This window comes from Klebsiella sp. 2680 (assembly GCF_900198535.1).
GTDB classification, from domain to species: Bacteria; Pseudomonadota; Gammaproteobacteria; order Enterobacterales; family Enterobacteriaceae; genus Klebsiella; species Klebsiella indica.
The window spans coordinates 1-115343 of sequence record NZ_FZNJ01000002.1 but is presented as its reverse complement, the minus strand read 5'-3'; the positions used below and the strand labels follow the sequence as shown (position 1 = coordinate 115343).

Genomic DNA, 115343 nt, shown 5'->3' with positions numbered 1-115343 from the left:
CGATAAGATCCTGATTATCCTGAGCGAAACTGCCCATGGGGGCCGCCAGTGCCATCAACGCAGGCAAGGACATGATGATTTTTTTCATCTTTATAGCTCCTTCGCGATAACGTCAGCCGAACGGATTGCCAGCGCAATGGCAGTCAGCGTAGGGTTAATGACCCCCGCGGCAGGGATCACGCCGACGGATGCAATAAACAGGTTCTCATGATCGTAACTACGGCACTCATGGTTCACCACGGAGTCTTTCGGGTTATCCCCCATGATCATGGTGCCCATCAGGTGGTCATGGTTTTCGAATTCTTTATTGATATCAATGATCTGACCATTCATCAGCCGGGCAATTTCTTTGTACTGGTCAATCATATGCGCCGCACCAATTTTGGTGTAATCGTCCACTTTGAAATGCACTTTAATCCCCGGAAGCCCGATGCTGTCTTTCCAGTCCGGGTTCGGAATAATGCGGTTTTGCGGGTCCGGCAAAGGCTCAAGGAAGCTGTAAATAAACAGCCAGCGCGAGGACCAGTCCATAATCCGCTCATCCAGCTCTTTACCCATTAACCCTTCTTTGATTGCGCGGTTAGCGATATCTATCTGCGGGTTATTGTTGGCCAGCGCATGCTTATTGGCGGAGTATTGCGAACGGAATGGACCATCACGCCAGGTCATAATCGTCGCCTGCTGTACCGGCCCACGTCCCGTCCACATTGGCTCATCCGCAAGGAACGAGAAACTGAGGCCGATGTGGTCCATCAGGTTACGCCCCACCATATCTGAGGAGTTGCCGATATCATTCATCAGCATCAGTTTGGCTGTCTCAAAACTGTGTGCCGCCAGCACAAAATAACGGGCAGTCAGCGTATGTTCTGTGCCATCCGGGGTCAGGTAGGCAATCGACTCAATTTTGCCATCCGTACCTTTGGTGATCTTATGTACCACCGCTTCGCTGATGAGTTTTGCGCCATTACGAACCGCGCGATCGGCATGAATTGAACCGTTATACAATGTGCCTATCGGGCAAACCTGGTCGCAGTTGTTGTTGCCCTGGCAGCCAGGACGGCCATCGTAAGGTTTGTGAATTCGCACTGTCGGTTCATGAACCACGCTATGCCCATGAGGAATGAGCGCGTCTTTTAACTTCGTGGAGCTATAAACCGGCGCTTCAGCGGTAATGGGGTACGGTTTCGAACGCGGAGGATAAGCCATTCCCGGGTGTTGACCCGACTGATCTTCGGTATCAGAGCCTGCAACACCAATCGCGTATTCCGCACGGACATAATAGGGTTCAAGATCCGAATAGCCGATCGGCCAGTCACGCCCGACACCATACAGCGACTTCATTTTAAAATCGTTAGGAATGTAGCGCCATGTGGCCCCACCCCAGTGCCAGGTTGTGCCACCCACCAGCTTCAGCATCCCGGGTTGCTCACGGAAATCGCCGGTATTCTGAATATATCCCGGCAGGTTACTGGTCGGCGCCCACGGATTGTTAGGATAGGCGTTATTACGGTCATAATGACGACCAGAATTACGGAAATTCTCAACAATCTTCCAGCGCGGTACGTTAGGCCCTGCTTCCAGAAGGATCACGGACTTACCTTTCAACGCCAGTTCATTCGCCACATTTGAACCACAGGCGCCAGAACCTACGACGATGACATCTGCATCATATTGCTTAGCCAAAATGTTTTCCTTTTAAACAACTTATTCTTTTTCGTTCGACATTACGCATGTGTAACGGCTTTTTCTGGCAAGTATTGCCAGTATCCGCTGCCCCAACGGGAATAGCTCGGTACCGGCGTATAACCCGTTGTTAACTGGTAAGTTAATGCCCCGGTATAGGTGACGAACTGCACATTGTCTTCCGATGAAAGCATGACCGGCTCCCCGACATACCCTAAATACAATCCGGAGATAATGGCCTGCGCCGTCGCTTTCAGTTCGCCTTCAAACCCGGCGGTCACTTTCAGCGTTTCAATATCGGTAACCTGCTTATTGGCGATAAACGCGCTGAGCCGCGCCAGTTTCTGCGGGAAATCGGCATCAATCGTGGTCAACGCTTCCGCCACGCGCTGTGCAAGAGAAGGAGCAATCGTTTTACCCGTTACCAGTTGGGCGATGTGATGGATATCGGAACCGCCTGTCGCCTCCCCCGTTTTAGCCCATGCCAGGCCCGGGGTTGATAACACGCTAAAGCTACCCAACACTGCCGCCGATGCGAACAAGAAGTCTCGTCTGGAAAACCCTTTCTGAGAGAAATCAGGAAGAGACTCATGTTTTTTTCTGTTGTTTTTCAAATTATTACCTCCAAAACGCCAAGCCATAGAACGTAAAATTCACTCAATTCACTGCATTTTTGGGCATCATCGCCTGTCTGCACGACCGACCCGTTATCATTTGTTTTTCCACACAAACGACACTCTGCCGCTTATTTAAAAGCAGCACAGGCTAAAGGGGTTGTTTGAATAGACTGAAAGAAAAGGCTACCGTCGACAGCAGTCCTTTAGTGAGATGTCATTTATTGATGTTAATGAATGATTTTGCACTAAATGGGAGATTACATTGCTCAACATGTTCTCATTCCTGTCCAGTAAAATGACGCTCTCGTCGGTTATTTGTCAGTCGTTGCTGACAGGCAACCGGCCGTACAACCCGCCAGTCTTCGCGGAAACACAGGTACCGAGGTTTTAAATAAATCACCCGTAATCGGGTGTATGTAGGGGTATCATTCTTATATTCGTTGAACTTCGCACACCGTGAAGAGGGAGTATAATGGCCTCACTTCCGGTTCATACGGCCGATTATACCGCAACCCGGCGACAGAAACTCGAACGAAATCTGGACGATGGCATTCTTCTCAAACTGTAAAGACGCTCATGTATCACAAATGTTATTTTTTTGTTTATGTTACATAGATGATTTGCCTGGTGCAAATGTTACATACCGGAATCATTACCCGTTCTTACCCGCCAGGCATGGGGGCCGCGGCCCCCGGAGAGTCTCCCCAGGCGGTAAATGGCTAGAGCACGTGCTGTAATATTGCGACTAATTCCGCCAGACTCCCTGCCTGCATCTTCTCCATTACCCTTGCCCGATGAACTTCCACAGTACGTACCGCAATGTTCATCACACCGGCAATCTCCCGGTTCATCAACCCCTTCACTACCAGCATCGCCAGTTCACGCTCTTTCGGCGTGAGCTGCTGATAACAGGCCACCATTTTTTGCCGGGAAAACGCTGCGCCGGAGACCACCAGCGCGTGCTCCAGTGCGGTTTGTAACGGCTTAACTGAAACCGGTTTTTGCAGGAAATCCACCGCGCCACGCTTCATTTGTTCAACAGCCATCGGCACATCGCCATGGCCGGTGAGAAACACCACCGCCAGGGTACTGTCGCGCCGACGCAGCGCGTCATGCACGCCCTGACCATCCAGCACCGGCATTCGCATATCCAGCAGCACCACGCCAATCTGATAAAGATCGGCATGCGCGAGAAATTTCTCCCCAGCCTCCCAGCACATCACCTCATAGCCCAGACTCTCCAGCAAAAAGGCGCATGACCGGGTGACCGCCACATCATCATCCAGCAGATGAATTATCGCCATTACCGCATTGTTCCTCTTGTTGCGTAAATGCCAGTACCACCGCGACCCCGTTTTGTCCATCGGGGGCGGGTTGATTGGTTAGACTTATTGTTCCCCGCCCATAACGCACCAGCCGCTGACAGATGACCAGACCCAGTCCCATCCCCGCTTTTCGACTGGTCTTAAATGGCTGAAAGACCTGGGATAACAAGGTATCATCCATGCCGCCGCCGTTATCCTGCAGCGTAATGCGTATGCATCCGGCCTCACGGATAGCGCTAATCCATAACATTTTCGCCCCCGCCTGAGCCGCATTGAGGATCAGATTAGCCAGCACCTGCTCAAGCAGAACCGGCGGTAATATCAGCGTTAACGCGCGATCGACATCGCTGTTCAGCAGTAACGCCGGAAATTGCTGCGGTACCCGTAGCCACTGCCAGACATGATGAATAGCCTGGCGAACGCTGATGTTTTCCCATTGCACCGCCTGGCCCGGTTGACCATGCGCCTGGCTGACCCAATGGCGCAGATTACGCAGCGTTGCTGCACCGCGCTGCGCCTGATGGTCAATTTGCTCGAGCGCTGGCAGTAAAGGATGCAGCCGATCCTGCTTTTGCAAACGAATCGTACATCCTTGCGCATAATGGCGGATAGCGGACAACGGCTGATTCAACTCGTGGGCGAAACCGGAGGTCATTTCCCCCAGTACGCTCATCTGCCTTGCCGTTTCCAGCGCCTGTTCCTGTTCGCGCAGTTGCACGGCGTTACGTTCAAGTAGCCTGCCGCGTCGTCGCACCAGCAACATGACCCAGATATAATTAAGCATCAGCAGTAGCAATACCACCGCGACCCCGCCCATCACCATCCGATGCTGGATAAGCCAGCTTTTCACCTCCAGCCACAATTGCCGCTGCGGGTGATGCTGCTGGACTTCGCGCAGCAACGCCGCCACCTGACGGGTGGAGGCCGGTGCTCCCCAGTGAAACGCGGCCTTGTCTGGGGCATTATACAAGGCGCGGGTAACCCGGTCGGCCAGTGCGTCACTTACGGCCGGTAGCGCGGCGAACGACCAGTCCGGATAAAGCGGCGTACTGGTTAAACACGGAATAGCCGCCGGGTGTGTCATCACCGCCACAAAATCAGTTTTACTCACCAGGCCTTCGTCTGCCATTTTCTCAAGCAGGCAGACCGGGACTATCGCCGCCTGCACGGCCTGTGCACGTAGCAGATAAATCAGCGCATCGGCGGGAAACCCCGTAAAGCGCAGACGGAGATCGCGTTCCGGTCGCAGCCCGGCGTCACTCAGCGCTTTATATCCCAGCAGATAGCCGCCAAAAGCCTGAGGATCGATGGCTCCGACCGTTTTTCCCATCAGATCGGATGCCGAGGTAATTCCGCTGTCGCGACGAGTCAGAATAACGCTGCCTATCACGTTGCTCGTGCCGAGCGAAGAGCGCAACGAGGCCAGCCAGCGCAACGACGCGTGATTGTTCAGTTGCACAAACTGGGCCGGATTGGTCACCACAAACTGTACGGAACCCTTATTGACCGCTTCCCCCATCTGGTGCAGATCCAGCGGCTGAATATGAAACTGCTGGTCTGGCAGTTGTTGGTTGAGCATCGTTTCCAGAGGCTGCCAGTGACGGCGGGTTAACACCTCTCCGCGCATCGCCAGAACGCCAATGTTCCACGAACCAGCCCATGCGAAGCCGTTCAGCAGTAATACTGATGCCAGCAGTGCCAGACGTCCCACCGTTTTCACTCTCACCCGATTATCCCTGTTGATTATGTTGTTTTAGATCAACAACCCGCCCGGTATGTGGTTAACCACAATAGAGCTGCCCCGGCGGTGATTTTTACACTGTAAATCATCGACATTCTTTATTCATCACATGCAAATCAACGACGTGACAAATGTGTTGTTGTTGCCTCGTGAGGGAGAAAATTATGGATAGCAGTAAACGACAGTTTCTGGCGCAACTGGGCGTTATCACCGCGGGTGCGTCTCTGGTTCCACTGGCGCAGGCAAAATTTCCTTTCTCGCCTGCGCGACGAGAAGGTTCTCCGCGTCATCGCTATGCGATGCTGGTCGATCTACGTCGCTGTATCGGCTGCCAGGCCTGTACCGTCAGTTGTGCGATAGAAAATCAGACGCCGCAGGGGGCATTTCGCACTTACGTCAATCAATATCAGGTTCAACTGGATAACGCGGTGACTAACGTCCTGTTACCGCGCCTGTGCAACCATTGTGATAATCCACCCTGCGTGCCGGTCTGCCCGGTACAGGCAACCTTTCAGCGTGAAGACGGTATTGTGGTGGTGGATAACACCCGCTGTGTGGGGTGCGCCTATTGCGTACAGGCCTGTCCCTACGATGCGCGCTTTATCAACCATGAAACGCAAACCGCCGATAAGTGCACCTTTTGCGTTCACCGGCTGGAGGTCGGGCTGCTCCCCGCCTGCGTTGAATCCTGCGTCGGCGGCGCGCGAATTATCGGCGATATCAACGATCAACAAAGCCGCATCTCGCAAATGCTCTCTTTGCATCATGACACCATTAAGGTATTGAAGCCGGAAAACGGCACCTTACCCCACGTTTTTTATCTCGGGCTGGATGACGCCTTTGTCACTCCGTTGATGGGGCGCGCGCAACCCGCTCTCTGGCAGGAGGTCTGAATGAGCCATACAGTGATCATTGAAGAAGTGCTGGCCCATCCACAGGATGTGAGCTGGCTACCGTGGGCGGTGCAATACTTCTTTTTCATCGGGATTGCCGCCTGCGCAACGCTATTTGCCTGTGCGCTGCACTGGCGTAAAAGACATGACGAAAAGCTGGAGGCGCTGACGCTGCTGATTGCCCTGACCTGCGCGATTACCGCTCCACTGGCGCTGACGGCAGATCTGCACCAGACCGCCCGGGTCTGGCATTTCTACGCCTATCCCACACCCTGGTCCTGGATGCCCTGGGGCGCCGTGTTTCTACCGCTGTTCACGCTATTTCTGGGGCTCTGGTTTCTGGCACAAGCGATGAAACGACTTTTCAATAAGACGTACACTGCCACTAAATGGTTTGCGCTTGCCAGCGCGATATGCGCCATTGGCCTGCTGACCTATACCGGGCGCGAAGTTTCCGTGGTTCTGGCGCGCCCAGTCTGGTTCAGCTACGCCTTTCCACTGGCGATGTTTTTTAGTGCGCTGCAAACCTTTTTTGCGCTGATAATGGTGGGCACGGGCGACGATTTCCCCCTGCAACGCCGACTGGCGCTGTGGCAATTCTCAGCGTTGGTTCTTCTGGCGGCCGTAGTGACAATATGGATCAGCGGCGACACGCTATCCGGTACGGCGATCAGACAATGGCTGGCGATATCACCTTCCGCCCGCCATTATGCCCTCGGCTGGCTGGTATTCTGGCTCATTACGTTGGGCTGTTCCGCTTACGTACTACGCCACCCGGCGGGGCGATCTCTTCGCGTCCTGCTAGCCTGTAGTGCGATGGCGCTGTGCTGGCTGATCCGCTGGACGCTGCTAATTCAGGTGCAAACCCTCCCGAAATTCAACGCGCAATTAAACCCGTATACCCTGCCTGTCGGCACCGACGGTTTACTCGCTATTCTCGGTACTTTCGGCTTCTGGGTGGCGCTGCTCATTATTGTTCGCGAAACAGTGAACGGACTCGCAAGGAGAATGCAACATGGCTAATTTACCTCGTCGTCAGTGGCTTAAAATCGGCCTCGCCGTGGGCGGAATGGCAACCTTCGCCCTGAGCTATCGGGAGGTGGCGAAACGCGCTATTGACGGCCTGCTCAATGGCACCTCCGGTAAAATTACCCGCGATCGTATCTTCGGCAATGCGTTGATTCCGGAAGGCAATGCCCGTCCACACTGGCAGCAAAATCCGCAGCAGGTGATTTCGCTGACCCAATGCTTCGGCTGCTGGACGCAATGCGGCGTGCGGGTGAGGGTTGATAGTCAAAAAGGCAACGTCCTGCGTATTGCGGGCAACCCTTACCATCCTCTGTCGCATGAGCATCACATCGATTCTTCCGTCCCCTTTTCAACCGCCATGGAACAGTTGGCGGGCGACAATGGACTGGATGCCCGATCCACCGCCTGCGCGCGTGGCGCAACGCTTCTGGAAGGGCTATACAGCCCGCTGCGCATTCGTGAACCCATGAAACGTGCGGGTAAACGCGGAGCTGGTCAATGGCAGCGCATCAGTTTTGAACAACTGATTAAAGAGGTGGTGGAAGGCGGCGATCTGTTTGGCGAGGGGCATGTTGACGGTCTGCGCGCGATCCATGCCCCGACAACGCTCCTTGATCCAGGTCATCCCGAATTCGGCCCGAAATCCAACCAATTGCTGGTGACCAATACCAGCGACGACGGGCGGGATAGTTTTCTGCGCCGCTTCGCGCTAAACAGCTTCGGCAGTAAAAATTTCGGCGCCCATGGTTCTTACTGCGGACTGGCCTATCGCGCAGGTTCCGGCGCGTTAATGGGCGATCTGGATAAAAACCCGCACGTAAAACCTGACTGGGATAACGTGGAGTTTGCCTTGTTTATGGGCACCTCGCCTGCTCAGTCTGGCAATCCGTTCAAGCGCCAGGCGAGGCAGCTCGCCAGCGCCCGCCTGCGTGATAATTTTCAGTATGTGGTTGTCGCTCCTGCATTACCGCTGACCACGGTCATGGCCGACGATCGAGGACACTGGCTGCCAGTGCTGCCCGGTAGCGATTCGGCGCTGGCGATGGCCATGATCCGCTGGATTATCGAAAACCAACGCTATAACGCTGACTATCTGACCATTCCGGCTGAACAGGCGATGCGGCAAGCGGGTGAAAAAAGCTGGACCAATGCCACTCACCTGGTGATAACCGATGAACTGCCAGAACTGGCCGGACAGCACCTGACCCTTGCCTTGCTGAATACGGATGGCACAGACGAACCGGTAGTGGTGAATGCGCGTGGCGAACTTGTCGCCGCCCGTCTCTGTTCCCGGGCGACACTCTTTGTCACTCGGCAGTTGACACTGGCTGACGAGCGTACGGTAACGGTTAAAAGTGGTTTCCAGTTGCTGAAAGAGTCTGCCGGGAAACTGACCATGACGCAGTACAGCCAACATTGCGGTGTCCCGGAGGATAAAATCGTGGCGCTGGCAACGGCTTTAACCCGCCACGGGCGTAAGTCGGCGGTTATTTCCCACGGTGGAATGATGGCCGGAAACGGTTTTTATAACGCCTGGGCCGTGATGATGCTCAACGCGCTGACCGGTAATTTGAGTCTGGAGGGCGGCGTGTTTGTTGGCGGCGGCAAGTTTAACGGTGTGAGCGACGGCCCGCGTTACAACATGGACGGTTTCCCGGGCAAAGTGAAACCAAAAGGACTGAGTATCGCCCGCAGTAAAACGGCGTATGAGTCTTCCGCAGAGTATCGCAGTAAAATCGCGGCAGGGTTATCCCCCTACCCGGCCAAAGCGCCGTGGTATCCGTTCGTCGCCGGGCAGTTAACCGAGCTGCTCGCCTCCGCGCTGGACGGCTACCCCTATCCGCTGAAGGCCTGGATTTCCAACATGAGTAACCCGTTGTACGGGGTGCCGGGATTACGCGCCGTGGCGGAAACGAAACTGAAGGATCCGCAGCGGCTGCCGCTGTTTATCGCCATTGACGCCTTTATGAATGAAACGACCGCGCTGGCCGATTACATCGTTCCTGACACCCATAATTTCGAGAGCTGGGGATTTAGCGCGCCCTGGGCAGGCGTCGCCAGTAAGGCCACCACTGCCCGCTGGCCAATAGTACCGCCAGCCACAGCCAAAACCGTTGATGGTCAGCCGGTATCAATGGAATCATTCTGTATCGCGGTGGCGAAACGCCTGAATTTACCGGGATTTGGTGAAAATGCCATTACGGATACACAGGGTAATCATTATCCGTTAAACCGGGTGGAAGACTATTACTTGCGTATTGCCGCCAATATCGCGTTTATGGGCAAAGCGCCGGTCGCTGAAGCGATTGCGGAGGATCTTACGCTCACTGGTGTAAAACGTATTCTGCCCGCGATCAACCAGACGCTGAAAGCGGATGAGGTCAGTCGTGTGGCGTTTATTTATTCTCGCGGCGGGCGATTCGCCCCGGACAAAAGCGGGCGTGAAGATAACCACGTCGGTAATTTATGGCCAAAACCGCTACAGATCTGGAATGCTGAGGTTGCCGCCCATCGCCACGCCGTCACCGGCGAGCGGTATAGCGGCTGCCCGGCGTGGTACCCGGCCAGATTATCGGACGGGCGCGCTGTCGAAGAACTTTTCCCGGCTCAGCAGTGGCCGTTTAAGCTGATCTCTTTTAAGTCCAACACCATGGCCAGCGCCTCGACGGTGATCCCGCGTTTGCATCATCTTAAACCAGCAAACCTGGTGGCGCTGAATCCGCAGGATGGCAATCGTTATGGCCTGGCGCATGGGGACAGAGTGCGTATTGCAACGCCCGGCGGTCAGCTCGAAGCCGAAATCAGCCTGCTAAACGGCGTGATGCCAGGCGTTATAGCCATTGAACACGGCTATGGACATCGGGAAATGGGGGCCGTGCCGCACACGCTTGATGGGGAGCCGATGCCGTTTAATGCGCAGATTAAATCGGGTATCAACCTTAACGATCTCGGGTTTGCCGATCCGACGCGTCAGATAAGCAATACCTGGCTGGACTGGGTCTCCGGCGCGGCGGTGCGTCAGGGGTTACCCGCGAAGATTGAGCGGCTATAGTATGACCACAGCAAAACCAGCGCCAGGAAACAGGATATCAATGGCAGACCGGCGCAAACAGGTATCAGTCCGCACGCAGGAATGATACCTGCGCGCGGGTCAGACCGGGATAACTTCACTCTGACGCAGCGTCAGTACCTCATATCCTTGCGCGGTGACGGCTATAGTATGCTCCCACTGCGCGGATAATTTTTTATCGCGAGTGACCACTGTCCAGCCGTCTTTTTTGGTTTTTATCCGGCTATCGCCCTGATTAACCATTGGTTCAATCGTAAACACCATTCCTTCCTTGAGGACAGCGCCTGTGCCCGGTTTCCCGTAGTGCAGCACCTGCGGATCTTCATGCATTTCGCTACCAATACCATGCCCGCAGTACTCTCTGACCACGCTGTAACCATTGCTTTCAACGTAAGATTGAATCGCATGACCGATATCGCCCAGGGTAGCGCCTGGTCTGACAGCCTTAATGCCCTTCCACATCGCCTCATAGGTTTTCTTCACCAGTCGACGGGCCAGCGGCGACACATCCCCGATCAGATACATCTTGCTGGAATCGGCAATGAGCCCCTCTTTTTCCAGCGTAATATCGACATTGACGATCATGCCGGATTTCAGATGTTCAGTTTCTTTTGGCATGCCATGACACACCACATCATTGATTGACGTATTCAGCACATAGGGAAAATCGTACTGACCTTTGCTGGCCGGGCGTGAATGCAGCGTGTTGACGATATAATCCTCGACCCGATTGTTGATGGCCATGGTGGAGACCCCTGGCTGAATAAAGGTATCCAGCATATCGAAAACAGAGGCCAGCAGTTCGCCTGCGTGACGCTGTCTGGCAAGCTCGTCCGCGGTTTTAATGGGAATGGATAGCATTGATCACCTCCAGTAAACGATCGGAGCCGGACTTCAGCATCATGAGCTTGATTTGCTGATGATTAAGCTCAGGATACAGCTCGCTCATCATACCCAGGCGGATCCAGTACTCCGCCTGCGCGTTAACCGAACGCGACATCGCCTTGCTGGCATCACGGATATCGTCGTGCAGCAGATCTGAAATTTTTACAATTCCCATTTATACATACCGTAATGATTTATATATAGATTGTATATTACGCCTCAGCCGTCAGGCAGACAACGTCGGCGGTCAGAAAACTTTCATAATGGAAACAAAAGAACGGCACGGTTTCTCTCCATGCAGGTCACGGATGTTGATGAATCACCTTATCAATTGCATCTCGAAGGGTGACGGGTATAGATGGCCGTATCGTTAATTACCGATATAATGCAAGTGGCAGGAAAACGGCGAATCTTTCCATGACGCGACGGTCCGCAAGTGCGAGTGAGTCATTCCGCAGTTAACGTCGCTGCCGTTTGAAAGACGACGACTAGAGAAGGATCGTGAATGGATCATCGCTTATCTCGAGGCACCGTAAAGCCGCTCATCACCGAACATAAAATTAAGGCCGCATCCTTACAGGGTACGCTGCATGGAACCTTACTATCAGTAGAAAGCGAAAGTGCGCCGGTCGTACTTATTATCCCCGGTTCAGGGCCGATTGATCGGGATGGTAACGCCCAACCGGATTTAGGCGCATCCCCTCTCCGGCTTGTAGCCGAGGGTTTGGCGGCTAAAAACATCTCATCGATTCGCATAGACAAACGCGGAATGTATGAAAGTGCAGGTGCGGCCGAACATGGCGACAAAGTTACTGTTGACGATTATGCCGTTGATGCGCGTTCCTGGGTGGAGACGCTTAAGCGCCGGTCAGATGATTCCCGTGTCTGGATTTTAGGACACAGCGAAGGTGGGCTGGTGGCGCTGACAGCGGCCCTGTCATGTGACGATATTTGTGGACTGGTGCTGGTCTCAACGCCGGGAAGGAAAATAAGCGAGGTATTACGGGAGCAGTTGCTCGCTAATCCGGCCAATAATCCTGTGCTGGCACAGGCGCTGAAGGCTCTTCAGGCGTTAGATGCAGGCAGATATGTGGATGACAGCCAATTACATCCGGCGCTATTACCGCTGTTTCGCGCCAGCATACAGGATTACCTGATCGACTTAATGAAAGTCGATCCAGTCGGACTGATTGCCGGTTATGACAAGCCGGTACTGGTAGTACAGGGAACCCGGGATTTACAGACAAGTATTGAGGATGCCGCATTACTGACCAGGGCTAATCCACTGGTGGTTCCGCAGATAATCTCCGGTATGAATCATGTTCTGAAACATATTGAATCTGACTCTGCTGAAGAAAACATCAGGGCATATGTCGATCCTGACTTACCATTAGCTGAGGGGCTTATCGACAGTATTTGTGCCTTCATACAGGAAAACAGCTGAAATACATAAACAAAGCAGTTCTCACCATGTTGATCTGTTGCGTTTAATTATTTCGGCCAGGCCTCCCTGCCCGGTTTTCTTATGTGTCTGACGAGTCTGAGGAATTTTTTCTCCCTCCCTGGCGAAAAACGGTGAGCGGGGTTTGCTTCTGGTCAGGCGCTTATCAGGCGGACATTTTTCGACACTCTTCTGCACACCGATGACAGGTGTCAGCACACTTTTTACAATGTTCATGATTATGTTTTGAACATTCATCTCCGCATTTCTGACAGATTTCGGCACAGAGTTGACAGAGTGCGCCACAAAATTCACTCTCAAGGGACATGAACTGAGCAGCCAGACGACAGATGGCCGCGCACTGCGCATCCAGACGGATACATTCACGCATCATTCCAACATCCGCCTCTTTCAGGCACGATGTTGCACAGTAATCACAGGTTGCGGCACAGAGATAACATGATTCAATACAAGAATGATATGCTTCTGACATAAATACCTTCCTTTTCCTGAAAGTTAATAGTGAATAACAATCCTGGAACAAAATATCGAGCATAGCCAAGCGGGACTGATTGATTTTTACAACGTCATCCTGGTTCACTGACAGGCTAAGTGAAAATTAAGTACACGGCGCAGATTTCAAATTCCAGCAAACTCAAAGGTGAAAAGCGATCGCAACAACCTCGCCAGCATGTAATCGCGGGATGAAAAGGAAAATACTGTTCAGCGATTTTTGCCTGTCGACCTGTCCCTCTTCTTTTTAACATTATCACTACTGTGGTTATTTTTGTAAATTATGTGACATTGTCACATACACCAAATCGACATGAATGCCGTCACTGATGGAAAAACAATTCCGAACGGAGAAAAATGCATATTTTTTGTTATAAAACAATACAATAATCCTCATACTTACTAAACAAAACCATGCTAATAATTGACTTTATCAATTAAAATGTTTAATTGAATTAATCGATAAAAGGAGTATTGTTAAAAATATTGATGAGCGGAGATAAGAAAATGTTGCGTGACTTTTTGGTGGTAGAAAAAGAAGATCGTCTGGTTGAACAACAATGCGCCGGCAGTGATAAGGTTAATTCACCGGATGTCACTGAATGGATTATTGTTAATAAAAACGGCGATAAAAAAGGGCGAGTGGCGTTATTGAATCAATTTACCACCCGCCGTTCATATTGTGTGAATTACCGCATCACGCAATTTGATAATAATGGTAACGTGGTCGTCGACCGTCTGGCTGAATTCATCTGAATACCGCAGAAAAGATAACATCGACGGGTTAAATATTATTATCATCGCGGCCCGGAACTCTGATACCAAACACGCGCTATTGCTGCCGATAAATTCAGCGGTAACGTTGCGCCCTGCCCGGCGCTGTGTCAGCCGGGCCCTTCACTGGCGGCGGCCAGCAGTGGCACAATCACATCGCTCAACGGTGTTGGAATCTCGTACTCCAGGCCATATCGCTGAATGACCCCGTTGCGAATATCCCATTCAAGCGGCATTCCCGCCTCACGATCCGTAAGTATGGAGGTGCTTAAATCCGGGGGCGCGCGATGGAAACCGGCGATAATCTCCTGCGGAACGCTATCCTCCAGGCTGGCCCCGGCGGCACGCGCAACCGTCAGACACTCCTGAAGATATGCTAAAGCAAGCGCGGTGATATCTTCGCGCGCAAACATCCCTGCCCGCCTCCCGGACAGCACCATCAGACCCGCGACTGCATTTTGCAACAATTTACGCCATGCGACAGAGGTAAAATCGGCGCGAATATCCACTTCGCAGCGGGTGCCCTGAAGCACGCGCTGCACCAACTCGGCCCCCTGACCGTCGGGTAGCGTCAGGCGCGCTTTCGCGCGCAGCCAGACTGAAGCTTCAGGCTCACGTTGTGCCGGGAACCAGACGACCGAAGGCAACACGTTTGCTTCCGGCGCATAAGGCGCGAATAGCGCTTTTTGTTCAACGCCGTTCTGTAGAACGCAAACGACAGTTTTCTCGTTACACAGCGCTTTTAACCACGCGGCAATGGCCGCAATTTGCGTCGCCTTTACAGCCACGAAAACCAGATCGTAAGGTGCCGTGACGGATGCAGGATCAGTCACAACCGGACCAGGCACGACAATCTTTCCGCCATCGAAACGCAGCGACAGCTGCGGGTACGCTCGGCGTCCGCAAACCAGTGGCGTACGGCCAACCTCGTGCAGCGCCGCTGCGATGGTGGTGCCGATTGCGCCAGGACCAATCAGTGCAATGGTGGGTTTCTCAACTGTCATCTACGCCTCCGGATCGCTTACGGTTCCTGAAATTTCATTGATAGATAACATAAACGCGACTGTGTTCGCATTACTATTTTATTCATATCGGTAACCTAACCGTGTGTGTCTGCGTACACACTTTTCTCCATACACAAGGAAGGTACATGTTTCCAGAATACAGAGAGTTGATTTCTCGATTGAAAACCACGCACCCACGCTTTCAGTCACTCTTCGCAAAGCATAACGCACTCGACCACGACATTTCCCGTATAGAAGGCGTCGATGGCAAAGGATATAGTCTCGAACTCGTACATATGAAGAAAGAAAAACTGTTGTTGAAAGATGAAATGCTCAAAATCCTTCAGCAAGATAGCCAGAATCAGGGCTGACTCGTTGTTTAAGGTCGCCAGACGCCGGCCTTGAGGCTGATGACAAACCTGATTTAGATATTGTGCTCGCATTTCTGCCGGGTGGCGGCTATCGTCTTACCTGGCATGTAAAACCAATAATATCATCATGTTATGGGTTTTTCGTAGGCCCGCGCAAGCGAAGCGCCGTCGGGCAATTCCGGAAAAACGCACTTTGTCTGCAATCTGAAGGCCGCCAGACGGCGGCCTTTTTACCCCCTTCATAACCCGATGTTCTCTTGCTATTAACAATGCCAGGAGATAGGTTTACGTCCGGTTTCTGGCAAGCAGAATAATAATAAACAAACCGCCGATTGCCGCCGTAATGATGCCGATAGGCAGTTCCTGCGGAGCCAGCAATGTTCTGCTGACAATATCACCACCGCACAAAAGCACCGCGCCCCACAGGCCGCATAGCGGAAGTAACAGCAGATGCTTAACGCCGGAAAAGTACCGGCACATATGCGGAATCATCAGTCCGACAAAGCCAATCACCCCGGTTAAAGCCACCAGAAGCGAGGTTGCCAGCGCGCAGCAGAAAAAAACCTCCATCCGCAGACGACCAACGTTAATGCCCAATGACTGCGCCGTCTGTTCACCGGCCAGTAAACCATCCAGCGAACGCCAGCGTAATAATATGAACGTGCAGAGAAATAGCAGACTCAACACGGCATAGGGTAAATTATCCCAACGCGCCAGACCGAGTCCTCCCAGCGACCAGAACAACACCGAGCTGGCAGCCCGCTGGTCGCCGGAAAAAATCAGATAGCTGGTCAGCGCGCCAAATAAAAAGGAGATTGCCAGCCCGCAAATAACTAAATGTTCGGCACTGCGCTGCTTCTTAAAATGAAACAGCAGCATCACCGCCACCGCCGAGCAGATACCGCCGACAAATACCGAAGCCGGTAGCGTCAACGCCCCGAGTCGTTCACCGAAGCGGGTCATCACCAGTACAGCCCCCGCGGATGCACCGGAGGAAAGCCCGAATAAAAACGGATCGGCCAGATCGTTTCGCGTTGTTGTCTGCAAAAGCCCACCGACGATGGCCAGTATCGCTCCGGCCAGTACTGACAGTAGAGTTCTGGGCACGCGCAAATCAATAACGATACGGCTGACCATCTCCGGCACCGGCACATCAACAAGCCTCAAGGCCCCCAACACCTGCACTAACGATAACGGCACGCTGCCTTTGGCAACGCTGAGCAGCATCAATCCGGCTAACACGGGCAACGCGCCCCATATTGCCCAGTAATAGCGATATTTAGTACAACTCATTGGGTTGTTGTCGGATACATGGCGTGAGCCAGTTTTTCGACTGCGTTAATATTGGCCGGCCCCGGCGTTAATTCCGCGTATTGTAGCTTCAGATAACGATGATGCTTCACTGCCGGCGTCTCTTTCATTAAGGGGTGATTTTCGAGGAAACGGCGCAACGCATCCGCACCGCTGCCGGTCTGGTAATCGAGAAGAATAATAAAGTCAGGCTCCGCCGTTGCGACGCTTTCCCAGGAAGTGGTTCCCCAACTGATGTCCAGATTGTCCATCACGTTTTTCCCTCCAGCCGCTTCAATAATGGCTGTCGGCATGGCGTATCGACCGCTGGTAAAGGGTTTATCTTCACCGGAATCGTAGACGAACACTTTCAGGGGTTTAACGCCTTTCGGCGGCTTAGGCAGCGCATTCAACGCTTTTTTCCAGCTATCGACCAGCGCCTGGGCTTCATGCTGCTTGCCGAAAATCTTGCCCAGCGTCAGCTCATCGTTATACAACAGGTTCATTGTCGCTTTATGTTTCTTATCCGTGGTAAACACGCAACTTTCGCTCAAAACAAACGTCTTGATACCATATTTTGCAAGTACGGAAGGCGTGACTTCTCCCCCAACTTTCATCCCGTAATTCCAGCCCGCGAAAAAGAAATCAGGATTCGCTGCCAGCAGTGTTTCAAGCGAGGGATATTTCGGCGCCAGCTCAGGGATCGACCCCATCTCCTTTTTAAATTCCGGCGTCATTTTGTACCAGCCCGTGATACCGGTTAATCCCACGATACGATCCTGTAACCCGAGTGCAAAAGCCATTTCCGACATGTTAAGGTCGTGAATCACCGCCCTTTTCGGCGCCTGGGTGAACGTGACTGGCGTCCCGCAGCTTTCAATGGTAACGGGATACTCAGCCGCATTCACCGCTGAAACGGCCAGAACAGCCACCATGCCTGCAAACCATTTATTCATTATTATTTACCCTCATATCGTTATTGCGCATAACCTGGAACCTCAAAAATCCGCACCGCTTTCCCCGTCCCGGGATGCGGTACAGTAAAACTGGTCAATCCAAAGACTGGATAAAGCCACTCGGAGACAAGCACCCGTTCCGGTACATCCCAGGTCACAGCACGCCCATGCGATAAAAGCAAAACGCGATCGGCAAAGGACTCAATCAGCGAAAGATCGTGCAATACCGCCACAACCGTAATGCCCTGACGTTTCACTAATGAAAGCAGTTCAACCCGGCCATGGGGATCAAGATGGTTTGTAGGTTCATCCAGTAATACCAGTTTTGGCGACTGGGCCAGCACTCGCGCCAGGGCGGCCCGCTGCCGCTCACCGCCGGATAACGCAGCGAGCGAACGTTTGCGCAATTTTTGCAATCCCGTATCATTAATCGCCCGGGTGACAATGGCTTCATGTTCGTGGCGCGACACCTCTCTCGCATGGGGAATACGCCCGAGGGCGACATAGTCTTCGAGCGCTAACCGCATATCGGGGGTGTCGTTCTGTGCGAGTACCGCAATCTGCTGCGCGCGTTGCTGCTGCGTCAAGGCGCAAACGGAACGACCGAACAAGCGAATATCGCCATCCAGTGAGGTCAGTTCCTGAACGATCGCCCGCAATAACGAGGTTTTACCGCTGCCATTGGGCCCAATCACCGCCAGACACTCTCCCTCGGCGGCATTAAAATGAATATCGGCGAGCAGTTCGCCGCCGCCAGGACGCAGCAATGAAGCAATATTGACGCTGAGAACCGGTTCAATGGACGTACAACACGTTGTCAAACTTACCTCCATTCGCAGACTTTCGCCTCTTTCAGACGGGCTGCAACGCCCCTTTTTTTCTCATCTTTCTGCCGCATACCGAAAATATGATAATCACTATCATTTCAAAAGAAAGGCAAAAGGCACACATTTTACACTGTTTTATTTGATATGTTATAATATAACATTCGACGGAGATTTAACACAACCGATCCCCGGATGCGTCAGCGGGTGATCGCCTTCATGAAGAATGACAAGGCATATTAATGGCCATGCCCCCTGCACCCGTCACACCCACTCAGCGCGCCTCGTAGAAAACGCCTGATTTCTTTGCCTCAAATTCATCTCCTCAATACGCTCCGTGAGCGTAGCCAGCACCTTCAGCAGCCGGGAAATATCCCCTGCAGGCAAGAAAAGTGTTATAAAAACCGACTGCATTTGAACCGTATCGGGTTAATTATGGAGAAGAAAAGAGCCACACTGATTGGATTCGCCGCTATCATCCTGTGGAGTTCGATGGTCGGGCTGATTCGTGGCGTCAGCGAGGGAATGGGCCCGGTGGGCGGCGCGGCGATGATCTACACCCTGAGCGCTGTTTTGCTGATTTTTACCGTCGGGTTCCCGCAAATACGCCAGATCCCCCGACCCTATTTGCTGACGGGCAGCCTGCTGTTCGTCAGCTATGAAATTTGCCTGGCGCTCTCGCTGGGATTCGCCGCGACCCGTCAACAGGCAATAGAAGTGGGAATGGTGAATTATCTGTGGCCAAGCCTGACGGTGCTGTTCGCCATTCTATTTAACGGGCAAAAAAGCAGTTGGCTGACCATTCCGGGTTTATTACTGGCTTTATTTGGCGTCGCATGGGTATTAGGCGGCGAGCACGGCCTGAATACCCATGAAATAATCAGCAATGTGTTCTCCAGTCCGTTGAGCTATATCCTGGCTTTTGTCGGCGCTTTTATCTGGGCTGCTTACTGTACGGTTACCGCTAAATACGCCAAAGGCAAAAACGCGATTACCCTGTTTGTTCTGCTCACTGCCCTGACTTTATGGTTAAAATTCCTCTTCAGCCAGCAGCCGCCGATGGTTTTTAGCTGGCCGGTGATGATCAAACTGATCGCCGTGTCGGTTGCCCTGGGATTCGGGTACGCCGCGTGGAACGTTGGGATCCTGTATGGCAACGTCAGCCTGCTGGCTGCCGTCTCTTATTTTACCCCGGTGCTCTCTTCCGCGCTGGCGGCGGTTTTATTGAGCGCCGCGCTTTCGTGGTCATTCTGGCAGGGCGCCGGGATGGTGTGTATCGGCTCCCTGCTCTGTTGGCAGGCGACCCGGCGCTAACCGAGGTCGCCCCCGGCTACCGGCAACGTGACCCCGGTGATATAGCTGGCTTCATCGCTGGCGAGAAACAAAATAGCATTGGCCTGTTCCACCAGGGTGCCATAGCGATGCATCAGGCTGCTGGCCACCGTTTGCGTCACGACCTGTTGATACCACTGCTGCTCCTGCACCGATGGCTGCTCATCATTACGCGGCGTCAGACGCGCGGGCGCTTCGGTTCCCCCCGGCGCTACGGCGTTGATACGGATGCCGCTCTCGCTATATTCAAGCGCAAGGCAACGGGTCAACGCGTTGACGCCGCCTTTTGCGGCTGAATAGGGTATCCGGTTCACGCCTGCCGTCGCCACCGACGAGATATTGACGATACAGCCCTTATGCTGCGCCAGCATCCACGGCAGCGCGGCACGACAGCCCCACAGCGCAGGAAACAGTGAACGGCGAATCTCTTTTTCAATCTGCGCGGGCTGATATTCGACGAATGGCCGTGCCCAAATTGTGCCGCCGACGTTGTTAATCAACACATCAAGGCGGCCAAAATGGGCCACGCCTTCCGCAAACACCCGCTCGGTGCTTTCCCATTGCTCAAGATCGGCTTCCAGCGCCAGTACTTCGCTGCCGGAATCTGTCAGTGCCGTCGCCAGCGCATGCACATGGCTTGAACGATCAATTAACAACAAACGGGCCCCTTCGCGGGCCGCCTGCTCTGCCGTCTGTCGGCCAATACCCTGCGCAGCGCCCGTGATAGCCACGACTTTATCGATAAATCGCATATTTACTCCTTATGCCACGACACGCTGACTGGCGATAAACCTTTCATACCAGAACCCGTGAGGCGCGATCCCCCGCTCGCGCAACGCCGTAGATACCGCATTGACCATCTGCGGCGGCCCGCACAGATAGATATCGACGTCGCCATTATTAAGCATGGCATCATCAAGATGCGCAGTGACAAAACCACGCCGTGGACATGCGCTCTGCGCGTCGGCAACCACGGGCAGCCAGCGACAGCCTGGTAGCTGGCCGATACAGGCCTCCAGAACGTCGGTTTTCACCAGGTCGCAATCACGATTCACGCCATACAGCAACGTCACAGGCCGGGTGCTTCCCTGCGCAACCAGCGTTTGCAGCATTGATAACAGTGGAGCTAAGCCGGTTCCGCCCGCCAGCATAAGCAGCGGACGATCGCCGCCGCGCAAATAAAAACTGCCCATCGGGCCGCTCAGGGTCAGACGATCGCCAGGGCGCGCGCGCTGCGTCAGCCACTGGCTCATAAGCCCGCCTGGCACGTTGCGGATCAGAAAGCGGCCTTCCACTTCGCCCGGGCGTGAGCTGAATGAATAGGCGCGAACCTGCGAGGTCTCCGGAACCTGAATATGAACGTACTGTCCGGGCAGAAAAGCCAGGGCTTCGTCCAGTTTAACCACCAGCTCAATTGTCGTATCAGAGAGTAAACGAATCTGCCGGACTTCAGCGCCAACGGTGGTCAGCATGGTTTTGCACTGTGCCGCCGCCACCGGAACATCAATGACGCAATCACTGGTCGGCACCATCTGACAAGTCAGAACCTGACGCGCCGCCGCCTCCTCCGCACTGAGCGCGTCTTCAAGGTAATCCTCACCCATGCCATATTCACCGCTGACACAATGGCATTTACAGGTGCCGCAAACGCCATCCGAACAATCCATCGGCAGATTCACCTTCTGGCGATAGGCGGCGTCCAGTACTTTCTCTCCCGCGTGACACTGAATAAAACGGGTAATACCGTCCTCAAAATTGAGCGCTATATTGAAGGTCATAGGCACCTCTTAAATATGGTAAACATCAATCACCTGACGAATGTAATCGTTATTCAGACGCACGGTTTTACGGGTAATTAACGGTTTGCCGTCGCTTTCAGCCAGCGTGCACCAGGTGGAACCAAACCACGCATCGGTATGCTGGTATCGGTGACAATAGGTTACCCAGTTGTAGCGCACCTCAACGCCCTGCCCGCTGTGGCCAAGCAGTTCAATGTTGCTGATCATATGGGTGGTGCGCGGCTCGGGAGTACTGGCTCCGGAACGCTCGGTTTTAATCCGGTAAACCCGATCTTCAAGCCCCTCGCGGCTGGGGTAATAAATCAACGAAATTTCGCGCTGCGGATCGTCAGTCAGCTTGTCGTCATCGCCCCAGGCGGGCATCCAGTACACGACCCTGGGACTGTAGCAATTCAGCCATTCATCCCACTGCCGGTCATCCAGCAGTCGGGCTTCGTAATAAAGAAACTGGCGAACCTGTTCGATCGTCAACATCAGGCCACCTCCACGCGTTGAGTGATCGACTGCTCGTAACGCTGTTGCTCCTTTTCCACCGCCCTGAGCATCACGTTTTGCCAGTGATGGTGGTGCGCGATATACAGCGCCTCATCTTCCGATTTTACGCCGCTGAGCAGCGGACTGAATCCCGCCTGCCGCGCATGGTCGTCCGGCCCGTCGACCCAGTGCAGTGCGCCGCGACTGAGGTCGCTCCACGCCAGGTTTTCACCAAGGTAGCCGCGCTGGCAGGCGCTGAACTCTTCAAGATCGTCCGGCGTTCCCATGCCGCTGACGTTAAAAAAGTCTTCATACTGACGGATACGCAGCGCCCGTGCCTGGTCTGACTCGCCTTTCGGCGCAAAGCACCAGATAGTTACCTCGGTTTTATCCACTGCGATCGGGCGGATCACGCGTATCTGCGTCGAGAATTGATCCATCAGATAAACGTTGGGATAGAGGCATAAATTGCGCGTTTCGTTGACCATCTGGTCGGCGCGGGACTCACCGAATTCAGCCTGCAAACGGTCGCGCTGCGGATAGATCGGACGGACTTCCGGATTCAGCAGCCGGGTCCACAGCAACATATGACCGTTATCAAAACCGTAACCGCCGCCGACGCTCTTCGACCAACCGTTAGCATCAACGGCATGCGTTCCTTCTGCGGCGTAGTTACGGCGCGACATGGTTGAGGCGTAGTTCCAGTGCACCACGCTCACGTGATAGCCATCAGCACCGTTTTCGGCCCCCAGTTTCCAGTTGCCCTCATAGATATAGCTGGACGACCCGTTAAGTACCTCCAGCCCTTCCGCTGCCTGATCGACAATGAGGTCGATAATCTTGCACGTTTCGCCAAGGTACTCTTCGAGCGGCTGTACTTCTGCATTCAGGCTGCCGAACAGGAATCCACGATAGGATTGAAACCGCGGCAGTTGCTTTAAATCGTGGGAACCTTCATGTTTGAAGGTATTCGGATAGCCGCCGGTGCTTTCATCTTTGGCTTTTAATAGTTTGCCATTATTGCTGAATGTCCAGCCGTGGAACGGGCAGGTAAATGAGTTTTTATTACCGGTTTTGCGTCGACATAACATCGCTCCGCGATGGGCGCAGCTATTAATTAATGCATGAAGTTGATGTTTTTTGTCGCGGGTGATAATAACCGGCTGACGGCCAAGCGTCAGGGTATAATAATCACCCGGCTCTGCAATTTGACTCTCATGGGCGAGAAATACCCAATTCCCTTCGAAAATATACTTCATTTCCAGATCAAATAACTGCCGATCGGTAAATATTGAACGATGGCAACGATATATATGCTTTTCACGGTCAACCATTAGTGCATTGCTGATTTTATCTTTTAATGTTGTGAAGATATTTTGCATGAGCGAACCCTCCTGCGTAATCCAGGAATAAAACCGTTGTGAACCGGTAATTTCAGGAATTTCTCCGATCGCGACAGGATCGGAGAAAATAATTAGCGCCGCGCCTTACTCTTGCGCACGCTGGCGCGTTCCGCGCCGCTCTTCATCGGGGCTAAGCGCTTTGCACAGGGTAAAATCAAAGCGTACTTCGGTATGTTCCCCCTCCAGTCCGCGTTGCTGAATAAGCGCACGATCAGTCACCTTAACCGGATCGGCAATCAGACCATCACGGGTGGCGAAAGCGAAGTCATCCCACAGGTATTTATCGCCATTGAGATTTATCTGACTGGTCAGATGCTTATAGCCCGGCGCGGAAACGAAGAAGTGGATATGCGCCGGACGATTACCGTGGCGACCTAACCGATCCAGCAACGTTTGGGTCGGCCCATCCGGCGGGCAGCCATAGCCGGATGGCAGGATGCTACGTACGCTATAACGACCATCAGCCGTGGTACGAATACGGCGTCGCAGGTTGTATTCGCTCTGGCTTTGATCGAAGAAAGAATAGTTGCCGAGGGTATTGGCGTGCCAGATATCGACAATGGCATTGGCGACCGGCTGGCCCTGGGTATCTTTCACCTGACCGTACAGCCACATCACTTCCCCGGCATCTTTGCCATCATCCATGCGAGTATATCCCTCCGCCAGCGGCGCGTTAGCTACATACAGGGGCCCTTCAATCGTCCGTGGCGTCCCGGCTTCACGCTGCGCTGCGGCATCAATGGCATCCTGACGCAGATCGAGGAAGTGCTCCAGGCCAAGACCCGCGGCCAGCAGTGCCGCTTCCTGGCGGCCACCTAATTCATGCAGATAATTTACCGCGTGCCAGAACTCTTCCTCTGTCACGTTATACTCATCAATCAGCGTACAAATATTTTCCAGCAGTTGGTGAATAATGGATTTAAAACGCTCATCGCCGCCAGTGGTATTTAAACCCGCACTGTCACGTAATAATTTTTGCACGGCGTCTTGTTGGACAAATATATTATTCATAATCATGCTCACTTTTAATTGTAGGGTATGCGCCAGGTTTCCCTGGCACGAGGTCAGATAGTGTTTATTTTAGCGGTCGTCCTGGCGAATTGACGAGGGGTGACGGCAAAGCGCCTCGACGCGAATTTGCATAAAGGGATATAATGGTAAAGCCATTAAAATTTGATGCAGTTCATCCACATCCTGGACGTCAAAAATACTGACGTTGGCGTACAGACCGGCGACACGCCAGATATGTCGCCACTTGCCTTCCCGCTGTAATTGTTGTGAATAGTTTTTTTCCCGCAGTTTAATCTCCTCTATTTCATCGGCTGGTAATCCCGGCGGAATATTCACGGTCATCTCGACTTTAAATAACATGATGATCCTCCATTACACTTTGCGGCTATAAAAGCGCAATTTTTCTTCATCCAGCTCAACACCGAGCCCCGGCGTTTGCGGCAGAACGACCTGCCCTTCGGCAAACGTTAGCGGGACGCTGACCACGTCATCCTTGAGCAACAGAGGGCCAAACATCTCGGTACCCCACTGAAGCGGCAGTGTTGACCAGGCATGGAGCGACGCCACGGTGCCGACGGTCCCTTCGAGCATGGTACCGCCATACAACCCGATCCCGGCCGCCTGCGCCACTCTGGCTAACGCCAGTATGCTGTTTGGCCCGCCCGCTTTAGCAATCTTCAGCGCATATGCTCCGCAGAACCCTTGCTGAGCCAACCGATAGCCGTCGTAGTGAGTCGCGACGGCTTCATCGGCCAACATGGCGGTGTCGATGTGCTGACTGAGCCGCACCAGCGCGGCGCTATCCTGGGCGCTGACCGGCTGTTCAATCAGGTCTATCCCCATCGCCGCCAGTTCACGACACCCCTTTGCCGCCACGGTGGCATCCCATGCCTGATTGACGTCAACGCGAATACTGGCCCGATCGCCCAGCGCCTCAACAATTGCCCGGGTATGTCGCAGATCGGTCGTCAGCTCGCGAGCGCCAATTTTTAACTTAAATGCCTGATGGCGACCTTCCGCCAGCATTCTTTCGCCTTCCGCAATATCTTTCTCTGTATCGCCGCTTGCCAGCGTCCACAGTACCGGTAGCGTGGTTGTCAGCGCCCCGCCCAGCAGAGCCGAAACCGGCATATTCAGCGCCTTACCCTGCGCATCCAGCACCGCGGTTTCGATGGCTGATTTGGCGAACGTGTTGCCTTTAATGGCGCGGTTCATCCGCTCGGTCAGGGCATTGAGATTATCGGCTGGCTGGCCCTTCAGCAACGGCGTCAGATAATCGTTAATCGCCGACGCGATCCCTTCCGGGCTTTCAGCGCCGTAGCTCAGACCGCCGATGGTGGTGGCTTCGCCAATCCCGCAAATGCCATCCGAGCGCGTCATGCGGATTATCACCAGCGTCTGACAGCCCATTGTGGCCATGGAGAGTTTGTGCGGGCGAATCGTCGGAACATCTACCAGCCAGTGTTCAATTAGTTCAATGGTCGCGGTCATCTTGTTTACCTGCTCATAAAATACATAACTTTTCATGCCCCTGAACATAACGTGGGGTAACGGTGCTTTTGACAATAGGTCTGCATGATGGAGACGGTCAACGGCGATAATCGAAATGTTGTGCGATTATCGACGCATATGTTAAATCGAGGTTAATAGTGTGATCGTTGTGGTAAAACCAGCACAAGGAATCGCCGCGTTTTTTACCCGCGATATAGTGATGTTCCATGCGCGGTGTCTTCCATTATTAAAGAGGGGTTATATGCGAGAAAAAAATCCAGATGCTCTCATCGCCTGTCAGCTGGAGCACAACCCTAATTTTATGTTATCGCTGGCGCGGGGGCTTGAAGTCCTGAGCGCTTTCACCCCTCAGCGTCAGCGCCTGACCATCTCCCAGCTCAGCCAGAAAACGCAGATCTCCCGGGCCGCGGTGCGTCGCTGTCTTTATACCCTCGCCGCACTCGGTATGGTGCATAGCCCGGATGGACGCAGCTATGAACTGCTGCCGCGCGTACTGGCGGTTGGCCACGCCTACCTTGCCGGTACGCCGCTGGCAAAAGCGGCGCAGAGTACGCTGGATAATCTTGGTAAAACCCTCGGGGAAACCTGCTCTGCCGCCACTTTAGATGGCGATAACGTGTTGTATATTGCCCGCGCGGCGGTTAATAATCTGCTGAGCGTGGATATTGGGCGGGGGAGTCGTTTACCGGCATGGGCCACTTCAATGGGGCGCGTCCTTCTGAGTGCCCTGCCGGAAGCGCAGCTTGAGGTGACGCTGTCACGTGCGAACCTGATTCGCTATACTCCGCATACGCTTTGCGACGCCTCAGGATTACGCGAAGAGATCGCCAGAGTGCGCATGCAGGGCTATGCCCTCGCTGACCGACAAATCGAGGTGGGGCTATGTTCCCTGGCGGTACCGCTGCTCTCCCGTAGCGGCCAGGTCATGGCGGCGCTTAACGTGGGTGTTCCGGCGGGATGTACCAACGCCAGCGCACTGAAAGAAAAGGCCCTTGCACCGCTGCGACGGGCAGCGATGGAGCTCTCTCTTCAGCTCTGAAGGGGAAAATTCAACGTCAGCGTTTCTCCCCATGCGTCCGCTGAATTGCCTCGCAAAACGCGCGCCGCCATTACTTTCCCGCTTCGGGATGGGTATCAAACGCCGCCATCACCGCCGCCAGTTCTGCTTCGCTAAAACCATATTTAGCGTCATTCACGCCGAGATCAAAGTGACTGTGCAGGGCGTCATACAGCGCCGGGACATCCGGGAAATCCATCTTCTCAACCACATGGTTTTTATCCCAGCGGGTAAAGTGGAAATTGGTTAACGTCATTTTGCCACCGTCCGGCAAATGGCGGCACATCAGCAGATGGTGGCGGAAGTGCGATTGCGGCCAGTGCGCCGACCAGAAATTGCCCATCACATAGTCAGACGCATACTGGCGACCCAAATCAAAATGGTACATCGACTGCCAGTGACCATGATGACAAAACTGCAACGTCCACTCGTCCGCTTCATAAATCAGGCGATATTCGCCGTGCGGCGTGGCTTGTTCAATATCAGCCAGCAGTTTAATCGGCGCGGTCAGGGTCTGACCACCAAAACCGACATCGGCAATCCAGCGTTCGCCGTCAACCTCCACCAGCAGCAGGCGATGGGTGCGCGGCGGCATATGCGGTGGACTGGCCAGTACCACCCGCCCCAACAAACTGCGAACATGAAAACCCATCTCTCGCAGCGCTCTCTCGAATAGGCCGTTTTGCTCAAAGCAGTAGCCGCCACGTCGGGCATGAATCAGTTTCTCTTCCAGCGTCCGATCGTCGAGATGCATCTCTCTGGGCAGTAAAACATCCAGATTCTCAAAGGGGATGGCGCAATTATGGTGGAGATGCAATTCACGCAGAGTGTGAATGGACACATCCGGCCTCGCCATCCAGCCCAGCCGGGAAAAATACGCGCTTAAAAATGGACTCATCAATCTCTCCAGCAATCGGTGTCCGATATTTATAGCTTATTTTTCCACCCGACCGTGTTTTTTGTTCAACGGCTTCTACCCCCGGGCGCCTCGCTGCATCAATGCCAGCGCGCTGAGCATTAACCCAAGACCGGTAAACAGCGTCAGCGAGGCCATCGCCATTCCTTGCCCTACCGACCCCTGTTCAAACTGACGCCAGATAAATACCGCCACAGTTTGCGTTCCGGCCGGCGCCAGCAGCAGGGAGGTCACCAGCTCGCGGGAGGCGATGGCAAACACCATCAACATCGCCGCCAGTAGTGCCGGAAATACCAACGGCAGCACGATCAAACGCAGTGCCTGCAACGGCGAAGCGCCGTGCACCCGTGCCGCAGGTTCAAGATTATTGCCCAACTGGCGCAGCGCACTGCCGACATAACGCACGGGCCAGGGCAGCAACAGGCAACAATAGGAAAGCAGCAACATAAACCCGGTGTTATAAGGTGAAACCGGCCAGAATGGCTGATTCCACAGCAGAATAAGTCCGACGCCCACCACCACTCCGGGCAGCGCCGCGGGCAATAGTGATAATGCATCGATAATCGCGCTCCCTTTCATTTTTTGTACCTGCACCAGCCAGGCGGCCAGTAAGCCAATAAGGCCGACGATCAATGCTGAGGCCAGCGCCAGAGAGAGACTGGTTCCCAGCGCTGACAGCGCGTCGCCCTGCTGAGCAAACAACGCGTCGAAATGGCGAAAGGTAAAGTTGTCACGGTGCAGACCGCCAGATAACGTTCCCGTCAGGCTGGTCAGCAGCATGGAGGCCTCGGGCAGCGCGACCGCAAGGCCGCCAACGCAGGCCATCAGCAGCACTGCCGGCGTGACCAGCCAGCCCAGATCCGCGCCGCTATTTTCTCCGGGTTTGCCAATCACGCTGGTCACCTCTGTATCGCCAACCAGCCGCTTTTGCAGCCACCATGCCAGCAGCGCCACCGCAATCAGCAATAACGACAGCAGCGAGGCGCCGGGCAGATCGATGGGCCAGTCGGCGAGCTTTTTCTCTATCCCGACAGTAAGCATCACCAGCCCCGCCCGTGACCCAAGTGCCGCCGGAACGCCGTATTCTTCAATCGCCAGGGTAAAGGCCAGCAGCATCCCCGCCGCCAGCGCGGGGGAAAGCATCGGCAACGTAATGTGCCAGAACGCCCGCCATGCGCTGGCTCCGTGGACTCTGGCCACTATCGCCAGTCGTTGGCCGCTGACCAGCAGACTGCGGGAAACCGCAAAATAGATCACCGGGAAGATATTGAGGGTCATCACCAGTACGATCCCGTAGCGGCTGAAAAGCAGATCGTTGAGATCCCAGCCGGTCAATTGTTGCAGATAGCCATTGCTTTGCAGCATTAACGTCCATGACAACGCGGCAATATAGGGCGGCGTAAGAAACGGGATCAGAAACAATACATCCCACAGACGCGGGAGTGGCAGATTGAATAATCCGCGCAGCACGCCCAGCGGCAGGCCAATCAGCATGCTCATCAGCGCCACGCCACTGGCCACCCAAAGCGTACCGCCAAGCATCGTCGGCAGTTGCGGGTCGGCGAGCAGCGCTGATATGCCGCTCAACGCCCCAGTCAGTCTACCGGCGCTGAACTGGGGAAAAATCGCCTGAAGAAGAATAAAGAAAAGCGGTAACGCTACCAGCACCAGTAGCGCCGTCAACGTGATGCCGGAAATCAGTTTCTGTTTCACGGTATATTCCTGAAAATACGCGACGCCTCCGGCAACGCTGGCCCGGATAAAAATCCCGCTCTCGGTAGCGAAGACGTAAAATTTATTGTGCGAAAAGCGTATTAAAGCGAGCAAGCACAGCGCGGCGTTCGCTGTTGCCATCGCTGACGGTTGGCAGAATTTTCAGTTCATCAAGCGGTGGGCGTTTCGCCTGAATATCACTACGGGCGGGCATCAGCCAGGCGTCGGCAACCATCGTCTGCCCCTCCGGCGACAGGACATAATCGACAAAGGCTTTGGCATCGTCAGCATGCTGTGTGGTTTTGAGGATCATCATCGGACGCGGGGCCGTCACCGTACCGCTGGCCGGGAAAATCACCTTCAATGATTCCCCCTGATGGATATTGCCATAAGAGACATAGTCCACCGCGCCGAACACCGCCGCTTTTGCCCCCTGCATCACCGGCGTGACCGCCTGGGCATTTGGCCCGCTGATCACCATGCCGTTCTTCTTCAGGTCGGCAAACAGTGTCCAGGCCTTTTCGCCCAGGCCATTCTGTAAGCCGATCAGCAGATCCAGCGAGGCGCCGGAGAGTGCCGGATCGGGCGTCGTCACGTTGTCTTTGAAGGCGGGTTCGGTGAGATCCCGCCACTCCTTCGGCTCCGGGGTGCCGCTTTTGGTATTCCAGACGATCCCCAGCGCAGCAATACCTTGTGCGACATAATCGCTACTTTTTAGGTTTGCCGGAACCTTATCGGCATTGGCGCTCTCATATGGCAGCAGCCAGCCGCGGTTATGCAAATCCTCTGCGGTATCCCAGGAGGCGGAGATCAGCACATCCGCCTGTGGGTTAGCCTGTTCGGCTTCAAGTCGCGCCATCACCTTGCCGGTCGTAGCCTGAAAAATATTCACCTTCACGCCGGTTTTCTTCTCATAACCGCTGGCAAGTTTTTTCGCCAGGGAGCCCGGACCGGCGGTATATACGGTGAGCGCATGGGCGCTGGATATCATGGTGGCCGATAACATAATCGCGAACGCAACTCCTTTCTTAACGGTGATAACGGTTTTCATGCGAGTTCCCCTGAGGATGACGTAACGGTACGGACGGCGGCAATGCTGCCCGCAGAGAGATGAATAATCTTGTCGGCTAACAGTTCAGCTTCGCGTCGATCGTGGGTGACGTAAACGGCAGTGATGCCAAGCTGACGCAGCAGGCGACTCATTTCCACGCACAGCGACTCGCGCAGTTCGCTGTCGAGATTGGAAAGCGGCTCATCGAACAGCAGTACACGCGGTTCCGCAACGATGGCGCGAGCCAGAGCGATCCGCTGCTGCTGACCGCCGGAAAGCGCGGACGGTTTCCGATCCGCAAACCCGTTCAGCCCAACCATTGCCAGCGCCTCATCGACTCGCTTGTGTCGTTGGTGACTCGCAACGCCGCGCATACGCAGCGGAAAAGCCACATTCTGCGCGGCCGTCATATGCGGCCACAGGGCATAATCCTGAAAAACCATGCCGAGATCGCGCTTCTCCGGCGGCATTCCCCAGCCGCTTTTCGCCACCAGACGATCCCCGAAGTGAATCGTGCCGCTGGCCGGTACGATGAGCCCGGCTAACAGTCGCAGCAGCGTGCTTTTGCCGCAACCAGATGGCCCCAGCAACGCGACAATGCTGCCCGCATTGATATGCAGATCGAGCTGATTAAGAACGGTATTGGCGCCGAAGGCGAAAGAAATGCCGTCAAGTTTGATCGTGGTAAGCGTGCGCACAATCATCCTCCCCCCAGGAAAAATGATGTTCTACCCGCGGTCAACACCCGCAGGCCCACGCTCACCTGTGACAAATACAGGGGAGCTAACATATTGTTATCCTCTTTGGGACTTTGTGATGCCGACTATAGGGCGACTGTATGACGTATTGATTACATTTCCATTGCGGATTAACGTGTTGTCTGGCATCAGCCCAATTTATCAAGGAACGCATATGAGCCGTTTTCGCCACGTGGAACTCCAGTACGCCAGCCGACTGCTTAACCATGGTCCGACCATTCTGATCACCAGCTATGACACGCGTTCCCAGCGCCGCAATGTGATGGCCGCCGCGTGGTCGATGCCCGTGGAGTTTGCGCCTCCGAGACTGGCGATTGTGGTGGATAAAAGTGCCTGGACGCGAGAGATTATTGAGCGCAACGGCACCTTCGGCATCGTTGTTCCTGGGGTGGAGGCCGCCAGCTGGACGTATGCCGTCGGTAGCATCAGCGGGCGTGATGAAGATAAATTTAACGCTTACGGCATTCCGGTCGTGCAGGGCCCGGAACTGGGATTACCGCTGATTGAAGAGAAGTGTCTGGCGTGGATGGAGTGTCGGCTATTGCCGTCAACGGCGGCCATGGAGCAGTACGACACGTTGTTTGGCGAAGTGGTTTCCGCCGCCGCCGATGAACGCGCCTTTGTCACCGGACGCTGGCAGTTCGACGATGATAAAATCAATACATTGCATCATCTCGGTACCGGGAATTTTGTCGCCAGCGGCCGCCACGTGCGGGCCAATACCCCGGAAGCGTAGCCGCAAACAGGGCAAACGTTAACCCGGAGAGAGGCACGGCACTCTCCGCGGAACGGCTGTATAGCCAAATCATCAACTCAGAAAGGAACTCGCGATGAGCATACCGCAGACTCAGGCTCAGCTACTGGAAGCTATTGAGAAAAACTTTGCTAAATTAGCCGGTTATCTGGCGCATATCCCTGAAGATAAAACGGAGGAAAAGACCCTTCCCGGCCATGCGCAAGGTACCATGATGAGCGTTCGCGATCTGGTTTGTTACCTGCTGGGATGGAACGAACTGGTTCTCAAATGGCTGGCGCACGACGCTGCGCAACAGCCCATCGACTTCCCGGAGACCGACTTTAAATGGAACCAGCTCGGGCTGCTGGCGCAAAAGTTCTACCTCGATTACCCTTCGCTGGACTACCCTTCGCTGCTGACCGCCCTGCATCAGGCGAAACGGCAAATTATCGCCCACATTGCAGCACGTAACGACGACGCGCTCTACGCGCATCCCTGGTATGGCAAGTGGACGCTGGGGCGGATGATTTCACTGAATACCTCATCGCCTTATACCAACGCCTGCGCCCGATTGCGTCAGTGGGCAAAGGAACAACATGTATCCTTAAAATAATGCCGGTTTTTAACACGAACGCGGTAGACAATACGCCCATGTTGAGCGCCATAACCGGGAAGCCCGCGATTACATGCTGTAGCCGGGCTTCTTAATCAATTGCGCCATCTGTGGGGCGATGTCGCTGTCCCAGACCTGCTGCCAGTCGCTCGGTTCAATCTGTTTCAGGGCCACGCTCACCGAACTTTCTTTGCTGTTCAGATGGCGAATCAACACCTCGGTAATCTCGGCGGCCAGCGCCGTTTTTTGTTCATCATTCAGATCGCGGGGAAAACATTTAATATCCACATGCGGCATAGCAGGCTCCTTATTATCAGAATAATAAAACTATCATAGCAGGCAACGTTTGATTCTCTTTTTATATTTTAAATTCGTTCCGTGCGGCATTTCGTTGCCCCTGCCGGAGACGTTGATTATATGCTTTGCGTGGTAGATCCGTTGCTTCGCATCCAGCGCCTGCGAAGCAGCGAGCTTTTAGTAGGTGATCCCTGGTGGATTGACCTGCGACTGTGTCACCTCTTCGCCCTTCTCGCCCCAGCGGGCCAGTATCTTCTGGTACTCTCCACGAGCAATAGCGCCATTTAACGCCGCCTGAAGGGCATACACCAGCCCGTTTCCCTTTTTAGTGGTGGTCGCAACATAGGCTTTCTTCGGTCCCAGCCCAACGACTTTCGTTTTGCCGCTTAACGCGGTTTTATAAGCCGCCGTCGACTGAGGCCCAAAGAAAACATCAGCCCGCCCGGACTGAATATAGAGGTTGCCTGAAGCATCATCGGTTAAATAAACCGGTAGCGCAGGTTGACGCCCGGCGGCTTTGTTTTCGGCATTCCAGCCAAGCAAAATCCGCTCCTGATTCGTTCCTGAACCGACAATCACTTTTTTACCGGCGAGATCCGCCGGACCGCTGATGTGGCTAATATCGCTGGTTGATTTAACAGAAAAAGCCAATGAATCGACGCGATAAGTCGCAAAATCAAATTTCTCTTTGCGCTGCTCGGTCACGGCGATATTGACTAACGCCACGTCATAACGCCCGGCAGCGATCCCCAGCGGCCAGTCTTCCCAGGCGGTGGGCACCAGTTTCAGTTTGAGTCCAAGGCTCCCGGCCAGCAGCCGGGCAATATCGGGATCGCTGCCAATACGCGTGCGATTATCGCTGGCCAGAAGCGCCAGCGGCGGTGAATTAAGCGCCGAAATAGCCACCGTCAGCGTACCCGGCTCAACAAATTTATAGTTTGCCGGGATCTTCGCGATCGCCTGCTCATCGCGGATGACCGGTAGCGGCTGTTCATTGGCGTGCAGATCGATGGCTGCCTGCACGCCAGCAGACAGGGTGAAGAGCGCGAGCGCTAAAAGTCCTTTTTTCATGCCGGTAGCACCCTCGATAAAAATTGCCGTGTACGCTGCTGCTGAGGATGGTTCAGCACTTCATCGCTGCTGCCCTGCTCAACAATTTTTCCGTCAACCATAAACACCACCTGATCCGCCACCTCTTTAGCAAAACCAATTTCATGCGTCACCACGACAAGAGTAGTACCGGAGCGCGCCAGCTTTTTAATAACATCCAGCACTTCGCCCACCAGCTCTGGATCAAGCGCGGAAGTCGGTTCATCGAACAGAATAACCCGAGGGTTGAGCGCCAGCGCTCTGGCAATTGCGATACGCTGCTGCTGGCCGCCGGAAAGGTGCCGCGACCAGGCATCGGCTTTATCGCGCAACCCCACCACATCCAGCAGTTTATACGCCTGCTCGACCGCCTCTTTACGGGTCGCCTTTTTATGGGCGACAGGCGCTTCAATCAGGTTTTCCAGCACCGTCAGGTGCGGAAACAAATTGAAATTTTGAAACACATAGCCGACGTTGATCCTTTGCCGAAGAATATCTTTCTCCTTTAACTCATATAGCTTGTCGCCTTTACGTCGGTAGCCGATATAGTCGCCATCAATCTGGATAAAGCCTTCATCAACGCGCTCCAGATGATTAATCGTCCGTAGCAACGTCGATTTTCCCGAACCCGATGGTCCAAGGATCACCGTAACCGTGCCGGGTTTGATTTCCAACGACACATCGTCCAGCGCTTTATGGCGGCCAAAATATTTACTGACGCCGGTAATGGAGATATGACCATTAAGAGAGTTGGACATGAGCAGGCTCCTGCGGTTGTGAGCGACGAATGGATTCAATACGACGGCTACCACGGGCGCTATTGACAGCAGAACGACGCTCACTGCGCGCCAGACCGCGTTCGACCAGATACTGAATTAGCGACAGCACACTGGTGATAGCCAGATACCAGGCAGCACCGACCATCAGCAGCGGAATAACTTCCTGCGTGCGGTTGTAGATCATCTGGATGGTATAAAACAGTTCCGGCATCGCCAGCACGTAGACCATCGCCGTCCCTTTGGCGAGGCTGATAATTTCATTAAAACCCGCAGGTAAAATGGTGCGCAGCGCCTGCGGAAGGATGATGCGCAGAGTGCGGCGGCTGGCCGAAAGCCCCAGTGCCGCAGCGGCTTCATACTGGCCGTGATCGACGCCAAGGAAGCCCCCGCGAATAATTTCAGCGGTATAGGCGCTTTGCACCAGCGTTAGCCCAACAACGGCGGTAGAAAACTGCCCCAGCACGTTAATAGTGTCGTAGCTGGCCCAGCTTATACTGGTAAACGGGATGCCTATTGATAACTTGTCGTAAAGATAAGAGAAGTTGTAGAGAATAATCAGCACCACAATCAGTGGCAGTGAACGGAACAGCCAGATATAGCCCCAGGCGAGGCTGCTTAACAACCACGAACTGGAGAGACGGGCCAGCGCCAGCAGCCCGCCTAAAATTACGCTGAGTATCGTAGCCACAAGAGTCAGCAGTAGAGTCTGCCCCAGCCCCTCAAGGATCACCGGGTCAAAGAACCAGTGGGCGAAGACGCCCCACTCCCAGCGAGAGTTAAAGGCTACGGACTGAATCACGACCGCCAGCACCAGTAAAGCCAGCGCCGCTCCCACTGCCCGCAACGGATAGCGCGCGGGAACAACTTTAATTGTTTCATGAGTATACATATTGGCTCCTTAAGCGCTTTGGCTCAGTGCGCTGACCGCCAGCGCTTTAGTGAAGCGTAGTCGGCCATCGAACGGCGGCTGGCTGTACTCTTCCGGGTCCCGGCTGAGATCAAACTGCGCCTTATACCCCTGACTCAGATAGAGCCGTACCGCTTCCGGCTGACGAAAACCGGTTGTCAGGTAGATATGACTGTAGCCCGCAAGCTGTGCCCGACGCTCCAGTTCCTGCACGACTTTCGCCGCCAGCCCCTGCTGGCGCAGGCGACGATGAGTCCAGATCCGTTTGATTTCAGCCGTATGGTGGTCTTTCGGCTTATACGCGCCGGTCGCGATAATTTCTCCCTCCCGCTCCAGTACAATAAACAGCCCCTGCGGCGCCAGATACCATTCGGTTAGCTCGATTTCCGCATGACGGGAGAAATAGTCGCCGTAGCGTGATGCATACTCGGCAAACAGGCCCTCAATAATCGGCTGCAGTTCCGGCGCTTCCGGAGACACATCGCGGAAAATATCTGTCATACCGCCTCCCGTTAGTCGCCAAGACCGGCAGGGTTAATTTCCGAGTGCGGAATGCTTTCCACGCTTTCCCCCCAGCGATGCAGTACTTTCGCGTAGTCTCCGTTCTGGATCACACCATTCAGTGCGGTTTGCACCGGCTTAACCAGACCGTTGCCTTTTTTCAACACCACACCGATATGCGCCGCTTTAGGCCAGCCGCCATCAACGCTGCCGACCAGTTTGGTTTTCCCTGTCAGCGCTGCTTTCCACGCGCCAATCACATTGGGGCCAAAATAGGCGTCGGCCCGCCCGGACTGCAACGCCAGGGTTTGCGCAGCGTCATCTTTGGTATAAACCGGCGTAAAAGGCTTCAGTCCTTTCTTAATATTTTCGCTATTCCACGCCAGCAGGATTGCTTCCTGATTAGTGCCAGAGCCGACGATGATCCGCAGCCCGGCGATATCCTCCGCTTTATCTATTTTGTTCAACGGGCTGTTGCTCTTAACGTAAAAGCCCAGTGAATCTTTGCGGTAAGTGGCAAAATCAAATTTCTCCTTGCGCGCTTTAGTGACGGTAATATTGCTGATCGCTGCATCATATTTACCGGACGCCACGCCGAGCGGCCAGTCTTCCCACGAGGTGGGAACGACATTTAACTTCAGCCCAAGGCTGTCGGCCACCAGGCGGGCGATATCCACCTCGCTGCCAAGCAGGGTTTTGTTATCGTCTGAAAAGACGGTCAGAGGCGGCGAATTAAGCGCAGCCACCGCGACGGTCAACTCACCCGGCACTGCGAGATGCAATCCTTTCGGCAATTGAGCAATAGCCTGTGGGTTTTTCGCCGTATGAATCGGTGTTTTGTTGGCTTCCAGACTCACGCTGGTGCCGTTGATATCGACGCTCTGGGCCCATGATGAGGCGCTAGCGACCAGCGCAAATGCCAGTAACAATGATTTTTTCTGCATAGCGAGTGTTCTCTGTTATTGTTTTTCGAATTGATTGACGGGCTCAGCCAGCCCCAAACTGTCGCGTAACGTAGTGCCGGGATACGCCTCGCGGAATAATCCTCGCTGCTGAAGAATCGGCACCACCTGATCCACAAATCGCGGGAAAGTATCCGGTGTCCCGCCCTGGATAATGAATCCGTCCGCCGCGCGCTGTTCAAACCATAGCTGTAAACCGTCAGCGACCTCTTCGGCAGTACCGGCAAAGCGCGGGCGAGGGCTGGCGGCTTCCAGCGCCGCCTGGCGCAGCGTGAGCCCACGCTCGCGCGCATGGCGTTTAATCTCGTCGGTGGTGCTGCGGAAGCTGTTTTGTCCAAGATCGCCAATATCCGGGAAAGCTTCATCCAGCGGGTATTGGGAAAAATCATGATGCTCAAAATAACGGCCAAGATAATTCAGCGCGTCGTCAATTGACACCAGTGCGGCGGTTGTCTGATATTGCTGCTCCACATCCTCGGCGCTATCGCCAACGATTACGCTGACGCCCTGGAAAATATGCAGTTCATTTTCCCGACGACCATGTGCTGCAAGCTGGCTTTTGACATCACGATAAAAATCCTGCGCTTCCGCCAGCGATGCCTGATGCGTAAAAATAGCGTCGGCGTGACTGGCTGCCAGTTTTTTACCATCGCTGGAAGCGCCAGCCTGAAAAATAATGGGCCGTCCTTGCGGTGTGCGGGCAATATTTAGCGGACCCGCGACTTTAAAGAAATCGCCATGATGATTAAGCGTGTGTAGTTTATTTTTATCAAAAAACTGCCCGCTCTCTTTATTACGCACAAAAGCATCCTGCTCCCATGAATCCCATAGCCCTTTCACCACCTGCAAATATTCATCGGCGATCCGATAGCGCAACGCATGATCGGGATGCTGTGTGCGGGAAAAGTTTTTCGCCGAACCTTCCAGCGGCGATGTTACCACGTTCCAGCCAGCGCGACCGGCGCTCAGATGGTCGAGGCTGGCAAACTGTCGGGCGGTTGTAAAGGGTTCGCTGTAAGAGGTCGACAGGGTGCCGACCAGCCCTAAATGCGAGGTTACAGACGCCAGCGCGGATAATACGGTTAATGGTTCGAAGCGATTAAGGAAATGCGGAATTGATTTCTCATTAATATATAGACCGTCGGCAACAAAAATAAAATCAAACTTCCCCTCTTCCGCTTTTATCGCCGTCTGTTTAACAAAATCAAAATTAATGCTGGCATCCACCAGCGCGGCTGGATGACGCCAGGCTGACATATTTCCCGATGCGCCATGCAATATGGTGCCAAGACGCAGTTGCCGTTGTTCAGACATACTTATTCCTGCCTTTATTTAAAATTATAATTGTTGAAGCGCCTGTTCCGCCAGTTCAGCGAAATAATGCGCAGCGGGTGCAATTAAACGCTCATCCGGGTTAAATGCCGGATGGTGGAGACCAAATTCGCTGGCGCTACCGATACTGACGAACGCCCCGGGAATGTGCTGGAGATAAACGGCGAAATCTTCGCCGCCGAGATGTAAATCCGCCTGACGCGTGCGGTAATCGGACTTATCCGCCACTTCTCTGGCGAAAGTCGCCCAACGTTCGTCATTAACCAGCGCCGTCGGGCCGGCATACCAAAACACGTTGATCTGCGCCCCGAAGGCGCTGGCGAATCCTGCGGCAATTTCGCTGACCCGCGCCTTAACTCGTTGCTGTACTTCGCTATTGTGGGTACGTAGCGTCCCTTCCAGCTCAACGCTTTCTGGCAGTACGTTCCAGGTATTTCCCCCCTGGAACCGCGTTACGCTAAGCACCACCGAATCAAGCGTGTTCACTTCGCGGCTGGCGACGCTTTGCAGCAGCGTCACCAGTTGGCTTGCCAGCAGAATGGCATCTTTACCCTCATGTGGACGCGCGGCATGCGAGCCTTTGCCCGTCACTTTGAAAATAAAGCGATCGACGTTCGCGTAAAAAGGACCGCCGCGGGTGGCAAATTCGCCCACCGCCAGCTCCGGTTCATTATGCATGCCAAAAATAGCGGCAACATCCTCCAGCACCCCGGCACGAATCAGGATTTTCGCACCGCCAAAATTCTCTTCAGCAGGTTGAAATAAAATACGTACTCGTCCTGCAAGCTGTGATTCGCGCTGCTTTAGCAGCAAGGCGGCACCAAGAATCACGCTGGTATGAATATCATGCCCACAGGCGTGCATTACCCCGGTATTTTGCGAGCGGAACGGCACGCTGGTCGCCTCTTCAATAGGTAGTGCGTCAATATCGGCACGCAGGGCAATCACTTTATCGCCGGAGCCGACTTCCGCGACCACGCCGGTTTTCAGGTCGTACGGCAACAGGGTCAGCCCCCCGCTCTGTAGCCAGTCGCGAATACGCGCGGTGGTATCAACTTCCTGCAACGAGAGTTCCGGGTACTGGTGCAGTTCGCGCCGCCAGCGAATTAACTGTTCAGCAAAGCTCATTGCCGCACCTCCGTATTGAGGTGCGCCTGGGCCAGAAGACGTAAGGAATTCAGACGCGCGGTGCCTTCGGTAATGGGCGTGTCGATAATAAACTCGTCAATACGCAAGGCAGACTGTAATGCATCCAACTGCGCCTTAACCTCCTCAGCTGTACCGAACAGTACGGCCGATTTGCGACGGGCTATCCGTGTTGGCTTGCTGCCAGCCTGACGAGCAAACGCTGCGGCCTGGGCCTCGCTACTGACGGTAACACGCTGTCCATTTTCCAGTTCAACGCCCCACAGCTCCACGGCTTTCGCCAGCTCCGTCGCCGTAGCGGCATCTTCCGCCACGACCACCTGAACGGCAATAATCGCTGCGCGGTGGCTAAGCTCGCGCCAGCGAGTCAGCACCTGGTTCAGCAGTTTTTTATCGCCGTTGAGATGGGCTGCGAAGACAAAGTTCCAGTCAAGCTGCGCCGCCAGTTCTGCGCTCTCGATGCTGGATCCAAGAAGAAAACCTTCGGCGCGACACGGCGGGATCGGCGTTGCGCGCACGCTCTCATCGCTCTCGGCATAGGTTAGTGACAACCAGTTATCCAGTTGTGCCAGTTGGTCAGAGAACGTGCCCTTTTCCTGCGGGTTGAGCCCCTGCTGTAGCGCGCGGGTGGAGAGCGGCAGGCCGCCTGGCGCTTTGCCGACGCCAAGATCGACACGGCCCGGAGCCAGAGTGGAGAGCATATTGAAGTTTTCCGCAACCTTGTACGGGCTGTAGTGTTGCAGCATTACTCCGCCGGAGCCGACGCGAATTTTGCGAGTCTGCCCGAGTATCCAGGCGATTGCCAGTTCCGGCGACGGACTCGCGAGCTGGTCGGTATTGTGATGTTCGGCAATCCAGAAACGGTGATATCCCCAGGCTTCCGCTTGTTGCGCGAGCGTTAATGTACGCGCCAGCGCCTGGGCAGCCGTCTCCCCGGCCGCTAGCGGACTTTTATCCAGTATACTGATTCGATAAGACATTTTGCAGGCTCATATCAATTAACATGCCTGCATTATGAGAAGCGCACGGAGTCTGTGAGAAACAATTTATTTACATGTGCTCTGCTAAAAATTAGATATGCGAAATCCGCAGCGGTATCAAAGACTCGGGAGACGAGGGCGTTGGGCCTGTTCCGCGCTCAGCTCAGGTGCTGCAGCTCGCGCACCAACGCCTCGGCCTGCTGTTGGTTGCGTAAACGCACAAAGCGGATATGTTGATACTGCGGATCGAACATATCCGCCTGATAGCGCTGGCGATTCTTACGCCAGGTTTTCAGCGTCCAGAGAATAATGGATTCGCGACTAAAGAAAGAACGACGGAACGTTTCGCGATTGCCGGTACCTGGCCACAGTTCTTGCTGGTGAAAAGCACGGGAAACCGCTCGCGATACCGCCTGGCGGAGGGTGCGCCAGAAACCGTAATCCACCCACACAACGAGATCCACATCGCGCCATTTTACCGGACGACTGCGGTTGTAGTTGCCGTCAAGGACCCAGCCAGGTCCGGCGGTAGCCGCGGCGAGTTTAGCGAAAAACAGATCATCTGGCGTGCCTTGCCACTGAGGTAACCAGTAGAGTACATCCATTTCGATATAGGGTAATGACAGTTCCTGAGCCAGCCGACGCGCGAGAGTAGATTTGCCGACGCCGCTGGTCCCTACTACATTGATTTTCATCGTTGTCTCTCGGGCAAATGCGGGCCGAGCATCATAGCGTAATTACCACAAAACGATGAGCAAAATTTTTCCGGCGTCCTCCCGGCGCGCCTTCTGCGCTGAGCGATCCGATCTCCTTGATCTATAAGCAAGTGCTGTCTCGTCATGTTTTACGTGCGTCTGTTTTGCGATGCGTGTAGGATTCTCCGCCATGCTGGCTTATCTCATTCATCAGAATGATGAGAAAGCCGGCATCACAACCTACTTCATCGACACTGACAGGAAAATAGCGACACCAATGAAGACAAAACATTCTGGCGTGGCGGAGCAGCACGCCGCGAAACGCCACTGGCTAAACGCGCAGGATTCCGGCTATCACAAGGCGATGGGCAACCGTCAGGTACAGATGATCGCCATCGGCGGCGCTATCGGTACCGGCCTGTTTCTTGGCGCGGGCGCACGCTTACAGATGGCAGGTCCCGCCCTGGCGCTGGTCTATCTGGTTTGCGGTATCTTTTCGTTTTTTATTTTACGTGCATTGGGCGAACTGGTTCTTCATCGCCCTTCCAGCGGTAGCTTCGTCTCCTACGCCCGTGAGTTTCTCGGTGAGAAAGCGGCCTACGTCGCGGGCTGGATGTACTTTATTAACTGGGCGATGACCGGGATTGTCGATATCACCGCCGTCGCATTGTATATGCACTATTGGGGCGCATTCGGCGACGTTCCTCAGTGGGTTTTCGCCCTCGGCGCGCTGGCGATTGTCGGCACCATGAATATGATTGGCGTCAAATGGTTCGCTGAGATGGAGTTCTGGTTTGCGCTGGTGAAAGTGCTGGCGATTGTTATCTTTCTGGTGGTGGGGACTGTCTTTCTCGGCAGCGGTAAGCCGCTGGACGGCAATGCCACCGGTTTTCACCTGATCACCGATAACGGCGGCCTCTTTCCGCACGGCCTGCTGCCAGCGCTGGTGCTGGTACAGGGTGTGGTCTTCGCCTTCGCTTCCATTGAGCTGGTGGGCACCGCCGCAGGCGAGTGTAAAGATCCGCAGACCATGGTGCCGCGCGCCATTAATAGCGTGATCTGGCGTATCGGTCTGTTCTACGTTGGTTCGGTACTGCTGCTGGTGCTGCTCCTGCCGTGGAACGCCTACCAGGCCGGACAGAGTCCGTTTGTCACCTTCTTCTCAAAGCTCGGCGTACCCTATGTTGGCAGCATCATGAATATCGTGGTGTTAACCGCCGCCCTCTCCAGCCTTAACTCCGGCCTCTATTCCACCGGGCGTATCCTGCGATCCATGTCGATGGGGGGATCCGCACCGAAGTTTATGTCGAAAATGAGCCGTCATCACGTCCCCTATGCCGGCATTCTGGCGACGCTGGCGGTCTATGTGGTCGGGGTGTTCCTCAACTATCTGGTGCCTTCACAGGTATTTGAAATTGTCCTTAACGTCGCCTCGTTGGGCATTATCGCGTCGTGGGGATTTATTGTGATTTGCCAGATGCGTCTGCGTCAGGCCATAAAGGAAGGAAAAGCGGCGGATGTCAGCTTCAGGATGCCAGGAGCGCCTTTTACTTCCTGGCTGACTCTGTTGTTTTTACTTAGCGTACTGGTGCTGATGGCGTTCGATTACCCGAATGGCACTTATACTATTGGCTCAATTCCGCTGATTGCCGTATTGCTGGTGGCCGGGTGGTTTGGCGTGCGTAAACGCGTGCATGCTATTCACAGCACCGCGCCAGGTATTGAAAAGCAGTAATCAATCACGTTTACGGTTTGCCCCGGTGGGCAAACCGCTACTTCAGGACTTAATTATCTTCCACCAGTTGCGCAACGTCGCTGCTGTTAATCTGGCGTTTATTGCCTGATTCATCGGTATAGCTGGTCATGCCGGTATCTTTATCCAGCTTTGGTTTGCCTTGCGTTACAATCGTCTGTCCGCTTTTCGTCGTCATCACATAGTTTGAGCTACAGCCCGCCAGAAGAGCCAGCAGCGTGCCAGCGCAGACAACCATTAATGATTTTTTCATCTTTTCTCCAGAATGAATATCCCTTTCCCGCGAAGGCAGGAAAGTCTTAAGTGTATAACCATTATATTTACCCGGCTAATAAGTGTTTGTAACAGAAGGTGATTCAGGAAAAAAGCAAGGATGACCTCTTCGCGCAGCATAGTCGCAAGTGCTGTTTGCAGCAGTCACCCGGCGGCGCTTCGCTGACGGGAAATGATGGATTTTACAGGCCGGATAAGGCAAAACCGTCATCCGGCAAAAATGCGAGTACAACTCACAGGAGGGAATTTTCCCTCCTGTCCAGATCACAGTGCAATGCGGATAACATCATCCGGTTGGGTGGCTTCTTTCTGGCGCGTTGATTCCTGCTTCACGCTGACGTACAACGTTTTACCATCAGGTGAGAGCGTCAGGCTGTTCGGATGCGTCGGGGTTTTGAAGGTTTTAACCACTTTGTAAGTCTTACCATCAATCACGCTCACTTCACCGGCTTTGCGATGGGTCACGTAGGCCTCATTGCGGGCCGGGTTAAACAGCACCGCCAGCGATTCTGGCGCAGCGATTTTCTCCAGCACGTTACCATTGCGCGTATCGACCACCAGCACGTCAGGCTGCTTACTGTCGGTGATAAAGGCACGATGCCCGGCAGTATCCAGGCTCAGGTTCAGGTAGAAGTGCTCTTTCCCATCATCCAGCAGCTTCTTACGCGACAGGATCTTGTTGGTTGTGCTGTCGATTGTCACCAGTTCGCCATCGGCGTTCGTGGTGTAGATACGGTTCGCCTCCGGGTCCACCGCCAGGCCTGTCGCCATCGCGCCGGTATTGGCGATGGTATCTTTTAGCGTCAGCTTATCGCCATCAACCACCCAGATCACGCTCTCTTTGCCCAGACCGGTGATATAGATCGTGTTCGTTTTCTCATTAACCGCCAGTTCACGTGGAGCCAGAGGACGCACGGTTTCGCTACGCTCACGCGGATCCAGCACCAGACGCCCTTTCACTTTGCCGGTTTTGGCATCGATAGCTGTTACCGTGCTGTCAAGGGTATTGCCAAACCACAGCGTCTGGGTGGCGTTGTTGATGGTCGCGCCAAACGGTTTCAGATCGTTATGAATAATTTGCGTCACGTCGAGCGTCGTTGGATCGAGACGATAAACAATTCCGCCTTTATCCAACGAACGGCTTTGCGAAGTGGCGACCCACAACGCGTTCTCCTGCTGGCTATAGGCCATTTCGTATGCCCCCTTGCCGACGGCCTTACGCAGCATTTCTTCCGCCGCATGGGCGCTGAAGCTTCCTGCCAGCAGTAACGAAGTTAACAAGAGTGAACGGCGCAGACGTGGCGCGGACAGATGACGTAATGACATGAGAACTCCCTTTGATAAAACAAATATATGCCGGGTCGGTGGTGCTTCCGTGGCGCAAAATCATTGCCTTGCGCTACTCTTCGGAATGCGAATAGTAATCATTATTTATCTTAATGTGGAGCGTTAATTCTGTTTTATGCCCGGGATATCACCAACCCCTCGTCATTCGTTAACTTAAATGCCGCTAGTTCTTTTCAAAATATTTACAAACAAGTTAACATATAGCGTTATGTTCCGTTTGGTTCGTTTGCGAGTCACTTTAATGAAAATCCTTTCCGTGCGCGCCACCGCGCTGCCCTCTCTGCTTTTACCGTTTTTTGCCACGCAGCCAACGGCCAGCGCCGCTGAACAAACCCTGCTGGTCACCGCCACGCCGTCCACGGTTTCTGAACTCGATACCCCCGCCGCCGTTAGCGTGGTTAATGGCGATGAAATGCGCCAGGCCGCACCACGGGTAAACCTTTCTGAGTCGCTGGGCGCGGTTCCGGGGTTACAGATACAAAACCGACAAAACTATGCCCAGGATCTGCAGCTTTCTGTTCGCGGTTTTGGTTCCCGTTCGACCTACGGCGTACGCGGGCTGCGTATTTACGTCGATGGCATTCCGGCTACCATGCCTGATGGTCAGGGACAGACGTCAAATATTGATATTGCCAGTCTTGATTCAATTGAAATCCTGCGCGGGCCTTTTTCAGCATTATATGGCAACTCTTCCGGCGGGGTGATTAATGCCACCAGCCAGACCGGCAGTCAGCCGCCAACCATTGAGGCCAGCAGCTATTATGGCAGCTTCGGCACCTGGCATTACGGTCTGAAAGCGACCGGTGCGGTCGGCGATGGAAGCCATGCGGGGGATGTCGACTATGTCGTTTCCACCAACCGTTTCACCACCCACGGTTCCCGCGACCATAGCGGCGCGCGTAAAAATCTCGCGAACGCCAAACTGGGTGTGCGGATTGATGATGCCAGCAAACTGACGCTGCTGTTTAACAGCGTGGATATCAAAGCTAATGACGCAGGCGGCCTGAGCTATGACGAATGGCAGAACAATCCGCGCCAGTCTCCTCGTGGCGATCAGTACAACACCCGTAAAACCATCAAGCAGACCCAGGCAGGCCTGCGCTACGCGCGCCAGTTGAGCGAGCAGGATGACCTGAGCGTAATGATGTACGCCGGAGAGCGCGAAACCACGCAGTATCAGTCCATTCCCCGCGATCCACAGCTCAATGCCAGCCACGCTGGCGGCGTGATTGAACTGACGCGACACTATCAGGGAATTGATACCCGCTGGACCCACCGTGGCGAACTGCTGGTACCGGTCACCTTTACCACCGGCCTTGATTACGAAACCATGACTGAGCGGCGTAAAGGTTTCGAAAACTTCGTGATCAGCAACGGTGCAGTGCAGTACGGAGAAAAAGGCAATTTGCGCCGTAACGAACGTAACCTGATGTGGAATCTCGATCCTTACCTGCAAACCCGATGGCAGCTTAGCGAAAAACTTTCGCTGGATGCGGGCGTTCGTTACAGCTCGGTATGGTTCGATTCCAATGATGACTATATTACCTCCGGCAATGGCGATGACAGCGGCGACGCCAGTTATCATAAGTGGCTGCCAGCGGGATCGCTGAAATATGCCGTCACCGACGCGTGGAATCTGTATGTGTCCGCTGGTCGCGGCTTTGAAACCCCAACGATTAACGAACTTTCTTACCGTTCCGGCAACCAAAGCGGGCTTAATTTTGCCCTGAAACCGTCGACCAATAAAACCGTGGAAATTGGCAGCAAGACGCGTATCGGCAATGGTTTGTTAACGGCGGCGCTATTCCAGACCGATACCGATAATGAGATTGTTGTCGACGCCAGCAGCGGCGGGCGCACCAGCTACAAGAACGCGGGTAAGACTCGTCGACAAGGTATGGAACTGGGGCTGGATCAGCAGTTCGGCGACAGTTGGCGTTTAAAAGCGGCCTGGACCTGGCTGGATGCGACCTATCGCACAAATGTCTGCAACGATGCCAATTGCAAAGGCAATCGTATTCCGGGGATCGCCCGTAATATGGGCTATGCCTCCTTCGGCTATCAGCCCGAGCACGGCTGGTACGCGGGCAGCGATATTCGCTATTTGAGCGATATGATGGCCAATGACAAAAATACCGCGAAAGCGCCTTCATGGACGGTGGTCGGCCTGATGACCGGCTATAAATGGCACTACAGCAAGCTGGATATCGACCTGTTTGGCCGCGTCGATAACCTGTTCGACCGCCGCTATGCGGGCTCGGTTATCGTTAATGAATCCAACGGCCGCTACTTTGAACCAGCGCCGGGACGTAACTACGGTATCGGTTTGGATCTTGCATGGCGATTTGAGTAAGACGCCTTTAGCGCAGCCCTATTCCAGGGCTGCGCGCTTCATGCTTAATCCACTCTCCATCACGCTTCGCAACTCCGCCTATCGTCCACTTTCTTTCAAAGCGTGATCCTTGTCACAAAACAATGCCAATAAGGAACCACCATGACACTCCCCGTTATTATTGATTGCGATCCCGGTCATGATGACGCGATTGCCCTCGTTCTTGCCCTCGCGTCGCCTGAACTTGATGTGAAAGCCGTCACGTCATCTGCCGGAAACCAGACGCCGGACAAAACATTGCGCAATGTGCTGCGGATGCTGACTCTGCTTAAACGTCCGGATATTCCGGTTGCTGGTGGCGCGCTCAAGCCGTTGATGCGGGAATTGATTATCGCTGATAATGTGCATGGCGAAAGCGGGCTTGATGGCCCGGCGCTGCCGGAGCCAGGCTTTGCCCCACACGCCTGTACCGCCGTAGAGTTAATGGCCAAAACCCTGCGTGAAAGCATTGAGCCGGTAACTATCGTCGCCACCGGGCCGCAAACCAACGTCGCCCTCTTGCTCAACAGCTACCCTAACCTGCATGCCAAAATCGCCCGCATTGTGATTATGGGCGGCGCGATGGCGCTGGGTAACTGGCAACCTGCGGTCGAATTTAATATCTATGTCGACCCGGAAGCCGCCGAGATCGTTTTCCAGTCAGGAATTCCGGTGGTGATGGCCGGACTGGATGTGACCCACAAAGCGCAAATTCACGTTGATAGCCGTCAATACGGCGCTTACTTAACGCTTACACAATACCGATGAGTGCTGAATGATTAATTGGTAAAACAACAAAACCGCGTCAGTTCAGCATGCCATTTTGTGGTTAAGTTTTGTCCATTTTGGGGTTTTAAATCCTATCAATCAAGCGTCTGGCTCGCCGGACTATCTGTTTCTCACATTCTGTTGAACTGCATGAAAAACTCATCGGTTCCTTCATTGAGAAATACATGTTCTACTAATTGGAGGCATTACCCGCTGATGTTTCAATTCAGTAAAATATCCGTCAGCCAGAGACAGAACCCTGTCTGCAGAGGCAATGGTTCCGGGACGATGGGCAATCAGTAGGACAGGTAGTTCCAGTTCGCGCAGCGTCTGGCTTATCTGGATTTCACTCTCAACATCAAGGTGGCTGGTTGCTTCATCTAGTAACAAAAAACCCGGTTTTTTGTACAACGCTCTTGCCAGCAAAATACGTTGCTTTTGCCCTCCGGAAAGCCCACCACCGGTTTCACCGATTAATGTCTGATATCCCATCGGCATTGCCATGATGTCGATGTCAATGAGCGCCAGACGGGCACAATGGACCATTCTTTCCTGATTGCGGTCTTCACTGAAGAAAATGATGTTATCTGCAATAGATCCCCTGAAAAGGTGATCATCCTGCAGTACGGTACCAATCCGCTGGCGTACCTGAAAATAATCGGGGTTTGTTTGCGGTATGCCAAATGTTCTGACCGTTCCTTCATCAGGGACATGAATTCCAAGAATAAGTTTCACCAGCGTCGATTTTCCGCATCCTGATTTACCGGTAATGGCGACCACTTCACCTGGATGGAGTGTTAGCGACACCCCACGGAGTAACGGTTTATTCCCGCCCTTGTGACTGAAGGTAATGTGATCAAGGGATAAAGGGGGGTGGGCATCATCTGTCACATATCCCCGTAATGGGGACGGGAAGACAGAAGTATAATTGTCTTCCTGAGGTGGTTGTCGCTGATGGTCTTCTGTCGGAGTCAGCACAATATCAGCTAGGCGTTCGTTGTAGACATCAAGCATCCGCCAGGAAAAAAACTTATCGGTCAGGCTGCTGATACTGGATGAAAAACGCATCTGATAGGACAAATAAGCAACCAACATGCCGACAGTAAACGTACCATTCAATACTTCCCCGGCACCTTTCCATAAAATTACCGCCGATACTATGCTACCGGTCAGGGTATGCGCAATGTCATACCACATCAGCAGACGGCTCTGCCGCAGCTGTGTATTTCTGCGAACGACGTTAAGATTCAGCCAGGCGGCCTCACGATGCGCTGTCACACCATTAATTCTCAGGCTCAGAATACCATTGAGGGTTTCAAGAAAATACCCGGACTCCCTGGCTCCTGCGTCCCAGGCATCTTCTGCTGACTGTCGAAGGGACGGATACCATAGAGCTCTCAGCAAACCGTAGAGAATCGCGGCCAGTGCGGCTATCAACGTCATTTCCGGACTGTATAGCAGCATCATGCAGAGCGCAGTTATCACGAGCAATACATCCAAAATACCTTCCAGTACCTGCGTGGTCAGCGCCTGCTGGATGGTGTTCACTGCATCAAAACGGGCATTGATACTCCCCTTACTGCGCGCATCAAACCAGGCGAGTGGAAGACGCACCAGATGATGGAAAACCCGGGCTGTCCACTGCATGTTGAAATTGACGGACAGGGTAATACTGGCCCACTGAAGTGCCAGTGAGAGAAGCATCTGTGTCAGAGACAGCAGTAGCAACGCAATAATAATGACGGTCAACAGACTCCTGTCGGCAGCCACCAGTACTTCGTCAATTACTAACTGGTTGAGAAGCGGACTTGCGAGTGCCAGGATTTCCAGCGCCAGAGCAAAAACGATAATTCGTACCATTGATGGCAACAGGCCCGAAGTCTTACCTGACAGTTGGCGCAAATGGATTTTTTTTCTTTCATCACGTGCGGTAAAATCGCTGGCTGGTGTCAGTTCCAGCGCGACGCCGGTGAAATGTTTTCCTGCATCCTGTAGAAATAGAGCTACCTTTCCCTTGTCCGGATCATGAATGACCAGCCTGCTCCCACGAACTTTATAGAGCACAACGAAATGGTTCATGTTCCAGTGGAGAATACAGGGGAGAGAAAGGGACTTCAGGTCCTCCGGCTCCAGCCTTACGGCGCGGGAAGACAACCGGATACCGGCCGCACACTCAATCAGTCTTTGCAGGGTCATTCCCTGAGTGCTAATACTGAAACGTTCACGGAGTGTGGGTAGATCCGTCTGCAGACCATGCCAGCTGGCCACCATTGCCAGACATGCCAGACCACATTCCGCTGATTCTGTCTGACGGATGAGGGGAAGCTGTTTTCTCGCTGCCCATTTAAGTGTATTCATTACAGTTTTCCTTTCAGACTCCAGAGCGGTTCTGTCAGCCACTCCCACAAATGGCGGGTATCCAGACTGACATCACCCTCAAGGGCCATGCCGGGGCGCAGGGGTTCTTTTTTTCCATAAGCCAGAATAAAGGTATTCTCAGGTTCGACGATGACGCGATAGTGCCCTTCGTTCTCTTTCCAGGTTACGGGGGATACAGAGAGTAAATCTGAAGGAGTCAACGTTGTACGGCTTATCTCACGGATAGTCCCGTACTGAACGCCAAACTTTTGATAAGGGAAGGCGGCGAACCGAAGTGCTACACGCTGCCCCGGCTGGATGAACCCTGCATTCTGACTGGTGGCATAGAGCTCTATCTGCAGGCTGGCGTCATCCGGCACTACTGTCATCACTGGCTCCGACGCTCTGACGGATTGTCCCTGCCTGACCAGCACCGCCGCAACGGTACCGGATACCGGTGCCGTCAACGTAAAGTTCTCCTGTCCGGCCACTTCGTCCTGCTGTTGCCTGATCCCCTGTAACTGCCTGTCTATCTCAGCCTTACGGCTTTCTCCCTGAACGATAAGATGGTTAAGGTCATCTTCAGCAGCCGCCATTGCAGTACGTAGTTGCAGAAGCCCCTGGCGCTGATCCTCAATGTTTTGCTGTGCCGCAGAAACTTCAATTTGCTTCTGCTGATATTCGATATCTGATACGTAATGTGTACCAGAAAGTTTTTTATAACGCCCCATAATGGACACAGCCAGCACAGCCTGGTGCCCGGCAAGCGCCAGACGCTGCTCTGCACTTTTAACCTGTTGTTTCAGGGACGCTATTCGCTGATGCATGGCTTGCTGCTGTTGACTGTTGTCATGCAATTCCAGAGCCTGCTGAGAAGTCAGCATAGTATACTGAGTTCTCAGGGACATACTCATGGCAGCCAGCATACCTGTGCCCTGTCCGTTATAATGTTCGCCGCTGACATGGTAAACGGGTTCACCAGCGACGACATGATGGCCTTCTGAAACAGTCTGTCGGGTGACATATCCGGCGTATTTCGGTGTTATTTTCACCAGTCCTGATGAAGGCATAACGATACCGGTAAGATGAGCCTTGCGGGTATAACTTCCATACCAAATAAATAATGCAGCGCCCAGAGCCAGAAATATCGTAGCAATGGCGCACACAGACATTCCAAATGATACAGGTAAGATAATCTTTCCGTATTCGGCATCACTGTGATGCTTTAATGCTTCCTCCCTGAATATACTCATAATTATAATATATTTTGAATGTTTAACAAAATAACAAATAAGTTCATGCCTGAGTGTACAAGCATAGGATAAAAAAGTGATCTACTTTTTATTCTAACTAAAAATAATAGCATCGATATAATAAAAAGGATCATCTGATCTAATAAGTTATAATACTGCCCATGCATTAGACAAAAAAACACAGACGTTACCACACAAGGAATGAACAGATTCTTTCTGTAGATTGAACATATAACCCCGAAAGCACAACCTCTGTACACAATTTCTTCATAGTAAGGTACTACCAGTGTCATTACTAAAAATGTCATCCAGTTTATCTGCGTCGGTTCGTAATTATACAAATAGTCTCTATAGCAGTAAACAGCAAACTGTATAACAATGATTATAAGAAGCGAAGCGACTGAGTATTTAACTGAAACTAAGCTCGCCTGTATTTCTATACTGGATTCAAAAAGTTTTCTTAGATAAAACAAATAAACAAAAGTTGAAATCAAAATTTCTGTAACAAACACAATGTAAAAAGCAGTATCCAGTTCAACATAATGTAGCGTCACGGCTGGCGATAGCGTCACAATCGTAGATATAGCAACTACTATAAAAAAAATAATAGTATTGTGTTTGCTATATATAAATTGGCTCATACGATCATTCATTACCAGGCATCACTTTATGATTTTCCTCATTTTCGCTAAAACTATATCTGTAAATCTAGCGGTGGAAAATAAGGTGATCAATGTAATTACTATTTTTGAAAAGCTCTCAGGAAATGAAAACCAGGATAGGTTGATTATGGAGGAACCACTTAACAGCGCAAAACCCAGTAATAAACTTAATATAAAAGACAATATTTTAAAAACCACCATAGTATCCTCCATTGATACTTACTTATCGACTACAGGTACCACCGACGTTACTTCCTGAGCAATTACTGGAACCAGCTTTACTTCCGTTTCCGTTACCATTTCCCCCGCCGGAAAGACACTGACCGGTAATGGCTCCACCAATAGTTCCCCTGGCCATTCCAACAACACCACCTTTAATTGCGCCTCCGATCATCCCACCAAAGACAGCATCAGCGCATTTGACTGTACTCGGATCACTGTAAATATAAGTGGGTCCGTTGTATGGACGAGCCTGAATAAGAGAATTGCGAGCATTTCTTGCGTCCCGCTTGTCACGATTAACTTCCGATCCATGCCCTTCACCACCACTGACTATGGCTATTTCATCAAAACTCAACTCTCTGATATTTGTCATAAAAAACCTTAATATAAAGTGTTCTTTTAATATCACACAACCAAAATGTATGCATAAAGTGAATTTATGTAAGAAATTGTAAATTACATTCGATTCCGTTTTTTGGTAGAGCTGCAAGTCAAAAGTCTGTAGCGTTTGTGGCTTCAAAGCCACCGAACAGTGGGTGTCGCAGCAGAGTCAGGGATCTGACGCTCAACGGAAATAAAACTCACGCTAGGCGAGAAAAGTCGTCTGAAAAATCGATTAATGGACAGCGGTGTCCGTTAAGTGCCATTTACCGATTAAAAAGACACCGTTTTAGGCGCATTTTTCACTGTCCACAATGTTTTGATTTATCGGATTAAATAGGTTTAACGTGTGAAATCGTTCCATTGAGCGTCAAACCCCTAAGAATGCCGAGCAGCGCGCAGGCATTCCAGGAATGCGCCAAAGGCGCATAGAGGGGTCAGTTTGGATATCGAAAATTATAACCCGAAAATGGCGGTTCAGACAGTAAACTTAATGCCGAGCAAACGAGCTTTTTAATCAGCCAGTTGACCGATAATCTGTTTCACCATACCCATGAAGTTATCGAGTTTGTTGCCCGGACATGGAATATCGTTTTCAGCGTTCCGGGAATGAACAAGTGGCTGCATCGTAACGGCTTTACTTACAAAAAACCGTCAGGCGTCCCGCATAAATTCAGTGAAGAGAAACAAAAGCAATTCATTGAATATTATGAAGAACTCAAAGCCACCGCGGGTGATGAACCGGTTCTTTTTATTGATGCAGTCCATCCGACTCAGGCCACTAAAATCAGTTATGGCTGGATACGCAAAGGCCAGAGAAAAGCGGTAAAAACAACAGGCAGTCGTACACGGCTGAATATTATGGGGGCGCTGAATCTGAAGGCTCCGGGACACCCGATAATCTGCGAATATAAAACGATTAATGAATACAACGTATCTCGTTTTTTCAATGAGATACGTAAAATTTATCCGGATTATCACCAGAAAGTTCATGTTATTCTGGATGGTGCGGGTTATCACCGTTCACTTTTAGTGAAAGACTGGGCGGAAGTGGTAAATATAAAACTCCACTATCTCCCGCCGTACAGTCCAGACCTGAATCCGATAGAACGAATGTGGAAATTAATGAACGAACATGCCCGGAATAATCGCTACTTCGGTAGTAGCAGGGAGTTCAGGGATACAATATCTGAATTTTTCGATCATACGCTACCGGGAATAGCGGGTTCTCTGACGTCCAGAATTAACGATCACTTTCAGGTACTCAAACCCGCGTCTTGAAGTTTATTGGGTATACACAGTATTCCACAGCGAGATCGCAGCCGTCAGAAGCGTCAGACCACTGGCGCGATAGCTCTGATTTTCCGGCTTCCTGTCCCTGATTTCTCCCAGGCGGTGCATAAATACCGCCCGCGCCAGTGCGTTACGTGCCTCACCTTTATTCAGCCCCGCCTGTACCCGCCGACGCAGTGCAGGATCGCGGAACCAGTCGAGCATAAACAGCGTTCGCTCAATGCGGCCAATTTCTCTCAGTACTTTGGCAAGTCCGTTTTGCTTGGGGTAGCTGGCTAGCTTTTTCAGCATCAGAGATGCTGTCACGGTTCCCTGCTTTATCAAGGTCGCCAGACGCAGCACTTCACGCCAGTGAATTTCGATCTCTTTCAGATTCAGGCTGGTCGTTGATATAAGTGACTGAAGCGCCGGGTACTGGCCCGCTTTCCCTTTGATAAACAGCTTCTTGTCGTGGAGATCCCTGATTCGCGGACAGAACGCAAACCCCTGCAGATGCATCAGGGCAAAGACATGATCGGTGAAACCCGCGGTATCGGTGTAATGCTCCCTGATTTCCAGGTCACTTTCGCGGTACAGCAAGCCATCAGCACATGGGTTGAATCCCTGACTCGACTGATTATACAGGTGTAAAACGGGCTGTATTGATCCGATATATGGGTATAAAACTGTCGTCCGGGCTCCTGCCCATATTTCGGGTTAACCTGCCCTCCGTAGCGGCCTGAGCTGCCTGTTCTGAAATTCTGTCCATCTGATGATGACGTTGTCCCGTCTCCCCAGAATGCCGCCAGTGGTCTTTTCCCTTGTGCGTTTACCAGCTCTGCGAGGGCGGCTGACACGCAGGGAATGACGGTAGTCGATTTTTATAACCTGACCGGCAGGAAGCCGAAGACCAAAGTAATGCTGAATGTTGACCGCCAGGCGTTTGTTGACCTGCTGGCCGAACGGCTGAAGTTTTATGCATAATCTGTTGTTATTTCGCGATTATCCGGCGCACCGGCGGCCTGCGCCGCCGGGAAATGCGTTAATCATCAGGAGAAACGCGGATCACCACCTTACCGAAATTCTCGCCTCTCAGCAGACCAATCAGGGTTTGCGGCGCGTTCTCAAGCCCTTCGACCACCTGCTCGCGGTATTTGATTTTCCCTTCCTGCACCCAGCGCCCCATTTCCTGCTGGAATTCCTGAATGCGGTGGCCGTAGTCCTGGCCAATAATAAACCCTTGCATACGAATGCGTTTTTTCAGGATCGTCGCCATCAGCAACGGCAGACGATCCGGCCCATCGGGCAGCGCGGTGGCATTGTAGCCGCTGATCAGACCACACACCGGTACCCGGGCCGAGGTATTTAACAGCGGTAGCACTTCGTCGAACACTTTACCGCCGACGTTTTCATAATAAATATCGATCCCCTGCGGGCAGGCTTCGAGCAATTTAACCGCAAAATCAGGCGCACGATGGTCGATACATACGTCAAAACCAAGGGTTTCTACTGCATAGCGACACTTCTCACTTCCACCGGCAATTCCCACTGTGCGGCAACCTTTCAGCTTCGCGATCTGCCCGACGGTGGCGCCAACCGGGCCGGTGGCGGCTGCGACCACCAGCGTTTCGCCCGCCTTCGGCTGACCAATATCCAGCAATCCCATATAAGCGGTAAAACCAGGCATTCCAAGAATACCCAGCGCCCAGGAAGGATGTTCAGGGTTCTTGCCTAACTTCACCAGCCCGCTGCCATCGGAGAGTTGATAATCCTGCCAGCCGCTATAGGCCAGAACCCAGTCACCGGGGTGAAAATCAGCGTGATTTGATTCCACCACGCGACTCACGGTGCCGCCCACCATCACCTCGCCAATCGCCACCGGCGGCGAGTAGGACGGCGCGTCGCTCATTCGGCCACGCATATAGGGGTCTAATGATAAAAACACGCTACGCAGCAGCAGTTGTCCGGGCCCCGGAGAAGCGACGTCTCCCTCTTCCAGATGGAAGTTGTCTCTGGTTGGTTCGCCATGCGGACGAGAGGCCAGCAGCCAGCGGCGATGGCGTTGTGGATTGAAAGCCATAACAAACTCCTTTTTTGACATGCCTGTACTGAGGCTAGCCTCTTTTCGGGCATAGCGCATTGACATTATGAGGCAGATTGGTTCAGGCGAACCACCAGGTAGGTGCAGGGCTGCGTGGATTCATTAATAAAGCGACAATCAGCAGGCGGGCCCAACTCCAGACAATCTCCCGCCAGCATCTCGTGGCGGGGGTTGCCTTCGATAAAGACCAGTTCACCCTGCTGTAACCAGATTAGCTGCCGGGCCTGCGCATAAGAGGCCGCGGGCATCGGAATATCGCTGCCGGGCGGTAGCGCCACCTGCACCAGATCAATCGGCAAATCGCTGCGCGGCGAAACGTGACGGCGCAGATAGTGGCTCTGGGGATCGTGCCACACTGGTTGGTTAGCAAAACGCAGGAGTTTGCCTTCAGGCATCTCTGCCCTGGCAATTAGCGTCGACATGCTCATGCCGAAAGCGCCGGAAAGTCGCCCAAGCATCGACGCAGTGGGGCTGCTTTCGCCGCGTTCGATCTTGTGGATCATCGCCCGCGAAGCCCCCGCTCGCTCCGCCAGCTCGCTCAGCGACCAGCCCCGGGACTCCCGCTCGATTCGGATTCGTGCGCTGATGCGCTGGTTAAGGTTATCTTCTAAGATAGTCATATTGTGACAATATAGTGTATGAAATTATCGGCAACAAGCCGATAGCGACAGGCATCTCAGCCCTTATTCCTGAACATTATCAAATAAAATGGCCGAAACGGATGACAACGTTAATTCCATTATTGTAATAATATCGTACTACTATAGTGTACAACCATTGAGGTTCGCCATGACCATTCGCCATGCCAGCAGAGATGATTGCGCGGCAATCGCTGAAATCTACAACCATGCGGTGATGCATACCGCCGCTATCTGGAATGATAAAACCGTGGATACCGATAACCGTATCGCCTGGTTTGAGGCCCGACAACTAGCCGGTTATCCGGTACTGGTCAGCGAACAAAACGGCATTATTACCGGATATGCCTCGTTTGGGGAGTGGCGTGCCTTTGACGGGTTTCGTCATACCGTTGAACACTCTGTTTATGTTCATCCGGAACACCAGGGAAAAGGCGTAGGCCGCAGTCTGCTGGTTGCCTTAATTAGCGAAGCGAGGCGCCAGAACAAACACGTGATGGTCGCGGGCATTGAAGCGCAGAATCAGGCTTCTTTGCATCTGCATAAGGCCCTCGGCTTTATCACGACCGGACAAATGCCGCAGGTAGGCACAAAATTTGGTCGCTGGCTGGATCTGACCTTTATGCAACTCCAGCTCGACGATCGCCGCGATCCGGACGGCAGCGCATGAATCAGTCGCTGACCCTGGCCTGCCTGATTGCCGCTGGCGTCGGGCTGGTCTTGCAGAATACGCTGATGGTGCGAATCACCCAGTCCGCTTCCACGATTTTGATTGCGATGCTGCTCAACTCGCTGGTGGGAATTGTGATATTCGTAACGATACTGGCGCTACGTCATGGCGTTGCCGGGTTTCAGGAACTGGCGTACAGCGTAAAGTGGTGGACGCTCATTCCTGGCCTGCTGGGATCGTTCTTTGTCTTTGCCAGCATCAGCGGCTACCAGCACGTCGGGGCGGCGACGACGATTGCGCTGTTGATTGCCAGCCAGTTGGTCGGCGGGTTGGTGATTGATCTGCTTCGTGCGCACAACGTCCCAATTCGCGCGCTCATCGGCCCGCTCTGTGGCGCGGTGATGCTGGTGGCTGGCGCCTGGCTGGTGGCCAGACGCCAGTTTTAGCGGCGGAATTTACGCCTGTAATCATCTCGCGATTAAAACAGGCAATGAGGCGTATTTAGTGAATCTCGCCGCCTCGGGTCAGGTGCTCCCGGCGCGCGTCCTGCGCCTCTTGCTGTTGGCGCCCATGTTGAGCAATAGCCGTACGTAAACGCTGCTGTTGGCTATACCGCTCTTCACGTCCCAGCCCGGCGTCATCGCTCAGGGCAATCAGCAGTTCATTCATATGGCTAATGACGCCTTCCGCAATTGCGGCATCCACGCGGGCGATGACCTCATCCAGATGCGACATGCATATCTCCTTGCAGCTTAATTAAGTTTTACTTTGGAAAAATCGCTGCCCATCAGGCTCACGCTATAGCCACTGACGTTACTGCGCGTGGCGTAGAAGGTTTTACCAGTTGCCAGCGTGATCCAGGGGGCCTGCTGGTAAAAAATGTCCTGCGCCTGACCATATAGTCTGGCGCGTTCCTGCGGGTCACTGACCAGGATAGCCTTTTTCACCAGCGCATCATATGACTTATCGCACCAGCGGGCGACGTTAGAGCCGGTCTTAATATTGTCGCAACTTAACAGCGTACCGGCGAAATTATCCGGATCGCCATTATCGGACATCCAGCCAAACAGCGCGCTGTCGTGCTCACCTTTACGCATCCCCGCAAGGTATTCACCCCATTCATAAGTGACGATTTTAGCTTTAACCCCTACCTTGCTCCAGTCGCTCTGGATCATCTCCGCGATACGCCGCGAATTTGGGTTATACGGGCGCTGCACCGGCATGGACCACAGGGTCACTTCAGCGCCGTTTTGCAGCCCGGCCTGCTTAAGCAGCGCTTTCGCTTTTTGCGGATCATAGCTGTAATCCGGCAGATCCTGCTTATAACCGAGCATATTGGCCGGGATCGGCGATTTCGCTACCCTGCCGGAATCCAGAAAGACCGCTTTTACGATCGCCTGTTTGTCAGTGGCGTAGTTAAGCGCCTGACGTACCAGCACATTATCAAACGGTTTTTTCTCGGTGTTAAACGCCAGATAGCCAACGTTCAGCGCTTCCACCGAATGGAGCGCCAGGTCTTTATTGCCTTTAATTAGCGGGAACTGTACCGGCGACGGTGCCGGAATAATCTGGCATTCGTTGGTTTGCAGCTTCGCCAGACGCGTCTCGACGTTTGGTGTGATCGAGAAAATCAGATGTTTGGTCGGGACGGGGCCTTCCCAGTAGTGCGGGTTGGCGATATAACGAATCAGTGAATCCGCTTTATATTGCTGCAGCGCGTAAGGGCCTGTGCCGACAGGCCAGGTATCAACATATTCCGGCGTGCCTTTTTTCAGCATCGCATCGGCATATTCGGCAGAAAGGATCGAGGCAAAATCCATCCCCCAGTCGGCAAGAAAGGCCGCGTTCGGCTCGTTGAGGACAAACTGCACGTGGTAATCATCGATCTTTTTGACCTCTTTAATCAGCTTATCCAGGCCGACATCGTGGAAATACTCATAATGCCCTTGCGAAACATTGTGGTACGGGTGTTTATCATCTTTCTGGCGCAGAACTGAGAACAGGACATCATCGGCGTTGAAATCACGGGTCGGCTTAAAATATTTATTACTGTTGAATTTCACGCCCTTACGCAAAGTGAAAGTCCAGGTTTTGCCGTCCGGAGAGACGGTCCATGCGGTTGCCAGCGAAGGTATTGGCGTATTCTTTACCGGGTCGAAGTTAATCAGGCGGTTATACAGCACCTGTGAACTGGCGACAAAAGAAGGCCCTGAGCTGGCAATTTGTGGGTTAAAAGATTCCGGCGACGCTTCGGAGCAATAGACCAACGTGTCATTCCCCGCCGCCAGCACGCTGGCCGTTGGCAATAGTGCGCTCAACGCCAGCGCAAGAACGGTTTTCCTTGTAGACATGGTTATAAGCCTTATCAATTTATTATAAGTGCTCTAATCACAGCACAAGTGAATTCAACCGGCAAATAATCAATCGGTATCAGGTTATGCTAAAAACTGCCAGGTTGCCGATTAATTCAACATCCGTCTGTTTTTTTACCTTTGCTTCACTAATAAATGTGATGTTTGCAGAAGGTTATTAAAAAAGGGGGCGATAACCGCCCCGTTAGCACTATGCCGCGTAGCAACCCGCTACACTCGGCAAAATCGCCACCTCAGGAGAGGCTAACAATGACAATAACCTGCAATCTGTACACCAACGGCCAGTGGCACGATGCCGACACTCACGCCACCTTTACCCGTCACAACCCATTAACGGCAGAGATTGCCTCTATTGCCAGCGCCGCTGGCCTGGAGGATGCCCGTCGCTGCGCTGATACCGCTGACGGCGCATTTTTGCGATGGCGCGACACACTGCCGGCTGAACGTCGCCGCCTTCTGCTGGAGGCCGCAGAGCAAATCCTGTTACGCGAGGCGCGTTTTATTGCCGCCATGGCGGCGGAAACCGGGGCAACGGCACACTGGGCCGCCTTTAATGTTCATCTGTCGGCTGATATTCTGCGCGAAGCCGCCGCGCTGACGACCCAGATTGAGGGCCAGGTCATCCCTTCAAATGTGCCGGGCAACCTGGCGATGGGCATCCGTCAGGGGGCGGGTGTAGTGCTCAGCATCGCGCCCTGGAATGCCCCGTTGATCCTCGCGACGCGTGCCATTGCCACACCGCTGGCCTGCGGCAATGCGGTTATTCTTAAAGGCGCAGAGTTGTCTCCTGCGACCCAGGGGCTGATTATTGATGCCCTTGCGGCCGCGGGTTTTCCCGGCGGCGTGGTCAACTATCTGACCTGCACCCCCGACGACGCGCCAGACCTGGTGGCATCATTGATCGCCCATCCTGCCGTGCGCCGTGTCACTTTTACCGGTTCCACTGCGGTGGGCAGGATAATCGCCCGCACCTGTGGCGAACACCTGAAGCCCGCAGTGCTCGAACTGGGTGGCAAAGCGCCGCTGCTGGTACTGGATGACGCCGACCTCGAACAGGCTGCGGCAGGCGCAATTTTTGGTGCATTCGCCAATGCCGGGCAAATTTGTATGTCGACAGAACGGATCATCGTTGATGAGGCCGTCGCAGAAGAGTTTGTAGCCCTGCTTGCCCACCGGGCTGCCGCCCTGCCCGCCAGCCTTCTCGGTCCGGTCGTTGATATGAAAACCGTGGCTCACTGCAACGCATTGATCGAAGATGCGCTGGCGAAAGGGGCACGCCTGTTAGCCGGGGGCACGGCCAGTTCGACGCAGATGCCCGCCACGTTGCTGGATGGCGTAACCCGGGAAATGCGCATCTGGCGTGAAGAGTCGTTTGGCCCCGTGAAATCCATTATTCGCGTACAAAATGAATCGGAAGCACTGGCCGTCGCCAACGACAGTGAATATGGCCTCTCGTCAGCGATCTACAGCGCAGACAGCGCCCGGGCCTGGAATCTGGCGCAAAATCTGCAAACCGGCATTTGTCATATTAATGGCCCCACCGTGCATGATGAGGCACAAATGCCGTTCGGCGGCTGTAAAGCCTCGGGCTATGGCCGCTTTGGCGGACGCGCAGGAATTGCGGAATTTACTGAGTTACGTTGGATCACGCTGCAAACTCGCCCGCGTGAACTGCCGTTTTAGGTTTCCTGGACGCCAGCGGTAATTAAATTCTTACAGGAGATTAAAAACGCTATCGGTAAGTTGACGTTCTGCAGAAGGCGCGTCGGGGGAACGGATGCACGGTGGCCCGTGACCGTTCCCCTGGATAAAGAAAGCGAAAAGAAAGCCTTCGTCGAATAACTGCCGTTAAACATGACTCTTTTTTACCCGACTATCCTGAGATTAACTGCCGGTCTCCATCAGAACAATGAGATCAGCAGCGCCATCGGAAAGCTAAACGGCCAGGTCGCGCCGATCAGCAACGCCGCCAGCAGGCGAACCCAGAGTTTATCCTTAGTTAAAAGCCAGCTGATTATGGCGCAAATACACCCCATAACAGCATAAAAAATTAGCATTTTCTGGTATAAAGTCATTTTTTCTTCCTTCCCTGACAAGTCATAGCGTGCTGCGCAATACCCTTTCACATCCCGGAATAGGTCAGAGCCTGCCACGTGATAAAGCGGGTGGCAGGTTTCACGCTAAAAGCGGTTTTATCCGCCAGTGTAATCTGTGAGCGGGTATTATACCTGTCGAGGAATATTTATATGGATGATGTTGCGAACGTCTTTAGCAAAAAATCATTCTGAGTATGCTGGCGCAACGCATGTGCTTATCAGCCGGATATTGTTAGTTTTAATTTCGTATATGCGCTCTCAAAAAAATAGCCATCAAAAGCTGCATGTTATGATTTGAAAGGACCGGCAGCGGACTCGTTCTTTTGTATGGCCAGCATCTTCAGGTTTTCAGGATCCCAGGCCGGTAACAGATCGACCTTCTCACTATCCCACTCCGCTGCAACACAGATAGATTCCGTAACACCCTGCTTTTCACATCCAATGATTCGCCTGGCTGGAAAATTTCCGTAGACAATCGCGGTGGCACAAGCGACAAAAAGAATACACGCTATTTTATTCAAAATAATATCAACGACCAAGTCACATATTGCGCCGAATGTTCGCATGAGCCGCGACAGGAAGTCAAACGCCCCGCCCCGTTAAATTATCATCTGGCTGATTCAGCGCACGGTAGGCCCAGCGTAGCTGCACCAATACCTCTGTTAGGCCATGCACTGAATAGGGCTGGCGCCGACGGATAATAACAGCATTATCATTATGGTTTATTTCCACTATCGATAGCTGCCGCTGAATAAAGAAGGTTACTTTTATTGCGAATGATAAGTTGAAAATAAGCGAACCATCCGCAATATTCATTAAATTTTATACATTTGCGTTCCCATGGCGATATCACGATCACCATTTTTGGCAGGGACCGGGCGATAGCCGTATGCGGGAAAACGCACAACCACCATAAAAAACGATAAATATCAATTAATTATAATTAAATTACTCTGTCTGCGTATAACGAATACAGGTTTAAATGATAAAAAATATCATTTGCAATATTTTGCACAAAATTATAAATTCATAAGCGAAAATTATACAAAGATCATTTTTTGCTCATTTGATTTTGAGGTGGTACATGACCGAAATCGCCGTGCTTATTGTGGCGTTAATTTTACTGGTGACTGCGATTTATAATCTTATTTCTTATCTTCGCGATCGCCGACAAACAAGTTTGCCGAGGAAAAAAACAAAACATTAGCCTGATAATCATTTTAATCAATAATAAATCCGTTGCTGCATAACGATTAATTGCAGGTATTCCGCCATCTTTTTTTGTCTCAACCTCCTGTACCCTGACTTCGCCATCCTGTGAACGACATCGCTGTTGAGGACCAGACTCACTGTTTCACTGAAGAATACCTGAAAGGCAGTCAGACTTTCACCTGAACACAGCCTTTGACTTTCGCATTATACCGCGTCATGTAATGACGCGGCCCAGCGTCCTCATGAAACAGGCGATACCCCTGATTATCCTACCCGTGCTTGATCATCACATGCCTGATGGTGGTGTAGTCTTCCAGACCGTACATCGACATATCCTTGCCGTAGCCGGAGCTTTTTTGTCCGCCATGCGGCATTTCACTGACCAGCATAAAATGCGTATTCACCCAGGTGCAGCCATACTGTAAACGCGCGCTCAGGCGATGCGCCCGGCCAACATCCCTGGTCCATACCGACGATGCCAGGCCATACTGTGAATCATTAGCCCAGTCGAGCACCTGCTCTTCATCGGCAAATGAAGTAACGCTGACTACCGGGCCAAATACCTCACGCTGTACGATGGCGTCCTCCTGTCTTGCCCCCGCCAGCAGCGTGGGCTGATAGTAGTAACCTTCTCCTGGCGCTTTGCTTCCCCCAGTAACGACCTGTATATGCGGCAACGCGCGAGCGGCATCCACAGCGGCACTGACTCTCTCCAGATGCGCAAGGGAACTGAGCGGCCCCAGTTCCGTCGTTTCATCGTCCGGTGACCCCATTTTCAGACTGGCGACCGCTGCGCCGAGTTTCTCCACCAGCTGTTGATAAATACCGGCCTGGGCATAAATACGGCACGCGGCGGTACAATCCTGACCGGCGTTATAAAAACCAAAGGTTCTTACACCCTCAACCACTGCGTCAATATCCGCATCGTCAAAGACAATCACCGGTGCTTTGCCGCCCAGTTCCATATGGGTACGTTTAATCGACGACGCCGTATGGCTGATAATATGCGCCCCGGTGGCAATCGAACCGGTCAATGACACCATTCTGACTTTTGCGTGTGCGGTCAGGGGATCACCCACGCTGGCCCCTCGGCCAGACAGCACGTTCAGCACCCCAGCGGGAAAAATATCTTTTGCCAGTTCAGCCAGTTTCAGCGCGGTTAATGGCGTAATTTCTGAAGGTTTGATCACCACACAGTTACCCGCCGCCAGTGCGGGGGCCAGCTTCCAGGCCGCCATCATCAGCGGATAGTTCCACGGCGCAATAGAGGCAACAACGCCAACCGGGTCACGGCGGATCATGGATGTATGTCCTTCGAGATACTCGCCTGCGGCCATACCGGGCAGACAGCGTGCTGCCCCGGCAAAAAAACGGAACACATCGGCTATCGCCGGTAGTTCATCATTGACCACACAGTGCAGCGGTTTACCGCAGTTGAGGGACTCCAGCTCGGCCAACGCCTGCGCATTTTCGGTAATCGCCTCCGCCAGCTTAAGCAGGCACTCCGCGCGGGTTTTCGGCGTAGTCTGGCTCCAGCTGGCAAACGCCCGATCGGCGGCCTCAACCGCCGCATCGACCTGTGCCGCACTGGCTTCCGCGATCGACAAAATCTCCTCACCGGTGGCAGGATTAAATACCGGCACCTTCTCGCCTTCTCCAGCCACTAACTTACCGTTAATCAAAAGGTTATTTTGCATAGCATGCATCCTGTATCGGTATATTATTTTCCGTTTTCAGCGCTGGTGTCGCCGTCACGGGTGAGCCACCAGGCCCCCAAAATTGGTATCATCGTCACCACCATCACCAGCAACGCGACCACGTTGGTGACTGGCACATCCCGCGGACGCCCCAGTTGGTTAAGCAGCCAGAGCGGCAGCGTACGTTCATGGCCAGCGGTAAATGTGGTCACGATAATTTCATCGAACGACAAGGCAAACGCCAGCATTCCCCCCGCCAGCAACGCCGACCCTAAATTGGGGAGCACCACGTAACGGAAGGTTTGCCAGGCCGTTGCACCTAAATCCATTGATGCTTCCACCAGGCTCCACGACGTCCGGCGAAAGCGGGCAATAACATTGTTAAACACCACCACCACGCAAAACGTCGCATGACCCACAACGATGGTCAGCAGCCCAGGCTCCAGATTCACTGCCTTAAAAGCCGTCAGCAGCGCGAGGCCGGTAATAATGCCCGGCAACGCAATCGGCAACAGCAGCAGCAGCGACACGGCGTTTTTGCCAAAAAAACGGCTGCGCCACAGAGCACTTGCAGCCAGCGTGCCAAGTATCAGCGCAATGGCTGTCGATAGCGTGGCCACTTTTAGTGACAACGTCACAGATTCAATGATATCGCTGCGCCCCGCCGCTTCATGAAACCAACGCAAAGTCAGGCCCTGGGGTGGGAAGCTGAAAGCAGCATCTTCGGTATTAAACGCATAGAGCGCGATAATCAGCAGCGGGAAATGCAGAAACAGTACGCCCCCCCAGGTTGCGGCTTTGAGTAACAGCGGTGCGCGTTCAGAGTGCATCGAATGCCCCCAGACGTTTCACCAACACCAGATAGAGAGCAATCAGGACAATGGGCACCAGGGTAAACGCTGCCGCCATCGGCATATTGCCGATGGCCCCCTGCTGGGAATAAACCATATTGCCAATGAAAAAACCCGGCGGCCCCACCAGTTGCGGGACGATAAAGTCGCCCAGCGTCAGGGAGAAGGTAAAAATCGACCCGGCGGCAATGCCGGGAATCGCCAGAGGCAGCACCACGTAGCGGAAGGTCTGGCGAGGATATGCGCCAAGATCGGCGGAGGCCTGGAGCAACGATGGCGGCAATCGTTCCAGCGCCGCCTGAACCGGCAGGATCATAAACGGCAGCCAGATATAGACAAACACCAGAAAACGTCCCAACCCGGAAGTCGACAGCGTACTGCCCCCCACCGCCGGAATAGTCAGCACCATGCTCAGCACGCTTTCCAGCCCGAGATGCCGCAAAAACCACTGCGTCACGCCATCTTTCGCCAGCAACAATGTCCAGGCATAGGCTTTAACGATATAGCTCGCCCACATCGGCAGCATCACCGCGATATAAAAAAACGCCTTCATTTTGCCGCGGGTGTAACGCGCCATATACCAGGCCATCGGCAACGCCAGAATGGCGCTGGCGAGAGTGACGGCAAGCGCCATCACCAGCGTGCGCACAATAATATCGTAATTTGCCGGGCTAAATAACGCCCACAGATTGGCCAGCGTCAGTTCGCTGGTGACCGACATGGTAAAATCATCGAAGGTGTAAAAGCTTTGCCATAAAAGGGTCAGGAGCGAGCCCAGATAGACAATGCCAAACCACATTAGCGGCCCCAACAGCAGTAAAAACAATGCCAGCGAAGGCCTGCGCCAGAAGAATCCGGACAGACGTCCACCGGAAGTCGACGGAATAGCCAGGGTCATCTCAGTCTCCACTCTCTAACGGCACCATTGATTCCCGCGACCATGAGGCCAGCACCGTTTGCCCTACCGGCGGCGCGTTCAACGCCGAGCCGCCATCACTATTCGCCTGACTCACCAGCAGCTTTTCGCCTCCCGGCAGTTTCAGTTCGACGCGTGTCGCAGCGCCCTGATATTGTACCGCCTGCACCACCCCCTCAATCTGAACCTCTCCGGCAACATTCAAACGAATGTGTTCCGGGCGCAGCGACCACATCCCCGGCATCGCGCACAATTTTTGTGAAAACGCAGGGTTAAAGACATTGGCGGTGCCGACAAATCCGGCAACGAACGCCGTTTTAGGCCGCAGGTAGAGTGTCTGAGGCGCATCAACCTGTTCAATGCGTCCATGATTAAACACCGCGACGCGATCGGACATCGAGAGCGCCTCGCCCTGATCGTGGGTAACAAAAATAAAGGTGATCCCCAGATCCTGTTGCAGTTTTTTCAGTTCAACCTGCATCTGCTCGCGCAGTTTTAAATCCAGCGCACCCAGCGGTTCATCCAGCAACAAAACGCGCGGCTGATTGACCAGTGCCCTGGCTATCGCGACCCGCTGACGCTGACCGCCGGAAAGGTGCGCGGGTTTGCGCGCGTGGACAAAACCGAGCGCGACCTTCTCCAGCGCTCCATGAGCGCGGGCATGGCGTTCTTTTTTACCGATTCCTTTGACCATCAGCCCATAGGCGACGTTATCAAGCACCGACATATGCGGAAACAGCGCGTAATCCTGAAAAACGGTATTCACATCGCGCTGCCAGGGGGACAGTTCGCTGGCCGATTGACCAAAGATACAAATCGTCCCACCGGAAAGTTGCTCAAACCCGGCAATCAGACGCAGACAGGTCGTTTTGCCGGAGCCTGACGGCCCCAGCATCGAGAAAAATTCACCGTCGCGAATGGCGATACTGACGCCATCCACGGCCCGCACATCGCCGTATTGCCGCGAAACGTTATCAAATTCAACCGCGTGCATTCTCTTCGCCCCTGGCTGCTCAACGACCGCCCATAATCGCGATGTAATCCTGAGTCCAGCGGCTGTAGGGAACAAATTTCCCGCCTTCAGACACCGGCGTTTTCCAGAACGCAATTTTCGAGAACGCATTGTAGCCATTGGTCTCGCAGCCTTTATCGCCCAGCAACGTGCTGGCTTTACAGCCCTGCGGGACCACCGGCAGCGAACCAAACCAGGCGGCGACGTCGCCCTGAACTTTCGGCGTCAGCGACCAGTTCATCCATTTATAGGCGCACACCGGATGTTTGGCGTCGCTATGCAGCATGGTGGTGTCCGCCCAGCCGGTTACCCCTTCTTTCGGGAAGACGGTGGCGATCGGTTGACCTTCTGCTTTCAGGGCGTTGGCCTGATACGGCCAGGCGCCGGATGCCACCACGCCTTCGTTTTTAAAATCGCTCATCTGTACGGTGGTATCGTGCCAATAGCGATGAATCAGCGGGTGCTGAGCGCGCAGCACTTTCAGTACCGCCTGGTACTGCGTCTCGGTAAGCTGGTAGGGATCGGTGATGCCCAGTTGCGGCTGCGTGGCTTTGACAAACAGCGCGGCGTCGGCAATATAAATCGGCCCGTCATAGGCCTGCACGCGGCCCTGATTGGTTTTGCCGTCCGGCAGCGTTTGTTTCACAAAGACCACGCTCCAGCTATCGGGCGGGGTCGGGAACGTTTTGCTGTTATACATCAGCAGGTTAGGCCCCCATTGATACGGCGTGCCGTAAACCTTACCGCCGACGTTAAACCATGCGCCGTTTGCGACACGCGGATCGAGGGTCTTCCAGTTGGCGATCAGCGCGGTGTTAATCGGCTGCACGCGCTTACCCATAATCAGGCGCAGAGACGCATCGCCGGATGCGGTCACCAGATCGTAGCCGCCTTTAGCCATCAGGCTGACCATTTCGTCAGACGTTGCGGCGGTTTTAACATTTACCTGGCAGCCGGACTCTTTTTCAAACTGGGTGACCCAGTCGTAGCTTTTATCCGTCTGTCCCCGTTCGATATATCCCGGCCAGGCGATAATATCGAGACGGCCTTCGCCTTTATCGAGAGACACCGGCGGCTCCGCGGCCTGCGCCGTCAGAAAAGCCATACCCAGCACACAAAGGCTACCACGGGCAATTTTTTTGCTCATCGGGTCTTACTCCTGTCACAAGAAAATTAGCGGCAGCCGTGCCGTAAAAATATCTCCCTTAATAACAGTAGACGGCACGTTATGGCCCCAGGAGAAATTTATTCAGGTTGTGACAAGGGGCGCATTACGCAAAAAACGAGATACTCTGGATAACTTTATGGATTATAGACAAGGAGTTAGCCGGAGAAAACGACTATGCATATTTCCTATGACTAATGGCGGAGCAATAATATCAAAAATGATAGCCGATATATTGATATCACTTTGATAGTCCTTTATGTCAATTTAGTAAAAAACACATTCACCATTAATTGCCCAATATGATTAAACATCAGGGAAATTACTATATTGGCGATTATCAATAAGCTTCTATCATAAAATTAAACGGTCATATTTACCCCCAAAATCATTCGAATGAGCAGAAAAAAGATGAACCGTTTTGAATCGTACTGGCCTCGTTGCGAAGCGGCAAAACCGGGGGGGCAGATAACGCAAAAAGTACGCCAGACACGGATTTCCACCCCGCAATACAGCAGCCTGCTGGCGGTTCTTATGGATGAGGCGAGTTATGCCGCAATCCATTCGCCGACAGACTGAAATAGATCGTCGATATAACCCCTATTAGTTTTGGTATGGAAAATGCTTTAAAAGAAAGGTCTGTTAATAAAGACCTGCAAGACGAGCATAGATGCCTTCAAATAGCAGTTTAAGGCCCAGACAGAATGGAGGATATATGAATAATGACACTCTGGATGTCGCACCACCGACACCAGCTAATAACGCACCGCCGCCATTTTTTTCAAAAGCACGTATTATCGCCAGGCCGGGATTTAACCGCTGGCTTGTCCCGCCTGCAGCATTAGCTATCCATTTATGTATTGGTATGGCCTATGGCTTCTCTGTTTTCTGGTTACCGCTTTCAAAAGCAATTGGTATTACGGCACCTGTAACCTGTCCAGCAAACATGCGTTTTTTTCAGCAGGTGATTTCAACCACCTGTGACTGGAAAATCTCTATGCTCGGCTGGACATATACGTTGTTTTTTATTTTTCTTGGTTGTTCTGCCGCAATCTGGGGCACCTGGCTGGAGAAGGCCGGGCCACGCAAAGTTGGATTGGTATCCACGCTATGCTGGTGCGGTGGCCTGCTCATCTCAACCGTTGGCGTCTATCTGCATCAGATATGGATGCTATGGCTCGGCTCTGGCGTTATCGGCGGGATAGGTCTGGGACTGGGATATATTTCGCCTGTTTCAACCCTGATTCGCTGGTTCCCCGACAAGCGTGGTATGGCAACAGGCATGGCAATTATGGGGTTTGGCGGGGGGGCGATGGTTGGCGCGCCTCTGGCGAATAAGCTGATGACCTATTTTGCCAGCGCGGATGGTTTAGGGGTGTGGCAGAGCTTCCTGGTCATGTCGGTTATCTACACCCTCTTTATGGTTTCAGGCGCTATTGCTTACCGTATTCCGCCAATTGGCTGGAAACCGGCTGGCTGGACGCCTCCGGAACCTAAGGCTAACAAGATGAAAATAACAGAACGGCATGTGCACGTCAGCGTGGCCTGTAAAACACCGCAGTTCTGGCTGTGCTGGGCCGTACTCTGCCTGAATGTTTCCGCTGGTATCGGTATTATCGGCATGGCTTCGCCGCTGCTGCAGGAAGTCTTTGCCGGCAAACTGCTGGGCAATACGCTCACCTACAATCAACTTAATGCTTCGCAGCTGACCAGTATCGCCGCTATTGCCGCAGGCTTTACCGGTTTGTTGAGCCTGTTCAATATTGGCGGTCGTTTTTTCTGGGCGTCCTGCTCTGACTGGTTTGGGCGCAAAACGACTTTTGCCCTGTTCTTCTCCATCGGTATTGCGCTGTACGCCTCCGTCCCCTGGCTGGGGCAAATGGGTAATGTGGTACTGTTTGTGATTGCATTCTGCATCATCATCTCAATGTACGGCGGCGGTTTCGCCACGATCCCCGCCTATCTGGCCGACCTGTTCGGGACGCAAATGGTGGGCGCAATTCATGGCCGGCTGTTAACCGCCTGGGCCGCAGCGGGTGTACTGGGGCCCGTGCTGGTGAACTACCTGCGCGAATATCAGCTAAACGCCGGTGTACCTCAGGCTGATGTATACAACATAACTCTCTATATTCTGGCCGCGATGCTGGGGCTGGGACTATTGTGTAACCTGATGATTCGCCCGGTCGCAGATAAATACTATATGACAGAGGCAGAGCTGGCGGCTGCTCGCTCAATGTATAACGTGAATCCCAATGCTGTACTCGAATGGAATGCGTCTCCTGGCAGTAAGCCTGTTGTAGCGTTGGCATGGCTGATTGTTGGCGTACCGTTGCTATGGGGGGTATGGGTCACGCTGCAACAGACGGCCGCATTGTTCCATTAGAGGCGTTTTTAACGAAAATGGCTCTGTTGCGGATACAGCGCCATTTTTATGTTTATCGTCAGATAAACGTCCGGGAAAAGACAACGCTACACCAGCATCTCGCGGATCAATTCACCCAATCGTTTCACTCCCTGCTCTTCTCTTTCACCCCAGCCCCATGCGGTATTAAAGCGGAAAAATGAGGTCCAGCTTGCGGTGGTGGAAAACATTTTACCCGGCGCGATGCTGATGTTATGAGTCAGTGCGCGGGCGCTAAGTTCTCCAGCATCGACGCCAGCCGGGAGCTCAAGCCAGAGGAAATAGCCGCTATCGCTATGATGAATTTTCACCTCCGCAGGGAGATGACGCAACAATGCCTGCCAGGCCTGCTGTTTGCGTTCGGCGAGCTGACGACGTAAACGCCGCAAATGCGCGTCGTAACGCTTGGTGGCAAGATAGTCCACCAGCGCCAGTTGCATTGGCGAACTGGTGGAAAGCGTGCTCATCAACTGTAGCTGCTGGATTCGCCGGGCGTGCCTGCCCGCCGCCACCCAGCCGATGCGAAACCCTGGCACCAGACACTTGGAGAAAGAGCTACAGTGTAGCGTCATGTCATCGCGATCCCAGAACTTCGCTGGTAACGGTTTTTCGCGGCCAAAATAGAGCTCGCTATAGACATCATCTTCAATCAGCATCACGTTGTAGCGTGCCAGCAGCGCCACCAGCCGGGATTTTTTCTCTGCGCTAAGGGTAAAGCCGAGCGGATTTTGCCCGTTGGTCATCAGCCAGCAGGCTTTGACCGGGTAGTTCTGTAACGCCTGTTCCAGCGCGGCAAGGTCGATCCCCTCTCTGACATCCGTCGCCACCGACAAGGCCTTGAGACGCAGCCTTTCCAGCGCCTGTAGCGCCCCGTAGAAGCAGGGATTTTCCACCACGACCCAGTCGCCGGGTTCAGTGACCGCCTGCAGGCTAAGGTTGAGCGCTTCCAGCGCTCCGGCGGTAATAACGATATCGTCCGGGGAGATATTCATCCCCTGAAGCGCATAGCGTCGGGCAATCGCATGCCGCAATTTATCGCTGCCCGGCGGCAGGTTTTCAATCACGCTCATGGCCGTCGCGGTTTTGCTCACCTGCGCCAGCGAGCGGTTGAGTTGCGGTAAGGGAAACAGACGCGGATCGGGGAAAGCGGAGGCAAACGGCAGCATCGACGCCTGACGGCTGGCCTGCAGCACCTCAAAAATGTAGGTATTAATGTCAACCGATTCATCGCGGGTCACCTGCGCGGGCGGCTCAGCCTGGCGCTGTTTGCTCGGTTGCGGCGCGACATAATAGCCCGACTGTGGACGCGCGATAACCCGTCCCTGACTTTCCAGCAGTTGATAGGCGTGGCTGACGGTCATAAAGCTCATCCCGCTGCTTACCACTTGTTCACGCAGTGAGGGTAGCCGATCCCCGGGTAGCCACACCCCAAGCGTAATCTGTTCGCTAATCTGCTGCGCCAACTGCTGATACTTTTTCATTACGCATTCCGCTTCGCCATTCTCAGGAACAATAATATATCAGATGAAAAATAATAGTCGGTTATAAAAACTGTTATAGGAAAAAAACCCTTTTCTGTTCCTGCAACGCATTTATAACCCGGCTTAGAATTGCGCTGAATCAATTTTATTGCGGAGTTCTGCATGTTCGATCTCGATGCATTCCACCTGGCGCGGATCCAGTTCGCCTTCACCGTGTCATTTCATATTATCTTCCCCGCCATCACCATCGGGTTAGCCAGCTACCTGGCCGTGCTGGAAGGCTTATGGTTAAAAACCCAAAATCCGACCTGGCGCTCGCTTTACCACTTCTGGTCGAAAATCTTCGCCGTCAACTTTGGTATGGGCGTGGTTTCCGGACTGGTGATGGCCTGGCAGTTCGGAACAAACTGGAGCAGATTCTCCGGGTTCGCCGGGAGCATTACCGGCCCTCTGCTGACCTATGAAGTCCTGAGCGCCTTCTTCCTTGAAGCCGGATTCCTCGGGGTGATGTTGTTTGGCTGGAATCGTGTCGGCCCCGGCCTTCACTTCTTTGCCACCTGTATGGTGGCGCTGGGGACGATTATCTCCACGTTCTGGATCCTCGCCTCCAATAGCTGGATGCAAACGCCGCAGGGGTTTGAGATCGTCAACGGCCAGGTGGTGCCGGTGGACTGGTTCGCGGTTATTTTTAATCCATCGTTCCCTTACCGTCTGCTGCATATGTCGCTGGCGGCCTTTCTCAGCAGCGCGCTATTCGTCGGCGCCTCAGCGGCATGGCACCTGTTGCGCGGCAACAATACCCCCGCCGTTCGCGCGATGTTCTCCATGGCGCTATGGATGACGCTGATTGTCGCCCCTATTCAGGCAACGATCGGCGATATGCACGGGCTGAATACGCTCAAGTACCAGCCCGCCAAGATCGCCGCCATTGAAGGCCACTGGGAGAATATCCCCGGAGAACCCACCCCGCTGCTGCTATTCGGCTGGCCGGATATGCAACGGGAACGTACTCGCTATGGTCTGGAAATTCCTGCCCTCGGTAGCCTGATTCTCACCCATAGTCTGGATAAACAGGTTCCCGCGCTGAAGGCGTTCGCCCCGCAAGATCGTCCTGATTCCACCATCGTTTTCTGGTCTTTCCGCCTGATGGCCGGGCTCGGCATGCTGATGCTCCTGCTCGGCGCGCTGGGCCTGTGGCTGCGTTATCGCGGTCGACTGTATCATTGCCGCCCCTTTTTACGCTTTGCGCTGTGGATGGGCCCCTCGGGGCTGATTGCCATCCTTGCGGGCTGGGTCACGACAGAAGTGGGTCGTCAGCCCTGGGTCGTTTACGGCGTACTGCGTACCGCTGATGCCGTTTCCGCGCACGGTACCCTGCATATGTCGATCAGTCTGTTGACCTTTATTGTGGTCTATAGCGCGGTATTCGGTATCGGCTATAGCTACATGCTACGTCTGATTCGTAAAGGACCACAGGAAGCGCAGCCAGCGACCTCAGGCACGCCAGCACGCCCACTCTCTGCCGCAATGGACGATTTTAAATCTAAGGAGTCTCGTTAAATGGGTATCGACTTATCCGTCATTTGGTTTGTCATTATCGTTTTCGCCATCCTGATGTATATCGTGATGGATGGCTTCGATCTGGGCATTGGCATGTTATTCAGCGTCACGCGGGATGTCGCCGATCGTGACGTCATGGTGAATAGCGTCGCCCCGGTCTGGGACGGCAACGAAACCTGGCTGGTGCTTGGCGGTGCTGGCCTGTTTGGCGCGTTTCCGTTGGCCTACGCGGTGATTATTGATGCCCTCACGATCCCACTCACTCTGATGCTGATCGGCCTTATTTTTCGCGGCGTCGCTTTTGAATTTCGTTTTAACGCTACCCCATCACACCGCCCGTTTTGGGATATCGCCTTTATGGGGGGCTCGATTCTCGCGACGTTCACCCAGGGAATGGTGGTTGGCGCGGTAATCAACGGCTTCGCGGTAAGCGACCGCCATTTTAGCGGCGAAATGTTTGACTGGCTCACGCCGTTTACTCTGTTCTGCGGTTTGGGGTTGTGTATTGCCTATGCACTGCTGGGCGCCAGTTGGCTGGTGATGAAAAGCGAAAATTCGCTACACAGAAATATGCGAGTCATCGCACGCGGTTTGCTGCTGGCTCTGCTGATCGTTATTGCCGGCATCAGCATCTGGACTCCGTTAACCCAACCGGCCATTGCCGAACGCTGGTTCAGTTTGCCTGACATCTTCTTCCTGCTACCGGTACCGTTGCTGGTCGCGTCCCTAAGCGCCTGGTTATGGCGCACGCTGCATAACAGCACCAGCCACCTGCTGCCTTTTGTCCTCACGCTGGGACTGATCTTTCTCGGTTTTGGCGGTCTGGGCATCAGTATATGGCCGCATATTATTCCACCGGGCATTACTCTCTGGCAGGCTGCCGCGCCCCCGCAAAGTCAGGGTTTTATGCTGGTCGGCGCGTTGCTTATTTTGCCGGTAATCCTCGGCTACACCTTCTGGAGTTACTACGTATTTCGCGGCAAAGTTCAACATGAAGAGGGATACCACTGATGCAACAATTATGGCTCAAGAGAATATTATGGATGCTCGCCCTGTGGGGAGCCAGCGTACTCGCGCTGGCGGCAATAAGTCTGGGATTCAGGCTATTAATGACCGCGGCAGGACTAAAGGCCTAAGACACCCTGCGGCAATGAAACTGATTGCCGTATCTCCATCTTGTCTCCATTTTTATTTGCTGAAATCGCTAAGCACATAAAAATAAAGGATGTCGTGATGAAAAAGATTTTTTTGTTATCCGCAGTGATGACGCTTGGGCTGTCGTCGTTCGTTTTTGCAGCAGATAACCCGCCCCCGCCGCCAGAAAAAACTTCCGCGACGCAGCACAATAACGATCGCCAGCAGAAAGCGCATCAGCACGACGGCAGGCAAGCGGCGAAAGGCAAGAAGCATGACGGTAAACACCAGCCGAAAGGTGTGCGCAAGGATGGCAAACAGCCGCCAAAAGGTGAGCATAAAGACGGTAAGCAGAACAATAAGCCGTTACCGCCGAAAAACTAAATTGCCCCTCCGCCCGATAGCGAACCTGTCGGGCTTTTTTTCGCCCTCTGTCAGGCGACGCTGACAAAGGATTTTCCCTTCTTTGATAACCGCAGAAATAAGCTCAACAAATCCCTGGCATAGTGAGCCACAGTTAGCGACAGAACGGAAAAAAGTATGTTTAAGAGATACATCGCGACGTTACTGCTAATGTGTGCGCTGTTTTCCGGGCACGTGCTGGCCCGCAAACAAGGGCACGATTTCTTCCCGATTCAAAGTCTCGAACAACAATTGCGACATGAAGCAGACAGCGATGAACTGCGCAGTCGGAGCGAGGAAGCCGCATCCGACCTGCGCGAACATCATCACTGGCAGAATGCACGGAAACCCAAAATGCATGACGACCGGTAGCAACTCTCGGCGCTCAGATGCCCTTACGTTTCGGCAGCGTTTTCAACAGATCATCCGGACTGACAGAAGCCACGATACTGCCAGGCAGCGGCATTTTCAGGATATGGTTTTTTATCTTGCCGATCACATGCATTTCGCAAGGACGGCAATCAAATTTCAGCGTGAGCACTTCATCGCCATGAATCAGCTGCATTGGCGTGGCTTTCCAGCTCTTAATAGAGCCTTTCGCCTGTTTTGGGCACAGATTAAAGGCAAAGCGCAGGCAGTGCTTAGTGATCATTACCGGCACGTCTCCCTTCTCTTCATGTGCTTCATAGGCGGCATCAATTAACTGCACGCCGTAACGCTGATAAAACTCGCGCGCCTTATGGTTATAAACGTTCGCCAGAAACGACAGATGGGTTTCCGGATAAACAGGCGGCGGTACGCAAACCGGTTTACGGCGGCCGCGCACTACTGCCCTGAGACGCGCATCGTCCAGTATTTCAGCCGTTTCACGGCGCAACTGGTTTAACAGGCTATTGGGTACGAACAGCGCCGGGAGCGTAATCTGTACATCACGCGCGTAGTAAATTGTCTGGCCTAACCTGGCCACGCCGTCACGTAAGCTGGCCCTCGCTTTCTCCGCCTGGGTCGCCTCGACAAACTCACCGTCCAGAGTATGCGTAACGCTCACCCCCTCTTCGCTGGTCATGGTCAGAACCAGTTGTTCCTGCCATCCGCTTAGTTCGATATCTACTGCGATTCGACGCTCGCTGGACGTTTTCAACAGCGCCTGCTGCCAGTTATGATCGAGGTTACGGTTTAACGGCTGATGCGGTCGCGCTTTATATAAATCGGCAGGCATTTCGTTTGGCCAGACGCGATAACGGTTTTCGCCGGTTTTTTCTACCGTGTTGGCGCGAAAGCCGACAATTTCACGTTTAATCATTACGTTAAGCCCGTCACCGTTGGCCAGCGCTTCGCTCACTTCAACATCAAGAAAATCTTTGCCGACTTTCAGAACCTCCCCCACCGGCAGGCCAATAAACTTCGGCGAGTCAAACGCGCCAATGTCGCCCTTGCGCGCATGAACAAAATAGTCGGTGCTGCCGCGATGAAAAGTTTTATCCGTGGATGGGACAAAGAAATGTTCGGTCCGGCCCGCAGAGGAACGGGCAAGGTCGCCGCGATCGTCGATGATCGCGTCGAGCATCTGGCGATAATGCGCGGTGATATTCTTCACGTAGCTCATATCCTTATACCGGCCTTCGATCTTAAACGAGCGTACGCCCGCATCAATCAGCGCGGCCAGGTTGGCGGTCTGATCGTTATCTTTCATCGACAGCAGGTGTTTTTCGTAGGCCACCACGCGCCCCTGTTCGTCTTTCAGGGTATAAGGGAGACGACAAGCCTGGGAGCAGTCGCCGCGATTGGCGCTGCGGCCGGTCTGCGCGTGAGAAATATTGCACTGCCCGGAATAGGCCACGCATAAAGCGCCATGAATAAAGAATTCAATGGTCGCATCGGTGTTATCGTAAATCGCTTTGATCTGCTGCAGATTCAGCTCACGCGCCAGAACGATCTGGCTGAAACCGACATCGGAGAGGAATTTTGCTTTCTCAACGCTGCGAATGTCGCACTGGGTGCTGGCATGCAGCTCAATTGGCGGAATGTCCAGCTCCATGACCCCCATATCCTGGACAATCAGCGCATCCACGCCGGTTTCATACAGGTCAGTAATCAGGCGCCGGGCGGGTTCCAGTTCATCATCATGCAGAATGGTATTCAGGGTCACAAACACTTTGGCGCCGTAGCGATGGGCAAACGGTACCAGATTTGCGATATCGCTCAGGCTGTTGCTGGCATTGTGGCGCGCGCCAAATCCCGGTCCGCCGATATAGACCGCGTCCGCGCCGTGCAAAATCGCTTCACGGGCAATCCCGGCATCGCGGGCAGGACTCAGTAGTTCAAGATGATGGTTTTGCAGGCGCATACGTTCGTCATTATCCATTATAGGGGGCGAAATGGCGGCTATTGTAGTCAGAACGCCACGCAGACCAAAATGTTTTCCGCTACCGCCGCAGCGGGAATTTTTACTTTTCAGCAACGCATTGAAGAAAAATGTGTTTCTCTGGAAAAATGTCCGCGGATACCGTTATCACGTATTGCGGATTTTCCACGTCATGGTGTGATTATTGTCTTAGTCATTTGCCTGGCCGCGGCTTTTGTTTTCTTTCGGATAATGAATCAGCGAATGGAAATGGGCTGTCTGCACGCCGTTATTGCGATAGGCATGGGCGACATCACCGGCGAAACGTCGCCCTTCGCCGGGCCGTAGCGACTGCCATTCCCCCTGCAAACAGAGTTCCAGTTCACCGCTAATCACCACCACATGCTCGATAACGCCTTTCTCATGGGGTGCGGATTCGCTCAGCGCGCCGGGAGCCAGCGTAACGGATAAATGATCGAATCGCAGCACCGGATCCCAGGGAAAAATGGGCGTCACCACCATGGCCTGCTGCTGGGGATCAAACACCGTCGGCCCGGCGGCGTTATCGGCAACGATAAAGGCAGAAAACGGCACGTTGAGGCCGGTGGCGATTTTCCACAGCGTGGCAACCGTCGGGCTGGATTCGTTACGTTCAATCTGGCCAAGCATCGCTTTCGATACGCTGGTTTCTTCCGCCAGTCGCGACAGGCTCCAGCCACGCTGTTGACGTAGTGTTTTTAACGTTGTCGACAGATGTTGCGCAATATTCATTCCACCTCCCGTTATATCTGAAGGAATTATACGCATATTCAATGGATTCCACAGAACGTTTAGCGTTAAACGCGATTGCGCACCGTGTCAGCCTGACGCAATAGCGCAGGAGCGGGCATCTATACATAAAATATTTTAGATATTATAAGGCGTTACAACAATTGCGCGTGATAACGCTATTTCATCCGTTGTTTCCGGCAAAAAGCCATGGAAACGCAGGATTGAGCTAAACGCTAAACGCGCGTCTTCATTCAGGTCATGATCGATCACCGCATCCAATTTTTCAGCCGCCAGCAGCCTACGGTTCTCCTCATCCAGATCGTGGCCAATAAAGACGTTTATGTCTCGTTTCATCGCTGAAAAAGCCTGCAAAATCGCGCTATTTCCCCCGCCCACGCTGTAAACAGACCGGATTGAATGGTCCTGTTCCAGCGCCTTGCACATCTGCGTAAAAGTCAGTGAATCTATACCATATCCTTCACTAACTGCGATGGTTTTCAAATACGGAGTCCGTTGATTTAGCGCCTCAACGAAGCCTGCCATACGCTGTTCTTCTCCGCGAAAATCAGTACTGCTGATCACGACCGCGACCGTCTGCTCCTCCTTCTGAAGCCACCGCGACAGGAGCCATGCAGCTGTTCGCCCCGCCCCGGCATTGTCCATACCCACATAGCGGATACGCCTGCTGTACGGCAGGTCAGTGACCAGCGTGACCACCGGCACCTTGAGCGCCGCCAGTTCCGCAATAGTGCCCTCAAGCAACGGATTGTCGCTGGCTTTTAACAATACGCCGTAACTGTCATTGCCGCAGCGACGCAGCTCGTGTTGCAACTCCTCAGGCGTGACCTCTTCAAAAATGTGGCAGCGTAGCGTCAGCCGGAAAGGCGCAAAGTTTTTAATTTGGCCGAGCAGCGCCGCCACCGTTAATGAGCTGAAGCGTTCCGGCGCATGCATTACCAGGTCGATCGGCAACGTGCGGCCGCTTGCAAGGCTGACGCGCTGTTGTAATTCCAAATCGCGGATGGCCTGAGCAACGCGACGAGCAGTACGCGGACTCACACTGCCGCGCTGGTGCAACGCTCTGTCTACCGTGGCTTTACTGACGCCAGACTGAGCCGCGATTTGTTTAATGGAGAATGACCTTGCCATAAATTGAGGTCTTTTTGAGGTTATGTAGACGTATTGTTAATCGAATGTAATTGCTAAGGTCAGAGTAAGCAAGCGGATAAACCTGACTCTACTCAATAAGAAAGGACAACATATGAATCTCAGTGAAAGCGGTAGTTTTAACAATAAAGTGTTCGTCGTTACCGGCGGAACCCAGGGATTAGGCGCAGCTGTTGCCCATCTGCTGGTAAAGCGTGGGGCGCGGGGTATTGTGATTTGCGGGCGTAACGCAAAAGCCGGCCGCGAACAGGCCAAAACCCTCAGCCACACCGGGTGTGAAGTGATATTTGTTGAAGCGGATATCAGTTCGCCAGAAGCCTGCGGAAAAGTGGTTGACGCAGCAGAATCGGCGTTTGGCACACTGCACGGACTGGTGAACTGTGCAGGTATGTCCGACCGCGGCACCATCCTTGACACTTCTCCGGAATTATTTGACGCAATTATGGCAGTCAACATTCGCGCGCCTTTTTTTCTGATGCAGGCGGCGATCAAACTGATGATTGCCAGAGGCGTAGAAGGCAGCATCGTCAATATCATCACCATGACTTCCCACGGCGGCCAGAGCTTTCTGAGCGCATACGCTGCATCAAAAGGCGCACTGGTCACGCTAACCAAAAACGTGGCCTTCAGCGCCATGCGCAATCGTATCAGGGTAAACGGCCTGAACATTGGCTGGATGGACACGCCGCATGAGCACGACATTCAACGGCAATATCATGGTGCTGAGGAAAACTGGCTGAGTAGCGCTGAGCAGGCACAACCTTTTGGCCGTCTGCTGAAGCCCGCGGAGGTTGCGCGTGGCGTCGCGTTTCTCCTGTCCGGGGAGTCGGGAATGATGACCGGTGCGGTGATCGATTTTGATCAAAGTGTGGTGGGTTGTGGGGACAATGGTGGCTTTCAGCCATCGCATGCTCTGACTCTGTGAGGTAAAAAATGAAGACTCTCTATATTGATGATAGCCATATTTCTCTCGATCAGTTCGCAACGCTATGCGCGCAAAGGTTGCGTAAAGAAGACTTCCCGCTGGCGCGTTCCGCCGATAAAAATGTCCTGTTCTATCATCATGATGATCTGATGGCAGCAGCCAAAACAGATCGTCAAACCCTGCTGGGTGAACTGCATCATGCATTGTCTGGCGGACCAGGCGTGTTCGTGGTTCAGGGCTTATACAGCGATGTCTCCGCCATAGATAGCAGCAATAAAGTGTTTGAGGATATTCTCGCCAGTGAAGCGGCAAACGGCTGCGGCGGCGACCATTTTGCCAAAGCTGGCAGCAATGGCCGTATCTGGAATGCGCTGCAAAAAGTCGCGGAGCGTGATGCCAGTGTCTTCGTCGAATACTACAGTAATCCTTTGCTGGCACTGATTTGCGAAGCGTGGGTCGGCCCCGGCTATGAAATTACGGCTCAGGTGAATCAGGTCCGTCCGGGCGGCAAAGCACAACAGCCGCATCGGGATTATCATCTTGGTTTTCAGCCTAATGAGGTCGTCGCCTGCTTCCCGCTGCCGCTGCAGATTCTGTCACAATACCTGACGCTTCAGGGGGCGGTCGCGCACAGCGATATGCCGATAGAATCAGGGCCGACGCAACTTTTACCGTGGTCGCAGCAATATGCAGCGGGATATCTGGCCTGGCGCGATTCGCGTTTTATAGAATTTTTCCAGCACCATGCCATTCAGTTGCCACTGAAAAAAGGCGACGGGCTGTTCTTCAATCCGGCGCTGTTTCATGCCGCGGGAAATAACGTCACACAGGATCATGTGCGCACGGCTAATTTGCTGCAGGTCTCATCCGCCTTTGGCAAAACAATGGAAAAAGTTAATCACGTCAAAGTAATGGAGGCGATTTACCCCACTCTGCTAAGTAAGCCATTGAGCGATGAGCAGTTACTGGCAATTGTGGCAGCAAGCGGTGAAGGCTATTCCTTCCCGACGAATCTTGATACCGATCCGCCGCTAAATGGACTTGTGCCAGAAACTCAACAGCATCTGTTGCTTGCGGCATTAAAACAGGGTTGTTCGCCTGAAGAGTTTATCCGGCTACTGGCAAATCACGAGAACAAGAGAAAAGCATAGCTATATGTATGTGAGCATGGCATAGCTCACTGACATGGAGGGTGTCATGCCGATGGAACCAGGCGTCGCTTTATTGCTTTAATGTCTGCTGTTCGCTCGGAGTAGATATTCGCAGCGGTCAGTTAAGTGCCAGGGACGGACGTTTCTAATGTCAATCCGTATTAATCAACGTTGGAGTGGCTGATAGTTGTTATGTAGTTCATTTTAATTATAGACATTCATGCCATATGCCTTAAAAATCGTAAACCTATAACCTGCAAACTCAGGCAGAAAATAAAAGATGAGAGAAAAACTGGACTTCATGCTGTTAGCGCTTGAATACTCACGTCAGGCATTGCCCGAATGCAAACCAAATCCACCGGTAGGATGCGTGATCGTCCATAAGGGTAATGTGGTTTCCAAAGGTTTCACACAATCTCCAGGCTATCACCACGCAGAGATTGACGCTATTTCAAAACTTGCGTTTCCTATTGGTGAATGTGAAATTTTTGTCACGCTTGAACCCTGTTCGTATCAAGGCAGAACTCCATCTTGTGCTTTAACACTTGCTGAATTGCAGCCGCGGCATATCTATGTAGCTATGGAAGACCCGCATCCTAGAAACAGGGGAGAAGGACTCAAAATTTTAAAAACTGCAGGAATCAGCTTAACCCTGGGGCTCGGAAGACAAGAAGTAGAAAATTTTCTGTCACCTTATTTAGTCAAGTAATCTTAGGCAGCGTAGGAAAAATGTCTTCCTGACCCGTAAGCGTATACTCTGGATCACCTAATAGCGTAATTTTCAGGGGATGAAAGTCTCTATCTCGCTTATAGCACCCTCCCTCTTCGGTCAGCCTCGTGCCATCAGGCGACGTTAATAAGTTTATTGTACGCTATAACGTACAATGTTAAAGTGCAACGACCGTTATAACGCACAAGGTGTTATCATGCGCGCTTTCTCTCTTCCTTTCCCGACGCTACTCGCCGGCTTTGTCGCCGTACTGGTAGGCTACGCCAGTTCCGCCGCCATTATCTGGCAGGCCGCCGCCGCTGCGGGCGCGGATGCTACGCAAATCGCCGGCTGGATGACGGCGTTAGGTCTCGGGATGGGCGTCAGCACGCTGGCGTTAACGTTATGGCGCAAGGCGCCTGTTCTCACCGCCTGGTCAACGCCAGGCGCTGCGCTACTGGTCAGCGGCCTGCAAGGTGTCACCCTGGCACAGGCGGTAGGTGTCTTTATTTTTGCCAACGTCTTAATCGTGCTTTGCGGTCTCACCGGTATATTCGCGCGGTTGATGAAAATCATTCCCCATTCGCTGGCGGCGGCTATGCTGGCAGGCATTCTGCTGCGTTTCGGTATGCAGGCTTTCGCCGCTCTGCAGAGCAATCTGCTGCTGTGCGGCAGTATGTTAGCCGCATGGCTGCTGTGTAAAGCCTGGTTTCCCCGCTTTGCCGTAGTGGCCGCCCTGCTGGTCGGCGGCATGGTTGCCGGATTAAACGGAGAGGTGACGGCGTCACAAATAGACTTTGATTTTGTCGCGCCTGCGTATATTGCCCCTGTTTTTTCCCCGACGCTGCTGCTCAGCGTCGGTTTGCCCTTTTTCCTTGTCACGATGGCTTCGCAAAACGCTCCCGGCTTCGCCACCCTTCAGGCCTCCGGCTACCGCGTTCCCGCCTCACCGTTAATCGTTGCGACCGGGGGGATGGCGCTGCTGCTGTCGCCGTTTGGCGTCTACTCCATCTGTATCGCGGCAATTACCGCCGCCATTTGCCAAAGCCCGGAAGCCCACCCGGAACCACAAAAGCGCTGGCTTGCGGCTGCGGCGGCTGGCGTTTTTTATCTTCTGGCGGGAATTTTCGGCGGTTCGATCACCGCTCTGATGTCGGCGTTACCCATCGCCTGGATACAGATGCTTGCCGGGCTGGCGCTCCTCAGTACCATTGGCGGCAGTCTGTTTCAGGCGCTGAATCATGAGAATGAGCGTGATGCGGCAGTAATCACGTTTCTGATCACCGCCAGCGGCGTCACGCTGGCAGGTATTGGTTCCGCATTCTGGGGGCTGGTGCTGGGCGGCGTCAGCTATACTCTGCTGTCAACGCTGCGCCGCGCGTAGCTGTGATGGCGTCAGACCCGTGGCGCTCTTGACCCGGTTGCTAAAGTGGCTGGCGGAACTAAAACCACAGGCGATGGCGATATCGGTTAACGGCAACGAGCTATGACAAATCAGCGCCTGCGCTTTAACCATCCGGCGCTGCATCACGTACTGATGTGGGGCCATTTTCATCGATTGACGAAACATGCGCGCGAAATGGTACTCGCTCAGCGCCGCTTCCTGGGCGAGGGAGGCCAGCGTTAGCGGCTGGTCCAGATTCTCTTCAATCAACGCCACAATATTACGCAATACGTGGGGCGCCAGCCCGCCGGTGACCGTCGGTAAACGCCACTGGACGTTCGCGTAATGCTGGATCAGGTGCGTCAGCAACAACGTGCTGGCAGAACTGAGCGTGAGCTGGTTCGCTTTCTGTTGCCAGTCGTTACTCAGGAGAAACTGGCGATAAACAGCAGTGATCCTGTCATCGCTGGCAAAGGTTTTCACCTGCAATGTCAACGATGCCGGGCTACGGTCCCAGATCTGTTCACCAATTCGACGCAAATGTTCATCGGTACAGTACAAATGCACAAACGACAGATCGCCGCGAATATCCCAGGTGCTCTCATCGCCTTTCGGCATCAGACAGAAACGATCCGGCCCGCCGCCGTTTTTCCAGCCGTGAGGTGTTTTTTGATAGCTTTCATAGCCATCGGCAATATACAAACTCAGCGTGTGATGACCGCTTTGTACCGTTATGGTATCGAGATTGTTATACCAGGCTGCCAGCTGAATACCTGAGTTAAGCTTCACCGTCTCCCGCAGTACGGCATTCTTTCGCCGCAATGTTTCGAAAGTCTCGTAAACCATAGCCTTCACATTGTCGATTTCGCAGATATCCAGTCTATGAAGAGCCGCCGACAGATACCAGTATTCACTGCCGGTAAAGCAAAATATGCGCAAGATTTTGCAAGTCGGCAACAAGCCGATGACAGCGCCCCTCTCTCCGCCAGCGCAAAATAGTCGCGACCACACTCACAGGAGAGACATTGTGAACGCTTTACTCTATGGCTTAGTTGTCGTCATCTGGGGGACGACCTGGATCGCGATTTTTTTACAGCAGGGCCCGGTTGCCGCGCCGGTGTCCATTTTCTGGCGTTTTGCCGTCGCCAGCGCCGCAATGTTGACCATTCTGCGGGTCACCCGTCGTCTGGGATCGTTGAGCAGACGCGACCATTTTTTCTGCCTGCTGCAGGGTTGTTGCGTGTTTTGCTTCAATTTCTGGTGCTTCTATACCGCGGCCGCGTATATCAATACCGGTCTGGAATCGGTGATCTTTTCCATGGCGGTGCTGTTTAACGCGATTAACAGCTTTCTTTTTTTCCGCCAGCCGCCTCCGGGTCGCTTCTGGCTGGCGGCCGCACTGGGCCTCGCGGGGATCGTCACGCTATTCTGGGATGATTTATGGGCCAGCGGCCTCAATGCATCGATCCTGTTGGGTATCGCCCTGAGCGCGGCAGGAACCTACGGGTTTTCTTTGGGAAATATGCTCAGTATTCGCCACCAGCGCCATGGCCTGGACACATTAAGTACCAATAGCTGGGCGATGCTCTATGGTACGCTGGTGATGGGGGCGATTGCCCTGGTGCGCGGCGATGATTTTTCGCCTCAGTGGACGCTGAGCTATATGGGCGCGCTGCTGTATCTGGCGTTGTTCGGTTCGGTTATCGCTTTCGCCGCCTACTTCACCTTGCTGGGGAGAATCGGGGCGAGCAAAGCCGCTTACAGTACCCTGCTGTTCCCGCTGGTAGCGCTGTCGATTTCCACAATTTATGAAGGATATGTCTGGCATCACAATGCCGTGATTGGGCTGGTGCTGATACTGGTCGGAAATCTGGTGATGTTCGCCCGTCCTGAACAGTGGCATTTGCGGCGTAAACCCGCCTGATTCACTTTCGCTGGATAACATACCAGAGAGAGTGTTCGGCATTGCTGCCGGGTGGCGGCTAACGCCTGACCCGGCCTGCAAATCCTGTGATATCAATATATTATTTGATATCCACCTGGTAAAAAATATGTTTGCCAAAAGGATCGATTTCGTAGCCGGAAACGTTTTTACGTACCGGTTCAAAAATCGTCGAATGGGCAATCATCACCGCCGGCATCTGGTCGTGCATCATCTGCTGGGCCTGAATATATAGCGCTTCACGTTTTTGGCGATCGGTTATCGATTTTGCCTCAGCGATGATCTTATCAAATGGCTGATAGCACCATTTTGCCGAGTTAGATCCCCCGTTTGCCGACTGACAGGTAAATAACGGACCGAAGAAGTTATCCGGATCGCCGGTGGCGGTGGTCCAGCCCATCAGCGCCGCCTGATGCTCGCCATCTTTTACCCGCTTCAGGTATTCCCCCCACTCATAGGTGGTGATTTTGGTCTGCACGCCAATTTTCGCCCAGTCGGCCTGTATCATCTCAGCCATACGTTTGGCATTTGGGTTATAGGGCCGCTGCACCGGCATCGCCCACAGGTCGATGGTAATCGGGCCGGTCACGCCTGATTCCTGCAGCAAAGCTTTGGCCTTCTGCGGATCGTAATCATAATCCTTCAGGGTACTGTCCGCGCTCCACACTCCCGGGGGCAGTAAATTTTTTGCCACCGTGCCCGTACCGTGGAATATGGCGTCGATAATGGCCGGTTTATTAATGGCCATCGCTAAGGCCTGGCGGACCTTAACGTTATCGAGCGGCGCTTTTTGGGTATTGAAGGCCAGGAAACCGGTATTGAGGCCCGCTTTGCTCATCAGATTAATGTCTTTATTCGCCTTCATTCGCGGCAAATCCGCCGGGTTCGGGAACGGCATCACCTGACACTCATTTTTTTCCAGTTTGGCATAGCGCACTGAAGCATCCGGGGTGATGCTGAAAATCAGACGGTCAATATGCGCTTTCCCCTGCCAGTATTCCGGGAACGCGGTGAAAAGAATGCGGGAGTCCTTTTGATATTGCGCGAGTTTAAAAGGCCCGGTACCAATCGGATCCATATCCACGCGTTCCGGCGTCCCGGCTTTGAGCATCGCATCCGCATATTCCGCCGATAAAATAGAGGCGAAATACCAGGCCAGGTCCGCCACAAACGGCGCTTCCGGATGCGCTAAAGTAAACCGCACCGTATATTCATCCGGTTTATCAATATGGGTAATAAGCTGCCCAAATTCGAGGCTTTCGAAATTAGAATAGTTCCCATTGGAAACATTATGATAGGGATTGTGCGGATCTTTTTGCCGCATAAATGAGAAGATAACATCATCAGCATTAAAATCACGGGTCGGTTTAAAATATTTATTACTCTGGAATTTCACCCCTTTGCGCAAATGGAAAGTATAGACTTTGCCATCGTCGCTGACCTCCCAGCTTTCCGCCAGGCTTGGCTGCAATTCAGTGGTCCCGGCTTTAAAATCGACCAGCCGGTTATAAACCGGCACCGCGCTGGCGTCTACGCTGGTCCCGGAGGTGTAGAGCTGTGGGTTAAAGTTTTCCGGCGATCCTTCGGAACAGTAGACCAGCGTTTTTGCGCTAACCGCAGAACTGGCAGTCAGAACCGCGAATGCCAGAGCAAGCCTGATAAATTTGCGTTGCATATGCTTTCCTTTTTAATTTGTCAGCGAATGAATCGCTTGTTGTTTTCCCTTCCATACATAACACTAAAGCATGATTGCAAACACCTAATAACACGAATAAAGAAGGAATCACTATGTCATCAGCGTTAGCCAGTCAATTAACCCGACGCTTCTTTCGCTACCTGGCAATCAGCAGTCAGAGCGATCCGCGCGCCACCACACTCCCGACCACGGACGGGCAGCACGCAATGGCGCAGGCCCTTGCCGATGAGTTGCGGCAACTGGGGCTGGATGAGATCGTAATTGACGAACACGCGACCGTTACAGCGGTAAAAAGAGGTAACGTTCCAGGCGCGCCGCGGATTGGCTTTATTACCCATATCGATACCGTGGACGTCGGCCTGTCAGCGGATATTCATCCACAAATTCTGCGTTTTACAGGAGACGATCTCTGTCTGAACGCTGACAAAGACATCTGGCTGCGGGTGGCTGAACACCCGGAAATCCTCGCGTATCGCGATGAAGAGATTATTTTTAGCGATGGCACCAGCGTGCTCGGCGCCGATAACAAATCTGCGGTGACGGTAGTGATGACGGTACTGGAAAACCTGACGGCGGAACATCGTCATGGCGATATCGTCGTCGCGTTTGTACCGGATGAAGAAGTTGGCCTGCGCGGCGCGAAAGCGCTGGATCTCTCGCGCTTTGCCGTCGATTTTGCCTGGACTATCGACTGCTGCGAGCTGGGTGAAATCGTCTATGAAAACTTTAATGCCGCGGCGGCAGAGATCCGCTTTACCGGCGTCACGGCGCACCCGATGTCGTCAAAAGGCGTGCTGGTCAACCCGCTGCTGATGGCCACTGACTACATAAGCCATTTTGATCGCCTGCAAACGCCGGAACATACCGCCGGTCGGGAAGGCTACGTCTGGTTTAACGGCGTCAAGGGAGACCAGAATAGCACCTTGCTGCAGGCCAGTATTCGCGATTTCGACCTCGAAGGCTTTCAGCGCCGTAAACAACAGATTGGCGAGGTGGCGCAAAAAATCGCTGCGCAGTATCCCACCGGTAAAGTCGAATTTCAGGTCAGCGATACCTATAGCAATATCAGCAATGCAATCGGCGAGGACCGGCGGGCCATTGATTTAATGTTCGAGGCGATGGAAAGCCTGGGAATTACGCCGAAACCCACGCCGATGCGCGGCGGCACCGATGGCGCAGCACTCTCGGCAAAGGGCGTGTTAACGCCAAACTTCTTTACCGGCGCACACAATTTCCACTCAAAATTTGAATTTTTGCCGCTGCGCGCCTTTGAAGCCTCTTATCAGACCGCGTTTCAGCTCTGCCTGTTGGCGGCCCGTTAAGCGGGTTTGCGCGCCAGCATGGTAGCGAAACGCAGTTTGATCCGGTTGCCGTTGGCGTCGGTGCGGTGCAGTTCACCGACGTCTTCGTTGTACTTGAGTCGTGCCCAGTCCGCATAGTAATGACGCAGTTCTTCCGGTTTAAAAGTGAACGGAAAGTCGACGGTACACGGATAATCCTCGCTATCCATCGCCGCTACAATCAGGTTATAGCCGCCAGGCCTGGTGCAGCGCTGCATATTGGCAATAAGGCCAGGGATAGTCTTCGCGTCAAGGAACATCATCACCACGGTGGAGAGAATAAAGTCATACTGGCCGTCAAAACTCAGCGTATTAAGGTCCTTAATCGACGTTTCCAGCCTTTCCAGTCCTTCCGCCTGACGAATGCTTTCAAGATTCCCGATACTCGCCGGGTTTTTATCCCACGCGGTTACCTCAAAACCGTTGGCCGCCAGATACAGACTATTGCGCCCGTTACCGCAGCCCAGATCCAGCGCCTTGCCTGGCGCAATCAGCGTCGCGGCATACACCACTTCTGAGTGCGTGCGTGTCAGCCCGTATTTATCGGTGAAGTAATTTTCATCACGAAGCGTCATGATTAATCCTTATTTTTGTGTGCAACATGAACCCACAGCGGGCAGAAGGCGCTGGCATAACGGTGAGCGTAATCACGCCCTGAACCAGCGCCAAATAACCTGGCGGTCACTCCCGTCTCGCGTCGGATTCTGGCTTTAAACTTAAGTTGCATTTTAAAAGAACCTTAAAAAACGCGCTACGGTGTTTTTTGCTATGTTTATGTTATGCGTAAGTAGTGAGATAGACAGATGCGTAAATATCGTCTCAGCGACAACGTTCGCCCGTTTCACTATCATATAGACGGGATCAAACATAGCGTGAATTTACGGCAAATTGTCGCCTTGCGTGATTTCGCCTACGTGAAAAGCGGGAGCGAAGGCGGCTGGCTGGACGATGAAGCCGCGCTGAGCCAGAACGGCGCGTGCTGGGTTTATGATACCAATAGCGCCATTTTCGCCGGCGCGAGGATTAAAGGCGATGCGCGCTTAACCGGCGAGTGCATAATCAGCCATGGCGCGATTATCAGCGATAGCGTTCACCTGGATAATGTCTGCGTCAGTCATCATGCGCAGATAAGTGACAACGTCACTGTTGCGTGTTCGCAGATCCGCGGTGCATGTCAGGTGGCGGACAATGCGCAGATCCTCCCCCATTCTCTGATTATCGCCGCCCAGGGGTTAACCGCGGATCATGATAAAATCCTGCGTATCCATCAACAGGCTATCGTGAGTGCATCGCAAATTGTTCATCAGGCGCAGATATACGGTAACGCCTTTGTGGAATACGCGTTTATTGAGCACCGGGCGGAAATCTTCGACCACGCACGCCTGGAAGGCAATGCAGAAAACACTATCTGGGTCTGTGATAACGCCAGAGTATACGGTAACGCGCGAATTATCGCCGGGCACGAAGAGGACGCCATTCCAACCCTGCGCTACAGTTCGCAGGTGGCAGAACACGCGATCGTGGAAGGAAACTGCCTGCTAAAGCATCGGGTGACGGTCGGTGGACATGCGCAGCTACGCGGCGGGCCGATTCTGCTTGACGACAACGTGCGGGTCGAAGGCCATGCGGTTATCTGTGGCGATGTGGTGATTGAGCATCAGGTGACCATCTGCGATGACGTGCGGATAACGGCGGCCCCCGGCGCTGCCATTCATCTTCGCGGCGCGAAAGTGATTAACGGCGACGAGCATGTTACCCGCACACCCATAGTGGGTTTCCTGTAGCCTCGGCGCCCACTGACGCGCCTGTCCAGCGGGCGCCTGAGCGCCCCTTTAGGTTATTGCCGCGAAAAATCAATAATTCGCCCGTAGATGTTCTGGTCATCATACGATCCATTAAGGAATTCAGCCTGCTTCAGACACCCTTCAAGGCTGAAACCGTTGCGTAGCGCCACCTGATTGCTCCTGAGGTTCGATACCCGGCATTTAATCACAAAGCGCCGGACCGTACCGTTACGGGCAAAATAGTCCATAAACGCCTGCAACGCCTGAGAAAGCAGCCCCTGCCCCTGGTGGCGTTCATCAATCCAGTACCCGATATATGCGGCCTTATTGATCGGTTCAATCTGGTTAAACGACAGCACGCCGATTATCTTCTCATCCAGAAAGAGTAAAAACATTTTGGCATAGCCACGCTGGTGCAGCATCATGTTGCTCTGCACATGGCGGCGGGTTTCGTCTTCGTGACTGACATCCGCGGGCCAGTTTAATGACTGCTGAAGCCAAACCCGGTTTTTAATCACCAGTTGGTGCAGTTCCGTCACGTAACGCTCATCAACCGCGCGCAGGAAAAGCGATTCAGTGACAGGAATTTGTTCTATCGCAGGGGTATTTTCATCAGGCATAGCACACTCCGGGCAAAAAAAGAAACGCCCACAAAGTCACCTCTGCGGGCAGAACAGCAATTACTTCATCACCCGGTCATCAACATAGTTGCGTTTATCCGGCGCTGGCGGGAAATACTGATACAGCCAGGTTTCGCTGATCGCATCCCCCTGGCAACGCAGGAACATACGCATCTCAACCGGGTCGGTCGAATCTGAGGTTGGATACCAGTCAAACTGGATGCGATAGCCATCGAATGGTTCAACATAGAGAATTTCTATTTGTTTTGCTTCGCCGCTGGACAAGGTAATCACCGGTTCAATCCCTTTAGGCGCGGCAGCTTTCAGATCGCCGCCGATAAAATCGATGGCAAAACGGCGCGCCCATTTATCCGGATAATGTTCACCCGGCGCCCAGCCTTCCGGGAAGCCGCCCATTCCGGTACGCGTCGCCATGACCCGCGCCAGCGGTGAGCGGACCGGCGGCTGCGCGCTCCAGTAAAGGCGATAGCGGAAATCCAGCGCATCCCCGGCTTTTACCGGTTTCGCTGGCTGCCAGAAGCAGACGATATTATCCAGCGTTTCACCGGTCGTCGGGATCTCCATCAGGCTGACCGCCCCTTTCCCCCACTGATTACGCGGTTCGACCCACAGGCTCGGACGCTTGTTATACCAGCCCATAACATCCTGATAGTGAGAGAAGTCGCGATCCATCTGCAACAGCCCAAAACCCCGCGGGTTCTTGTCCTGGAAAGCGTTAAACTGCAGTTTTTGTGGGTTATTGAGCGGGCGGCAAATCCATTCGCCGTTCCCCAGCCACATCGACAGCCGGTCGGAATCGTGGATCTGTGGATGAATAGTGTCGCACACCCGCCGCTCGTTGGTGCCACAGCTGAACATACTGGTCATCGGCGCAATACCCAGCTGTTTGATATCTTTGCGCGCATAGATATGGTTCTCCACATCCATGATCACCTGTGTTTCCTGGCAGTTGACAACAAATTTATAGGCGCCGGTCACGCTTGGGCTGTCGAGCAACGCATAGACGGTAAATACGGTTGCGCCCGGCTTAACGGTCTCGAACCAGAAGGAGGTGAAGTCCGGGAACTCTTCCGGCGTATCGCTGAAGGTATCGATAGCCAGACCGCGCGCAGAGAGCCCGTATTGATACGTACTGTCCACCGCGCGGAAGTAGCTGGCGCCAAGAAAGGAGACAATATCGCGACGCGCCAGCTCCGGCGCCTTAAAGACGCGGAATCCGGCAAAACCGAGATCGCTCTGGCCTTCCAGTTGGCGGGTATCAACACCGGCATCGTTGTATTTAAACAATTCAGGACGAAAGTGGATTTCCCGTGCCTGCTGCGTTTGCGCATCCAGGGAGAACATCCGTACCCGACGGCGAAAGCCCATACCCACATGGAAAAACTGGATGTCCAGCTTGCGTTCGTCAATGTTATTCCACAGGGAGTGCGCCGCGTCATACTGAATGCTGTTGTAGGCCTGCGGCGTCAGGTTTGCCAGCGTCGGCGGCAGCGCGCGAGGTGCGCCGCCCCAGGGTTGACGGGCAAGATCGTGGGCCATCGACTGTAGCACCGCGTAGTCAAAGCGACGCGTCTGTCCGTCGGCAATTGCCGAATCTTCGGCAAATGCGGCTTTCGTAAATAGAGAGGCTACTCCTGACGTTCCGCATACAGCGGCAACAGCCATGGAAGATTTGAGAAAACGTCTGCGGTTCATGCCTGAGAAAGCATCCTTCTTCATATGTGAATTGAGACGCGACGTAACAAACCCATGCGTCGTGAATGTCGCTCACTCTAGACAAAAACGGTTGATAATCCAATTGTCGACGACAGAAAACCTGTGAAAAAAATATGTCCACCAGACCAGACCGAATATCGCCGAGGCGACGCTGAATCCCTTTGGTGTACAGCGACAAAGGGATCTGCCCGCCAGGCATCCGCATGCAATCGCTCAGAAGACGTTAATCCAGCGTGACATGATGTTTCATCACCCGGCGAAACAGCGCCAGACGCGCGCGCATAAAACGGTTTTCCACTTTGAAACCGGCCTGCTTGCGCAAACCCATGCGTAACAGCCGGTCCCGCCCGCGCACGCAGGCTGGCCAGCGTAGCGGCCCGGCGAGTTCATGACAGTCGTTACCGGCTAAACGGGCGAAGTTAGCCCAATAGTCGGCGACCTGTGCGGCAAATGCCCGATCGTTATCATTCGCATAATGGCGTACCGGCTCGGCAAGGTCGAGATTATCAAAAACATATGCCACTTCATTACCGTGCCATGCCCCATGGGGATAGGTCTGGTGCTCCGCTTCAGCAACATAGTCAAACCAGTAGCGCCAGCACGGTTGCCCTACCCGCTGCTGCGCCTGCATCACGACGTAGCCCAGGGTGGTAAAGGCCATGTCGCGGCACACTTCACGCCCCAGCGCTTCATCACCCTTCACGCCAGGGTAAAGCAGCTTAATTAAGCCAAGCCCGAACCGGCGTTCCCGGCGCAGTTTCGCGATTTGTCCGGCGATATCGACGCCAAATACCGTCATAACGCTGGCCTCATCACTGTTAGAGCCAATCATGACCGGCAGCGGATGTTGACGCCCGCGAAAAAAAGTCTCCAGCATCGGCTGCGGCAGGACGACGTCGCCAACGATTGGCGCCGGGCCGAGCGTGAGCGGCGCGGTTAACGGCCAGAACGCCTCCGCCGGAATTGCTCGTAGTTGTTCGGCGCTGGCCTGCGGCAAGGCGAAGTGTTCTGCGATCAGTTGCCCCTTTGCCAGCGCTTTTTCCCGCGGCAGATCCGGCAAGGTATAGCCGCTCTGGATTATCGCCTTGTGGAATAGCCCCCTGGATTTTGGCGAGACCATTAACGACAGCACGCTGCGGGCGCCTGCGGACTCGCCAAACAGCGTTACATTGGCGGCATCGCCGCCAAACGCATGAATATTCTCCTGAACCCACTGCAGGGCGGCGATCTGGTCAAGCAGCGCAAAATTATATATGCGCTCGCCCTCTTCTTCCTCCAGCGCAGGATGGGCAAAAAAGCCCAGGTGTCCGAGACGGTAGTTGACCGTTACCAGCACGACATCACGGGAAGCCAGCGCTTTGCCATCATACGGCGGCAGGCTCCCGGCGCCGATGGTATAACCGCCGCCATGCAGCCAGACCATCACCGGCAGCGGCTGCGCGCGTGACGCGGGCGACCAGACGTTGAGATAAAGACAATCCTCAGAAAAGCGCCCCGGATCGCCACCGCCAAGTTCACGGCAATATTCAATATCCTGCCAGCTGGCGGCGGAAAAGGTATCCGCCCGACGCACGCCCTGCCAGCGTGCGGCAGGCTGCGGCGCGCGCCAGCGAAGATCGCCGACCGGCGGCGCCGCATAGGGAATGCCGCGCCAGATATGCATGTTATCTTCAGCGGTACCGGATAATATGCCCTGCCGGGTTTTCACCAGCGGAGTGGACGAATTTTGCATGACCTGCTTGCTTCCTTTAACAACTCATGCCAGCAGAGTACTGATTTTACAGCAGACCGCAACGTCGTTTGCTGCGTTCTTCCGCCTGTTGATACAGAACAAACTCGTCGTACACCTGGCAACCCAACGCCGCCTCAAAAGTCTCGCGACTGGCGTTACCGTGACTGCGGGGCTGGCTGTCGCTGCCGAGATTCGACTGAAAAATACCGGCGGCGCTCACGGGTAAAAAGTCTTCATAAATAATCGGTTGCGCAATAACCCAGCCGCGTTCGATCAACGGCTGCGGATCATCGCCCGGACGAAACGCCTGACGATGCGCTTCACCGATCGGGGTCAGGCGGTAGCGGAACCATGCCAGACCTTGCTGGCGCAGCAGAAATTCACTATCCGGGAATTGACTGAACGCTTCCTGCAGATGGCGCTGATGGTTTAGATTATCTTTACCCACCCCCGCCTCGCTAAGCAGCCGGTCATACAGCGCGCGCCCTTTTGGCGTCAGCGCAATACCGCGCTGCTCAATTTCGCCAAAGCGGGCGGTATGCGTACCGCTATGCTCTCCGGCAAACATTACCGGCTCATCAAGGGCTTTAAAACTGGTCTGGCGCAATAAAATCGGTACATCGCGGCGCGGCGGTCCTTCAATCAGCGCTTTCGGGGCGATGCCCCACTCAGGCATCAACGCCTGCACCCGGTCAATGTCCAGCGTGCGTGGCGTCAGATGATTAATGTGACAACCGGGGAAACAGACCACATCGGCAATCAGACGGTGCTCGGCGTGCAGGGCGCGATAGGTCTCTTCATCAACGGTGGCATGGCGATGCCAGCGAAAGGTTTCCAGCGCCTGTTCAACAAATTCATGCGCCTCCGCGACGCTGAACGCCCCCTTCTGCTCGTGAAGCGCGATCAGCTCACGACAACGAGGCGTAAAAATATCCCGACCTGCGAGGATTTGCGCCGCCCGGTTGCGCAGGGAGACGTTCGCGATTAACTCTAACCGCAGAAGCGAGGTAAAAAGGCGAAACGGATTGCGCACCAGCGCCTCATCGTCTATCGGACGGAACGCGGTGGCGTGAACCGGGACTCCCGCCTGTGACAGATCGTAATAGCTAACGGGATACATCCCCATAATGGCAAACATACGGCGCAAGGTCGCCAGTTCCGCTGCCGTACCGACGCGGATCGCGCCATGACGTTCAACATTAAGGCGCGCCAGTTCATCGGCATTCGCCAGTTGTTCATGCAGCTTCGGGTTATTTTCCAGTACCGCAAGATTCACATCGGCAACCAGCTCCACTAACGTCCCGTACTGAGGAACTTCCTGCTGATACATCGCCGACATCGCCCGTGAAAAGCACTCCCGAATCTCATCAGCCGTGATGGTGTTCGCCATGATGTTATACCTCCAGTGAATTCTCCCTGGAGTGTAGAAAAGGTCCCCGCAATGAGTGGGAAGAATTTACAAACTGTGATGTCGATAGCTGACGGCCACTGCTGATCGGAATAATTCATAACCACTGGTTATGTTAAACACCCATTAATTTCACTTTAAATTAACAATATATTTACACACACTGCGTGTGGCGATATGACAACAACATGCCTCTCTACCGATAAGACGGAGTACCCTATGAACGAGAAATGGTCACCGCGCGAGGTTGTACATCGCGACTATAGCAGCCATCCCCCGGCTTACGCGCCGGGCTACAAAACTAGCGTTCTGCGCTCACCGCGCAATGCGCTGATCTCACTACAAAACTCACTCTCAGAAATCACCGGGCCGGTATTCAGCAGCGACGATCTCGGCGCGCTGGATAACGACCTGATCCTTAACTACGCCAAAGATGGCCTGCCCATTGGCGAACGTATTATCGTACACGGATACGTACAGGATGGTTTTGGCCGCCCACTGAAGAACACGCTGGTTGAAGTCTGGCAGGCCAACGCGGGTGGACGCTATCGGCATAAAAAAGATCAGTATCTGGCGCCTATCGATCCTAACTTTGGCGGCTGTGGCCGGGTGCTGACCGATGAAAACGGCTACTACTGTTTTCGCACCATCAAGCCAGGCCCTTATCCCTGGCGTAATCAGGTGAGCGACTGGCGTCCGGCGCATATTCACTTCTCGCTTTCCGGGGACGCCTGGGCGCAGCGGTTAATTACCCAAATGTATTTCGAAGGCGATCCGCTGATTAAACAGTGCCCCATTGTCAAAACCATCAATAATGATGATGCCATTCGGACATTAATCGCCGCGCTGGACACCCATGCCGCCGTACCGCTGGATTGCCTGGCGTACCGTTTTGACCTCGTGCTGCGCGGTCATCGCGCGACGCTGTTTGAAAACCGCACTCAGGGGGCCGCCCGATGAAAAATTTTTTACCTGAAACCGCCTCGCAAACCGCAGGACCCTATGTACACATCGGTCTCGCACCGGAGGCCGCCGGGTTTCATATTTTTGAAAAGAACTTCGGCCCGATCCTCACCACGCCGGGGACCGAAGGCGAACATATTACCCTTGAAGGCCGGGTGATTGATGGCTCCGGGACGCCGGTGCGCGATGTGCTGCTGGAGATCTGGCAGGCCAACGCCGCCGGGCGCTATAACCATCCCGACGATCGCCAGCAGAGCAAGAAACTGGATACCGAATTCCGCGGCTGGGGACGCAGTTGTTCCGACTTCACCAGCGGTATCTGGCGCTTTGAAACCATTAAACCGGGCTCCGTTGTCGGGCGCGATGGTCGTCTCATGGCCCCGCACGTCAATCTATGGATAGTCGCACGGGGGATTAATATTGGTCTTAACACGCGGATGTACTTCTCCGACGAGGTCGATGCCAACCGGGCCGATCCGGTGCTGAATCTGATTGAATGGGAAGTGCGCCGTCAGACGTTAATCGCCCAGCGTGAGGTACGTGGCACTGAAATCGTTTATCGGTTCGATATTCATTTACAGGGGGAGAACGAAACCGTTTTCTTCGATATCTGAGTTTTCTCTTCCTTTGCCGCCCCTGCTGGCCGGGCGGCAATTTTACCCCGCTCAGCAAAATTCAGCTTGTAAAATAATAATATGAGATGTTAATAATACTTTGCTATTAAGTTAACAATTACAAACATTCGGACTTGCCACCGACACACCTCTGTTCTTAACATGAATTATGCAAAAAAATGGTCTTTTCAGTCAGCGCATTCGCTTGCGCCATTTACATACTTTCGTGGCCGTCGCTCAACAGGGAACCCTTGGGCGTGCGGCTGAAACCTTAAACCTTAGCCAACCGGCTTTATCCAAGACGTTGAATGAACTGGAGCAGTTGACCGGCACGCGTCTGTTTGAGCGCGGGCGGCTGGGCGCACAGCTCACGCTGGTTGGCGAACAGTTCCTCACCCATGCCGTTAAGGTGCTTGACGCCCTCAATAGCGCCGGGCAGGCGCTAAATCGTAAAGAAGGCCTTAATAGCGACATTGTGCGCATCGGCGCGCTCCCCACCGCCGCGCTGGGTATTTTGCCCTCGGTCATTGGCCAGTTTCATCGGCAGCAAAAAGATATCACGCTGCAGGTCGCGACCATGAACAACACCATGTTGCTGGCTGGGCTGAAATCGGGAGAAATCGATATTGGTATCGGACGGATGTCCGATCCGGAATTAATGAGTGGTTTGAACTACGAGCTGCTGTTTCTCGAATCACTGAAACTGGTAGTCCGCCCCGGACACCCACTACTGCAAGAAACCGTGACATTAAGCCGGGTCATGGAGTGGCCGGTAGTGGTATCGCCAAAAGGCACATTGCCTCGCCAGAACGCCGAAACGCTACTGCAAAGCCAGGGATGTAAAATCCCTGCTGGCTGTATCGAAACACTGTCAGCCTCCCTGTCGCGCCAGCTGACGGTCGACTATGATTACGTGTGGTTTGTCCCCTCTGGTGCGGTTAAGGACGATCTTCGCCGTGGCCTGTTGGCTGCGCTGCCGATCCCCACGCAGGGAACCGGCGAACCTATCGGTATTTTGACCCGCGTAGACGCGACACTTACCGCAGGCACTCAAACCTTACTTAGCGCCATTCGTAAATCAATGCCCGTCTGATGCGTCTTTTTCCGGTGCGCCAGATACACCTGGCGCGGCACACACCACACCAGGTTTTCAGCGCAATGCCAGAGAAACCGTCCTCTGGCCGTTCACTGGCGAGAAAAATGACAAATACCCTCGTCTGACGGTGAACAGAACGACCGCTGAATCACAGGGGTGAAAACAAATGATGCGCCATTTTCACGAAAACCCGCCCAAAAGCGAACAGACTCCCCTTACGTTTTGCCGCTTTTTTTATGGCCGCAGCCCATGCCATTTACCTCGATAATCAATTAGTGCGGAATAATTCATTAACAATTGCGTAAATTTATTTAACAGATCTATCATATTCTCGATTTCACCAAATGATTCATTTGAAATCAATAATAGCAAAAATACCTGCTTTTATGACGGTTATTATGCCTTCATTCAAAGATCTTACTTCAAAAATTGATCCATATGGTTCATGCCTGTTCCGGCATGGTTAAGGAGAAAAAATGGCAACTGACAATGCGCCACGTGGGCTCCCTCGGATCCTGCAGTGGATTCTTGCCGGGCTGATGCTCATCATTGGCCTGGCAATCGGTATTCTCGGCGCAAAACTCATCGCTGTCGGCGGCACTTTCTATTTCGCGATAATGGGCCTGGCGATGGTTATCGCCTCGGTACTCATTTTCCGTCACCGCCGCAGCGGTCTCATACTCTATGCAATTGCGTTTATTGCATCGATCATCTGGGCGATCGGTGACGCTGGCTGGACCTACTGGCCGCTGTTCTCGCGCCTGTTTACCTTTGGCGTACTGGCCTGTCTTTCAGCGCTGCTCTGGCCTTTCCTTTCAGCCACGCCAGCGAAAAAAGGTCCGGCATTTAGCCTCGCGGCGGTGATCGCTATTGTGCTGTTGGCCAGCTTCGGCTGGATGTTCAAATCCCAGCCGCTGGTCAGCGCCACTGAAGCGGTACCGGTAAAACCTGTCGCCGCTGGCGAAGAACAAAAAAACTGGGAGAACTGGGGCAACACCACCCACGGTGACCGTTTCGCCGCGCTTGACCAGATCAACAAACAGAACGTTAACCAGTTGAAGGTCGCGTGGATTGCCCATACCGGCGATATTCCACAGAGCAATGGCGCTGGGGCGGAGGATCAGAATACACCGCTACAGATTGGCGATACGCTTTACGTCTGCACCCCTTACAGTAAAGTACTGGCGCTGGACGTGGATAGCGGTAAAGAGAAATGGCGCTACGATTCAAAAGCCAGTTCTCCTAACTGGCAGCGCTGCCGTGGTTTAGGTTATTACGAAGATAGCCAGGCCCGGACGACGCCAGTCACCGACGCGCAACCTGCCGCCTGTACCCGTCGTCTGTTTCTGCCAACCATTGATGCCCGTCTGATCGCCATTAATGCCGACAATGGCCAACTATGCGACGACTTTGGCAACCACGGTACTGTCGATCTCAGCGTCGGTATGGGAGAAATCAAACCGGGTTACTATCAGCAAACCTCAACACCGCTGGTTGCAGGCCACTTAGTGGTGGTGGGCGGTCGCGTGGCGGATAACTTCTCCACCGGCGAGCCTCCGGGCGTCGTTCGCGCTTATGATGTACATACCGGTAAGCTGGCGTGGGCATGGGATCCGGGTAACCCGAATCTGACTGGCGAACCGCCAGCAGGCCAGACATATACTCGCGGGACACCTAACGTCTGGTCGGCGATGTCTTATGACGCGAAACTGAATCTGATTTATCTACCAACTGGTAACGCTACACCGGATTTCTTTGGCGGCGAACGTACCCCGCTCGACGATAAATACAGTTCATCTATCGTTGCCGTTGATGCGACCACTGGTCAGGTACGCTGGCATTACCAAACCACTCATCACGATCTGTGGGACTTCGACCTGCCGTCTCAACCTTTGCTGTACGATCTGCCTGACGGTAAAGGCGGCACGACGCCGGTGCTGGTTCAAACCAGCAAGCAGGGCATGATCTTTATGCTCAACCGGGTAACCGGTCAGCCCGTCGCGAAAGTGGAAGAACGCCCGGTTCCGGCTGGCAACATCAAAGGCGAACGCTACTCCCCGACCCAGCCCTACTCCGTCGGAATGCCAATGATCGGTAACGAAACGCTGACAGAATCGGATATGTGGGGCGCAACGCCAGTCGATCTGTTGCTGTGCCGTATTGAGTTTAAAGAGATGCGCCACCAGGGTATCTTTACGCCGCCGGGCGAAGATCGTTCTTTGCAGTATCCGGGCTCTTTAGGCGGCATGAACTGGGGAAGCGTGTCCGTTGACCCGAATAACAGCCTGATGTTCGTTAACGATATGCGCCTCGGTCTCGCCAACTATATGGTGCCACGCGCAAAAGTAGCGAAAAACGCCAGCGGTATTGAGATGGGTATTGTGCCAATGGACGGTACACCGTTCGGCGCGATGCGCCAGCGTTTCCTGTCGCCGTTGGGTATTCCTTGCCAGAAACCGCCCTTCGGCACCCTGTCGGCTGTCGATCTGAAAACCGGCAAACTGGTATGGCAGGTTCCGGTGGGCACCGTCGAAGACACTGGCCCGCTGGGGATCCGCATGCATATGCCCATCCCTATCGGTATGCCGACCCTGGGCGCGTCATTGGCAACCCAGTCCGGCCTGCTGTTCTTTGCTGGCACTCAGGATTTCTATCTGCGGGCATTTGATACCGCTAACGGGAAAGAGATCTGGAAAGCTCGTCTGCCGGTGGGAAGCCAGTCCGGGCCAATGACCTACGTATCGCCGAAAACCGGCAAGCAGTATATCGTCATCAACGCCGGCGGCGCTCGCCAGTCACCGGATCGTGGCGATTACATCATCGCCTACGCGCTGCCGGATCGGAAGTAATACGGTTGAATAACCCGGGTATGCCCGGGTTATTGTTAGCGTCAGAAAGATCAATTCTCGCCGAAATGAATAACGGTACGAATTGATTTCCCCTGATGCATCAGGTCGAAGGCCTCATTGATTTGGTCCAGCGGCATGCGGTGGGTAATAAACGGATCAAGACGAATTTTGCCCGCCATTGCCTCTTCCACCATCCCCGGTAACTGGGTACGCCCTTTAACGCCGCCGAACGCCGAACCACGCCAGACGCGCCCGGTCACCAGCTGAAACGGACGGGTTTTGATCTCCTGCCCGGCGCCAGCCACACCGATAATCACGCTTTCCCCCCAACCTTTATGGCAGCACTCAAGCGCCGCGCGCATCACGTTAACGTTGCCAATGCATTCAAAGCTGAAGTCCACGCCGCCATCGGTCAGTTCAACAATCACGTCCTGAACCGGCTTATCGTAGTCGTTGGGGTTGATAAAGTCGGTCGCCCCCATCTCTTTAGCGAGAGTGAATTTTTCCGGGTTGGTATCGATCGCCAGAATACGTCCGGCTTTCGCCTGCACCGCGCCCTGGATTACCGCGAGGCCGATCCCGCCGAGACCGAAGACCGCCACGGTGTCGCCCTCTTTCACTTTCGCCGTATTGTGTACCGCGCCGATACCGGTGGTCACGCCGCAGCCCAGCAGACACACTTTATCCAGCGGCGCCTGCGGGTTCACTTTCGCCAGGGAAATTTCCGCACAGACGGTATATTCACTAAAGGTGCTGGTGCCCATATAGTGATAAATCGGCTCGCCGTTATAAGAGAAACGGGTGGTGCCGTCCGGCATCAGGCCTTTACCCTGAGTGGCGCGAACCGCCTGACAGAGGTTGGTTTTACCTGATTTGCAGAACTTGCACTCGCGACATTCGGCGGTATACAAAGGAATAACGTGGTCGCCTGCTTTCAGGCTGGTCACGCCCTCACCGACTTCAACCACAATACCGCCGCCTTCATGGCCGAGAACCGCCGGGAAAACGCCTTCGGGATCGTCGCCTGAAAGGGTGAAGGCATCGGTATGACAAACGCCAGTGTGGGTGATTTTGACCAGCACTTCGCCTTTTTTCGGCGGCGCGACGTCAATCTCAACAATTTTCAGCGGCTGGCCCGGGCCAAACGCGACGGCTGCACGTGATTTCATATCTCTCTTCCTCATGGTGATTTTATTTTAAATAGGATCGTAGCAGATGGCCGACTTCCGCCATTCTGGCGGCCCGCTGATCGGGCGTTGTTTCACCGCTGACCAGTTCATCTTTCAGGTGAATTTCAACCATTTCTCCCATCAGACCGTTAGCCGCGCCGCGAATAGAGGCAATCTGTTGCAGAATGGTCATACAGGGTTCTCCGGACGCCAGCGCCCGTTCGAGCGCTTCGACCTGGCCGCGGATGCGCCGTACCCGGCTGAGGGCGCGCTTTTTATCTTCAGGTGAATGTGGCATGGTTACGCCCTCCATATTATATAGGGGGGTATACTATATTGATTCGTATAAAGAGGCAAATTAACTCGCCGTTTTAACCGTAGCATAGCGATGAGAATTTGCGTTTAACTGAGTTGAAGGATCATCGATTCGCAGCGTAAATCTGCTCAGCCAGACGAAACAAAATGTCCCGGAGCAATTTTGAACAGCGCTTGTGCTGGCCCTGGAAGGGCGAGTCCCTCACCACGAGTCGCGCCCGCTCCGCCAGATGACGCGGGAGTCGAGCGGACTGCGCAGCGGCAGGTTTTCAGCGCAATTAGCGTTTGCGGGGCATCATCCGCAGCAGCGTGTTGTCTTTCCATAAATAGTGGTGCATCAGCGCTGCCAGCGCATGCAGGCCAATAATAAAGTAACCTGTATTGGCCAGCAGCTCATGCCACCCTTTCAGCGTATCCACCAGCTCAAAGTCGCTTTCCGCCGCATGCGGCATAGTCAGACCAAAAGCAAACCAGGGATGACCGCGATAATACATCATCACCATGCCAATCACCGGCAGCCCAATGAACAGCAGATAGATAATCAGATGACCGAGGTGAGCAAAGCCCGTCATCATTGGTGACGGTTTGGGTACAATCGGCGGTGCTGGAAATTTCAGTCGCACTAACAAGCGCGCCACCATCAGAACAAAGATAGCGATCCCGCATGAGACATGAAGCATATTAATGGCTGGCCGTGCGCTACGTGGAAAAAAGCCCCGCAGTTCCATCGCGGCATAAGCAACGATCACGAATAGAAAGACCAGCCAGTGGATACCAATCTGTATGCCGGAGTATTTATCGCGCATGGAAAAACCCTTTAAAGACGCTGTGATGCCGTCAACATAGCCACCTTTTATTAAAAAATCATTAACGTTTACGTACTTATAAAAAACAATACCCCATAGACACCTCTGCCGGGGCGTACTGGCGTTATCGGCGAAAGCAATTAACCGTCCGACCACTCGCAGGTAAATCGTCCTTTACATACGACAAAAAAGTGTGATGTTGATCAAACACAAAAAAATAACCGACGCAGAGGAGTATTTGTATTACGTCCGTTACCGGGGTATGCCCTGAGTGTTATTGCGCGGATTTTTCGATACCAAAGCATTAAGAGGAGAAGTAACCATGGTCACTTACGATCGTAACCGCAATCCCATTACCAACGGAAGCCAGGTGATGATTAATGGGACAGGTAAGACAGGTAGAATTATTGCCATACATTCCAATGGGTTAACTCCAGCCCAATTACGTCGCAACAAAACTGTTGAAGTCGAAGGCAATGAAGGCAAGTTCGAACCTGTCGAACTGATCCGCCTGGGGTTCCACTAAGAACGTGAATATTGCTGCGGCGCCGACTGACAACACTCTGGAAAATCAGAGGTTCGGCAAACGGCGCCGGGAAGGCGTTCTCCTGTAACGAACAGGAGAATAATGCGCAAAAACGGGTCAATTTCAGCCAGTTGGCCCGATTATTTAGCCTGCAATTCTCTGCGGATAATTTCTGCGCCGGCCGTTAACGCATCGAGCTTACCTCTGGCGACCCGACGAGATAACGGAGCCATTCCGCAGTTAGTTGAAGGATAGAGCTTATCGGCATCAACAAACTGAAGTGCTTTACGTAACGTCGCGGCGACCTCTTCCGCTGTTTCTATGGTATTGGTTGCCACGTCAATGGCCCCAACCATCACTTTTTTGCCACGAATCAGTTCAAGCAGGTCCATTGGCACATGCGAGTTATGGCACTCCAGTGAAATGATATCGATCGCGGAGGTTTGCAGTTTAGGAAACGCTTCTTCATATTGTCGCCACTCCGATCCCAACGTTTTTTTCCAGTCGGTATTGGCCTTAATGCCATAGCCATAACAGATATGAACGGCGGTTTCGCATTTAAGCCCTTCGATGGCTTTTTCTAACGCGGCGATTCCCCACTCATTCACTTCATCAAAAAAAACATTAAAGGCAGGCTCATCAAACTGAATAATATCGACGCCGGCAGCTTCCAGTTCTTTCGCTTCCTGGTTGAGAATTTTTGCGAATTCCCAGGCCAGTTTTTCACGGCTTTTATAGTGGCTATCATAGAGCGTATCGACCATCGTCATTGGTCCCGGCAGCGCCCACTTAATCGGCTTTTTAGTGAGCTGCCGTAGAAACCTGGCGTCTTCAACAAAAACAGGTTTCTGGCGCTCAACGGCCCCCACCACCGTCGGTACGCTCGCATCATAGCGATCGCGAATTTTAACCACCTGACGTTTCTCAAAATCGACACCGCTGAGGTGCTCAATAAAGGTTGTGACAAAGTGCTGACGCGTTTGTTCACCGTCGCTGACGATATCAATACCGGCACGGAGTTGATCGTACAGGGCCAGACTCAGCGCATCTTTTTTCCCCTCAACTAACTCTTCGTTTTGTAATTTCCAGGGGGACCAGAGCGTCTCAGGTTGTGCAAGCCAGGAAGGCTTCGGTAAACTACCGGCAGTCGAAGTGGGTAACAACGTTTTCATCGTAAATCGCCTTATTTGTTCTGTTAATTAAAGAGCATAGTGAGCAAACCATTGCTCAAACATATTTTTATACGGCTTGATAAAGTGCTCTTCAGTAAACTTACCCTGTTCAATAGCTAACTGAGTACGCTCTTCCCGGTCATAAACAATTTTTGTTAATGAGTGATCCTGATGATTCAGATCAGGTTGATAGCATTGTCCCGCGGCAGAATTCGCATTATAAATTTCAGGCCGGTAGATTTTCTGGAATGTCTCCATCGTGCTGATAGTACTGATAAGTTCAAGATCAGTGTAATCAGTCAGTAAATCGGCATCAGCGGCAAAATAAAATGCCAGGGGCGCAACGCTGTTTTTGGGCATAAAATAACGCACCCGCAGACCCATTTTATTGAAGTACTGTTCGGTCAAAGACGAACCATCTGGCTGATATTCAATACCGAGCACAGGATGCTCATTCCCCGTCCGTTGATAAACATCTTTGCTTGATACGCTAAGGCAAATCACCGGCTGTTTTTTGAAGTTATCTTTGTACTCTTTCGAGTTAACAAAATGCTTGAAGATATTTCCGTGTACGTCGCCAAAGTTATCCGGGATGCTAAAGCTGGATTGGTTTTTATTATGCTGCAATAATAATACGCTAAAATCGTAATCCCGGACATACGAAGAGAAGTTATTCCCGACAATGCCTGCAATACGTTTATCGGTCTTGTGGTCAACAATAGCGGTTTCCAGTATTTCAATTACTGGAAAGGTATCACCGTTAGCTGCAATCTGCATATCAACAGAAATGATTTCCAGCGCGATGGAATAACGGTCGGCTTTGGGGTTATCCCAGTACGCCAGCGTATTGAAGCGATTGTTCATCATCACTAATGTGTTGCGCAGGTTCTGTTGACGATTGTCACCTCTGGCCAAATTCGCAAAGTTGGTCGTAATACGCGTATTCGCCGAAGGGTTATAGTTTTCATCGAAAAGTGTGCGCTTAACAGTAAATGTAAAATCTTGATTCATCGCGAACTTGCATCCTGAGTTCTGTTATGAAAACTGCGTTTTTTGTTGATTTCCCAGCACTAACTGGTTACGCATACCGCAGCTTTCATGTTGCCAGTAAGTTAATATTGCATATTTTATGCCAGAACCAGCGGCTGAGTGAAAGCGAGTTAATTTCATTACAACATGAGCCATATTCATGATCGAAGAGGCGGCCGGGTCATGCGCTATTGTCTCCCCTCTTGTTCATCCGGAACTGGGCGAAATCCCCGGATCTGCTGCGGGTCTGTCCGGAAGAGGACAGGAATATCATGATTACGTTACATGCGCACTACCGGGAAACGGGCAAAAAAAACCGCCATATATCTGGCGGTAAATGAATGCTTGCATGGATATACCCATCATACTTCAAGTTGCATGTGCGTTGGCTTTCCTCGTTCACCCCAGTCACGTACTGGAGTACGCTCCCGGGGATTCACTGCGTCGCCGCCTTCCTGCAACTCGAATAATTTAGGGTATAGATCGTATTATGCATTTTTATAGTCAGGGTGTAAGGCACCCTGCTTACGTCTCTTCGTCACGCTACCACAAACGACTTCAATGAAAGCTAAACAGCGCTGGTGCTCAAAGTTTCTCTGCCAGCGCTTTAAGCTGCGCAATTAACGCTTTTTTTTCCCCGTCGTCGCCTGACGTATGAGGCCAGGTTGACTGGCGGATAATCAAGCGCGCGGGCAGCAATTCACGAATTTTCATCTGCGGCGCGGCCATTAGCTGAATCAGTAACTCAACCGCCCGTTTACCCAACAGGTTAAAATCCTGAGCGACGGTGGTTAACGGCGGCTGGAAGTACAGGCTGTCGGCCGTATCGTCATAGCCAGTGACTGAAATCGCCTGGCTTCCGGTGCGATTAAGCTGCGCCAGGGCACTAAGTACACCGAGCGCCATCTGGTCATTAGCCACTACGATCGCCGTAATCCGCGGGTGCCGATGCAGCAGCTCAAAGGTCTTATTCCAGCCGCTGGCGGCGCTCCAGTCGCCAAATACCGTCACCGCATTGCTGACTCCCAGCCGGTGCAGCGCCTCGCGCCAGCTGCTTAAGCGCATACGCGCGGAGACGGAACTCTCCGGCCCTGCAAGCAGGCCGAACTCACGGTGCCCCGCGTCCCAAAGATGGCGCACGCAGGCGCCGCAACCGTCGCGGTGATCGAAACGTACACAGCACACATCAGTCTCCGGCGACACATCCAGAAACAGGCAGGCAATGTCGGGATTCTCCTCCACAAGTTGCTCCGCAAGCGTACTTTCTAATGGCAGACTGATAATCGCCCCGCGAATATTCTGGGCGCGAAACTCATTTAGCCTGGCCTGCAGGGAGGGAGCGTTGACCTGCGCTGGCATCGCGATAGAGACCTCCAGTTGGTGCACACCGGCATGACTTTTTACCGCCGCCGCAATTTGTGAAGGCGCATGCAGCGTTAGCGAGGCAGTAATCAGCCCAATTGATGACGCGGATTTGCCAGCCAGTAATTGTGCTGAACGGTTCGGCACATAGTGCAGCGCCTGCATGGCGCGCATCACTTTATCGCGAGTACGCTCGGAAACCACGTCCGGATTATTCAGTACCCGGGAAACCGTCTGCTGAGAAACACCGGCCTCGCGGGCCACATCTTCTAACCTTGCCAAACGCCGCGGCATCATACGCTCCTTCTGTCAGAAAACCTCAATGTCTTACGCTAACATTTTATGTTTAGAAAACGACAAAAATCCGCCATTTTACTCACGTTTCGTGATCGAAAGTGGGTTTCATTTTCACCAATATTGCGGGAAAAAGGAAAATACCTGATAACCGGATCATCATTGTCTAGCGAACGACATTTTTATCAAAAATTCGTCAGGTATACGTATGCAACAACTCGATTCCATCTCCGCTACGAGCGCAAAGTTTCATCAAGTGCTCGCCCGGGAAGACTGGCAAAACCAGACTATCACTCATCTTAATCGCCTGCCGGCCCACCCGACCTTTTCCAGCTGGCGCGATACCGGCGCGGCACGGGAAAACCAGCCTTCGCTCAATCGCCGCCAGCTTGATGGTCAGTGGCAGTTTTCTTACGCCCGCAGCCCGTTTGACGTCGATGCCTGCTGGCTGGACAGGGATTTGCCGGACAGCCGCAGTACGCCGGTCCCGTCTAACTGGCAAATGGAAGGCTATGACGCCCCTATCTATACCAATGTCCGTTACCCTATCGACACAACGCCGCCGCGCGTGCCAGAGGAGAACCCGACCGGCTGCTATTCGCTGATATTTCGCGTCGACGAAGGCTGGCGGACCGACGGCCAGACGCAAATTATCTTCGACGGCGTCAACTCCGCGTTCCACCTGTGGTGTAACGGCGAATGGGTCGGTTACTCGCAGGACAGTCGTCTGCCTGCGGCCTTCGATCTCACGCCATACCTTCAGGCAGGCGATAACCGCCTTTGTGTGATGGTGATGCGCTGGAGCGCGGGAAGCTGGCTGGAAGATCAGGATATGTGGCGTATGAGCGGGATCTTCCGGTCGGTCTGGCTGTTGAATAAACCGTCGTTACATCTCAGCGATGTGCAGCTCACGCCACGCCTGGATGCACTCTATCGCGATGCCGATCTGCTGGTGAATGTAAGCGTCGCCGCACCGGCATCGCAACTGGACGAACTGACGGTGAAAGTAGAGCTCTGGGATAACGCGCACCGTGTCGCCAGTCACCAGCAGACACCAGGATCGCCGATAATTGATGAGCGTGGAAACTATGCTGAACGCGCGACGATTCACCTGCCGGTAGAACGCCCGGCGCTGTGGAGCGCGGAAACGCCGAACTGCTACCGCGCGGTTGTGTCCCTGTGGCGTGGAGATCATCTGCTTGAAGCCGAAGCCTGGGATATCGGTTTTCGCCGGGTGGAAATCAAAGACGGCCTGCTGCTGCTGAACGGTAAACCGCTGCTGATCCGCGGCGTCAACCGCCACGAACATCACCACCAGCGCGGGCAAGTGGTGAATGAAGAGGATATGGTGCAGGACATTCTGCTGATGAAGCAGAACAACTTCAATGCGGTGCGCTGCTCCCACTACCCTAACGCCTCGCGCTGGTACGAACTGTGCGACCATTACGGGCTGTATGTCGTTGACGAGGCCAATATTGAAACCCACGGCATGGTGCCAATGAATCGTCTTTCCGACGATCCAGCCTGGCTACCGGCCTTCAGCGCGCGCGTCAGCCGGATGCTGCAAAGCAACCGCAACCATCCGTCGATTATTATCTGGTCGCTGGGAAATGAGTCCGGTGGCGGAGGCAACCATGAAGCGATGTATCACTGGCTGAAGCGCAACGATCCCTCCCGTCCGGTGCAGTATGAAGGCGGCGGCGCCGACAGCACGACAACCGATATTATCTGCCCAATGTACGCCCGCGTCGAACGCGACCAGCGCATTCCCGAAGTGCCGAAATGGGGGATCAAGAAGTGGATCGGTTTGCCAGGCGAGCAGCGCCCGCTGATCCTCTGCGAATATGCCCATGCGATGGGGAACAGCCTGGGCAACTTTGCAGATTACTGGCAGGCGTTTCGCGACTATCCGCGCCTGCAGGGCGGTTTTATCTGGGACTGGGCCGATCAGGCCATCAGTAAAACGTTTGATGACGGCCGCGTTGGCTGGGCCTACGGCGGTGATTTTGGCGATAAACCCAACGATCGCCAGTTCTGCATGAACGGGCTGGTTTTCCCCGATCGCCGCCCGCACCCATCATTAATTGAAGCCAAACACGCACAGCAGTTTTTCCAGTTCTCCCTGCTGGCGCAAAGTCCACTGCGTATCAGCATCTGCAGCGAATATCTGTTCCGCGCCACCGATAACGAACTGCTGCGCTGGCAGGTGCAAGCAGCGGGCGAAACCTTTGCGCAGGGGAGCGTCAGGCTTGCGCTTGCGCCGGAAGGACGCAACGAACTGACGCTGTGCGAGAATTTGCCGCTACCCGCCGGTGCTGAACAGGTGTGGCTGACGCTGGAAGTTATCCAGCCGCAGGCCACCGCCTGGTCCGCTGCCGGGCATCGCGTCGCCTGGCAGCAATTTCCGCTCGCCGCTCCGTTAGTTGTTCACGCACCGGCTCCCGCCGGTACTGCGCCCGCGCTGGAATGTAGCGATAACGCCTGGACCGTACGCTGCGGCGCGCAGCACTGGGTTATCGACAAACAAAGCGGTTTGTTAACCCACTGGCGGGTGGACGGTGTGCAACAACTGCTGACGCCATTGCGCGACCAGTTTGTGCGCGCGCCGCTGGATAATGATATTGGCGTCAGCGAAGTGGAACGTATCGATCCTGATGCCTGGGTGGAACGCTGGAAAAGCGCGGATCTCTACAACCTTAGCCCGCGCTGCGTGCAGTGTGAGGCTCAGCGCCTGAACCATGAGGTGGTGATTGATTGCCGCTGGCACTATCTACGCGGCGACGAGGTGGCGATCGTCAGCCACTGGCGGATGACGTTTGATGCCGCGGGTAAGCTGCACCTGGCGATCGAGGGCGAACGCGCCGGAACCCTGCCGCCGCTGCCGCGCATCGGACTCAATTTCCAGGTTCCTGATCAGCGTAAACCGGTCTCCTGGCTTGGCTACGGCCCGCACGAAAACTACCCGGACCGCCGCAGCAGCGCCTGTTTCTCCCGCTGGGAGTTGCCGCTGGAGGAGATGACCACGCCCTATATTTTCCCGACGGAAAATGGCCTGCGCTGTGACAACAAAGCGCTGGACTGGGGACACTGGCACGTGGCGGGTAATTTCCACTTCTCTGTACAACCCTACAGCACCTGGCAGCTAATGGACACTGACCACTGGCACTGGATGAAACCGGAAAACGGCGTCTGGATCACTCTTGATGGCCAGCATATGGGTATCGGCGGCGATGACTCCTGGACTCCCAGCGTACTCCCGCAATGGCTGCTGCTGGAGACGCACTGGCACTATCAGCTAACGATTTATTTCCAATAATAAGCGGGGAATATAACAGCCTATCCCACCAGGCGTTATTGGCGCAGACAGTTTGAACACGGCCAGCGCGGATGAACCGGAGCGTACACGCAGTACGTGAGGATTCTGAGCACTGCCCAGGTTCAAAATGACAAGCAAAATAGCCTTAATGGGATAGGCTATAAATCCCTATAATAAACAGATACATAATGTCACTCGGCTCTCATCGCGGCCGCAGGCGAATCAAAAGACGCCGTTTACAACGGTGCCGTAGGGATAAGGTCCAGGGATGGGCCGGTAATTGGCGTAGCCAATGAAGAGACAACCTGAATGACAACGTATCATAATATGGACTATTCACAATGAAACTCTCTGAACTCGCACCACGGGAACGGCATAACTTTATCTATTTTATGCTGTTCTTTTTCTTCTACTATTTCATTATGTCGGCCTACTTCCCCTTCTTTCCGGTGTGGCTGGCGGAAGTGAACCACTTAACCAAAACTGAAACGGGGATTGTTTTTTCCTCTATTTCGTTATTCGCTATCATCTTCCAGCCTATTTTTGGTCTGGTTTCCGATAAGCTTGGGCTGCGCAAGCATCTGTTGTGGACTATCACCATTTTATTAATGCTGTTTGCCCCTTTCTTTATTTTTGTCTTCTCGCCGCTATTGCAGATCAATATTATTGCAGGTGCCCTGGTGGGCGGGATCTATCTGGGAATTGTCTTCTCCAGCGGTTCCGGGGCTGTAGAAGCCTATATCGAACGCGTCAGTCGCGCTAACCGCTTTGAATATGGCAAAGTCCGTGTCTCCGGCTGTGTCGGCTGGGCCCTGTGCGCCTCGATCACCGGTATTCTGTTTGGGATTGACCCCAATATCACCTTCTGGATCGCCTCCGGTTTTGCCCTGATCCTCGGCGTACTGCTGTGGGTATCGAAGCCGGAGAGCAGCAATAGCGCTGAAGTTATCGATGCGCTTGGCGCTAACCGCAAGGCTTTTTCGATGCGCACCGCCGCTGAACTGCTGCGCATGCCGCGTTTCTGGGGCTTTATCATTTACGTGGTCGGCGTTGCCAGCGTGTATGACGTTTTCGACCAGCAGTTCGCTAATTTTTTCAAAGGATTCTTTTCCAGCCCGCAACGTGGAACCGAAGTTTTTGGCTTCGTCACCACTGGCGGAGAATTGCTCAATGCGCTGATTATGTTCTGCGCCCCGGCTATCGTTAACCGAATCGGCGCCAAGAACGCCCTGCTGACCGCAGGATTAATTATGTCCGTGCGTATTCTGGGGTCGTCTTTTGCCAGCTCGGCGGTGGAAGTGGTTATCCTGAAAATGCTGCATATGTTTGAAGTACCGTTCCTGCTGGTCGGCACCTTTAAGTATATCGCCTCTGCGTTTAATCCAAAGCTTTCGGCGACGCTATTCCTGATTGGTTTTAATTTGTCGAAACAGCTTTCGGGGGTTGTGCTCTCGGCATGGGTTGGACGGATGTATGATACCGTCGGTTTCCATCAGGCTTATCTGATTCTGGGCTGTATTACGCTGAGCTTTACCATTATTTCACTGTTTACCCTAAAAGGGAGCAAAACGCTGCTTCCGGCAACAGCGTAAAATAATACCGCCGCGGGCAGTTGCCTGCGGCTTTTCACATTTGCAGGCTGACAAAGATGATAAGGTGTGCAGGCATGCAGCGCCGATCCAGCCTGAAGAATATCGGGCCATCTGTTTTTTATGATCTTTTCTGCCAGATATTTCGCTAATACGGCTTAACAGAAGAATTTTTTCATGCCACGAGTCAATGCCACTCTTTTCAGCTTATCCGTGTTCTCATGACTCTCGTTGAAAACGCCAAAGAAATAGCGTTCATTGTCAATGGTTTGCGACACGATCCTGTAGTTTAGCGGCTGACCGGACTTCGCGCCGTATTGCGCGGGGGTAACGGAAACCTCTGTCGCGTTATCGGCAACGCTGACCATCAGACCGTCGCCTTTTCCACCTACCAGCATCACCTTAATTAGCGAGTGCACCATGTCCCTCCCGGGTTGAGGTCAATGATTAATTTTTGATGGCCGCAGGCTGGCAGTTGACTGTTGCGCCACCGTAGCCGGACGTGTCATGCGCAGGGAGCCGATGGGTGCTTTCGCCTTCCACTATCGGCGGTAGTGGAACACCGTCTTTATCCACTACAGGCGACGCTTTCTGACAGGTCGACGTTTTCGTTACCTCTGCGGCCCTGGCTGAGGTTTGCAGAATCAGGAGCGCCACGGGAGCAAACAGAAACGCAGTCTTCAGTACATTCTTATAGTTCATACCGGCCTTGAGTAAAAAAATTTAATTCTTATGCTGAGCGACACGTTGATTATTAGGCATAAAATCTGGCAAATGATGAAGGAAAAATGAGAAATTGTGAATCTCATTACCCCTTATTTACCTGTTATGGCCGTTAATCCGCACACAGGCGCAGAATTCTATAACCCGGAATTATCTTAATCAATTGAAATCACCGCGCCACGACAGCTCGCTGGATAAACCATCAACCCGCGCGACATCATCAGCAAACACATCGCTGATATTCGCAATAACAAATACAGGCTATTCACCAGACGCATGGCATCACTCTGGTCGCGGGGGTCTGGCCGCATAAACGAGCCGCCTGCCCCCTCTGGATTAATCCTGGAGTGTCTCACACATTTGAACTTCTCTTGTCAGCCACTAGACTTAAACAAGTCAACCAAAAGGAGAGTCCTATGTCATCGCAAGATTATGAAAACGACGCGCAAGATCTGGTGGACAAAGTCGACAATAAAGTCAATGAATTTGCCGGGGAAGCCCAACAACAATTTGGTCATGTCGTAGATTCGCCCAGGCATCAGCTCAAAGGCGCGGCCCGTAAATACGCCGCCCAGGCTTCGGATGCGGTTTCAGAAGTCTCAGAACGCGTAAAGGAAAATCCGCTGACCGGGCTACTGGCAGCCGGTGCCATCGGACTGGTGATTGGTTTACTGGTCGGTCGGAAATAATCTCAGGCCGCCGGGCCAATGCCGTTCACTTAAGCAAATCATCGGTGTTGTCTTTTGTTTTATTTGCCTGTGGCAATCGCATTATCGGTGGTTTAAACGAAAATCTGATTCTGTTGATTCACTAACTGAGCTGATACAGGCTGAAATATAAAGGATATAACTTTTTTTATGACTTTCAGCCTCTGAAAAGCCCCTGACGAATAACGGACTCACCGCATGGGGGTTGGGCGCATCAAGGAAACCTGGCGGGAACGCAGGCGCACATCCAGGACTG

108 protein-coding genes and 6 pseudogenes (1 of these 114 running past the window's edge) are annotated in these 115343 nt (G+C 53.4%); 42 read left to right on the top strand and 72 right to left on the bottom strand.

All coding sequences use genetic code 11. From position 1 onward, the window contains the following. From FN037_RS07950 to ttrS, 5 genes are all read right to left on the bottom strand, one after another. On the bottom strand, window positions 1-88 hold the 5' end (the start) of the coding sequence (locus FN037_RS07950; RefSeq protein ID WP_260607824.1) for a c-type cytochrome. The gene continues 1340 nt to the left of window position 1, outside the view; the window shows 88 of its 1428 coding nt (coding positions 1-88); the start codon lies at window positions 86-88; its stop codon lies off the left edge, out of view. Between the two features lie 2 nt (window positions 89-90). Beyond that, a complete protein-coding gene (locus FN037_RS07945) occupies window positions 91-1683 on the bottom strand; it encodes a GMC family oxidoreductase (protein WP_142501943.1) in 1593 nt (530 codons plus the stop codon). A gap of 41 nt (window positions 1684-1724) precedes the next feature. Beyond that, window positions 1725-2297, bottom strand: a complete 573-nt coding sequence (locus FN037_RS07940; protein ID WP_185929235.1) for a sugar dehydrogenase complex small subunit — start codon at window positions 2295-2297, stop codon at window positions 1725-1727. A 722-nt stretch (window positions 2298-3019) separates the two neighbouring features. Then, window positions 3020-3604 (bottom strand): tetrathionate respiration response regulator TtrR, encoded by a 585-nt coding sequence (gene ttrR / locus FN037_RS07935; RefSeq protein WP_142501941.1) that lies wholly within the window; start codon window positions 3602-3604, stop codon window positions 3020-3022. Next, window positions 3579-5351 (bottom strand): tetrathionate respiration histidine kinase TtrS, encoded by a 1773-nt coding sequence (gene ttrS, locus FN037_RS07930; RefSeq protein WP_142501940.1) that lies wholly within the window; start codon window positions 5349-5351, stop codon window positions 3579-3581. The genes ttrR and ttrS overlap by 26 nt, the downstream gene beginning before the upstream one ends. Window positions 5352-5530: 179 nt before the next feature. Between ttrS and ttrB the strand changes: the two genes are divergently transcribed. From ttrB to ttrA, 3 genes are read left to right on the top strand one after another with little or no spacing between them, the layout of a single operon-like run. Further along, window positions 5531-6259, top strand: coding sequence for a tetrathionate reductase subunit TtrB (gene ttrB / locus FN037_RS07925; protein WP_142501939.1), 729 nt, complete (start codon window positions 5531-5533; stop codon window positions 6257-6259). Further along, complete coding sequence (ttrC, locus tag FN037_RS07920) at window positions 6260-7282, top strand: tetrathionate reductase subunit TtrC (protein WP_142501938.1); 1023 nt, start codon at window positions 6260-6262, stop codon at window positions 7280-7282. Beyond that, a complete protein-coding gene (gene ttrA / locus FN037_RS07915; RefSeq protein ID WP_142501937.1) occupies window positions 7275-10340 on the top strand; it encodes a tetrathionate reductase subunit TtrA in 3066 nt (1021 codons plus the stop codon). The genes ttrC and ttrA overlap by 8 nt, the downstream gene beginning before the upstream one ends. A 99-nt stretch (window positions 10341-10439) precedes the next feature. Here the strand turns inward: ttrA and map are convergent, their stop codons facing one another. After that, complete coding sequence (map, locus tag FN037_RS07910) at window positions 10440-11219, bottom strand: type I methionyl aminopeptidase (RefSeq protein WP_138362285.1); 780 nt, start codon at window positions 11217-11219, stop codon at window positions 10440-10442. Further along, window positions 11200-11418 carry a ParD-like family protein gene (locus FN037_RS07905; protein WP_138362284.1) on the bottom strand — a complete coding sequence of 73 codons (219 nt, stop codon included), beginning with the start codon at window positions 11416-11418 and terminating at the stop codon, window positions 11200-11202. Before FN037_RS07905 ends, map begins: the two co-directional genes overlap by 20 nt. A 330-nt stretch (window positions 11419-11748) precedes the next feature. Between FN037_RS07905 and FN037_RS07900 the strand changes: the two genes are divergently transcribed. Next, complete coding sequence (locus FN037_RS07900; RefSeq protein ID WP_142501936.1) at window positions 11749-12687, top strand: alpha/beta hydrolase; 939 nt, start codon at window positions 11749-11751, stop codon at window positions 12685-12687. 163 nt (window positions 12688-12850) lie between these two features. Here FN037_RS07900 and FN037_RS07895 read toward each other — a convergent pair whose 3' ends face one another. Then, entirely contained in the window at window positions 12851-13177 is a 327-nt protein-coding gene (locus FN037_RS07895) for a four-helix bundle copper-binding protein (protein ID WP_142501935.1), read from the bottom strand. Window positions 13178-13704: 527 nt separating this feature from the next. Between FN037_RS07895 and FN037_RS07890 the strand changes: the two genes are divergently transcribed. After that, on the top strand, window positions 13705-13953 hold the full coding sequence (locus tag FN037_RS07890; protein WP_138362282.1) for a hypothetical protein: 249 nt from the start codon (window positions 13705-13707) through the stop codon (window positions 13951-13953). Between the two features lie 128 nt (window positions 13954-14081). Here the strand turns inward: FN037_RS07890 and FN037_RS07885 are convergent, their stop codons facing one another. After that, window positions 14082-14975 carry an oxidoreductase gene (locus FN037_RS07885; protein ID WP_138362281.1) on the bottom strand — a complete coding sequence of 298 codons (894 nt, stop codon included), beginning with the start codon at window positions 14973-14975 and terminating at the stop codon, window positions 14082-14084. A 146-nt stretch (window positions 14976-15121) separates the two neighbouring features. Here FN037_RS07885 and FN037_RS07880 point away from each other — a divergent pair, with 146 nt between their 5' ends. Next, the gene (locus FN037_RS07880; protein WP_142501934.1) at window positions 15122-15346 is read left to right on the top strand and encodes a YdcH family protein; all 225 of its coding nucleotides are present in this window, start codon (window positions 15122-15124) and stop codon (window positions 15344-15346) included. Between the two features lie 285 nt (window positions 15347-15631). On the opposite strand, the gene FN037_RS07875 is transcribed toward FN037_RS07880, so the two are convergent. The 3 genes from FN037_RS07875 to FN037_RS07865 are packed head-to-tail and all read right to left on the bottom strand — an operon-like array spanning window position 15632 to window position 18425. Then, entirely contained in the window at window positions 15632-16639 is a 1008-nt protein-coding gene (locus FN037_RS07875) for a FecCD family ABC transporter permease (protein WP_138362279.1), read from the bottom strand. Continuing rightward, window positions 16636-17592: an ABC transporter substrate-binding protein gene (locus FN037_RS07870; RefSeq protein WP_138362278.1), complete on the bottom strand. Its 957-nt coding sequence runs from the start codon at window positions 17590-17592 to the stop codon at window positions 16636-16638. The genes FN037_RS07875 and FN037_RS07870 overlap by 4 nt, the downstream gene beginning before the upstream one ends. A gap of 20 nt (window positions 17593-17612) precedes the next feature. Then, a complete protein-coding gene (locus FN037_RS07865) occupies window positions 17613-18425 on the bottom strand; it encodes an ABC transporter ATP-binding protein (RefSeq protein ID WP_142501933.1) in 813 nt (270 codons plus the stop codon). A 426-nt stretch (window positions 18426-18851) separates the two neighbouring features. Here FN037_RS07865 and yddG point away from each other — a divergent pair, with 426 nt between their 5' ends. Next, on the top strand, window positions 18852-19730 hold the full coding sequence (gene yddG, locus FN037_RS07860) for an aromatic amino acid DMT transporter YddG (RefSeq protein ID WP_138362276.1): 879 nt from the start codon (window positions 18852-18854) through the stop codon (window positions 19728-19730). Here yddG and benD read toward each other — a convergent pair. From benD to FN037_RS07825, 7 genes are all read right to left on the bottom strand, one after another. Beyond that, complete coding sequence (gene benD / locus FN037_RS07855; RefSeq protein ID WP_142501932.1) at window positions 19727-20500, bottom strand: benzoate diol dehydrogenase BenD; 774 nt, start codon at window positions 20498-20500, stop codon at window positions 19727-19729. The two genes, yddG and benD, sit on opposite strands and share 4 nt — an antisense overlap. A 9-nt stretch (window positions 20501-20509) precedes the next feature. Continuing rightward, the gene (gene benC, locus FN037_RS07850) at window positions 20510-21526 is read right to left on the bottom strand and encodes a benzoate 1,2-dioxygenase electron transfer component BenC (RefSeq protein ID WP_142501931.1); all 1017 of its coding nucleotides are present in this window, start codon (window positions 21524-21526) and stop codon (window positions 20510-20512) included. 9 nt (window positions 21527-21535) lie between these two features. Next, window positions 21536-22021: a benzoate 1,2-dioxygenase small subunit gene (benB, locus tag FN037_RS07845; RefSeq protein ID WP_142501930.1), complete on the bottom strand. Its 486-nt coding sequence runs from the start codon at window positions 22019-22021 to the stop codon at window positions 21536-21538. Next, a complete protein-coding gene (locus FN037_RS07840; protein WP_142501929.1) occupies window positions 22021-23403 on the bottom strand; it encodes a Rieske 2Fe-2S domain-containing protein in 1383 nt (460 codons plus the stop codon). The genes benB and FN037_RS07840 overlap by 1 nt, the downstream gene beginning before the upstream one ends. 105 nt (window positions 23404-23508) lie before the next feature. Then, the gene (catA, locus tag FN037_RS07835; protein WP_138362271.1) at window positions 23509-24435 is read right to left on the bottom strand and encodes a catechol 1,2-dioxygenase; all 927 of its coding nucleotides are present in this window, start codon (window positions 24433-24435) and stop codon (window positions 23509-23511) included. A gap of 69 nt (window positions 24436-24504) precedes the next feature. Further along, window positions 24505-24795 carry a muconolactone Delta-isomerase gene (gene catC, locus FN037_RS07830; RefSeq protein ID WP_142501928.1) on the bottom strand — a complete coding sequence of 97 codons (291 nt, stop codon included), beginning with the start codon at window positions 24793-24795 and terminating at the stop codon, window positions 24505-24507. Window positions 24796-24807: 12 nt separating this feature from the next. Beyond that, entirely contained in the window at window positions 24808-25974 is a 1167-nt protein-coding gene (locus FN037_RS07825) for a muconate cycloisomerase family protein (protein WP_185929258.1), read from the bottom strand. Between the two features lie 214 nt (window positions 25975-26188). Here FN037_RS07825 and FN037_RS07820 point away from each other — a divergent pair, with 214 nt between their 5' ends. Further along, window positions 26189-26986: an IclR family transcriptional regulator C-terminal domain-containing protein gene (locus tag FN037_RS07820; protein WP_138362268.1), complete on the top strand. Its 798-nt coding sequence runs from the start codon at window positions 26189-26191 to the stop codon at window positions 26984-26986. 70 nt (window positions 26987-27056) lie between these two features. On the opposite strand, the gene nhoA is transcribed toward FN037_RS07820, so the two are convergent. The 4 genes from nhoA to FN037_RS07800 all read right to left on the bottom strand — a co-directional run bounded on the left by nhoA (window position 27057) and on the right by FN037_RS07800 (window position 31385). Then, window positions 27057-27902: an N-hydroxyarylamine O-acetyltransferase gene (gene nhoA, locus FN037_RS07815; RefSeq protein ID WP_142501926.1), complete on the bottom strand. Its 846-nt coding sequence runs from the start codon at window positions 27900-27902 to the stop codon at window positions 27057-27059. 75 nt (window positions 27903-27977) lie between these two features. Continuing rightward, window positions 27978-29633, bottom strand: a complete 1656-nt coding sequence (locus FN037_RS07810) for an ABC transporter permease (protein ID WP_142501925.1) — start codon at window positions 29631-29633, stop codon at window positions 27978-27980. An 82-nt stretch (window positions 29634-29715) separates the two neighbouring features. Next, window positions 29716-30684, bottom strand: a complete 969-nt coding sequence (locus FN037_RS07805) for an ABC transporter substrate-binding protein (protein ID WP_142501924.1) — start codon at window positions 30682-30684, stop codon at window positions 29716-29718. Next, on the bottom strand, window positions 30681-31385 hold the full coding sequence (locus FN037_RS07800) for an ABC transporter ATP-binding protein (RefSeq protein ID WP_185929257.1): 705 nt from the start codon (window positions 31383-31385) through the stop codon (window positions 30681-30683). Before FN037_RS07800 ends, FN037_RS07805 begins: the two co-directional genes overlap by 4 nt. 211 nt (window positions 31386-31596) lie before the next feature. Between FN037_RS07800 and FN037_RS07795 the strand changes: the two genes are divergently transcribed. Both FN037_RS07795 and FN037_RS07790 read left to right on the top strand, forming a co-directional pair. Beyond that, complete coding sequence (locus FN037_RS07795; RefSeq protein WP_138362263.1) at window positions 31597-32178, top strand: flavin reductase family protein; 582 nt, start codon at window positions 31597-31599, stop codon at window positions 32176-32178. Between the two features lie 94 nt (window positions 32179-32272). After that, complete coding sequence (locus FN037_RS07790; RefSeq protein WP_138362262.1) at window positions 32273-32791, top strand: ClbS/DfsB family four-helix bundle protein; 519 nt, start codon at window positions 32273-32275, stop codon at window positions 32789-32791. Window positions 32792-32860: 69 nt separating this feature from the next. On the opposite strand, the gene pptA is transcribed toward FN037_RS07790, so the two are convergent. From pptA to FN037_RS07740, 9 genes and pseudogenes are all read right to left on the bottom strand, one after another. After that, window positions 32861-33088 carry a tautomerase PptA gene (gene pptA, locus FN037_RS07785; RefSeq protein ID WP_138362261.1) on the bottom strand — a complete coding sequence of 76 codons (228 nt, stop codon included), beginning with the start codon at window positions 33086-33088 and terminating at the stop codon, window positions 32861-32863. Between the two features lie 177 nt (window positions 33089-33265). Next, window positions 33266-34159: an ABC transporter substrate-binding protein gene (locus FN037_RS07780; protein ID WP_142501923.1), complete on the bottom strand. Its 894-nt coding sequence runs from the start codon at window positions 34157-34159 to the stop codon at window positions 33266-33268. Next, complete coding sequence (locus tag FN037_RS07775; RefSeq protein ID WP_138362259.1) at window positions 34156-34935, bottom strand: amino acid ABC transporter ATP-binding protein; 780 nt, start codon at window positions 34933-34935, stop codon at window positions 34156-34158. The genes FN037_RS07780 and FN037_RS07775 overlap by 4 nt, the downstream gene beginning before the upstream one ends. After that, window positions 34919-35845, bottom strand: a complete 927-nt coding sequence (locus FN037_RS07770) for an amino acid ABC transporter permease (RefSeq protein WP_138362258.1) — start codon at window positions 35843-35845, stop codon at window positions 34919-34921. Before FN037_RS07770 ends, FN037_RS07775 begins: the two co-directional genes overlap by 17 nt. 9 nt (window positions 35846-35854) lie before the next feature. After that, window positions 35855-36364, bottom strand: coding sequence for a GNAT family N-acetyltransferase (locus tag FN037_RS07765; RefSeq protein WP_138362257.1), 510 nt, complete (start codon window positions 36362-36364; stop codon window positions 35855-35857). A gap of 11 nt (window positions 36365-36375) precedes the next feature. Then, window positions 36376-38640 (bottom strand): annotated as a pseudogene (locus FN037_RS24565) (NtaA/DmoA family FMN-dependent monooxygenase). A gap of 24 nt (window positions 38641-38664) precedes the next feature. Further along, on the bottom strand, window positions 38665-39786 hold the full coding sequence (locus tag FN037_RS07750) for an amidohydrolase (protein WP_142501922.1): 1122 nt from the start codon (window positions 39784-39786) through the stop codon (window positions 38665-38667). Next, entirely contained in the window at window positions 39783-40784 is a 1002-nt protein-coding gene (locus FN037_RS07745) for an LLM class flavin-dependent oxidoreductase (RefSeq protein ID WP_142501921.1), read from the bottom strand. The genes FN037_RS07750 and FN037_RS07745 overlap by 4 nt, the downstream gene beginning before the upstream one ends. Window positions 40785-40942: 158 nt before the next feature. Continuing rightward, window positions 40943-41479, bottom strand: coding sequence for an AAA family ATPase (locus FN037_RS07740; protein WP_138362252.1), 537 nt, complete (start codon window positions 41477-41479; stop codon window positions 40943-40945). A gap of 277 nt (window positions 41480-41756) precedes the next feature. Here FN037_RS07740 and ansP point away from each other — a divergent pair, with 277 nt between their 5' ends. After that, window positions 41757-43214, top strand: a complete 1458-nt coding sequence (gene ansP / locus FN037_RS07735) for an L-asparagine permease (protein ID WP_138362251.1) — start codon at window positions 41757-41759, stop codon at window positions 43212-43214. 49 nt (window positions 43215-43263) lie between these two features. On the opposite strand, the gene FN037_RS07730 is transcribed toward ansP, so the two are convergent. Then, a complete protein-coding gene (locus tag FN037_RS07730; RefSeq protein ID WP_138362250.1) occupies window positions 43264-43485 on the bottom strand; it encodes a YgdI/YgdR family lipoprotein in 222 nt (73 codons plus the stop codon). A gap of 284 nt (window positions 43486-43769) precedes the next feature. Continuing rightward, window positions 43770-44831 carry a YncE family protein gene (locus tag FN037_RS07725; protein ID WP_138362249.1) on the bottom strand — a complete coding sequence of 354 codons (1062 nt, stop codon included), beginning with the start codon at window positions 44829-44831 and terminating at the stop codon, window positions 43770-43772. Window positions 44832-45093: 262 nt separating this feature from the next. Between FN037_RS07725 and pqqU the strand changes: the two genes are divergently transcribed. The 3 genes and pseudogenes from pqqU to FN037_RS07710 all read left to right on the top strand — a co-directional run. Further along, entirely contained in the window at window positions 45094-47205 is a 2112-nt protein-coding gene (gene pqqU, locus FN037_RS07720; protein ID WP_185929234.1) for a TonB-dependent receptor PqqU, read from the top strand. A 141-nt stretch (window positions 47206-47346) separates the two neighbouring features. Continuing rightward, window positions 47347-47955: pseudogene (locus FN037_RS07715) on the top strand (nucleoside hydrolase); the annotation flags it as partial. Window positions 47956-48089: 134 nt separating this feature from the next. Continuing rightward, window positions 48090-48188: pseudogene (locus tag FN037_RS07710) on the top strand (IS1 family transposase); the annotation flags it as partial. On the opposite strand, the gene FN037_RS07705 reads toward FN037_RS07710, so the two are convergent. From FN037_RS07705 to FN037_RS07685, 4 genes are all read right to left on the bottom strand, one after another. Beyond that, window positions 48163-50349, bottom strand: a complete 2187-nt coding sequence (locus FN037_RS07705; RefSeq protein ID WP_138362248.1) for a peptidase domain-containing ABC transporter — start codon at window positions 50347-50349, stop codon at window positions 48163-48165. The pseudogene FN037_RS07710 and the gene FN037_RS07705 sit on opposite strands and share 26 nt — an antisense overlap. Continuing rightward, window positions 50349-51602 carry an HlyD family secretion protein gene (locus tag FN037_RS07700; RefSeq protein WP_138362247.1) on the bottom strand — a complete coding sequence of 418 codons (1254 nt, stop codon included), beginning with the start codon at window positions 51600-51602 and terminating at the stop codon, window positions 50349-50351. The genes FN037_RS07705 and FN037_RS07700 overlap by 1 nt, the downstream gene beginning before the upstream one ends. A 2-nt stretch (window positions 51603-51604) precedes the next feature. Continuing rightward, on the bottom strand, window positions 51605-51910 hold the full coding sequence (locus FN037_RS24560) for a CPBP family intramembrane glutamic endopeptidase (protein WP_260607866.1): 306 nt from the start codon (window positions 51908-51910) through the stop codon (window positions 51605-51607). Between the two features lie 577 nt (window positions 51911-52487). Next, window positions 52488-53006: a hypothetical protein gene (locus FN037_RS07685; RefSeq protein WP_260607822.1), complete on the bottom strand. Its 519-nt coding sequence runs from the start codon at window positions 53004-53006 to the stop codon at window positions 52488-52490. Between the two features lie 323 nt (window positions 53007-53329). Here FN037_RS07685 and FN037_RS07680 point away from each other — a divergent pair. Continuing rightward, window positions 53330-54148 (top strand): annotated as a pseudogene (locus FN037_RS07680) (IS630 family transposase); the annotation flags it as partial. A 6-nt stretch (window positions 54149-54154) separates the two neighbouring features. Here the strand turns inward: FN037_RS07680 and FN037_RS07675 are convergent. After that, window positions 54155-54993 (bottom strand): annotated as a pseudogene (locus FN037_RS07675) (Tn3 family transposase); the annotation flags it as partial. Between the two features lies 1 nt (window position 54994). Here FN037_RS07675 and rihA point away from each other — a divergent pair. Continuing rightward, window positions 54995-55123 (top strand): annotated as a pseudogene (gene rihA, locus FN037_RS07670) (pyrimidine-specific ribonucleoside hydrolase RihA); the annotation flags it as partial. A 58-nt stretch (window positions 55124-55181) separates the two neighbouring features. Here the strand turns inward: rihA and FN037_RS07665 are convergent. Both FN037_RS07665 and FN037_RS07660 read right to left on the bottom strand, forming a co-directional pair. Next, window positions 55182-56219 (bottom strand): NADP-dependent oxidoreductase, encoded by a 1038-nt coding sequence (locus tag FN037_RS07665; protein ID WP_138362244.1) that lies wholly within the window; start codon window positions 56217-56219, stop codon window positions 55182-55184. Window positions 56220-56284: 65 nt separating this feature from the next. Continuing rightward, window positions 56285-56860: a helix-turn-helix domain-containing protein gene (locus tag FN037_RS07660; RefSeq protein ID WP_142501920.1), complete on the bottom strand. Its 576-nt coding sequence runs from the start codon at window positions 56858-56860 to the stop codon at window positions 56285-56287. Window positions 56861-57029: 169 nt separating this feature from the next. Here FN037_RS07660 and FN037_RS07655 point away from each other — a divergent pair, with 169 nt between their 5' ends. After that, window positions 57030-57548, top strand: coding sequence for a GNAT family N-acetyltransferase (locus tag FN037_RS07655; RefSeq protein WP_142501919.1), 519 nt, complete (start codon window positions 57030-57032; stop codon window positions 57546-57548). After that, window positions 57545-57994, top strand: a complete 450-nt coding sequence (locus FN037_RS07650) for a DMT family transporter (protein WP_142501918.1) — start codon at window positions 57545-57547, stop codon at window positions 57992-57994. The genes FN037_RS07655 and FN037_RS07650 overlap by 4 nt, the downstream gene beginning before the upstream one ends. A 55-nt stretch (window positions 57995-58049) precedes the next feature. On the opposite strand, the gene FN037_RS07645 is transcribed toward FN037_RS07650, so the two are convergent. After that, window positions 58050-58283, bottom strand: coding sequence for a DUF2526 family protein (locus tag FN037_RS07645; RefSeq protein ID WP_142501917.1), 234 nt, complete (start codon window positions 58281-58283; stop codon window positions 58050-58052). Window positions 58284-58300: 17 nt separating this feature from the next. Beyond that, window positions 58301-59899, bottom strand: coding sequence for an ABC transporter substrate-binding protein (locus tag FN037_RS07640; protein ID WP_138362239.1), 1599 nt, complete (start codon window positions 59897-59899; stop codon window positions 58301-58303). Between the two features lie 270 nt (window positions 59900-60169). Between FN037_RS07640 and FN037_RS07635 the strand changes: the two genes are divergently transcribed. Beyond that, on the top strand, window positions 60170-61603 hold the full coding sequence (locus FN037_RS07635; protein ID WP_142501916.1) for an aldehyde dehydrogenase: 1434 nt from the start codon (window positions 60170-60172) through the stop codon (window positions 61601-61603). 218 nt (window positions 61604-61821) lie between these two features. On the opposite strand, the gene FN037_RS07630 is transcribed toward FN037_RS07635, so the two are convergent. The 3 genes from FN037_RS07630 to FN037_RS07620 all read right to left on the bottom strand — a co-directional run bounded on the left by FN037_RS07630 (window position 61822) and on the right by FN037_RS07620 (window position 62832). Continuing rightward, window positions 61822-61995 (bottom strand): GhoT/OrtT family toxin, encoded by a 174-nt coding sequence (locus FN037_RS07630; protein WP_142501915.1) that lies wholly within the window; start codon window positions 61993-61995, stop codon window positions 61822-61824. Window positions 61996-62303: 308 nt separating this feature from the next. Further along, window positions 62304-62582: a hypothetical protein gene (locus FN037_RS24550; protein ID WP_138362236.1), complete on the bottom strand. Its 279-nt coding sequence runs from the start codon at window positions 62580-62582 to the stop codon at window positions 62304-62306. Between the two features lie 16 nt (window positions 62583-62598). Then, entirely contained in the window at window positions 62599-62832 is a 234-nt protein-coding gene (locus FN037_RS07620) for a hypothetical protein (protein WP_138362235.1), read from the bottom strand. A 268-nt stretch (window positions 62833-63100) separates the two neighbouring features. On the opposite strand from FN037_RS07620, the gene FN037_RS07615 reads away from it, so the two are divergent. Continuing rightward, the gene (locus tag FN037_RS07615) at window positions 63101-63223 is read left to right on the top strand and encodes a small membrane protein (RefSeq protein WP_138362234.1); all 123 of its coding nucleotides are present in this window, start codon (window positions 63101-63103) and stop codon (window positions 63221-63223) included. A 274-nt stretch (window positions 63224-63497) separates the two neighbouring features. Here the strand turns inward: FN037_RS07615 and patD are convergent, their stop codons facing one another. From patD to ydcS, 5 genes are read right to left on the bottom strand one after another with little or no spacing between them, the layout of a single operon-like run. After that, window positions 63498-64925 (bottom strand): aminobutyraldehyde dehydrogenase, encoded by a 1428-nt coding sequence (patD, locus tag FN037_RS07610; RefSeq protein ID WP_142501914.1) that lies wholly within the window; start codon window positions 64923-64925, stop codon window positions 63498-63500. Window positions 64926-64948: 23 nt separating this feature from the next. Further along, window positions 64949-65755, bottom strand: coding sequence for an ABC transporter permease (locus tag FN037_RS07605; protein ID WP_142501913.1), 807 nt, complete (start codon window positions 65753-65755; stop codon window positions 64949-64951). Continuing rightward, complete coding sequence (locus FN037_RS07600; RefSeq protein WP_142501912.1) at window positions 65745-66674, bottom strand: ABC transporter permease; 930 nt, start codon at window positions 66672-66674, stop codon at window positions 65745-65747. The genes FN037_RS07605 and FN037_RS07600 overlap by 11 nt, the downstream gene beginning before the upstream one ends. A 1-nt stretch (window position 66675) precedes the next feature. Continuing rightward, window positions 66676-67686 carry an ABC transporter ATP-binding protein gene (locus FN037_RS07595; protein ID WP_142501911.1) on the bottom strand — a complete coding sequence of 337 codons (1011 nt, stop codon included), beginning with the start codon at window positions 67684-67686 and terminating at the stop codon, window positions 66676-66678. A gap of 19 nt (window positions 67687-67705) precedes the next feature. Further along, window positions 67706-68851: a putative ABC transporter substrate-binding protein YdcS gene (gene ydcS, locus FN037_RS07590; RefSeq protein WP_142501910.1), complete on the bottom strand. Its 1146-nt coding sequence runs from the start codon at window positions 68849-68851 to the stop codon at window positions 67706-67708. A gap of 429 nt (window positions 68852-69280) precedes the next feature. Here ydcS and FN037_RS24355 point away from each other — a divergent pair, with 429 nt between their 5' ends. Together FN037_RS24355 and FN037_RS07585 are read left to right on the top strand one after the other, a co-directional pair. Then, complete coding sequence (locus tag FN037_RS24355) at window positions 69281-69448, top strand: hypothetical protein (RefSeq protein WP_171034913.1); 168 nt, start codon at window positions 69281-69283, stop codon at window positions 69446-69448. A gap of 136 nt (window positions 69449-69584) precedes the next feature. Next, entirely contained in the window at window positions 69585-71252 is a 1668-nt protein-coding gene (locus FN037_RS07585) for an OFA family MFS transporter (protein ID WP_142501909.1), read from the top strand. 86 nt (window positions 71253-71338) lie between these two features. On the opposite strand, the gene FN037_RS07580 is transcribed toward FN037_RS07585, so the two are convergent. After that, a complete protein-coding gene (locus FN037_RS07580; protein WP_138362227.1) occupies window positions 71339-72751 on the bottom strand; it encodes a PLP-dependent aminotransferase family protein in 1413 nt (470 codons plus the stop codon). Window positions 72752-72913: 162 nt separating this feature from the next. On the opposite strand from FN037_RS07580, the gene FN037_RS07575 reads away from it, so the two are divergent. From FN037_RS07575 to FN037_RS07555, 5 genes are all read left to right on the top strand, one after another. Beyond that, window positions 72914-74311 carry a cytochrome ubiquinol oxidase subunit I gene (locus FN037_RS07575; RefSeq protein ID WP_142501908.1) on the top strand — a complete coding sequence of 466 codons (1398 nt, stop codon included), beginning with the start codon at window positions 72914-72916 and terminating at the stop codon, window positions 74309-74311. Then, window positions 74312-75322 (top strand): cytochrome d ubiquinol oxidase subunit II, encoded by a 1011-nt coding sequence (gene cydB, locus FN037_RS07570; protein WP_142501907.1) that lies wholly within the window; start codon window positions 74312-74314, stop codon window positions 75320-75322. After that, the gene (locus FN037_RS07565; protein ID WP_138362224.1) at window positions 75322-75447 is read left to right on the top strand and encodes a DUF2474 domain-containing protein; all 126 of its coding nucleotides are present in this window, start codon (window positions 75322-75324) and stop codon (window positions 75445-75447) included. The genes cydB and FN037_RS07565 overlap by 1 nt, the downstream gene beginning before the upstream one ends. A 97-nt stretch (window positions 75448-75544) precedes the next feature. Continuing rightward, the gene (locus FN037_RS07560) at window positions 75545-75829 is read left to right on the top strand and encodes a hypothetical protein (protein WP_138362223.1); all 285 of its coding nucleotides are present in this window, start codon (window positions 75545-75547) and stop codon (window positions 75827-75829) included. A 156-nt stretch (window positions 75830-75985) separates the two neighbouring features. Next, complete coding sequence (locus FN037_RS07555; RefSeq protein WP_138362222.1) at window positions 75986-76219, top strand: DUF2554 family protein; 234 nt, start codon at window positions 75986-75988, stop codon at window positions 76217-76219. 13 nt (window positions 76220-76232) lie between these two features. Here the strand turns inward: FN037_RS07555 and FN037_RS07550 are convergent, their stop codons facing one another. From FN037_RS07550 to FN037_RS07540, 3 genes are all read right to left on the bottom strand, one after another. Then, window positions 76233-78194 (bottom strand): peptidase U32 family protein, encoded by a 1962-nt coding sequence (locus FN037_RS07550; RefSeq protein ID WP_142501906.1) that lies wholly within the window; start codon window positions 78192-78194, stop codon window positions 76233-76235. 207 nt (window positions 78195-78401) lie between these two features. Further along, window positions 78402-78962: a helix-turn-helix domain-containing protein gene (locus tag FN037_RS07545; protein WP_142501905.1), complete on the bottom strand. Its 561-nt coding sequence runs from the start codon at window positions 78960-78962 to the stop codon at window positions 78402-78404. 135 nt (window positions 78963-79097) lie between these two features. Beyond that, window positions 79098-80111: a LacI family DNA-binding transcriptional regulator gene (locus FN037_RS07540; protein WP_142501904.1), complete on the bottom strand. Its 1014-nt coding sequence runs from the start codon at window positions 80109-80111 to the stop codon at window positions 79098-79100. Between the two features lie 112 nt (window positions 80112-80223). On the opposite strand from FN037_RS07540, the gene FN037_RS07535 reads away from it, so the two are divergent. From FN037_RS07535 to FN037_RS07520, 4 genes are all read left to right on the top strand, one after another. Further along, a complete protein-coding gene (locus tag FN037_RS07535) occupies window positions 80224-81054 on the top strand; it encodes an SDR family oxidoreductase (RefSeq protein WP_142501903.1) in 831 nt (276 codons plus the stop codon). Between the two features lie 8 nt (window positions 81055-81062). Next, window positions 81063-82205 carry a phytanoyl-CoA dioxygenase family protein gene (locus FN037_RS07530; protein ID WP_142501902.1) on the top strand — a complete coding sequence of 381 codons (1143 nt, stop codon included), beginning with the start codon at window positions 81063-81065 and terminating at the stop codon, window positions 82203-82205. Window positions 82206-82485: 280 nt separating this feature from the next. Then, entirely contained in the window at window positions 82486-82914 is a 429-nt protein-coding gene (locus FN037_RS07525) for a bifunctional diaminohydroxyphosphoribosylaminopyrimidine deaminase/5-amino-6-(5-phosphoribosylamino)uracil reductase RibD (RefSeq protein ID WP_142501901.1), read from the top strand. A gap of 217 nt (window positions 82915-83131) precedes the next feature. Beyond that, window positions 83132-84298: a benzoate/H(+) symporter BenE family transporter gene (locus FN037_RS07520; protein WP_142501900.1), complete on the top strand. Its 1167-nt coding sequence runs from the start codon at window positions 83132-83134 to the stop codon at window positions 84296-84298. On the opposite strand, the gene FN037_RS07515 is transcribed toward FN037_RS07520, so the two are convergent. Then, the gene (locus tag FN037_RS07515) at window positions 84278-85144 is read right to left on the bottom strand and encodes a helix-turn-helix domain-containing protein (RefSeq protein WP_142501899.1); all 867 of its coding nucleotides are present in this window, start codon (window positions 85142-85144) and stop codon (window positions 84278-84280) included. The two genes, FN037_RS07520 and FN037_RS07515, sit on opposite strands and share 21 nt — an antisense overlap. A gap of 181 nt (window positions 85145-85325) precedes the next feature. Here FN037_RS07515 and FN037_RS07510 point away from each other — a divergent pair, with 181 nt between their 5' ends. Next, window positions 85326-86222, top strand: coding sequence for a DMT family transporter (locus FN037_RS07510; RefSeq protein WP_142501898.1), 897 nt, complete (start codon window positions 85326-85328; stop codon window positions 86220-86222). A 100-nt stretch (window positions 86223-86322) separates the two neighbouring features. Here the strand turns inward: FN037_RS07510 and FN037_RS07505 are convergent, their stop codons facing one another. Then, entirely contained in the window at window positions 86323-87915 is a 1593-nt protein-coding gene (locus FN037_RS07505) for an ABC transporter substrate-binding protein (protein WP_142501897.1), read from the bottom strand. 113 nt (window positions 87916-88028) lie between these two features. Between FN037_RS07505 and pepT the strand changes: the two genes are divergently transcribed. Continuing rightward, the gene (pepT, locus tag FN037_RS07500; RefSeq protein WP_142501896.1) at window positions 88029-89258 is read left to right on the top strand and encodes a peptidase T; all 1230 of its coding nucleotides are present in this window, start codon (window positions 88029-88031) and stop codon (window positions 89256-89258) included. On the opposite strand, the gene tehB is transcribed toward pepT, so the two are convergent. Further along, window positions 89255-89851 carry a tellurite resistance methyltransferase TehB gene (tehB, locus tag FN037_RS07495; RefSeq protein ID WP_138362213.1) on the bottom strand — a complete coding sequence of 199 codons (597 nt, stop codon included), beginning with the start codon at window positions 89849-89851 and terminating at the stop codon, window positions 89255-89257. The two genes, pepT and tehB, sit on opposite strands and share 4 nt — an antisense overlap. Window positions 89852-90079: 228 nt before the next feature. On the opposite strand from tehB, the gene ydcK reads away from it, so the two are divergent. Continuing rightward, window positions 90080-91060 (top strand): YdcK family protein, encoded by a 981-nt coding sequence (gene ydcK, locus FN037_RS07490; RefSeq protein WP_142501895.1) that lies wholly within the window; start codon window positions 90080-90082, stop codon window positions 91058-91060. A 53-nt stretch (window positions 91061-91113) separates the two neighbouring features. Here the strand turns inward: ydcK and rimL are convergent, their stop codons facing one another. The 4 genes from rimL to FN037_RS07470 form a co-directional block, all read right to left on the bottom strand. Next, the gene (gene rimL / locus FN037_RS07485) at window positions 91114-91680 is read right to left on the bottom strand and encodes a 50S ribosomal protein L7/L12-serine acetyltransferase (protein ID WP_138362211.1); all 567 of its coding nucleotides are present in this window, start codon (window positions 91678-91680) and stop codon (window positions 91114-91116) included. Window positions 91681-91740: 60 nt separating this feature from the next. Further along, entirely contained in the window at window positions 91741-93396 is a 1656-nt protein-coding gene (locus FN037_RS07480; RefSeq protein WP_138362210.1) for a glucan biosynthesis protein D, read from the bottom strand. Between the two features lie 244 nt (window positions 93397-93640). Continuing rightward, the gene (locus FN037_RS07475; RefSeq protein WP_142501894.1) at window positions 93641-95149 is read right to left on the bottom strand and encodes a carboxylesterase/lipase family protein; all 1509 of its coding nucleotides are present in this window, start codon (window positions 95147-95149) and stop codon (window positions 93641-93643) included. 46 nt (window positions 95150-95195) lie between these two features. After that, window positions 95196-96539: a VOC family protein gene (locus FN037_RS07470; RefSeq protein ID WP_142501893.1), complete on the bottom strand. Its 1344-nt coding sequence runs from the start codon at window positions 96537-96539 to the stop codon at window positions 95196-95198. Between the two features lie 237 nt (window positions 96540-96776). On the opposite strand from FN037_RS07470, the gene pcaH reads away from it, so the two are divergent. The 4 genes from pcaH to FN037_RS07450 all read left to right on the top strand — a co-directional run bounded on the left by pcaH (window position 96777) and on the right by FN037_RS07450 (window position 102079). Further along, window positions 96777-97517, top strand: coding sequence for a protocatechuate 3,4-dioxygenase subunit beta (gene pcaH, locus FN037_RS07465; protein WP_138362207.1), 741 nt, complete (start codon window positions 96777-96779; stop codon window positions 97515-97517). Further along, window positions 97514-98134 (top strand): protocatechuate 3,4-dioxygenase subunit alpha, encoded by a 621-nt coding sequence (gene pcaG / locus FN037_RS07460; RefSeq protein ID WP_138362206.1) that lies wholly within the window; start codon window positions 97514-97516, stop codon window positions 98132-98134. Before pcaH ends, pcaG begins: the two co-directional genes overlap by 4 nt. A 169-nt stretch (window positions 98135-98303) precedes the next feature. Continuing rightward, window positions 98304-99227 carry a LysR substrate-binding domain-containing protein gene (locus FN037_RS07455; protein WP_138362205.1) on the top strand — a complete coding sequence of 308 codons (924 nt, stop codon included), beginning with the start codon at window positions 98304-98306 and terminating at the stop codon, window positions 99225-99227. Window positions 99228-99706: 479 nt separating this feature from the next. Then, window positions 99707-102079: a glucose/quinate/shikimate family membrane-bound PQQ-dependent dehydrogenase gene (locus FN037_RS07450; RefSeq protein WP_142501892.1), complete on the top strand. Its 2373-nt coding sequence runs from the start codon at window positions 99707-99709 to the stop codon at window positions 102077-102079. Between the two features lie 50 nt (window positions 102080-102129). On the opposite strand, the gene FN037_RS07445 is transcribed toward FN037_RS07450, so the two are convergent. The 3 genes from FN037_RS07445 to cybB form a co-directional block, all read right to left on the bottom strand. Further along, complete coding sequence (locus FN037_RS07445) at window positions 102130-103248, bottom strand: S-(hydroxymethyl)glutathione dehydrogenase/class III alcohol dehydrogenase (RefSeq protein WP_142501891.1); 1119 nt, start codon at window positions 103246-103248, stop codon at window positions 102130-102132. A gap of 22 nt (window positions 103249-103270) precedes the next feature. Beyond that, a complete protein-coding gene (locus FN037_RS07440; RefSeq protein ID WP_138362202.1) occupies window positions 103271-103546 on the bottom strand; it encodes a metal/formaldehyde-sensitive transcriptional repressor in 276 nt (91 codons plus the stop codon). Between the two features lie 295 nt (window positions 103547-103841). Further along, on the bottom strand, window positions 103842-104369 hold the full coding sequence (gene cybB, locus FN037_RS07435; RefSeq protein ID WP_138362201.1) for a cytochrome b561: 528 nt from the start codon (window positions 104367-104369) through the stop codon (window positions 103842-103844). 322 nt (window positions 104370-104691) lie between these two features. Between cybB and ydfZ the strand changes: the two genes are divergently transcribed. Beyond that, window positions 104692-104895 (top strand): putative selenium delivery protein YdfZ, encoded by a 204-nt coding sequence (ydfZ, locus tag FN037_RS07430; RefSeq protein ID WP_138362200.1) that lies wholly within the window; start codon window positions 104692-104694, stop codon window positions 104893-104895. 140 nt (window positions 104896-105035) lie between these two features. Here ydfZ and FN037_RS07425 read toward each other — a convergent pair whose 3' ends face one another. The 3 genes from FN037_RS07425 to FN037_RS07415 form a co-directional block, all read right to left on the bottom strand. Beyond that, window positions 105036-106067 carry a methionine synthase gene (locus FN037_RS07425; protein ID WP_138362199.1) on the bottom strand — a complete coding sequence of 344 codons (1032 nt, stop codon included), beginning with the start codon at window positions 106065-106067 and terminating at the stop codon, window positions 105036-105038. Window positions 106068-106094: 27 nt separating this feature from the next. Next, complete coding sequence (locus FN037_RS07420) at window positions 106095-107078, bottom strand: DUF1852 domain-containing protein (protein ID WP_142501890.1); 984 nt, start codon at window positions 107076-107078, stop codon at window positions 106095-106097. Window positions 107079-107681: 603 nt separating this feature from the next. Continuing rightward, window positions 107682-108752: a LacI family DNA-binding transcriptional regulator gene (locus FN037_RS07415; protein ID WP_142501889.1), complete on the bottom strand. Its 1071-nt coding sequence runs from the start codon at window positions 108750-108752 to the stop codon at window positions 107682-107684. A gap of 208 nt (window positions 108753-108960) precedes the next feature. Between FN037_RS07415 and FN037_RS07410 the strand changes: the two genes are divergently transcribed. Continuing rightward, entirely contained in the window at window positions 108961-112068 is a 3108-nt protein-coding gene (locus tag FN037_RS07410) for a beta-galactosidase (RefSeq protein ID WP_142501888.1), read from the top strand. A 341-nt stretch (window positions 112069-112409) separates the two neighbouring features. Beyond that, window positions 112410-113660 (top strand): MFS transporter, encoded by a 1251-nt coding sequence (locus FN037_RS07405; RefSeq protein WP_142501887.1) that lies wholly within the window; start codon window positions 112410-112412, stop codon window positions 113658-113660. 155 nt (window positions 113661-113815) lie between these two features. On the opposite strand, the gene FN037_RS07400 is transcribed toward FN037_RS07405, so the two are convergent. From FN037_RS07400 to FN037_RS24350, 3 genes are all read right to left on the bottom strand, one after another. Then, a complete protein-coding gene (locus tag FN037_RS07400; protein WP_171034922.1) occupies window positions 113816-114076 on the bottom strand; it encodes a hypothetical protein in 261 nt (86 codons plus the stop codon). A 28-nt stretch (window positions 114077-114104) separates the two neighbouring features. Next, complete coding sequence (locus FN037_RS07395) at window positions 114105-114359, bottom strand: hypothetical protein (RefSeq protein ID WP_138362194.1); 255 nt, start codon at window positions 114357-114359, stop codon at window positions 114105-114107. Between the two features lie 176 nt (window positions 114360-114535). Continuing rightward, complete coding sequence (locus FN037_RS24350; protein WP_185929233.1) at window positions 114536-114691, bottom strand: hypothetical protein; 156 nt, start codon at window positions 114689-114691, stop codon at window positions 114536-114538. Window positions 114692-114796: 105 nt separating this feature from the next. Between FN037_RS24350 and FN037_RS07390 the strand changes: the two genes are divergently transcribed. Next, window positions 114797-115069 carry a YqjD family protein gene (locus tag FN037_RS07390; RefSeq protein ID WP_138362193.1) on the top strand — a complete coding sequence of 91 codons (273 nt, stop codon included), beginning with the start codon at window positions 114797-114799 and terminating at the stop codon, window positions 115067-115069. Window positions 115070-115150: 81 nt separating this feature from the next. On the opposite strand, the gene FN037_RS24435 is transcribed toward FN037_RS07390, so the two are convergent. Further along, the coding region (locus FN037_RS24435) for a hypothetical protein (protein ID WP_221887620.1) at window positions 115151-115343 on the bottom strand (193 nt) is incomplete at its 5' end.

Excerpts from the sequence above, each read along its gene's own strand:
- ttrR (WP_142501941.1), bottom strand. The coding sequence starts at position 3,604 with ATGGCGATAATTCATCTGCTGGATGATGATGTGGCGGTCACCCGGTCA.
- ttrB (WP_142501939.1), top strand. The coding sequence starts at position 5,531 with ATGGATAGCAGTAAACGACAGTTTCTGGCGCAACTGGGCGTTATCACC.
- ttrC (WP_142501938.1), top strand. The coding sequence starts at position 6,260 with ATGAGCCATACAGTGATCATTGAAGAAGTGCTGGCCCATCCACAGGAT.
- ttrA (WP_142501937.1), top strand. The coding sequence starts at position 7,275 with ATGGCTAATTTACCTCGTCGTCAGTGGCTTAAAATCGGCCTCGCCGTG.
- map (WP_138362285.1), bottom strand. The coding sequence starts at position 11,219 with ATGCTATCCATTCCCATTAAAACCGCGGACGAGCTTGCCAGACAGCGT.
- FN037_RS07905 (WP_138362284.1), bottom strand. The coding sequence starts at position 11,418 with ATGGGAATTGTAAAAATTTCAGATCTGCTGCACGACGATATCCGTGAT.
- FN037_RS07900 (WP_142501936.1), top strand. The coding sequence starts at position 11,749 with ATGGATCATCGCTTATCTCGAGGCACCGTAAAGCCGCTCATCACCGAA.
- FN037_RS07895 (WP_142501935.1), bottom strand. The coding sequence starts at position 13,177 with ATGTCAGAAGCATATCATTCTTGTATTGAATCATGTTATCTCTGTGCC.
- FN037_RS07890 (WP_138362282.1), top strand. The coding sequence starts at position 13,705 with ATGTTGCGTGACTTTTTGGTGGTAGAAAAAGAAGATCGTCTGGTTGAA.
- FN037_RS07885 (WP_138362281.1), bottom strand. The coding sequence starts at position 14,975 with ATGACAGTTGAGAAACCCACCATTGCACTGATTGGTCCTGGCGCAATC.
- FN037_RS07880 (WP_142501934.1), top strand. The coding sequence starts at position 15,122 with ATGTTTCCAGAATACAGAGAGTTGATTTCTCGATTGAAAACCACGCAC.
- FN037_RS07875 (WP_138362279.1), bottom strand. The coding sequence starts at position 16,639 with ATGAGTTGTACTAAATATCGCTATTACTGGGCAATATGGGGCGCGTTG.
- FN037_RS07870 (WP_138362278.1), bottom strand. The coding sequence starts at position 17,592 with ATGAATAAATGGTTTGCAGGCATGGTGGCTGTTCTGGCCGTTTCAGCG.
- FN037_RS07865 (WP_142501933.1), bottom strand. The coding sequence starts at position 18,425 with ATGGAGGTAAGTTTGACAACGTGTTGTACGTCCATTGAACCGGTTCTC.
- yddG (WP_138362276.1), top strand. The coding sequence starts at position 18,852 with ATGGAGAAGAAAAGAGCCACACTGATTGGATTCGCCGCTATCATCCTG.
- benD (WP_142501932.1), bottom strand. The coding sequence starts at position 20,500 with ATGCGATTTATCGATAAAGTCGTGGCTATCACGGGCGCTGCGCAGGGT.
- benC (WP_142501931.1), bottom strand. The coding sequence starts at position 21,526 with ATGACCTTCAATATAGCGCTCAATTTTGAGGACGGTATTACCCGTTTT.
- benB (WP_142501930.1), bottom strand. The coding sequence starts at position 22,021 with ATGTTGACGATCGAACAGGTTCGCCAGTTTCTTTATTACGAAGCCCGA.
- FN037_RS07840 (WP_142501929.1), bottom strand. The coding sequence starts at position 23,403 with ATGCAAAATATCTTCACAACATTAAAAGATAAAATCAGCAATGCACTA.
- catA (WP_138362271.1), bottom strand. The coding sequence starts at position 24,435 with ATGAATAATATATTTGTCCAACAAGACGCCGTGCAAAAATTATTACGT.
- catC (WP_142501928.1), bottom strand. The coding sequence starts at position 24,795 with ATGTTATTTAAAGTCGAGATGACCGTGAATATTCCGCCGGGATTACCA.
- FN037_RS07825 (WP_185929258.1), bottom strand. The coding sequence starts at position 25,974 with ATGTTCAGGGGCATGAAAAGTTATGTATTTTATGAGCAGGTAAACAAG.
- FN037_RS07820 (WP_138362268.1), top strand. The coding sequence starts at position 26,189 with ATGCGAGAAAAAAATCCAGATGCTCTCATCGCCTGTCAGCTGGAGCAC.
- nhoA (WP_142501926.1), bottom strand. The coding sequence starts at position 27,902 with ATGAGTCCATTTTTAAGCGCGTATTTTTCCCGGCTGGGCTGGATGGCG.
- FN037_RS07805 (WP_142501924.1), bottom strand. The coding sequence starts at position 30,684 with ATGAAAACCGTTATCACCGTTAAGAAAGGAGTTGCGTTCGCGATTATG.
- FN037_RS07795 (WP_138362263.1), top strand. The coding sequence starts at position 31,597 with ATGAGCCGTTTTCGCCACGTGGAACTCCAGTACGCCAGCCGACTGCTT.
- FN037_RS07790 (WP_138362262.1), top strand. The coding sequence starts at position 32,273 with ATGAGCATACCGCAGACTCAGGCTCAGCTACTGGAAGCTATTGAGAAA.
- pptA (WP_138362261.1), bottom strand. The coding sequence starts at position 33,088 with ATGCCGCATGTGGATATTAAATGTTTTCCCCGCGATCTGAATGATGAA.
- FN037_RS07780 (WP_142501923.1), bottom strand. The coding sequence starts at position 34,159 with ATGAAAAAAGGACTTTTAGCGCTCGCGCTCTTCACCCTGTCTGCTGGC.
- FN037_RS07775 (WP_138362259.1), bottom strand. The coding sequence starts at position 34,935 with ATGTCCAACTCTCTTAATGGTCATATCTCCATTACCGGCGTCAGTAAA.
- FN037_RS07770 (WP_138362258.1), bottom strand. The coding sequence starts at position 35,845 with ATGTATACTCATGAAACAATTAAAGTTGTTCCCGCGCGCTATCCGTTG.
- FN037_RS07765 (WP_138362257.1), bottom strand. The coding sequence starts at position 36,364 with ATGACAGATATTTTCCGCGATGTGTCTCCGGAAGCGCCGGAACTGCAG.
- FN037_RS07750 (WP_142501922.1), bottom strand. The coding sequence starts at position 39,786 with ATGAGCTTTGCTGAACAGTTAATTCGCTGGCGGCGCGAACTGCACCAG.
- FN037_RS07745 (WP_142501921.1), bottom strand. The coding sequence starts at position 40,784 with ATGTCTTATCGAATCAGTATACTGGATAAAAGTCCGCTAGCGGCCGGG.
- FN037_RS07740 (WP_138362252.1), bottom strand. The coding sequence starts at position 41,479 with ATGAAAATCAATGTAGTAGGGACCAGCGGCGTCGGCAAATCTACTCTC.
- ansP (WP_138362251.1), top strand. The coding sequence starts at position 41,757 with ATGAAGACAAAACATTCTGGCGTGGCGGAGCAGCACGCCGCGAAACGC.
- FN037_RS07730 (WP_138362250.1), bottom strand. The coding sequence starts at position 43,485 with ATGAAAAAATCATTAATGGTTGTCTGCGCTGGCACGCTGCTGGCTCTT.
- FN037_RS07725 (WP_138362249.1), bottom strand. The coding sequence starts at position 44,831 with ATGTCATTACGTCATCTGTCCGCGCCACGTCTGCGCCGTTCACTCTTG.
- pqqU (WP_185929234.1), top strand. The coding sequence starts at position 45,094 with ATGAAAATCCTTTCCGTGCGCGCCACCGCGCTGCCCTCTCTGCTTTTA.
- FN037_RS07705 (WP_138362248.1), bottom strand. The coding sequence starts at position 50,349 with ATGAATACACTTAAATGGGCAGCGAGAAAACAGCTTCCCCTCATCCGT.
- FN037_RS07700 (WP_138362247.1), bottom strand. The coding sequence starts at position 51,602 with ATGAGTATATTCAGGGAGGAAGCATTAAAGCATCACAGTGATGCCGAA.
- FN037_RS24560 (WP_260607866.1), bottom strand. The coding sequence starts at position 51,910 with ATGACATTTTTAGTAATGACACTGGTAGTACCTTACTATGAAGAAATT.
- FN037_RS07665 (WP_138362244.1), bottom strand. The coding sequence starts at position 56,219 with ATGGCTTTCAATCCACAACGCCATCGCCGCTGGCTGCTGGCCTCTCGT.
- FN037_RS07660 (WP_142501920.1), bottom strand. The coding sequence starts at position 56,860 with ATGACTATCTTAGAAGATAACCTTAACCAGCGCATCAGCGCACGAATC.
- FN037_RS07655 (WP_142501919.1), top strand. The coding sequence starts at position 57,030 with ATGACCATTCGCCATGCCAGCAGAGATGATTGCGCGGCAATCGCTGAA.
- FN037_RS07650 (WP_142501918.1), top strand. The coding sequence starts at position 57,545 with ATGAATCAGTCGCTGACCCTGGCCTGCCTGATTGCCGCTGGCGTCGGG.
- FN037_RS07645 (WP_142501917.1), bottom strand. The coding sequence starts at position 58,283 with ATGTCGCATCTGGATGAGGTCATCGCCCGCGTGGATGCCGCAATTGCG.
- FN037_RS07640 (WP_138362239.1), bottom strand. The coding sequence starts at position 59,899 with ATGTCTACAAGGAAAACCGTTCTTGCGCTGGCGTTGAGCGCACTATTG.
- FN037_RS07635 (WP_142501916.1), top strand. The coding sequence starts at position 60,170 with ATGACAATAACCTGCAATCTGTACACCAACGGCCAGTGGCACGATGCC.
- FN037_RS07630 (WP_142501915.1), bottom strand. The coding sequence starts at position 61,995 with ATGACTTTATACCAGAAAATGCTAATTTTTTATGCTGTTATGGGGTGT.
- FN037_RS24550 (WP_138362236.1), bottom strand. The coding sequence starts at position 62,582 with ATGCGAACATTCGGCGCAATATGTGACTTGGTCGTTGATATTATTTTG.
- FN037_RS07620 (WP_138362235.1), bottom strand. The coding sequence starts at position 62,832 with ATGAATATTGCGGATGGTTCGCTTATTTTCAACTTATCATTCGCAATA.
- FN037_RS07615 (WP_138362234.1), top strand. The coding sequence starts at position 63,101 with ATGACCGAAATCGCCGTGCTTATTGTGGCGTTAATTTTACTGGTGACT.
- patD (WP_142501914.1), bottom strand. The coding sequence starts at position 64,925 with ATGCAAAATAACCTTTTGATTAACGGTAAGTTAGTGGCTGGAGAAGGC.
- FN037_RS07605 (WP_142501913.1), bottom strand. The coding sequence starts at position 65,755 with ATGCACTCTGAACGCGCACCGCTGTTACTCAAAGCCGCAACCTGGGGG.
- FN037_RS07600 (WP_142501912.1), bottom strand. The coding sequence starts at position 66,674 with ATGACCCTGGCTATTCCGTCGACTTCCGGTGGACGTCTGTCCGGATTC.
- FN037_RS07595 (WP_142501911.1), bottom strand. The coding sequence starts at position 67,686 with ATGCACGCGGTTGAATTTGATAACGTTTCGCGGCAATACGGCGATGTG.
- ydcS (WP_142501910.1), bottom strand. The coding sequence starts at position 68,851 with ATGAGCAAAAAAATTGCCCGTGGTAGCCTTTGTGTGCTGGGTATGGCT.
- FN037_RS24355 (WP_171034913.1), top strand. The coding sequence starts at position 69,281 with ATGAACCGTTTTGAATCGTACTGGCCTCGTTGCGAAGCGGCAAAACCG.
- FN037_RS07585 (WP_142501909.1), top strand. The coding sequence starts at position 69,585 with ATGAATAATGACACTCTGGATGTCGCACCACCGACACCAGCTAATAAC.
- FN037_RS07580 (WP_138362227.1), bottom strand. The coding sequence starts at position 72,751 with ATGAAAAAGTATCAGCAGTTGGCGCAGCAGATTAGCGAACAGATTACG.
- FN037_RS07575 (WP_142501908.1), top strand. The coding sequence starts at position 72,914 with ATGTTCGATCTCGATGCATTCCACCTGGCGCGGATCCAGTTCGCCTTC.
- cydB (WP_142501907.1), top strand. The coding sequence starts at position 74,312 with ATGGGTATCGACTTATCCGTCATTTGGTTTGTCATTATCGTTTTCGCC.
- FN037_RS07565 (WP_138362224.1), top strand. The coding sequence starts at position 75,322 with ATGCAACAATTATGGCTCAAGAGAATATTATGGATGCTCGCCCTGTGG.
- FN037_RS07560 (WP_138362223.1), top strand. The coding sequence starts at position 75,545 with ATGAAAAAGATTTTTTTGTTATCCGCAGTGATGACGCTTGGGCTGTCG.
- FN037_RS07555 (WP_138362222.1), top strand. The coding sequence starts at position 75,986 with ATGTTTAAGAGATACATCGCGACGTTACTGCTAATGTGTGCGCTGTTT.
- FN037_RS07550 (WP_142501906.1), bottom strand. The coding sequence starts at position 78,194 with ATGCGCCTGCAAAACCATCATCTTGAACTACTGAGTCCTGCCCGCGAT.
- FN037_RS07545 (WP_142501905.1), bottom strand. The coding sequence starts at position 78,962 with ATGAATATTGCGCAACATCTGTCGACAACGTTAAAAACACTACGTCAA.
- FN037_RS07540 (WP_142501904.1), bottom strand. The coding sequence starts at position 80,111 with ATGGCAAGGTCATTCTCCATTAAACAAATCGCGGCTCAGTCTGGCGTC.
- FN037_RS07535 (WP_142501903.1), top strand. The coding sequence starts at position 80,224 with ATGAATCTCAGTGAAAGCGGTAGTTTTAACAATAAAGTGTTCGTCGTT.
- FN037_RS07530 (WP_142501902.1), top strand. The coding sequence starts at position 81,063 with ATGAAGACTCTCTATATTGATGATAGCCATATTTCTCTCGATCAGTTC.
- FN037_RS07525 (WP_142501901.1), top strand. The coding sequence starts at position 82,486 with ATGAGAGAAAAACTGGACTTCATGCTGTTAGCGCTTGAATACTCACGT.
- FN037_RS07520 (WP_142501900.1), top strand. The coding sequence starts at position 83,132 with ATGCGCGCTTTCTCTCTTCCTTTCCCGACGCTACTCGCCGGCTTTGTC.
- FN037_RS07515 (WP_142501899.1), bottom strand. The coding sequence starts at position 85,144 with ATGGTTTACGAGACTTTCGAAACATTGCGGCGAAAGAATGCCGTACTG.
- FN037_RS07505 (WP_142501897.1), bottom strand. The coding sequence starts at position 87,915 with ATGCAACGCAAATTTATCAGGCTTGCTCTGGCATTCGCGGTTCTGACT.
- pepT (WP_142501896.1), top strand. The coding sequence starts at position 88,029 with ATGTCATCAGCGTTAGCCAGTCAATTAACCCGACGCTTCTTTCGCTAC.
- tehB (WP_138362213.1), bottom strand. The coding sequence starts at position 89,851 with ATGACGCTTCGTGATGAAAATTACTTCACCGATAAATACGGGCTGACA.
- ydcK (WP_142501895.1), top strand. The coding sequence starts at position 90,080 with ATGCGTAAATATCGTCTCAGCGACAACGTTCGCCCGTTTCACTATCAT.
- rimL (WP_138362211.1), bottom strand. The coding sequence starts at position 91,680 with ATGCCTGATGAAAATACCCCTGCGATAGAACAAATTCCTGTCACTGAA.
- FN037_RS07480 (WP_138362210.1), bottom strand. The coding sequence starts at position 93,396 with ATGAACCGCAGACGTTTTCTCAAATCTTCCATGGCTGTTGCCGCTGTA.
- FN037_RS07475 (WP_142501894.1), bottom strand. The coding sequence starts at position 95,149 with ATGCAAAATTCGTCCACTCCGCTGGTGAAAACCCGGCAGGGCATATTA.
- FN037_RS07470 (WP_142501893.1), bottom strand. The coding sequence starts at position 96,539 with ATGGCGAACACCATCACGGCTGATGAGATTCGGGAGTGCTTTTCACGG.
- pcaH (WP_138362207.1), top strand. The coding sequence starts at position 96,777 with ATGAACGAGAAATGGTCACCGCGCGAGGTTGTACATCGCGACTATAGC.
- pcaG (WP_138362206.1), top strand. The coding sequence starts at position 97,514 with ATGAAAAATTTTTTACCTGAAACCGCCTCGCAAACCGCAGGACCCTAT.
- FN037_RS07455 (WP_138362205.1), top strand. The coding sequence starts at position 98,304 with ATGCAAAAAAATGGTCTTTTCAGTCAGCGCATTCGCTTGCGCCATTTA.
- FN037_RS07450 (WP_142501892.1), top strand. The coding sequence starts at position 99,707 with ATGGCAACTGACAATGCGCCACGTGGGCTCCCTCGGATCCTGCAGTGG.
- FN037_RS07445 (WP_142501891.1), bottom strand. The coding sequence starts at position 103,248 with ATGAAATCACGTGCAGCCGTCGCGTTTGGCCCGGGCCAGCCGCTGAAA.
- FN037_RS07440 (WP_138362202.1), bottom strand. The coding sequence starts at position 103,546 with ATGCCACATTCACCTGAAGATAAAAAGCGCGCCCTCAGCCGGGTACGG.
- cybB (WP_138362201.1), bottom strand. The coding sequence starts at position 104,369 with ATGCGCGATAAATACTCCGGCATACAGATTGGTATCCACTGGCTGGTC.
- ydfZ (WP_138362200.1), top strand. The coding sequence starts at position 104,692 with ATGGTCACTTACGATCGTAACCGCAATCCCATTACCAACGGAAGCCAG.
- FN037_RS07425 (WP_138362199.1), bottom strand. The coding sequence starts at position 106,067 with ATGAAAACGTTGTTACCCACTTCGACTGCCGGTAGTTTACCGAAGCCT.
- FN037_RS07420 (WP_142501890.1), bottom strand. The coding sequence starts at position 107,078 with ATGAATCAAGATTTTACATTTACTGTTAAGCGCACACTTTTCGATGAA.
- FN037_RS07415 (WP_142501889.1), bottom strand. The coding sequence starts at position 108,752 with ATGCCGCGGCGTTTGGCAAGGTTAGAAGATGTGGCCCGCGAGGCCGGT.
- FN037_RS07410 (WP_142501888.1), top strand. The coding sequence starts at position 108,961 with ATGCAACAACTCGATTCCATCTCCGCTACGAGCGCAAAGTTTCATCAA.
- FN037_RS07405 (WP_142501887.1), top strand. The coding sequence starts at position 112,410 with ATGAAACTCTCTGAACTCGCACCACGGGAACGGCATAACTTTATCTAT.
- FN037_RS07395 (WP_138362194.1), bottom strand. The coding sequence starts at position 114,359 with ATGAACTATAAGAATGTACTGAAGACTGCGTTTCTGTTTGCTCCCGTG.
- FN037_RS24350 (WP_185929233.1), bottom strand. The coding sequence starts at position 114,691 with ATGCGGCCAGACCCCCGCGACCAGAGTGATGCCATGCGTCTGGTGAAT.
- FN037_RS07390 (WP_138362193.1), top strand. The coding sequence starts at position 114,797 with ATGTCATCGCAAGATTATGAAAACGACGCGCAAGATCTGGTGGACAAA.